Here is a 101,268-nt window from a genome sequence, read left to right as displayed (position 1 = left end):
GCCTGGGCTTCTGCAGCCTCGCGGGCTGCCTGGGCTTCTGCAGCCTCGCGGGCTGCCTGGGCTTCCGCAGCGTCGCGGGCTGCCTGGGCTTCCGCAGCGTCGCGGGCTGCCTGCGCTTCTGCAGCCTCGCGGGCTGCCTGGGCTTCTGCAGCCTCGCCGGCTGCCTGGGCTTCCGCGGCCTCGCGGGCCGCCTGGGCTTCCGCGGCCTCGCGGGCTGCCTGGGCTTCTGCTGCCTCGCGGGCTGCCTGGGCTTCTGCAGCCTCGCGGGCCGCCTGGGCTTCCGCGGCCTCGCGGGCCGCCTGGGCTTCCGCGGCCTCGCGGGCTTGGCCATCGTCCGCCTCGGGTCCTTCGATCGGCGGACCCAGCGTGGGTCCGCCCTGCGATGCCTGGCCCTCCTCCAGCGTCCGGTCCCGGGCACGTCGGCGCGAAGAGATCCACTGCCAAAGCGCCAAAACGGCCAGCGCCGCCCCCACGATCCACCACAACCCGCTGTCGTTCATCGGTAGAACCTTGTCTTGCGCCTGCTGGATAACGCCCGGTGGGCCACTGGCAGCAGCATAGTGCGTACGGCCAGGCCAAAGGTCGTGTTTTGAACCTTGGCGGCCAAAGTGTGAGAAAGGATGCCGACCTTTGTCGCGCTCACCCCTCAGAGGCCTGTCGAGACGCCTCCCAGCGCGGGTTCACACACCGGAACCTGAATGTGATCTTTGTCAAGCGGACAAGAACACACAACCGACGCGTCCAAAGCATGCGACCATTGCCGCCGAGCTTTTCCAAACTCCGTCTCATGATGCGCGCGCCACGCTCAAGTACCGGCCTCAAGCGCCGACAACAACGCATGATCCCCGCGCGCCGCCTCTTGCCTGTCATCGGCCTCCTGTGGGCCAGTCCCCTGTGGGCCTCTCCGGTGGGCCCCATCTGGAACTGCTGGTACAACCTGGATCAGCATGTGGCGTGTGTGCTGCAGTCTTCGTCGCTGGCGCGCGTTCTTCCCATCGACGAGCCGCGTCATCTCGACATGGCCGCGGCGGCAGTCAAGCCTGTGCGTGTGGTCGCTTCTGCGGCCATGACGATGGTGCAGTTGCTGCGCACTCGTCCGACGGCACTGCGCGGGCGCACGCTGATGATTCCCCTGCACACCGAACCATTCGATCATGATTCCGTGGCGGTGCTTGCCCAGATCGTCATGTGCGGTCCGCAAGTTGAATGCCGAGCCTTCTATGGCGAGCGCCCAGCGGTGACGCCGCAAGCCGCAGCCGACTTTGCCGACGCCAACGACCCGCTGACGCTCGCTGGCGAGTGAGGCATATCGCCGCACGCTGTTCCGGGTGATCACCCGGCTTTGGTCGAGCCGGTAAACTGCACAGCCCGGCCGAAGATTGTTGGGCTGCCTGCATCCGGAGTGCATGTCGACCGTCTTTCACCAGGAACACGCCCCTGTGCCACCGCCCTTGGTTGCCCCGAGCCGCCCCTGGGAGCGGCCCGGGATCGTGCCCGCAATGCTTGTCGCCATGGTCGGGCTGCTGGTCACCGCTGCGCTGTGGCGCGACGCTGCCATGCGCGCCGCCGCAGTGGCTGAAGCGCGCTTCGAGTACCGCACCGACCGCATCCACAAGGAACTCGCGCATCGGCTCGACAGCTACGAAACAGCACTGAAGAGCATCGCCGGGTTCATCGGCGTGCGCGAAGGCTTCGACCGCGGGCAGTGGCGGCGCTATTTCGAGCGAGCGCCCGTCATCGAGGAGTACCCCGGTCGACTGCTCATCGGCTATGCACCGCGGGTGCCGCTCAACGAGCGCAGCGCCCACGAGGACGAGGTTCGCCGGGACGGCCTGGCCGGCTACAAGGTGACCAGCATCGGTGGCGCTCACCGCGGGGCCTACTCGCCCTTGGCCTTCATCGACCGCGCGTTGCCGGCGGGCACGGTGACCCTGGGCGAAGACCTGGCGGACGATCCGGTGGCGGCCGAGGCGATGTCGTTGGCCGCTCGCACAGGGCGCACCATCATGTCCGGCCCCTTGCGCTGGTCGCGCAGCCAGTCGGAGGCAGACCAGGTGTGGGGCATCTTCGTGCCGGTGTATGGCGGCGACGACAAACTGGTTTCCGAAGCTGACCGCAAGCGGGCCTTGATGGGCTTCGTGGTGGAGGCCTTCCATCCGATGGAGACCGTTGGCTCCTCACTGGGTGCGGATGCCAAGCTCATCGGGCTGAGGGCTCGGGATGGGGCCGTGCCGCTGTTCACCTGTCCCGAGATGACCCAGGAGGTGTCTCGGGGCTTCAAACCCATGCTCGTCCGCGACATACCGCTGCGCTATGGCGAACGACAGTGGACGATGCACTTTGTCGCCCTGCCCGGCTACCTGGCCACGGTCGAGTCCGACCAGCCCAGCATCGTGTTGGTAGCGGGATCGCTGGTGAGCCTGTTGCTGGGCGGGCTGGTGGGCACGATGGCCTACCTGCGCGCCCGTGCCGTGAACCTGGTGGCCGAGCGCACCGTCGAGTTGCAGGCCGCGCTGGCACGCTCCGAAGCCAGCGAATCGCGCACGCGTGCAGTGGTCGACAACGCGCTCGACGCGATCATCACGATCGATGAACGAGGAGCCATCCAGAGCTTCAACCCGTCTGCCGAGCGCCTGTTCGGCTACACGCAGGCCGAGGTGATGGGCCGGAACGTCCACTTGCTCATGCCCTCGCCAGACCGCGAGCAGCACGACGGCTACATGCAGCACTACCTGGCCACCGGCGAGCGCCGCATCATCGGCATCGGGCGCGAGGTGACGGGGCAACGCAAGGACGGCAGTTGCTTCCCGCTCGATCTCGGCGTCAGTTCGATGCAGATCGGCGGCGTGCAGTTTTTCTCCGGCATCGTGCGCGACATCACCGGACGTCGGCTGGCCGAGCAGGCGCTGCAGCAGAGCGAACGCAAGCTGCGCTCGTACATCGAGCAATCGCTCGACGGCGTGATCGTCGTCGACGGCGACGGCCGCTACCTCGAGGTGAACCCCGCCGCGTCCGGTCTGCTGGGCCGGTCGCCATCCGATCTGCTGCGCATGACGATCGGCGAAACGCTGGCACCTGACCCCACCAACGTGCACGCGGGAACCGAGCATTTCCGGCGGGTCGTCGAGACCGGCCGCAGCCAGGGCGAGGTGGTTCTGTTGCGCCCCGACGGCACCTACTGCACGGCCGACATTGCCGCCGTGGCGCTGGGCAACGGCCGCTATCTCGGCATCCTGCGCGACGTGACCGAACGGCACCAGGCCTCGCTGGCCCTGCAACGCGAGCGGGAGTTGCTGGAGGTGCGCGTGGCCGAACGCACCGAGGTGCTGACTCGCACCAATGCCGCCCTGCAGCAGGAGGTGGCCGAGCGGCGCCGTGTCGAAGGCGAACTGGTCGCTGCGCGCGAACAAGCCTTGCAGGCGGCCGAGGCCAAGGCCGGGTTCCTGGCCAACATGAGCCATGAGATCCGCACGCCGATGAACGCGGTGGTGGGCATGACGGCGCTGCTGGAGGAGACCTCGCTCAACGCCGAACAGCGCGACTACGTGCAGACCATCCGCACCAGCGGCGACGCGCTGCTGGCGGTGATCAACGACATCCTCGACTTCTCCAAGGTCGACTCGGGCATGCTCGAACTCGAGCACCGACCCTTCGAACTGGGCGCGTGCATCGAGGAGGCCGTGGAGATGCTGGCCCCTCGCGCCGCCGAGAAGGGCATCGACCTGCTGTACGTGCTGGCCGACGACGTGCCGCCGTGGATCGTCGGCGATGCCACCCGCCTGCGCCAGGTGTTCGTCAACCTGCTGTCGAATGCCGTCAAGTTCACCGAGCGCGGCGAAGTCTGCCTGTCTGCCGGGCTGATCGACCGCAACGATCATCACCTGCGCCTGCAGTTCTCGATCCGCGACACCGGCATCGGCATCCCGGCCGACCAGCAGCACCAGTTGTTCAAGGCTTTCTCCCAGGCCGATTCGTCGACCACCCGCAAGTACGGCGGCACGGGCCTGGGGCTGGCGATCTGCCAGCGGCTGGTGCGGCTGATGGGCGGGGTCATCGGGCTGGAGAGCGCCGATGGACAGGGCTCGACTTTCTTCTTCACGATCGCGGCCGAGGCGGCCTCGGGCACCCATCGGCCCCGCTACGCCAGCCAGGCCAGCCCCGAACTCACCGGCAAACGGGTGCTGCTGGTCGACGACAACCCGACCAATCTGCACATCCTGGAGACGCAATGCCGGCGCTGGGGCATGGAGGTGTCATCGGCCTCCAGTGCCACCGAGGCGCTGACCATGCTCGACAAGGACCGGCTGTTCGACGCCGCGGTGCTCGACCTGCACATGCCCGGCATGGACGGCGTGCAATTGGCCCAGCAGATCCGCTGGCTGTGCCCGGGCTCGCTGCCGGCCCTGTTGTTGCTGTCGTCCAGCACGCACCGCCGAGGCAGCGCCCCGGCCGAAGGCCTGTTCGCGGCGCGCCTGGCCAAGCCGGTGAAGCACACGCAACTGTTCGAATCGCTGACCCGTGTGCTCCAGGCCGACGCCGGGCACGAAGGGCCGATCGACAGCTCGCGGCGCCTCGATCCGACCATGGGCCAGCGCCTGCCGCTGCGCATCCTGGTGGCCGAGGACAGCGCGATCAATCAGAAACTCGCCGTGGGCATCCTGGCCAAGCTGGGCTATGCCTGCGACGTCGCCGGCAACGGGGCCGAGGCGCTCGAGCTGGTGAAGCTGCGCCCCTACGACCTGGTGTTCATGGACCTGCAGATGCCGGAGATGGATGGCCTCGAATCCACCCGTCGCATCGTCGCCGAGATGCCACCCCTGGATCGGCCGCGCATCGTGGCCATGACGGCCAACGCATTGACGGGTGATCGCGAGCGCTGCCTCGAAGCCGGCATGGACGACTACATTGCCAAACCCATCCTCCCGGTGGATGTGCAGGCGCTGATCGAGCGGACAGTGGGCAGTGGCCGCAAGGCCGCCCTGGTGACCGAGCCCGATTCGGTGCCGCTGATCGACCAGCGCATCGTGGGTGAACTCCGTGCCATCGACGAGCCTGGCCAGCCTTCCCTGCTGCGCAGCCTGTTGCTGGACTATCTGGCCGAGACACCTGGCACGATCGGCGAGATCAAGCGCTTTGCCGATCGTCGCGAGGCGTCGCGGCTTGCACAGAAGGCCCACAAGCTCGCGGGCATCAGCGCCAGCCTGGGCGCCACAGGCATGTCGGAAGTGTGTGTGCGCATGGAGCGGCACATCGCCGCAGGAGACCTCACCGGACTGGCGTCGATGATCGATCAACTCGAACTGCGCTTCGCCCGCACGCGCGCCGAGTTTCAACGCCTGGTCTGACTCACCCTGGTCTGTCTCGCACTGGTCTGTCTCACCCTGGTCTGTCTCACCCAAACAGCACGCCACTGCCAATGGACCCGATGGACCTCGCCGCGGACGAGTGGCGCCGCGGGCAACCCGAAGGTGCCCTGCCCGGCGTCAGGGATTGCAGTCGGGGTACTGAGACAGCGTGAGGACAGCGCGGTACGGGCTGACCGACCGAATCTTCGTGCCCACCATCGCCGCGCTGGTGCGGTCGAGGCAGCGGGCCAGCTTCTTGGGCTCCATGGTCGGCGAAATCTGCCGCAACAGTGCCGCCGTGCCGGCCACGATCGGGGCAGACATGGACGTGCCGCTCCAGCTGCCATAGCCGCCCGGCACCGCGCTGGTGATGCCGTCCCCAGGGGCCACGAGACTGATCCAGTCGCCAGAATTGCTGAAGTCCGCCAGCTTCGACGCCGAGGTGCTTGCAGCCACCGAGATCAATCCGTAGGCGCCCTCGGCCGCGGGGTAGATGCGAAGGTCACGGCTGCCATCGTTGCCAGCAGCCGCCACGATGACGGCACCCGCGCTGCGCGTGCAGCGCTGGCGGTCGGCGTTGTAACCCGGATCGGTCATGTCGGTGACAGGATCGGCAGCGTCCGGCAGGCCACAGCTGACGAGATTGGCCACCGCATCGAGCAACCGGGTGCGCACCGGACTGCCGAGGCTGAGGTTGACAACGTGCGCGCCATCGTCGGTGTCCGGATTGCCGTCGGGGTCGATGGCATACAACAGGGCCTCGGACAGTGTCCACACATTGCCGAGGCCCTGCGGATCGAGGACACGGATGGGCATGATCGTGGCGCCAGGCGCCATGCGGGCGATGATGCCGGCGACGTGGGTGCCGTGCCCAAAGGAAACGTCGAGGGACGTGCCGCCTTCCGTAGGATCGGTGTCGCCATCGACGAAATCCTGACCGGGGGCCAAACGGGCGGCGATGGCAGGATGCGTTCGATCGACGCCAGTGTCGAGAACGGCCACGCGCACGCCCTTGCCGGTGGCGATGCGGTGGGCGAAGGACAGGCGCAAGGACGGCCAGGCCCACTGAGACACATAGTCGGTCTCGGTGCCGATGGCCCAGGGACGAATCTTGGTGGCTTCCGGCGACTGCGTCAGTCGGTTTTCCTCGGCCAGCAGCACGGTGGGCTCCAATCCAAGTGCGGCAAGCTTGTCAGCCACCACCGCACCGCCAATGACCTTCACACGGTAGATGGGCCTCGCCCCGAATGAGGACAAAAGGCTGAGCTCGTACTTTTGAAGCAATGGGCCCAACGCAGCCGTGCTGGTCAGCTTGAGCAGAACTTCACCCGGAACCACGTCGCCCGGTTGCGCCGCACCTGCGGGCATCGTCACGATGGTCAGGCACGCTGCAATCGCGGCAGCGATGCCAGAAAAACTGGCGATGAAGCTCTTCATGACGGTACCTCGTGGACCTGCGCGGCTCACCAGCCGCCATGCAGCGTGAATGCTGCCCAATGAAATGGATGCGGGTGTGTTGCCCGCACAGCCAGTTGAGCCCCCCTGAGGGCGGTCGCAGGCGAGTCGCCGTTCTTCAGCGCTGAATAGAAATGGGTCATGAAATCGGACGTGACCCGGTCGTCGACTGGCCACAGGCTGCCGACCACTCGCGCTGCACCGGCCACCATGAAGGCGCGGACCAGCCCAATGATCTCGTCACCCACATTGTCGCCGGCCAACCCGGTTTCACAGGCACTGAGGACAACGACACCGGGTTTGAGCGAAAGCGCCTCAGCCTGTTCGGCGGTCAACGCGCCATCGGCGAGCTGCAGCGCCGAAAACATCGGGCTGTCGATGCGAAACTGCGCATGGCACGCCAAGTGCAAGACATCGGCCGAACCCGCCATCTCCTGCAGCGCTGCCACGGTGGCCGCCGAGCCGACGAGCGAATGGCCGCGAGGAAAGAGGCTCGCCACGAGCTCGGCTTCGGCACCCGCATGGGGCAGGCGGCTGGATTCGCCGAGACTCAAGACACATTCCGGGATCACCGGCTTGCGGAGCAGACCGTAGAGCGCCACGCGCGCACTGGGCGCGACTGCCAGTTCAATGGTGTCGGCGAGGTATCGGTCGCCATCGGTCAGGGCACCGAACGGCACCCTCGCCAGCTCGCCATGGGGAACGACCAGCACGCGGCGAATGCCGGCCAGGGCCGAACGCAATGGCGCCCAAAGAAGCCCCCCCAATTGAGTGAGGCGAATGCGGGCACGGTGCTCGAGCTGCGCCATGTGGCTCGACATCTGCGCAGCGCCATGACGCAGCGACTCGATCTGGAAGCAGGTGGACCGCACGGCCTGCTGCACAACGGCCCACGAAGCCACGTTTCGAATCAACTGCACTCGCGACGCGGTCGCCACGCAGCAGAACAGTTCGTCGCCGACAACGCCATACTCGACCAGTGCGTCGCCCTCGCCCAGATGGGCTTGCAGGGCCGGCACGCTGAATCCGTCATCGAGACCGACCACTTCCACGCTGCTGGCAGCAGCCAGACGCTGGCGGCGTGCGCGCTCGAGCAGCGTCTGCTCGGCACGGCGAATCTCGTCCTGCCAGTGAGCCGAACCATCGGCCCCCTCTGCCGATGGATCGACACGACGGTAGAGCCAGTTCAGCCGGGTGCGAAGTTCGCCCAGTGCATCCGGTTCGTCGCTTTCGCGTTCGTTGCCGTGCGACATGCGCTCAGCCAGCGCCCGGGCGCGCATGCGATCGAGCTGCCACAGGACGCGTGCTGCACGGGCACTCGCACCTTCATCCGTGGCCGACTCCGGCGCTTCGAGCGCCAGGCCAAGCAGCGCTTGATATGGCTGAAGGTGGTCCGTCAGATAGGCACTGCGGATGTCGTCCCCCGGCAGGGCTCGACGCTGGTCTTCAAATCGCTCGACGGCCGACTCGAACCATTCGGCGGCCGCCGCGATCCGCCCCTCGGCTCGTGCAACACGGCCCAGGCCGGTCAGGCAGCGCACCTGGGCCGGCAGCAATTGGAGCGTCTCGGCGGACTCGAGACAGGCCTCGAATCGAGCCCCGGCGGCCGCGACGTGCCCGGAATCCAACAGGGCCGCAGCGACGACGGCTTCGGCCCCCGTGCGACCGGGCACTTGGCCGGCATCGGCAAATGCTTGTGACGCAGTCTCCGCCAATGCAAGCGCTTCCTGAGGGTCGCCATTCGCCAGTGCCAGTTCGGCTCGCACCAGCGCCACCGCAGCCCCGCCCACCGGACTGTCGTGCTCGGCAAACAGCTGGGCCGCCGCGACCAGCGAATCGGAGGCCAGCGCGCGTCGACCTTGAAGGACCAAAGCCCGGCCCCGCTGACTCAGTGCCCACGCCTGCTCGACCGCCATGCCCAGGCGCTCGAACTTCTCGACCGCATCGTCGAGCAGGGCCATGGCTTCTGGCAGCAGGCGAAGCTCGAGGTAGGCGTAACCGAGTTGCTTTTCCGAGATGGCCAGGTTCTGGGGCATCTCCATCTGCTCCCAGCGTTGGCGGGATCGCTCCAGACCCCGCAACGCATCGCGGTAATTGCCGCGAGATAGATCGAGCAGCGCAGAGGAGCCCTCGATCAGGGCCTCCAACACGGGCAGCCCGTGCGCGGCGGCGCGCATCCGCGCGCGAGCGAAGATGCGGCTCGCTTCAGCGAAGTCGCCAGTCGCCGTCAGCGCATCGGCCAGCCCGATGTCGGCCATGATCGAATGCTCTCGATCACCGGCGCGCGAGAACAGCACGGCGGCCTCCCGATAGTTCCGCGTTGCGTCGGAATAAGCGTCACGCTCCATCTGGAGGTTGCCCAGGTTGAGGCTGACCTTGGCCGCGGTGGGCAGGTCGCCCAGCCGGGTGAGCTCGACCTTGGTTTTCTCGGCACACTTGGCCGCCTGGGCGTGCCTTCCCAGGATGCCCAGGACCATGATCTTGGGCACCTGCGTCTGGGCCGCATGGCCTGGCTTTCCGATGGCCCTGAACCCGGCATCGGCACGGTCCAGACCCGCTTCGGCGTCGGTCATGCGGCCGCAGATGATGTCGGCAATCGCATCGGCCCAGCACGACAGTGCCACAAGTTCAGTTCGGATCCGATCGTCCATCGACGAATCGTCGATCGCTTCGAGCAGCCCACGCAAGGCTTCGGCGGCGCGTACGGCGCGCTGGGGCTCACTGCTCCAGGCCGAGTGGCAGACATCCTTGAGCCCCCAGGCGAGCGACAAGCGCTCCTCCGCAGACATGCTGGGCGGCGCACGGCCGCACGCAGCCAGCAGCCGCGCCACCTGGGCATCGACTTGATCCTGCTGAGTGGGGCCCCGGGTCAGCACGGCGGTCAGACCCGACGCTCTCCGACGTCGATCAGCGGAAGGTGAACCTCATCCTTGCCGAGGCGGAAGACGATCGAGACGGTGCCCTGGCGAAGGTCTCCGAAGCGGAACTCGCCGAGTTCGTCGAGCGACGCGATGTGCGCTTCGTGCCCGCTGTGCTCGTCGCCGGCGAGCGGCAGCGGCCGGTGCACCAGTTCGACCGTGCCGCCATCGTCCGGGCCCAGCACCTGGCCAGCCATCGCAAAGTGCTCGGCCGTCGGGATGATCCGCAAATCGATGTCGCGACCCTGGGCACTGAACAGCAGGTGCCGGGTCCGATCCGGCATCGACCGGAGGCCCAGCGCCAGCTGCGGCGTGCTCCAACTGTCGAAACCCAGAGCAGCGACGAGGTGCTTGACCACAGCCCGCGCCGTGGTGGCAACGCGCGACTCTGCAGGTGCCTGACCCACCGCCACAGCCCGCTGGATCCACGCACTCGGCGCGTCCGGCAGGGCCATAGCCTGTTGGGTCAGCACCAACAAGTCATCGTCGGACAGGTGTTGAAGAGACTCCATGGTGTCGTGCTCGCGCTAAGGATTGCCCCACAGAGCAGACACCGCGGCGGTAAATACATCGATGTGTGGTTGTGTTACGCGATCAGGCGGCGCAACCGCTCGAGGCACCGCTGTCGGGTCGGCCCGAGGCTGCCGATCGGCATACCCAGCTTGCGAGCGACCTCGTCATAGGGCAGGCGCTCGTCCTCGTCCCGGAACAGCGCCTCGATGAGGGCACGGCTCTTGGGGTCCAGCGTGTCGAGTGCACGGCGCAGACGATCCAGTTGCTGAAGGTGGGACAGCGCCTGCTCGGGCACCGGGCTTTCATCCGGAAAATCCCATTCGGCAGAACCTTCACCGTCATCGCCGTCGGCCACGGTCGTGGACACCAGGCGCTGGCCACGCTGGCGCTGCAGCAGGGCCTCGCGCTTGGCCGTCGTGACGATCCAGGCTTGCAGGCGCGACGGGTCCTGCAGCCTCGGCAGGTGCTGGTGCAGACGCTCGAACACCGTCTGGAAGACATCGGCCGCCACATGCTCGTCCAGACCCATGCGGCAGACGATGGCATACACGAGCCTCTGAAAGCGCTTGACGAGCGTGGCCCATGCCCGCTGGTCACCCGCCTTGCAGCGAGCCACCAGCCCTACGAGGTCGTCATCGAGATCCATGGCTGCACATAAGCGGTATCTGTGCCAGCCCTGCCGGACTCCGCTGCCCGGCACAGCGCGTGAAGAATTGCGCTAGATCAGGAAAACGGGTGTACAGCCCACCCTGAACGGGGCAAATCACCCACCTTGGGTCGGTGGGCGTCTCGCGTCACTTCACGGAAGTCAGGTGCGCCACGCCGCCAAAGCTGCCCACCCAGAGGTTGCCAGAGCCATTCGAGGCCATCGAGAACACGGTGTTCGAGAACAGTCCGTCAGCGGTGGTGAGCACGGTGAACTTGCCGTCGGCCTCCCTGCGTGCCAGCCCGTTGTTGGTGCCGATCCACATCGTGCCTTTGTCGTCGATGTGCAGCATGAAGACATGATTGCCCGGCAAGCCTTCGGCCACGGTGAAGTGCTTCCAGGCCTTGCCGTCGTAGCGGGACAACCCACCACCCCAGGTGCCGGCCCAAACCACACCGTCGCGATCGACCGCCAGGGATACGATGTAATTCGGGTTGTAGGCCGCGTCGATGCCCTGCAGACCCATTTCCTGCTTCTGTTTGGCATGGTGGCTCGACACCTTGGCCGGGTCGTTCTTGAAGGCCAGGTCGTTCTTGACCTTTTCGTACGGGGCGCCCAGACCCTTGGCGTGGTTCCAGTTCTCCCATTTGCCGGCCGTGAAATGGGCCAAGCCCCCCTCGGTGGCCAGCCAGACCTCGCCGTTCTTGCCTTCGGCCAGGCCGTATACCCAGTCGTTCGGCAACCCGCCCTTGGTGCTTTCAACCGTGTGCAACTCCCACTTGGAGCGGTCCTTGAGGTTGCCACCCTTGATGCGGTTGACGCCAGACCAGGTGGCGATCCAGAGGTCGCCGTTCTTGGTCTTGAGCAGGTCGTAGACGAAGGCGTCGCCCAGTCCATCCGGGATGTTGTAGGTTTCCCACTGCCCCGTCTTCTCGTCGAGCAAGCTGAGGCCACCGCCGTAGGTGCCGACCGCCAAACGACCATCGACCCGGCTGACGTGGAACACGCCGTTGGACAACAGGCCACTGCGGGTGTCGAACAGCTTGTACTGGTCGGTCTTGGTTTCGTAGCGGATCACGCCGCCCGAGGTGCCCACCCACAGCGTGTCGCCATCGCTGAAGATGTCCTTGACGTTGCGGTTTCCGACCCTGAAGTGGACGAACTTCGCGTTCGGATCGACCTGCACCTTGCCTTCCCGTTCAGGCGCGGCTGCGGCAGCCTGGGGCATGGGCGGATGCCCCGCGGGCGGCACGGCTCCGTCGGCGAGGGCTGCCTGCGACGGGGCGTTGGCGGGCGGCACCGCGGCTGCGGGTGCCGCCGTCGCGGCAGGCGCAGCAGCCACCGTCGCCGGCGCGGCCGCCGGGGCTGCGGCCTTTTGCTGACCGAGGCTGTAGGCCCCAGCGACGATGCCCGCTGCAGCGATGGCCAACAGGCCGAGCGATTTATGTCCAAGTTCCATGGCGATGGGCCTCCTCGTGCCCTTGTGCAATGCGAATGCGGTGAGGGCTCAGCGCCCGATGCGCGTCACGCCGCGGCGGGTGCCGGCCCAGACTTCGCCGCCCGGGGCGATCTCGAGCGCATAAACGTTGTCTTCCAGCAAGCCGTTTTGCTTGGTGATGCTTTGCCAAACCTTGCCGTCGTAACGCGAGACACCTTTGTTGGTGCCGAACCACATCGCTCCGTCCGGGCTCTGGGCAATCGAGTAGACGATGTTGCCGACCAGCCCATTCTTGCTGTTGAGGTTGGTCCAACGCTTGCCGTCGTAGCGGGAGACGCCACCACCCCAGGTGCCTGCCCAGACGTTGTCGTCGGGCGAGACGTGGATCGAGAAGACGTAGTTGGGGTTGTAGGTGGCCTTGCCCTCGAGCGAGGTGGTCAGGTCATGCCGGGTGCGTGTGCCGAGGCCGGTGTTGGCCGAGAACGGCAGTTGATCGTCGTTCGGGGCGCCGAGCCCATCCTTGTGGGTCCAACTCTTCCAGGTCTTGCCGTCGTACAAGGTGACGCCGCCCTCCGTACCGAACCACACCCGGTCCTTCGAGTCGACACCAAGGCCATAGACCCACTCGTTGATCAGTTGCTTGACATAGGTGGTGAACTTGCCGGTCTTGGCATCGACGCGGTTGGCACCCGCCCAGGTGCCGATCCAGAGTGTTCCGTCCTTCTGCGAGGCGAACGAGTAGATCCAGTAGTCGGCCAGGCCGTGCATCGGGAAGAAGGTCTTCCACTGGCCATCCTTGAACCGCGAAGCGCCTCCGGCATTGGTGCCGAACCACTTGTTGCCCCGATGGTCGATGCCAACCGAGAACACGTACTCGTTGGCCAGCCCGTCCTTGCGGGTGAAGGTGTTGCGTGGCTTCAGGGTGGTCAGGTCGACTTCATGGACCCCGGCCGAGGTGCCCACCCACATGGCGCCCTTGGAGGGCTCGGCCTTCAGCGAACGCACGTAAATCGTCGGTCCGACTTCGAAGCTGTCGACCACCCGCCAAGGCGCTGACGCCGGCTGGCCCCAGGCGGCAGCGGCGGCGAGGAGCGTGGCAGCGGTGGCCACGGCGCGCGCTACGTAGGAATTCATCAATTCAATGTCCTCAGGAAAGCCATCAGGTCGAGCATGTCGCGATCCCGCATCACGGCCATGTAGCCGGGCATCACGCCACGCCCTTGTCTCAGCAAAGTCAGGAACTGCGCGTCGGTCTTGAGCAATGCACCGGGCCGGCGAAAATCCGGTGCCCCCGGCCACACCGGCTCGCCGCGCTCACCGTGACAGACCATGCAATGTGAGGTGTAGAGCGATCGGCCCTTGCCGGGATCGGCGGCGTGCGCAGCGCCGGCCGCCGCTGCAATGCCGAACCAAAGCAGGATTCCCGTTCTCAGGAATGCGCGGGTGCCGACCACCGGATTCGGGACTCGCCGGGTCATTCGATCGACCGCCGTCACGGTTTCTTGGCTGCGTCGCGCAGGGTCTTGGCGCGCTGTTCCAGACGATCGGCCTCGGCGAGGTTGCGCTCTATGCCGAGATCGCCGCTGCGGTGGGCGCGCGCCAGAGCTTCGATCGCGAACACATGATTCTTCTCGGCGGCCAGTCGATACCAGCGCACGGCCTCCACTGGATCGCGGGCCACACCCTCGCCGTGCGCCAGCATGCGGCCGAGCCCATACTCGCCATGCGCGTCGTTCTGCGCCGCGGCCTTGCGATACCAGACCACGGCCTCTGCATCCTGCTCGGCGGCATCGAGCATGTCGGCCAGACGCGATTGGGCAGGACCGTGTCCGGCATCGGCAGCCTGCCGCAGCAGGCCCATGGCGACGATCAGGTCTCCGGTGCGAAATGCGGCCTCGGCACGTTCGGTCAGGGCCTTCGCGTCGATCTGAGCCATCGCACCATTGCAGGCCAGCGCAAGCAGCAGGCCGAGGCGGCAGGCGATACGGGTCATGGATCTCATGCCATCGAACAGGCAAGAAGCTTGCCAATCGCACACGGGCGGTGCACAGCCCACCTACGGCGCAATCGTCGGCGGGCTGTTGGCGAACTCTTCGAGCTTGCGGTAGAGGCTGGACAGCCCGATGCCCAGCCGCTGCGCCGCCAGGCGCCGGTCGCCACCGCTGTCCTCGATGGCCCGAAGGATCAGGCTGTTCTCGAAATGGCGAACCTGGTCGCGCAGCGGACCGTCGATCAGCGGTGGCGCCAGGCCCGGCACGCCGGCGGCAGGTGCGGCCGCCACCACCGGCGTGAGTTGGGGCGGCAGGTCTGCCACGGTGATGCGCCCGTCCTCGGCCAGGATCATCGCCCTGTGCAGCACGTTCTCGAGTTCGCGCACATTGCCGGGCCAGTCGTGGTTGACGAGGATGTCCTCGGCCTCGGCGTCGGGCTGGGGGGCCGGGGTCAGGCCGAAGCGCGAGGCGCCGCGTTGCAGCAGGAAGCGCACGAGCGCGGGAAGGTCGTCGGGTCGTTCGCGCAGGGACGGCACGTGGATGTGAAAACCCGACAGGCGGAAGTAAAGGTCCTCGCGGAAGCGACCCTCTGCGGCCATGGTGCGGAGGTCGCGGTTGGTGGCTGCAACGATCCGCACGTCCACCTTGCGGACCTGCTCGCTGCCGAGCGGCCTGATCTCCTTCGCTTCCAGCACATGCAGCAGCTTGACCTGCAGACCGAGCGGCAACTCACCGATCTCGTCGAGGAAGATCGTGCCGCGGTCGGCCTCGAGAAAGAGCCCCTTGCGTGCCTTGTCGGCCCCGGTGAAGGCCCCCTTGGTGTGGCCGAAGAACTCGCTTTCGATCAGGTTCTCGGGGATTGCGCCGCAATTGACCGGGATGAACGGCTGCGCTGCCCGCTGGCTCTGCTGGTGGATGCGACGGGCGACCACGCCCTTGCCGGTGCCGCTCTCGCCCGTGATGAGCACGGTGCTGTCGGTCGGCGCCACCTTGCCGACGAGCCGGTCGACGGCGCGCATGGCCGGCGAGGCCGACGGGCAAAGGTCGTCGCCTGAACCGACGACGAGCTTTCGCAATGCGTCGTTCTCGCCCTTCAGTCCCCGAAGTTCGCCGATCTGCAAGAGCCGCTGCAGCAGTTCCTCGCTGCGCACCGGCTTGATCATGTAGTCGAAGGCGCCCAGTTTCATGGCCTCGATGGCCGTGTCGACCGACGAGTAGGCCGTCATCAGGATGAAGGTCGTTTCCACCCCCATGCTGCGGGCCTGGCGGATGACATCGATGCCCGTCAGGTCGGGCATGTTCAGGTCGCACAGGGCGACGTCGACGTCGCCCTTCATCAAGCGCTTCAAGGCTTCGTGCCCACCCCCGGCCAGCGCCACGGAATGGCCGGCCCGCGTGAGGTTCGCCGCGATGATCTGCCGGATCGCCGGTTCATCGTCGACGACGAGGACTTGCAGCGAACTCATGATGGCTGTGATCGCCGGCACCAGACCGCGCGATCGATGTCGGGTGAGGTGGCGGGCGCCCGGCTCATCGGACGGCCCTGCGCACGGCGCGCTTCGAGAGGTGCGCTCGAGAACGTCGCGGCGTGCTCATGCCCCGGCCTCGGGGCCGGGAAGGTACAAGGTCACCTGGGTTCCGAAGCCGGGCGTCGATTCGATCGACAGCGCGCCGCCATGCTGCTGGGCGATCTCTCGGCAAAGGGGTAGACCCAAGCCCGTGCCTTGGCCGGCGGGCTTGGTGGTGAACAGCGGATCGAAGGCGCGTGCGAGGGTGTTGGGGTCCATGCCGCAGCCATTATCCGCAAGCAGCAATTCCGCGCCATGCCCATGCCGACGTGTCTTGATGGAGATCAGCGGCGAGCCGGCGACCGCTCCCCGCACGGCGTCGGCGGCATTCACCAGCAGGTTGAGCACGAGCTGCAGCAGACGGTCCCCGACGCCGTCGACCGCGGGAAGCTGGGGGTCGAACTCGGTGTCGATGCGCACACCGTTGACGCGCGGATCGAAGTGTGCCAACAACAGCGCGCTGCGCACGACGTCGTTCAGGCTGAGCAGTTCGGTGCGGCTGGACGGCGGCGCCGCCAGTTCGGCGATCTGGCGCGTGATGATCTGCAGCCGGGTCGTCTCGCGAAGGATGTTCTCGGGGTCGCACAGCGGGTTGTCGTACCTCAGGGATCCGGCTTCGCGCTCGTCCCGCATCGCACGAGCCAGGCCATCGATGGCCGCGATCGGATTGCCGATGTCGTTGAGCACCCCCGCGGCCAGGGCACCGATGGTGGCCATCTTCTCCTGGTGGAAAACATTCCGCCGCTCGATGCCCAGGTCATGCTCGCGGGCGGCCAGCGCTGCAACCATGACGTCGATTGCCGAGCCGAGCTCGCCCAGCTCGTCGTCTCGCTCGATGGTGCGGTCCGCCTGCCGATCACCTGCCACCACCGCCAGGGCGCGGGCCCTCAGGCGGGCGATGTCGCTGCTCAGCCTCGTGAAGAAGAACACCACCACGACGCCGACCAGCGCCGTGCCCAGGATGGCTGCCGCGGCCAGGGTCACGGCCACCGCCCGCCCGCGCTCGTGCACGCGCGCCACCTGAACGGCCGACAGCGCTTCGCGGGCCTGCGTGTGCCGTCCCGTCGACTCGAGGGCGGCCTCGAGTTGCGCGCGCAGGGCCAGCAGCGCCACGCGATCGCGCCGTTGCAGCAGGTCTTCCCGCGCGCGCACGAGGGCAGCATCCTCGATGCCACTGGTGAAGCCGGCCGCCTCGAGCGCGTGCGCCTGGGCCGCCAGACGCGACAGAGAGCGCTCGATCGCATCGACGTCGATGGTGTCGCCCTGGCTGCCGCCCAGTTGGGTGCCCAGTTCACTCAAGGCCAGCGCCTGGGTCTGTGCCAGGTCAGCCGCCATCACGCCAGCCCGCCGCGTGCGTTCGAGCCGGTCGAAATCCTGTTCCATGCTCGCGCGGTAGGCCAGGACCAGCGAGAACAGCAAGGCGATCAGGCTGATCACCGCCAACAACGCCAGCAGGCCCTTGTGGCGAAGGCGCAGTCCGATCGGCGATTCAGCCGGCGGCTGCGGCTGCGACGGCGGAGGTGCTGCGGGCGGGGGCGCCGCCGAGGGCCAGGTCCTGCGCGACGCCGTGTGCATGTTCAGGCGCCGGCGGCGTCCCGGCGGTCGAGGTCCATCAGTCGGGCCACCTCGTCGTCGCGATCCCATTCGCGAGCGCCCACCAGCCGCTCCAGGATCCGGGCGTTGCGGCCCAGCACCAGGGTTTGCGGCAGGCTCGTCAGCGACAGCGCGGCAGGTGCGTCCTCGGGTGCCAGTCGCCAGGCCGGCAAGCGAGGCAGGTCGAGGCCGCGAAGGTACTCGCGCAAGGCAAACGCGTCATCGTCGAGGGCGACGGTCCACAGGGCAATGCGGTGGCGCATCAAACGATCGGCCAGGCGCTGCAGGCTCGGCAGCTCGCGGCGGCAGGGACCGCACCAGCGCGCCCAGAAGTTCACCACGCGCAATCCCGGCGCCGAAGCGGTCAGCCGGTCGGGCGTGCCATCGAGACGGGCGACCGGCAGGTCGGCAAAGTACGACGGCACCCCAGCATGCTTTGCCTCGTCCACAGCACCCGGCCACATCCGGCGACCTTGCCAGATCGCGAGCGTTCCGAGCCCGAGCCCGGCGAACATCCACCGGCGTCGAGCGATTGCCGGTGACCGGCCCACCAAGTCGTCATCCGGGTGCGCCGGCGAGCTCATGACCAGGCCGGGCCGACGATCAAGTGATAGGCCACGGCTGCCGGGATCAACGTACCGGCGATCCAGGCGCTGAGCACCGGCGCGGCCACGCGCGCCCTCTGCCACACCAGGTACAGGGCCACGAAGCACACCCACACCATGCCACCTGCCAGGCCGCGCGACAGCGCTTGCGGGGTGGGTCCGGGCAGCACGGTCAACGCCATGGCACTGAGCAAGGCCAGGGTGAAGCCCGACAGGCCGATGCTCATGGCCACCCGCAGCGCGTGCTCGAGAGGCACCGACGCCACCTGGTTCGTCCGGGTGTGCAGGACAGTCCACAGCGCCAGCACCACCGACGCAAGCACGCCGACCTTGCCGCCCAGGTGCCACAGGCCCACCAGGTGGCCGTCCATGACCTGGCCGAGGGAAGAAGGCACGCCTTCGGCCACCGACATGAGCCAGGCATCGAGCGCCAGCGCAGCGAGCGACAGGCCCAGCACCAGCGCACCTGCCCGGCGAGTGCGCCAGGCCTGCTCGATGCGCAGGTAGGCCAGCACAGCGCCACCGGCGATCAGTGCCGGCGCCTCGAAGCCGGCGTGGTACTCGAAATCGACCAGCATCGGCATGCCGACCTCCACCGCCCGCAACACCGACCCGGCCGGCAGCCCCAGGGCCCCCAGCAGGGCCAACCGCGAGGCCCAGGGACCCAGGCGATCGATCCGCGCGTCGTCCAGGACCAGGTAAAGCACCGTGGCGAGCGCCAAGAGGCTGGCGGCCGCCACACTGAGGTGCATCGACAGCGTGGCATTGCCCAGCAACCCGGGATGCAGGGCACCCGAGCCCTGCAAGGCCACGCCCAGGATCGTCACGGCAGCGAGCGCGGCGACACCCGTGCCCCAGGGCAGCCCGAAGGCATCGGCCCCCGGGTGCCCGGGCTCGGCGGATGGCGTCATCGCCCATCGGCCGTCATGGCACCACGCCGTCGATCACCAGCACCACATCGCGCGCGCCCACCTTGACTGGCCCGAGCGTACCCATCAAGTCGCCACTGCTGGGGGTGGCGCTGCCATTGGCCGACAGCCGCGCGCCGAGCATCACCTGGGACTGGCTGGACAGGCGGGCCTGCGGCGACATCGCGCTGCGATCGTCGAGCACGAAACGGAACGGGAAGCTGCCTGCCGCGGTGCGCGACACCGCGAGCGGCATGCGTGGGCCCTCGACGGCGCGCGCAAAGACGTAAAGCGTGGCACCAGGCGACAGGCGGGCGCGCAAGGCTTCTGCCACACGCACTTCGCCGGTGATCTCGGCGCCGGCCACGGGGGCCGCACCGGGCGCCGCATTGGCAGTGGCATTCGTCGGTGCGACATTGGACGTGCTGGCCGCCACGGCCGTCCCGCCTCCGGCCAGGGCAGCCTGTGCCTGCGCGATGCTGGCGACCAGGCGCTTGGCACCATCAGATTCGGGTGGCATGGCCTTCTGCAGGCGCTGCCAATGGCTCAATGCGGCCGCATAGTCCTTGCGATTGAAGGCGGCCGTGCCGGCCAGGGCCAGGGCCTTCTGGTTGTTCGGGTCGATGGCCAAGGCGGCCTGCACCAACTCAGTGGGCCGACCTTCGAGGCTTCGACCATTGACCAAGGCCAGCGTGTCGGCATAGTCGACCAGCACCTGCGTGTCGCGAGGCGACAGCGCAGCCGCCTTGTCGTAAGCCACGGCGGCATCCGGATAGCGGCCAAAAGCGACGTATGAGCGCGCCAGCATGTGCCAGCCGTCGGCGTCGTTCGGGTTGCTTTTCAGGCGCTCGGCCAGGCGCTCGACCATCACGGCCATCTGCTCAGGCGTCAGGGTGTGCGGGGCCGATGCCGCTGCGGCCGCCGCCTGAGGCGCAGTGGCCTGCATCAGCCCGGGATGACCGAGCACGCCGTACACCGCCAGCGCCAGAGCCGGTACCGCCGCACCGAGCACCAGCGCCTCGCGGCGCGCGGTGGACGGGCGCTCAGCGGGTGCCGCCGGCGCGTCCGAGGACGACATGGGCAGGTCTTCGGCAACCCGACGCTCGATCTGTGCCCGCTCCTCGGCGTGCTCCTGCGCAGACAGACTGCCACGGGCCAATGCCGCATCGAGTTCGGCCAGTTGTTCGCGATGGACGGCAAGCGCCAGGCGATCGGCCACCTCGCCCAGTGGCGCAGACTCGGGTCTCCGCAGCAGCGGCGGCAACACAAACAGCAAGGCGGCTGCGATCAGCAGTCCGACAGTGCCCCAGAAAGCCAGCATGCGCGCAGCCCTTCCTCAACCTTTGTTATCCAGCAGCGCGGCAGCCCGCGCCCGCTGATCGACGTCGTCCGACACCGCGGCCACGGCCGCCCGCTGCCGGCGCATGGCCTGGCGCAGCGCCCAGCCGGCCACCAGCAGCAGCACGAACGGCCCCACCCACAGCAAGACCGTGCTCGCCTTGACCGGCGGGCTGTACAGGACGAAGTCACCGAAGCGTTCGACCATGAAGTCGCGAACCTGCTGTTCGGTCCGGCCCGCCTTCAACTGCTCGCGAATCTGGTTCTTCAAGTCAACCGCCAGGCCCGCATGAGAATCGGCAATGGTCTGGTTCTGGCAGACGAGACACCGGAGTTCCTCTGCCAGACCGTTGACACGGGCCTCGAGCACCGGGTCTTCGGCCAGTGGCTTGGCATCGGCGGCCCAGGCCATCGGCCCGGCCATCGCCAGCCAGACCAGCAAACACAGCGTGCGCAGCCAATCGTTCATGCGCCCAACTCCTTCAGCAGCGGCAGGATGCGCGTGCGCAGCACTTCGTCGGTCACGGGGCCGATCTGCTTGAATCGGATCACGCCCTGGCGGTCGATGACGAAGGTTTCCGGGACCCCGTAGACGCCGTAGTCGAGGCCCGTGCGGCCATCCCGGTCGACCAGCGACGCCACGTAGGGATTGCCGTGCTGCTCGAGCCACCCCAGGGCGTCTGGTCGCTGGTCCTTGTAGTTCAGGCCGATCAGGGGCACCGCAGCGTTGCGCGCGAAGCCCACCAGCACCGGATGCTCCTCACGGCACGCACCGCACCACGACGCCCAGACATTGAGCATCCAGACCTTGCCGCGCATCTGCTCCGGCGTGAGCAATTGCTCGGGCTCGTGCAACTGCGCCAGCTTGAAAGCCGGCGCAGGCTTGCCCACCAACGGCGACGGTACTTCGCGGGGTTTCAGTCGCAGCCCCACCCCCAGCAGCACGGCCAACAGCACGAACAGCACCAGCGGCCACAGCGCACGCTTCATGGCGTCACCATGGCCGACGACAGGGCGGCGGCCTTCTCGCGCGAGCGCAGGCGATAACGGCGATCGGACGCAGACAGGAATCCACCCAGCGCCATCAACATGCAGCCACCCCAGATCCAGTTGACGAACGGCTTGATCTGCAGCCGAATGCCCCAGTCGCTGTCGCTCACGGCATCGCCCAGCGAGACATACACGTCGCCGGTGATGCCCGCCTCGATGGCTGCTTCGGTCATCGGCATGCCGCTGCTGAAGTAAAGCCTCTTCTCAGGCTGCATCAAGGCCACCTCGCGGCCGTCGCGTTCTACGCGGATGTCGGCACGCAGGCCCCTGTAGTTCGGGCCCTTGAACTCGGCCGAACGCTCGAACCGGAAGGTGTAGCCGCCCAGTTGGGCGGTGTCTCCAGGCCCCATCCGCAACTGCTTCTCCTCCTCGAAGCCCTTGACCATCGTGACGCCGACGATGAACACGCCGATGCCGAAGTGCGCCAGAACCATGCCCCACCAGCCCAAGGGCTGAGCGGCCAACGCCTGCAGACGGCGACCTGCGGCATGGCGCAGCGGGTCCATCACCGCGGCAACGCTGGTGGCCATCACCCAGGTGGCCAGCGCGAGTCCCATGGCCACCCAGGGCGAATGCTGCGGCGCCAGCATCCAGGCGCCCACGGCGGCCACCACGGTGACGATGGCGGCCCAGCGCAAGCGCCGAACCAGATCGGGCACCGGCGCCGACTTCCATCGGGCCAGAGGCCCCACGCCCATCAGGAACACGGCCGGCGCCATCAGCGGCGCGAACACACGCTCGAAGTAAGGTGGGCCGACCGAGATCTTGCCCAGACCCAGGGCGTCGAGCGCCAGCGGGTAGAGCGTGCCCAGCATGACCGCCGCGGTGGCCACCGAGAACACCACGTTGTTCGCCAGCAGCAGGGATTCACGCGAACTGGTGTCGAAACTGCCGCCCAAGCCGATGCGCGGGGCGCGCCAGGCGAACAGCGCCAGCGAACTACCGATCACCACCACCAGGAAGGCCAGGATGAAGACGCCGCGCTTCGGGTCGGTGGCGAAGGCATGCACCGAGGTCAGCACGCCGGACCGGACCAGGAAGGTGCCCATCAGCGAGAACGAGAACGCGAAGATGGCCAGCAGCACGGTCCAGCTGCGAAAGCTGCCTCGCTTCTCGGTCACCGCCAACGAGTGGATCAACGCGGTACCCACCAGCCAGGGCATGAACGAGGCATTCTCGACCGGGTCCCAGAACCACCACCCGCCCCAGCCGAGCTCGTAGTAGGCCCACCAGCTGCCGATGGCGATGCCCATGGTCAGGAAGGACCAGGCCACGGTCGTCCACGGACGCGACCAGCGCGCCCATCCGGCATCGAGTCGCCCACCCAACAGCGCCGCGATGGCGAACGCGAAGGCCACCGAGAACCCGACATAACCCATGTAGAGCAAGGGCGGGTGAATGACCATGCCCGGGTCCTGCAGCAGAGGATTGAGGTCTCGGCCTTCGGCCACCGCGGGCAGGAGCCGCTCGAACGGGTTGCTGGTGAACAGCAGGAAGGCGTGCAGGCCGACAGAGATGCAACCCATCACGCCGATCACGCGCGCCACCACCTCGAGCGGCAGGCGACGGCTGAACAGGGTGACCGCCAAGGTCCAGCCAACCAGCATGAGCACCCACAGCAGCATCGACCCCTCGTGCCCACCCCACACCGCGGCAATGCGGTAGGCCAGAGGCAGTGCCGAATTGGAATGCGACGCCACCACCCTCACCGAGAAATCGTTCTGCACGAACATCCAGGTCAGACTCGCATAGGCCAGGATGACAAACACCGCCTGGCCCTGGGCGATGGACGCGGCCGCCGACATGCGCCGCGCATCGCCCTGCGCGGCGCCCCACAGCGGCACGATGGCCTGGACGATGGACAGGACGAAGGCCAGTGCGAGACACAGGTGGCCGAGTTCAGCAATCATGGACGGACTCCGGACTTGCCGAGTGCCAGAGCGGCCTCGGGACGCGTGTTGTGGTCATCGTGATCAGCATTCACCTCGTGTGCGACAAACAGCCCCGCCGCATCCAGTTGTCCCTGGGCCACCACGCCTCGGCCCTCCTGAAACAGGTCGGGCAACAAACCCGGATAAACCACCGCGATGCGCTGTGCGGTGTCCGTGACCATGAAGCGCACGCCGACTCCGTCGCCGAGACGGTGCACGGAACCCTCTTCGACCACGCCGGCCAACCTGAAATGCTGGCCGACAGGGGCCTCGTGCTGGGCCACCTGCGACGGGGTGAAAAATGGCACCTGATTGCTGCCGAAGGCTTCCAGCACCAGCACCACCGCAGCCGACAGCGCGGCCATCACGCCAAACATAACGGCCCTGCGCCGGTGGCGCGTCTGCCAGGCGGTCACCTCAGCGCCCTCCGACAGCCGGTCGCAGAGCATCGGCGTTCAGGTGGTTCCAGTGCGATGGGCCCATGATGGGGAGGAACTAAAGCATCGTCCGTGCCATCGCCAATGTGCCATATCGGACGATGCAAGCCCGGCATCCACCGAGCGGTCGATCGACGACGCCTCGACGCGTGCCATGCCCAGGGAAAGACACCTGAACTTGGGTGTCCACTGGTCCCGATCGATCTCGCCTCCGCCTTCCCGCCCACAGGAAGTGACCTCAAGACATTCCCGCATCCGGGAATGACGGGTCACTTCTGCTGCGCGGCTTCGCGGCGATTCAAATCAACGCGGCGACGGTGCCGGCGGCGGCGTTGTGGCGGGTCCGTGGCGTCCCAACCGCTGCTCCCATTCCCACAATGCGGCCCGGGCCTTCGCATGGAACCGCTCGTCCTTGGACGAAAGATGCAGGTAACTGCGCATGGCGCCCAGAGCCGCCGGCAGGTCACCCTGAAGTTCGAGCGCCATCGCCAGCCCGTAGTAGGCGTTGGCCTGGGTGGATTGCAGGTCGATGGCGCGTTCGAAGGCCACCACGGCCTCGCCTCCGCGCTGCAGGCCGAGCATTGCAAAGCCCATGTTGACGTGCGCTTCCGGCATCCGAGGCGCCAGTTGCAGCACGCGCTGCAGGGCCGCCGCAGCGTGGTCGTATTCCTTCGCATGCAGCATCACCACGGCCTGGTCGAAGCGCTGCCGCAGTTCGGCCGCCGATTTCTCCTTGCTGTGGTTCGTTGGCTCGAGCGCTGGCGGCGGAGGCGACTGCGCCACCAACAGCGCTCCGCCGGCCAGAACGGCCAGCGCCAGCATGCGGCGCCAAGTCCAGCCGCCCCACGCGCGCCGTGGCAGGCGATCGGTTTCGGGCCGCAGGTCGTTGCCCGCTCCGGTCTGGAAGGTCACACCGCCCCCTTGTGCGGCGCCACGCTGACGAAGGGCACCCCGAAGAACGTGAGGAACGCCAACGAGAACACGGCCACGATCATCAGCGCACCGGCGCGCGGCCCGATCGACCAGCGCCGCCTGGCGTGGAAGGCCCCCACCAGAGTCAGCCAGGTGAGGAACGCCCAGGTCTCCAGCGGGTCCCAGGCCCACCATCGACCCCAGGCATCCTGAGCCCACAGCGCGCCCGTGATGAGCATCATCGTCTCGAACAGCAGGGCCACCTGCATCAGGCGCCATGACAGCGCATCGACGGCCAGCGGCCCGGGCAGACGGTCGACGAAGGCCAGATGACCCCGCAGCAGCTGGGTGCCGGCCAGTCCGAGCGCCAGCAGGGCGCAGCCGAGAAAGAGCTTGCCCAACAACACATGGAACCACAGCACCGGCGTCTCGTAGGTCGGCGGAAAGAAGGTGTCGCCTGCGTCGGTCATCGGCAACCACAGCGCCAGCACAGCCAGCATGCTCAGGCTCACGGGGGCGGCCCGCCGCAGCACGGGCCACCGGTGCTGCGCGAACAGCAGCACGAGGCCCAGGCTCAAGAGGCTGCTGGCGAGGATCTCGAACATGTCGAGGAACGGCCCGTGGCCCAGCCGCGCCCAGCGCTGCCCGATGCCCACGGCCACCAGCACCACGGCCACGGCCAGGATGCGGAACGGCCAGCGATCGTCGGTGGCACGGGTCCGCAGCGCCGCCACCCACGCCTGCACCGCCGCGGCGATGCACAGTCCACTGCCCGACCAAAGCCAGGCGACCTCCATCGACAGCGCGTTCATCGCATCGACGCCACGGCGGAGCGCGGCGCACGGCTGCGCTCCTGGATCGGCCACAGGTGCAGGGCCAGGCCCGCCACGCCCAGGCACGCCAGCCACCACAGCGCCGTCAAGGTCGGGTCGTAGTGGATGGTGTAGCCCATCCAACCGATGAGGCGCTCGTACCGGATGCTGCCAAACGCGCCGGTCGCGACGTCGCCGGGTTTCAGTTCGTGGCGCTGCCCTGCCAGTTCGATCACCAGCACGGCCGAGACCTCGTCGGGCCTCAACTGCCAGGCCTTCTGCTCGTCGACGCCCTGATCCAGGCGCAGCCACAGGCGCGCCTCGGGCCCGCCTGGCGGGGTCCAACGTTGCCGCTGCTGCCAGTCGAACAGCGGATAGGACGGCAGGTGAACTGCGCCGGTCAACGGGGCCGCGCCGGGTGCCGTCCAGGTGAGCAGGGGTGCAAATCCCTTGTTGTGCGTGGTGTAGAAGCGAAAACCCGACAACAGCAGCGGCCGATCGTCCCCCACGGTGTGGGTGCGGGTGCCGTCTGCATCGCTCGAGGTGACCTGGCTGTGGGTGTGAGCCCGCTTGAGCCGGGGCGCGTACTTCACGCTGAAGGCCCCTTGTTCGAACTGCACCTTGCGCAGCCGATCACCATGCCACGGGCCCACCGACGATGGCTCCACGGCCGCGACGTCGAACGTGCCGCCCTGCGCCACCTCGACCTTGCCCTCGAAGTGCGTGAGGCGCCCCCAGGCCAGCAGCACCAGGCAGCCGAGCAAAGCCACGTGAAACATGGCCAGACCGCCGCGGCGAAGCGCAGGGTGGGTGGCCAGGGAGGCGGCCAGGTTGATTGCCAGCACCAGTTGGGGTACGGCCACCGCCCACGCGGGCACGCGGGTGTCGTTCTGCGCGGCCAGCACCACGATGGCCAAGGCAATGAACATGGCAACGGTCAGGCGCAGGGACGCCACCCGACGAACCACCGACAGGGCCACGCGCTTCATGGCAGGTTCGCGCAGTTCTCGCTCGAGTCACGCATCCAGTCGCGACCCGATGCACCGTTGCCAGGCGCACCGACCGAGCCGCAGTTCGTATCGACCCAATTGCCGCTGGTGGCGAAGGTGCGCACCTTGAGCACCGCGTTCAGGTAGTACGGCGGATTCGTATAGGGCGTACCGGTGTTGTTCTTCACCTGCGTTCCAGCAGGCAACCCCACCTCGGGGCCGACGTCGTTGAGGTTGACGAGGAGGGCCTTGTTCTTCCAGCCGTGCGGCACGGCCACGTGGCACCAGGTGCAGCGCAGCCGCTGGATCTTGTCCGTGTGGTAGGCGTGCAGGTTGCCTTTGCTGCTGTTGAAGAAGCCGGTCGTTCGGTCACTGATGCTGCCGACGCCATTGCGGTCGGCGTAGTTGTTCGGGTTGTGGCACTTGAAGCAGAGCGCATTAGCGGTGAACCCACCCTCACGCGAGTTGGTGCCGGTGGTCGCACTCCACTCACCCTTGAGGATGAAGTTGTTGGTCGAACCATGCGGCCCCCACGGGTTGCCATCCTCTCCACCGTTGGGCACCACGGTGTTCGCAGCGGTGCTGGACCCATGGCAGTCGGTGCAGTACATCGTCTGCGATCCGACATCGGCCGCGCCGCCCCACGGCACCTGGAACGCCCCAGGAACCGTGCCGCGGATCGCATTGGTGCGGCCGGTGTTGTCGATCACCGGGTGCCAGCCGCGGTGGTTGTTGGTCTGGAAGTTGACGGTGTAGGCGCGGCCCGGCGGCGTGCCGGCGAAGGCCCCGCTGTTGAGCGTGGTGCCTTCACCCTTGTGCGCCAGGGGCGCCTGGAACTCCATGGCCTGGTTGGTGTACTGGGTGAGCCCATTGGTGCCCGACGGCGTGCCGCCGCCGCTGTCACCCAGGTTGGGCGGTGTGTCGTACGCGTAGTTCGAGTGGCATTTCAGGCAGATCTGGTATTCGCGCGTCACCCATGGACTTCCAGCGGCGGTGCTGGCCCCCACGCCGCCGTCGCCGCGCTTGAAGTCGAAGGCGATCGGCTCGCTGCCGAAGGTGGCGCTGCCGTACACGGGCTCGACACCCGTGCCGCCACGCAGCACACCCGAGGCCAGGTTGGTGTGGCCGGTGCCGTGATCGTGTGTGCCCGCCGCATCCGGCGTGGACGCATCGGCATTGAACAGCCGCTTCTTGGTCGCACGGTGCGGGTTGTGGCAGTCGGTGCATTCGACGTGACGATTCTGCGGCGCTCCCTTGCCAAGCAACACGTTCGACTCGACCAGGTCCTTGCCACGCTGCGTGCCAGCGCCGGTGCCGATGTCGTGTACCTCGGGGCCGCCCTGATCGATGTCGGTGATGGGCATGCGGCGCGGCAGGGCGAAGTCGTCCTTGATGTTGGGCACGGAGGCCACGCTGTTCAAGGCGCTCTGTCCCAAGGCGGAGTGGCAGGCATAGCAGGTCTGCTCGAGCGCCGGGTTGCCACCGCTCTTGGGTGTCGCCGTACTGTCGGTGCCCTCGCGCAGCAGTCGGCGCGCGCCCTGCACCGTGTGCGTGTCGTGGCAGTTCAGGCAGCCGGCCTTCCACACCGGCTGGTTGAGCGGAAAGCCGCGCAATGCAGCCGCCGATGCGTTGTAGGTCTCGTTGGCCACGTCAGGATGGGCGTGCGCCGAGAAGGCCCAGGCCTGGCCGGCCTTGTCATGGCACGCCAGGCAGATGAGATCGGCATTCTCGGCAAAGGCCCCGCCCGTGGGCGGGAGTTCCTGGAAGCGGTTGAGCCGCAGAAACTTGCCCGACCCCTTGGACGCATCGGTTTCCCGCAAGTGCGGGTCGTGGCAGGTCGTGCATTGCACCTGTCCGTCCTGCAGCGGCAGCTTCGGCCGAGGCGCCCCGGCCACGCGGGTGCCGACGAGGGTGCCATCGGGAACCCGCAGTTCGCCATCGGCCGACGCCAGGGCCGCGTTGTAGGTGAAAGAGATCGGGTGGTCGTTGGTGAGGTTGACCCCCAGGTTGCGTGTGAAGCCCGTGCTGGTGCCCTCGCCTGGGGCCATGGTGCCGCCGGGGCCGGTGCCCTGCAGGGTGACGCTGACGTTGGGCCGCCCACCCAACACGTTGACATTGCCGATCGCCATCGTGCCGTCGTGGCAGCTGAGACAAAGCTTCGAGGCGCCGCCAGGGCCGGCCGCCAGTTCGGCGGCGCTCGCCTCGATGGAACTGGAGGTGTAGGTGGTGTAGGTGGCGGCCGAGAGCTTGCGATTCCAGAGTGGCGCTTGCGGTATGGCCTCGGCCGCGTGAGGCGTGTGGCAGAACACGCAGATCTGGGATTCACTGGTGGCCTTGAGGGTGCCCGGGCCGGTGACCGACAGGTTGTGCGGCGTGTTGCTGACGTCGGCCACCCGCGCGGCGCGCGCCTCACCCACGTGCAGGACCCCCAGCCCCAAACCCAGCAAGCACACCCCCAGAAGGGCTCGAAACGACAGCATCACGCGCCCCCGAGAAACTGAAAGACCACGATGCGGCCATTGAACATGTCGGCCACGAACACCCGGTTGCGGCCATCCACCCACACGCCCGCAGGCAGGTAGAAACGGCCGATCTCACTGCCCGTGCCGCCAAACGACATCAGCAGGCGGGCTTGTCCATCGAATACCAGCAAGGTGTCGTGCATCGATTCGACGATATAGACATTGCCCTCATCGTCGGCGGCCACACCCTTGGGCCGAACCAGATTGCCGACGTACAGCCCGCGTCTGCCGAAGCTGGCTTGCACCTGACCCTGCTCGTCGAAGGCTTGAACGCGCGCATTCAGGCCATCGGTGGCATACAGCCGCCCCTGGGCATAGGCCAGGTGGGTGGGCAGGTTGAATTCGCCCGGACCTTCGCCCTGGCGACCCCAACGGTCGATCAGGCGACCGGCATCGTCGAACACCTTGATGTCGTGCGCCGGGCCATCGGAGACGAACCAGCGCCGCAGCACCGGGTCGTGCGCCAACCCGGTGGGCCGACGCAACAGCCCGGCCCCGACCTCACCCAGCGGTTGCCCCGCAGCATCGAGACGGAACACGCGACCCAACTCGGCATCGGCCACCCAGACTTCGCCGTTGTGGCCGGTGGCGATGCCCACGGGCGAGATGAAGCGAACGCCCGGTGCTGCCTCGTCCCACACCTCGAGCTTGCCGCCAGCCTCGTCGAACACGAAGATCGCGCCACGGCTGACATCACCGACCAGGACCCGCCCGCGGCTGTCGACCGTACCGCACAGGGGCCGCTGCAATTCAGTGGGAGATTCCGCGCGCTCCAGGAGCCCGGTGATCAGTTGCCAGGCCTGCTGCCAACCGCTGCGCGAGGCGTTGGCCGGCTTGAAGTTGGCCTCTCCGGTGAGTTGGCCGATGTAGCGGTAGCGCGGCACCTCCTGGGTCTGCGGTGCCGGCCAGACCCGCCCGTCGCTGGCCTTGTCTTCCTTGGCAGCATCCCAGCGCATGACCACCGGCTCGCTGGCACAGCCGGCCAAGAGGCAGATCAGAAGGGTGGCAAGGACCAGGCGCATGGCGTTCAAGGGGAGGGACGACGGAGTGATTCCGGTGTGATCAGCAGGATCTGTACCCGCGCGCTCAGTCCGTCGGCCACATAGAGCAGATTCCCATCGGCGGCCAGCGCATCGATGCGCCCCAGCCGCAGCGCACCGGCACCGGCGAAACGTGCCACCGGCTCGCCATCGATGAACACATGGACCGCGCCGTCGGCTTCGTCGCCGACATACACCCTTCCACCCGAATCGACTGCGACGGCACGCGGCATCACCAGGCTGTCGTCGCCCATGGCCGACAACCATTGGCCGTCCCGACCGAACACATGCACCTGCTGAGCCAGCCGGTCGACCACGTACAGGCCGGCCGGTCCGATGGCCATCGCCGCCACCGACTGCAGGCGCCCCTGGCCGAAGCGGCGAATGACCCGACCGAACGTGTCGAAGACCGCGATGTGAGCCAGCTGCGCATCGGCCACGAACACGTCGCCTCCCGCCTCCGGCACCCAGGCCACGGCGACCGGTCGTGCCGCAAATCGGTCGTCTCGGAAGGTTCTGAGCACACGGCCATTGCGATCGAACTGGCGGGCCTGGCCGCTGGCCGGTTCTGCCAACCAGGCCGTGCCGTCGGGCAAGGCCTGCAGTGCCGAGCCCATGTCGGCAGACACGGCGGCCACGACCGCGACACTGTCACGCGAGCGTTCCAGCCGAAGCAACTGCCGCAGTCCAGCGTCGACCACCCAGACGACGTCGTCGCGAGCCGCCAGCGCCACAGGCAACTGGAAATTGAGCCGACCACCGATCGGCGCCCTGGGAAAGCCCGGCGGCAACGCCGGCATCGGCAAGCCGCCGGGCTCAGGCGTGATGGCCCACCCGCCGGCGAGGCTGAGCCAGGGAGTCAGCAGCGCGGTGGGCACGGGCCGTTTGCTGGGCGTGGCCATGTCCGCTTCCGCACACCCCCCAGCCAACAGGGCCACCAACGCGGCCAGCCCGGTACGTCGCGGCAGATTCACCATTTGCCTGGTCCTTTCGTCTCGCTGCCGCCGTAGATGCCCGACGCCTGGCCGCGCTTGCCGGAGTGGCAGAGATCGCACCGATCCGGGCCCCAGGCCACCTGCCCGTTGTGGCACATGCCGCAGAACTTGCCGTCGATGATGTCGGCCATCGACACCACGTTCGACCCCGCCCGCATCTGAAAGCCCAGCTCACTGTGACACACCTTGCAGCGAAAGCGGATGCGATGGAACCAGTGCGGGAACACGACCGGTCGCACCCCCTCGGCTTCGGCGCGGCGATTGAGGACCACGTCGCCATACTCGGCCGTTGCGGCCGCCGCCAGCAGCATGCCGCTCACGGCAAGGCAGGCGTGCAGCAGGAACCGCTTCATCGCTCGAGGACCAGGCCCTTGCCGAAGGCGAGTGCCGCTTCGCTGCCGCGGGGCACGCTGTGGCAGCGTTCGCACTCGGTCAGGGGAAACGCGACCGCGCCGTGGCACAGCCCGCACTTCTCGCCCTGCAGGATCAGGAACATGTTGATCTTGGTCGCGCCGGCCTTGCGCTCGAACAGCTTGTCGTGGCAGTTGGTGCAATCGAGCCAGGCCGTGTGCTGCCGGTGGGGGAAGCGAACCATCGGCATCTCGCCAGTGTTCTTCAACAGCACATCGGTGGCGCGAAGGTTGACCTGGGTACCAGCAAGGATCTGACTTCGGGGCGTGATGTACCCCTGGTCGAGGGCCTGCACCCAACGCACCTGATTGCCTGCACTGTCGGGGGGCAGCGCCGACAGGGCCTCGGCCGGTTCCTGCAGGACCCCGATGGCCGGACTGGTCGGGTCGTGCACACCATCGTTGGCCAGAGGCAGCCATCGTGCCGCCGCCACGCCGACCGCGACGAGTGCACAGGTCAGGAGCAGCCCGATGGCGCCACGCCTGGCCATCGCGGTCCACATGTCCATCAGCCCGGGATAAAGACACCGGCGCTTCGGATCGCGCGGACCAATTCGCGGGTGGATTCCTCGAGTGTGCGAACGCCGACGTCGAACTCGCGACGGGCGGCCTGTTCCTCGGCCTGGCGACGCAGGGCCAACGAAGCCTGAAGTGCCTTCTCGACCATCGCATCGTTCGATGCGTTGCGACGATCCTGCAACAACACTTGAACCAGCATGCGGTGGGTGTCGTTGCGATCGATCTCGTAGGCGTACTCTTCCTCCTTGTTGGCGAAGTTCAGCGAGCGAACGAGGGTGTCGCCGCTGCGCATGCCACCAATGGCGGCACGCGACGCACCATAGGCCTGGTCGAGCAGGCGGCGACCTTCGGGCAAGTGGCCGCTGGTGGCCAGTTTCTGCGCTTCGACCAGCATGGCCTCGATGCGCTGGGTGAGTTCGGCATTGCGTGCGCCGCTGCCCTTCTCGGTGGCGATGCGCTGCTGCGCCTCGAGAAGCGACCGCGTGGACTTCAGGCGCGTTTCGAAATCGCCGCGTTCCTTGCGCTCGTTGACCTGGTCGGGCGCCGCCAGACGCACGGCTTCCATCATCGTGCGGGCGGCGGCATCGGCAAAGCGGTTGGCCGCCGCCACGTCGCCTTCGGCAAGCGAGGCCTGTGCTCTGGCATGCAGGGCCTTGGCGCGGTCGCGCGTGGCGATCGCATCGACATTGCCGCTGGATTCCACTTGTTTGGCCGCCGAACTCTGGCCGATCAGCGAGCCCGTGCTGGTGACGCGCCGCTCGACCTGCTCGCGATTCGGCGGTGCCGAAGCCGCCTGTGACCAGGCCGACACGGCACCGCTGCCGAGCAACAGAGCCAGGGACAGCGCTCTCAGGCGCGTGGACATACTGCCCAGGGTGATATCCGATTCAGTGTTCACTGTGATCCCATGGTCTGTGGCACGGACAGGCCGGCCGCCTGCAGCGCCCGCTGCAGGTGGTCGATGCCTTCGGCGAGGCTGAGCAATGCAGTCTGCAGATCGGACGCGGCCGCCTGCGACTCCGCCTTTTCGCGCAACGTACGAGCCTGCCGCACATAGCGCTCGATCAGGACCAGCGCTTCCTTGGACGGCCGGTACTCGAGCACCGCCAACGGCACCAGCCCATCGAAACTGCGATGGCGTGCCAGCTCGTGAGCGAACTCCTCGCGCGAGCTGGCAAAACGTCGGTCGTAGACCAGCGTCTGCCCATCGACCCGCTGGAGCGCGTCCTTGAGCAGCAAGGACAAGGCCTGGTCGAGCGTGCGGTTGGCGTCGGTGACCTTGCCGGCATCCGCCAGCACGCGTGCCTGCTCCACCGCCGCCATGGCCTGCGTCACGCCGCGCTCGCCCGTCGCTTCGGGGCGCATCGTGATGGCCCCCGGACCCGACACGCCGAGCTGGTAAGTGCGCAACAGCGCAGACACGCTGCCCGACAGCTGGTCGTAGCGCGCACGTTCATCGACGAGTTTGGCCGTCTGGTCGGGTGCCAATTGCTGGGCCCGACCGATCTCCCAGATCGCCTCGTTGAGCAGGCCGTCTGCACCGCGGAGCTGTCCCGTGCCCGCCAACGCCCGACCGTGCGTGTACAGCTCTCGGGCGTTGGTCAGATGCCGACGCGCCTCCTCGTTCTGGCTGCCCGCCACCCGTGCAGCCACGGGTGAGTTGAACAGCATCTTTTCAACCATCTGGGCCTTTTGGTCGACCACGCGGGGCGACACCTCGGCGGCCCTTGGGCGGGGAGACGTCACGCGGGCGTCTTCGGCCGGAGACTGAGCCAGCGCCCCGCCCGCCAAGACGCCCTGCGCTGCCAGCACAGCCACGGCAATGATCGAACGACTGCACATCGACATGACGCGACTCCTCACTTGGCAGGGCTCGACGCCGAGGCAACGGCCGGCGTGGGCTTGGGCTTGGAATGGCACAGACGGCATTCCGACACCGGAAACGCCACCTTGCCATGGCACACGCCGCACTGCTGACCGAGCAGGATCGACGCCATGCTGATCTGGTTGGCGCCCTTCTGGGGAATGAAGATCGCGGGATGGCAGTTCGAGCAATCGAGCCACTCGGTGTGCTGCTTGTGGGGATAGACCACGTCGGGCATCGACCCCTTGACCTCTCGCACGATGTTGAGGTCCATCACCATCGGGGCGACCTTGGGATCGAGCCGGTCAGCCCGAGGCTGAATGTGCGATTCGCCGATGGCCTTGACCCAGTTGACGCGATTGCCGGCGTTGCTGCGTGGCAGCACCTCGAACGCCGCCAGCGGAGGCTGCAACTGCAGGGTACCGTCGTTGGTCGGGTCGTGGATCAGGTCCTCGGCAGGGGGTAGGTTGCGACGGCCCGGGGCACGCATCAGGCGGTTGAACGTGTTGGCCGTGGCAACGACTGCGGGCGCCGACGCAGCAGCCGCCGCGGGCGGCGCTGCCGCCGCCGGAGCAGCCGCGGCGGCCGCAGTCGACGACAACTGGGTCATGTGAACAACCGCTGCGCGCACCGCTGCATCCGGCAGTGCGGTCTGCCCACCCTTGGCGGGCATCGCGCCCTTGCCCTTGAGCGCACTGTTGACCAGCGCGTCGATGCCCGTCTTGATGCGCGGTGCCCAGGCCGCTGCATCGCCCACCTTTGGCGCGCCGGCAATGCCGCTGGCATGGCAGGCGGCGCAGGCACTGTCGTAGGTCTTCTTTCCGAGGGGATCCTCGGCAGCGCCGACAGCCATCGTGAGAAACAGCCCTGCGGCGCCAAGGCCGGTACGCAGGCCCGGGGTGGAGAGGATGCTGAGGAAACGGTTCATGGCATTGCCTTCACTTGCGCGCAGGCGCCGAGGCCGGGGGGGCGGTCGGAGCCGCGATAGTTGCGGCAGGCGCCGCCGGCGCGGCGCCCTTGATGACCAGTGCATGCGTGGTGCTCTCGTGCACCTGAGTTGGCGTGCCGGGTTTCGCGGAGTGGCACATGTTGCAGTTCTCGATCGACCAGGCGACATCGCCGTTGTGGCAGGCACCGCAGTACTGTCCATCGATCACCTTGACCATGTTGATCTCGTTGCCACCGGCCTTGAACTTGAAGCCCAGGTCTGCGTGGCAGACCTTGCAGCGGTAGCGTATGCGGTGGAACCAGTGAGGGAACACCACCGGTCGCATGCCGGCCGCGTCGGAGTAGTTGTTGATCACCACATCGCCGTACTCGGCATTGGCCGTACCGGCCAGACAGGCCAGCAACAGGCTGACCATGGCGGCCAGAAAACGCCAGCGGCGCAGAATGGAAGGGGTCGATTGAGTAGCTGTCATGGTCATCTCACCGTGGCTGCATCGCATGCGGCTCAGGCGGTCATCCTCCGAAGTTGCGTTGCAGTCGCCACATCAGGAACACGTTGCGACGCCCATCGACCTTCGAAACGCGCATCGAGAACGAGTTCTCGAGCCGTCCGACCTGATGGTCGAGCCTGTTTTCCCACGACGCGGTTTCGCGATCCGGCAGCGCCAGGATCTCGTCGCTCTGTCGCTGGGTATTGAGCGCGACGCGCAGCCTGGACGTGAAGTTCAGGCGAGGCACGTCGAACACCCGCAAGTGCCGCCAAGTGAGCTCGCCACTGGCATTGCGCTGGTTCTGGGTGAACCGCGACACGTCCGGCACCGTGACCGTGGGCAGCGGCGTCGAGCTTTGCACCGACCTTTGCCAGGTCAGATCGCCCGTCCAACTGCGCCGCCGATCGAGTTCGTGCGTCCCCGACACCTGGAAGTTGACGAAGCTGAAGTGCGACTTCTCGCTGTCGAACTGGCGGGCGTCGGTGAATGAGAGTCGACTGAACGCGCTGCCCTGCTCCCCCGGCTTGGTCCAGGTGAAGGCCAACGTCTGCGTCAAGGCACGCGACAAGCGATCCGGCGGCAGCAATTGCTCGGGCGATGCCGTCTGGTTGGCCACCGCCACACTGCCCGTCTGTGCCAGGCTGACGCCCCAACTGGAGCCCCCGATGAGCCAGACGTTGCTGAGGTTGTGGCCGAGTTGGGTGGACACACTGGCATCGGTTCGGGCGTCGGTGCGCGCGGCACCCACCGCGGCGCTGCTGAACCAGCTCCATTGGGCAGTGCCCCACTGGCGTTGATCGCCCTGATACGTGCCAGAAACCTGCCCCACCGACGTGATCGACGTGTTGCCGTCGATGCTCGTCGCCGTGAGCGACGCATTCACCCGCGCCTGTCGACTGAACTCGTAGGTTGCGCCCAGGCCCGCCGCGAGGGTGGTGCCATTGTTCTCGCCGCCACCATCGAAGGTGAAGGCGCGCAGGCTTCCGGTCACCGTCAGCGGCACCGTGTCGCCACGCCACACGGCCAGGCTCGACGCCTGGGCCAAGGTGGTGCTGCGCCGACCGGTCAGTCCACTGCCATCGAAGCGCAGTTGGTCGTCGGAGCGCGCCCAATTGACAGAGCTTTCCAGTGACAACGCAGGCGCCCAGGCGGCGCTGTGGCGCGCCACCAGCGAAGTGAAATCGCTTTCCTCTCCCGTGCTGCCGCGTCGATTGGCGCTGCGGGTGAGGCTGGCCGTGAGCTGATGCCGCTTCCAGTGGCTGGCGAAGTCCGCCAGAAAGGAGTCTTGAGTGTCCTGGCCGAAGTCGGCGCTGTCCTGAGATCGCCGTTCGTAGCTTGCCGACACAGAGAACTCGCCATTGACCGGGCGATAGCGCTGCAGCACCGAGACGTTGCGCGACCGATAGTCCACGCCGCCGCCGAGTGAACTGTCGATGCGGCTGTCGGACACCTCGTAGCGCAACTCCGACGGGAACCGGCTGCGCGGCAGCAGGGACAACTGGAGCTTGCCGGTGACAAATCGGCTGCCGCCCGATGAATCGTCGGGGGCATCGCCCTGGACAGTGCCACGGGTCAGGCCGACCGTGCCGTTGACGATCGCCAACCAAGGCGCATACAGGTAGGTTGCCGTTCCGAGCGTGGCCGTCACCAGCCGCTGTTGCCGAACGCCTTCTGTGTCGAGTTGGTCCCGACGGATGTCGAATGCCAGCGACCCGGTCCACAGCAAGGGCGGCAATTGCCACCGCACGCCGCCACCCACGGGCTCGACAGGCGCTGCGGTGGTCGAAATGGCGCCTGCGCCCGACGACGACACAGGCGCCGGTGGCGGCGCGACCGGCGCCGCGGGGGGCTGAGGGCTCTCGACCTGAGCGAACGCAGTGGAAGCGACCGAGCACAGCAGAACCCAAGCAGGCGATCGTCGCACCGCCCATGCCCTTTACTTACTGGCTGGCCGGGCATTGGCCACTGGGGTGGCCAGCGGCAGATAGCGGGTTTCATCGATGCGAGTGGGCGTTTCGCGGCGCAGGCGCGCCAGGAAATCGGTCCACGCCTGATCGGCCATGTCGCGCTGCAAGAGATCCTTCGCCCGCTGCCGGACGGCCGACAGCGGATTCAGCTTCGGCAACTTGCGATCTTCCAGCCGGAACACACCCACACCTTCGAGCAAAGCCACCGCGTCGGACACCTGACCCGGCTGAAGCTTGTCGATGGCCTGCTGCGCAGGCTCGGGCAGCATGCCGCGGTGGGTGTAGCCCATCGCACCACCCTTGCTGGCGGAATCGTCGCCGGAATGCAGATGGGCGAGGGCCGCAAAATCGGCACCACCGCGCAAGCGCTTGGAAATGGCGGTGCCTTCTTCCAAGGCACCATTCCACTTGGCCTGCGGAGAAGACGGATCAACCTTCAGCAGGATCACCGAGATCTTCACCTGCTCGGGCTCGGTGAACTTTTCTTTGTGGCTGTCGTAATAGGCCTCGATCTGGCGCTCGGTGGGCTCGGCCACCTTTCGAACCGAGGCCTGCAATTGGTCGAGGATGCTGGTGTCCTCGAGTTTCTTCTTCAGCGGCGGCAGCACCGTGGCCTTGTTCGATTGCCACATGGGGCTGCTCTTGTATCGCGCCTCGTACACATCGAGTTGTTTGGCGATGTCGGCGTGGTCGGGCTGCAGCTTGCGCCGACGCGCCTCTTTCATCAGCAAGGTTTCATTGACGAGCGAATCACCCACCTCGCGCTGCAGGCGCGCCACCTCTTGCTCGGGCGGCTTGCCATGGTAGAACTTGTTGCGCGCCGCGATCGCATAGGCCTGGTCATAGGCCTGCTGCGAAATCACGACGTCGCCGACGCGGGCAAAGACAGCAGAGGCACCGTCCTTGTCGGCCGCGCGCGCCTCGGCCACCACCAGCATCCACCAGCCCATCGTCAACGCCACGCCGATCAACGACCAACGCCAGGGGCGCGGCGACGATTCGCTGCGCGGGGACGCGGTGTGAACGGTAGGGCGATTCGAATGGGTCATGGCGAACAACTGATGAGTGCCGAGGCGTACGGGTTGGTTTACTTGACGTGGCAGGCCAGGCAGACCGCGCTACCCGCATTGGAGATGCGCAGGAACGTGGCGTTGGCGGTGTGCGGATCGTGGCAGCTGGCGCACTCGACGAACGGCTCGGCCTCGGTTTGACCCGTGTAGCCACTGCCAGCACCGGCGGCGCGGGTGTACAGCACCATGTCGGTCTTCTGACGCGTGCCATTCGGCGCCGCTTCGGTGTCGACCCACCACACGCGATTGGAGCCGATCACCTGGCTGGTGGCCGACTTGAAGTCGGGGTCAGTGGTGGCACCGGAGGGCGCGCTCACCTTGAGGCCACCGCCGCCGTACTGAATGCCGATCGGGTGATCGTTCTTCAGGTCGGTGCCGATGTTGGTGATCAGTCCGGGGGCGATCTTGCCCGCGACCTGATTGGCACCGGTCCAGGTGCCGGCCTGCCAGGCGGCATCGCCCGTCGTGCCGGAGCCCGGGGCGTTGATGACCGCGCTCATCGACGTGACGCCGTCGTGGCAGGACAGGCAGGCGATGGACACCGAACCAACCGGCGCCACCTTGCCGTCCAGCGTCGAGGTGCCGAGGCTGTCGTAGGTGGTGAACGATGCCGGGGCCGGCAGCGTGCGGTTCCACAGAGGCACGGCAGCGCTGGTGTCAGCACCGTGCGGCGTGTGGCAGAAGACACAGATTTCGGCCGTGCCGCTGAACTTGTTGACACCAGTGCCGCCCGGCGTGGTGCCGAGGTTGTGCTTGGTGTTTGTGATCTGCGCTTCAGCCGGCATGGACACCAAGGTGCCCCCCACCGTCATCAGCAGGCCGACGGCGACTGCCGCAGCCCGGGAGCGTCCGCTCCCGCCCAGACTCCACGATTTCCACTTTCCCATGTCGCTCTCTCCTTGGGTGAATTGCGAAGACGCGATGTCTGTTCTGCAGGTTGCGTGCCATGGAGCTGAACGGGCTGAATGGCATCCGGCAGGGCGTGAAGATTGATCTACCTCAAACTTTGCGCCCCACCCTTCCCGAAAGCGGGAAGTCCGACTTTTCAATGTTCCCATTCGAGAGATCACAAATCGGGAATCAGCGCGCGCCGTACGGGCTGCCTGCGGGCAGTGTCGCGGGCCGGAAGACGTCGACCTTGCGAAAGAATTGATCGACCATGTAGGCACGCCCGTCGACATCCACCGCAATGCCCGAAGGCAGCATGAAGCGCGCGGGACCGTCGCTCGCGCCACGCACGCCCACGTCGAGCAACAGTCGACCTTCGGCGTCGAAGATCTGGAAATTGCCGAAGGCCGTATCGACCACGTACAGGTTGCCCTGCTTGTCCGCAGCGATCTCCTTGGGACGCGAGAACTGGCCGCTCTGCCGACCGACCGCACCGAAGGTCTTGACGAACTTGCCATCGGCATCGAACACCTGGACGCGGAAGTTGCCGCCATCGACCACGTAGAGTTGCCCGCCATTGGCCACGACCGCGTCACGCGGCAGATTGAACTGGCCCGGCCCGTCGCCGCGCCGGCCGATGTCGAACAGCATCTTTCCGGTCTCGAGGTCGAGCGCGCGCACGAGGTGATCGTCGGTGCCGACCCCACCGGCATCGGTGATGTACAGGCGCTTGCGCACGGTGTCGACGGCGATGCCGGCGGGCCGACTCCACTTCAGATCCTGGGCCAGGGTCTTGATGTACACGCCCTCGGCGTCATAGACCTGGATGCGCTTGGCCGTGCCATCGACGACGTAGACGCGACCCTCGTCGTCGATGTCGATGCCGAAGGGCATCCGCAGGCCGCCGGGCTCGTCGACGCCGATGCGCTTGAATCGACTGCCGGCCAGATCGAACATGACGACGTGCCGATTGACGGTATCACCGACATACAGCTTGCCCTGCCGGACGGCCACGCCGTAGGGTTTGGCCAAGCCTTCCCCGGTGCGCACCTCGCCAGTGACAAGGCGCCGAAAGGCCCCGTCCTTGTCGTCGGGCATGACGTCGGCGCTGCTGTAGAGACTTCGCTCGAAAATGAAGCGCGGAGCCTCGGGAGGAGGCGGGAAGGCCGGTGGCTCGATGGGCTTGGCCTGCCGAGGCGCCTCGGCACATCCCTGGAACAGCAGGCCCAGGGCCAATGGCGCCAGCAGCAGATGCCGACGCGGGAGAGTGGGTTCGATCAGCATTGTCCTCCACGCCGCACTGTCAAGGAGGTACGCGGCGACAGCGCGGTAAAACGCAAGAGGCATGCCATCGCGCTCGCCACTGCGCTGCACTCCGATGGCACGGAACCTGCACTCGAACGACCCAGTACATCTTCGGGACAAACGATGCTGGGTTTTGATCGATGGGGACACACCCTGGCCTGCCTGTTCAGCGGGCTGTTGCTGGCTGTCGGCGCCTGGGCCGCACCGGCGACCCCTGGGTCGGGCAAGGATTCACCGCCGTCTGCGGTCTATCACAACTATTGCTCCGTTTGCCATGGTGACAAGGGCGACGGCCAGAGCCGCGCGCGCGGCAGCCTGAACCCGCCGCCGCGCGACTTCACCACCGCACAGGCGTTGTCCGAACTCACCCGCGACCGGATGATCGCCGCCGTCAAGGGCGGCGTTCCCGGCACCGCGATGGTGGGCTGGCGCTCGCAACTCGACGACAAGCAGATCGAAGCGGTCGTCGACTACGTCCGCGATCGCTTCATGAAGGCCAGCAGCCAGGCCGATGCCAGTCGGGGGCGCCAGATCTACGCCCGCACGTGCTCCGTCTGCCATGGCGATCGCGGCACCGGCTCGGTCTGGGCCAGTTCGAACCTGCGCCCCGCGCCCCGAGACTTCTCCACGCCGCAGGCTCAGGCCGAACTCACGCGCGACCGGATGATCGCCTCGGTGGCCGCGGGCCGCCCCGGCACGGCGATGACTGGCTTTGCCACGCAGCTCAAGGCCCCCGAAATCGAAGCCGTGGTCGACTACATCCGTCTGGCCTTCATGCGCGTGGACAGCGACGTCGGCATTTCGGGCACGCAGGCCCACGGCAGCACCGCCGGCGCAGCCCCGCCGGTCGCGGCGGCACCGATGACCGCACCGGCACGTCCGGTCAAGGTGGACATGAGCCTGCCCTTGCCATCCGGCCTGGTGGGCGATGCGGCCGCAGGCCGGCGCTTCTATGACGCCAACTGCGCCACCTGCCATGGCGTGAAGGGCGATGGCAAGGGACCACGCGCCTACTTCATCAACCCGAAGCCGCGGATCCTCATTTCGGCCGACAGTCGGGCGATGTTCAACCGGCCGGCGATCTATGCCGCGGTCTTCGCCGGCAAACTGGGTACCGAAATGCCCGCGTGGAGCAAGGTGCTCGAACCACAGGAAATGGCCAACGTCTCGGAGTACGTGTTCCAAACCTTCGTGCAGCCGGCCGGAACGGCGCGGGTGGCGACGCGCAAGAACCCATGAACCTCGCGCAGTGGGCAGGGCTGGCGGCGTACGCGCTGCTGGCCCTGGCGGGCTGCCAACCGGCTGGCCCGGTGGACGATGCCAGAGGGCCGCTGGCTGCGTCAAGCGCCAGTGCTCCAGCCAAAGCGACCGCCAGTGCCGTGGCCGCCAGTTCCGCCAGCGCCGCGGTCGCGGTGATGGCGCCTGCTGACCTTGCGCAGCATGAACTCGGCCGCAAGATCTGGAATTTCCGTTGCTACTTCTGCCACGGCTATTCGGGCGACGCGCGCACGCTGGCCGCCACCTACCTGCAGCCGCCGCCCCGCGATTTCACGCGGACGGCGCCCGACGCCCTGTCGATGGACGCCATGGTGCAGGTGATCAGCCACGGCAAACCCGGAACGGCCATGAAGGGCTTCGATGGCATCCTGCGATCCGACGAAGTGCGTGCCGTCGCGGCCTTTCTGCGTCGAGAGTTCATCGAATCGCGGGCCCCCAACACGCGCTACCACACCCCCGAGAACGGCTGGCCCGACCACGACCGTCATCGTGAGGCTTTCCCGTTCGCACGTGGAGAGGTTGCGCTCGACACGCCATGGGAGCAACTCGATGAGGCGCACCAGCGTGGCAAGCGCCTGTTCCTCACCGCCTGCGTGACGTGCCACGACCACGGGCGGGTCGAGCAGCCCGGCGCCGTCTGGGAAACGCGGGCGATGAGCTATCCACGCGATGCCTACTGCACCAGTTGCCACGACCATGCCGATGGCAGCGGCAAGCGCCCCACCACGCCGCCACCCGCCGGCCATCCGCCGGTGCGCAACACGCCCGCCGGGGCTTTCGAAGGCAGCCGGGCGGCGTCCGCCGTGCGCGCCGACAACACCTACCGGGTGCACGACACGCCGCCTCTTCTGGCCAAGGCGACTGCGCGCGAGCGCCTGGGGGAATCGCTCTATCAACAGAACTGCGCCTTCTGCCACGCCGCCGACGGCACGGCCAAGAGTTGGATCGGCCGGTTCCTCGAACCGCATCCACGCGATCTGACCGACCCCGCGGCCATGTCGACGATGACCCGCGAGCGACTCGTGCGCGTGATCCAGGAGGGCCTCGACGGCACCTCCATGCCTGGCTGGAAGCACGTGCTGAGTGCCCGCGACATCGACGCCCTGGTGGCCTACATCCACCGCGTCTTCCATCCGATCCAGGGGGCGTGACTGCGATGGCAAACCCCATGGGCCTCACTCGGCGCCACGCCGCGCTGGCAGTGACTCTGGCCGCTGCCGGCTGCGCGGCCCCCCCAGCGCCCGAGCCCCCCGTCGACGACACGGGTGACCGCCTCTGGCCGCGCCCGCCCGAGCGTCCGCGTTACGCCTGGGAGACCGACCTGCGCACGGTGGGCGACCTGTTCGAGAACGATGAGCGCTCGCGCACGGTGCGCATGCTGGCAGGCGAGCGTGTGCCACGCGAGGCGGCCTTCGAGAAGCCCATCGCCGTGGCCGCGCGGGCTGGCCGCATCTATGTGGCCGACAGCGTGCAACGGCGCATCATTGTGTTCGACGTGCCGCGTCGAAAGGTTTTCGCCATGGGGCTTCGCACGCCCGGCACGCTGCAGAAACCGATCTCGGTGGCTGTCGACGGCAATCGGCAGGTCTATGTGGCCGACGCCACCCTGCGCAAGGTGATGGTCTACGACAGCCTTGGCCTGTTCCAGCGGGCCATCGGCGCGCCCGAAGACCTGGAGCGCCCGACCGGCGTCGCCGTGGAGCCCTCGGGCGAGCGCGTGTACGTGATCGACCGCGGCGATGTCGAGGGCGACCGTCACCGGGTCATCGCCTACGACGCGACCGGCAAGCGCCTGCAGGAGATCGGCACCCGTGGCAAGCAGAACGGCCAGTTCAACATCCCGGTGCAGGGCGCCGTGGACGGCCAGAACCGCTTGTGGGTGCTGGATGCCGGCAACTTCAGGGTGCAGGCCTTCGACCGCGACGGCCGATTCATCCGCGCGTTCGGACAGGTGGGCACCGGCCTCGGCCAGTTCGCCAGACCGCGGGGCATCGCCTGCGACCCGCAGGGCCAGGTGTACGTGAGCGATGCATCGTTCGGCAATGTCCAGGTGTTCTCGCCGGACGGCGAACTGCTGATCGCGCTGGGCCGCAGCAGCCGCCGCGACCTGCCCGGCCACTACGGCCTGCCGCATGGCGTGGCTGTCGACGAGACCGGACGGGTCTACATCGTCGATCAGTTCTTCAACAAGGTGGAGGTGCTGCGGCCCGTCGGAGAATCCGAAGGCCAGCGCATGGTCGAACAGGCGGAATCAGACCGCAAGCGACCCAGGACCACTGCCCCGACACGATGAGCGGCGGGGCAGTGCGCCGCAGCCCGTCGCGCCAGGCGCGGACGGTCTGCGGCCAAAGCGTCACTTGACGCTGGCGAGCATGTAGTCGACGGCGGCCTTGATGTCGTCGTCCTTCAGGTTGGCGTTGCCGGCCTTCGGGGGCATGGCGCCCTTGCCGGTGAGCACCGACTTGACCAGCGCATCCTTGCCGGTGGCCACGCGGGGCGCCCAGGCCGCCTTGTCACCCAGCTTGGGCGCATTGGCCACTCCGCTGGCATGGCAAGCAACGCAGGTGGCCTCGTAAACAGCCTTGCCGTCGGCGGCCTGAGCCACCGGACTGAGCAGCACTGCCGCGACCGCGGCAACAACAGAAATCGACTTCATGGGAGCACTCCTTGGTTGGGGTTGGGGTCAAACTAGGGATTGACCCGACCCTTGAGCAAGGTGCATGCCTTGAAATTTCCCACACTCAGGGTGTCGCCGCGCCCAGAAATTCTCTGTAGGGGGAACCGCGATCCACCGTTCCCGGAATCGGGAACGGTGGCAATTACTTCGTGTGACAGGTCAGGCAGACCGCGCTGCCTGCATTGGACACACGCAGGAACGACGGGTTGAATGAACTGCCCACCCCTGCCGACGGCACGCCGTGCGGGTCATGGCAGGACGCGCATTCCACCTCGAAGCCTTCGCCGCTGTCATAGAGGCGAACCTCGCGCGGATCGGGGAAGTTGTTCCCGTTGTTGTCGAACCAGCGCAGGCCCGGCCGCGTGGCGCCTGGCGTGTTGAAGTCGACGCCCGGCCCGGGGGTGGGGAAGCGCACACCGACCGGGTGGTCGTTGCGCAGGTCGGTGCCGATGACGAAGGCGGCGAAGTCGGTGGCGCCCGTTCCGTTGATGCCAGCGCCCGCGGAATGGCAGGACAGGCAACCATTGGCCACCACAGGATCGAGACCCACGTGCACCGTGGCGTCGATGCCGCTGGGGTTGGTCCAAGCGTTCAGGAAGGTGTTGTTCTGCACCGTGGCCTGCGCCGCCAGATAGCCGCCGGCACCGGGCATGTTGATGACGGAATCCACCGCCACCTGACCATCGTGGCAGGACAGGCACGACAGCGAGTTGGGCCCGGGCTGGGACACTTGCTGCGTGATGGTCGACGTGCCGAGCTGGTCGTAGGTGTTGTAGGTGGTCGCCTTGATCGTGCGATTCCAAAGCGGCAGCACGACGTTGGCGTTCGAGCCGTGCGGCGTGTGGCAGTACACGCAGACTTCGCCGTAGTCGTTGCGGAAGCGGTCCATCGTCGTGCTGACCGGACCACCTGCGGCCTGCCGCTGGGTCAGGTTGTGACGGGTGTTCGAGATGCTCCGCGCGTTGTCGAACTTGGTGGGCAGATCAACGTCCGCGCTGACGGTCATGACCGAACCGAACATCAAGGCAACCAGTGCCCCTCGAACCGCCGCTTGACTCCAAGGCTTGATCTGGGTCAATTTCATTGTCGGTACTCCTCCTGCAGGTGCAGCAGGGAAAGCAATCGTCGCGCCAGTCCTTCCCGCCAAGCTGAACGGGATCGGCAGCTGCCGTCCGGCAACCCGTCGCAGGGCGGCTCAGCGGTCGCGGAAGACCGGTGCGCGCTTGTTCAGGAAGGCCGACACGCCCTCGGCGAAGTCGCCGCCGCGACCCAGTGCGCCCTGCACACGCGCTTCGATGCCCAGCGCCTCGGCGTAGCTGGCCGGCATCGCCTCGTCGAGGGCCTGGCGCGTGGCGGCCAGGGCCCTGGACGGCATGGCCGCCAAGCGCAGGGCCAGGGCTCGCGTCTCGTCGGCCAGCGCGGCATCGTCGACGCAACGCCAGATCAGGCCGATGCGCTGCGCTTCCTCGGCCGGCAGCTTGTCGCCGGTCATGGCCAGTCCGAGCGCCATGGCACGACCGACCAGCCGCGGCAGCAGCCAGGTGCCGCCGCAATCGGGGATCAGTCCAATTTTCGAGAATGCCTGGATGAAGCTCGCCGATCGGGCCGCCAGCACCACGTCGCACCCGAGCGCGAAATTGGCCCCGGCCCCGGCCGCCACGCCATTGACCATCGCGATCACCGGCACGGGCATCGTGCGGATGCGCAGCGCCAGCGGCCGGTACAGGCGGTCGATGACGCTGCCGACGTCGGGGGGGCCGCCATCGGCCGAGCCCATGTCGGGGTCGTTCAGGTCCTGGCCGGCGCAGAAGCCCCGTCCCGCCCCGGTGATCACCACGCAGCGCACGGCCGCATCGCCGGCCGCCGCCTCCAATGCCGGCAGCAACTCGCCATGCATCGCGCCGGTGAAGCTGTTGAGCGCGGCCGGGCGGTTGAGCGTGAGCGTGCGCACCGGGCCATCGGTGGTGATCAGGACCAGGGGTTCCGACATGGGTGTCTCCTTCGTTGGGATCGATGACGGGATTTAACCCCAGACCTCCTGCGCCACCTCCACCACCAGCCGCAGCTTGGCCCGTTGCGCCTCGACCGCGATGTTGTTGCCGTGCACGGTGCTGGAGAAGCCGCATTGCGGGCTCAGGCACAGCTGGTCGAGCGGCGCGTACTTCGACGCCTCGTCGATGCGGCGCTTCAGCGCATCCTTGCTCTCCATCTCGCCGAACTTGGTGGTCACCAGGCCCAGCACCACGATCTTGCCCTTGGGCAGGTAGCGCAAGGGCCGGAAGTCGCCCGAGCGGTCATCGTCGTACTCCAGGAAGAACGCGTCCAGGTTCATCTCCGCCAACAGCGCCTCGGCCACCGGCTCGTAATTGCCGGCGGCGGCGTGCGTGCTCTTGAAGTTGCCGCGGCACAGGTGCATGGCCAGCGTCATGCCGGCGGGCTTGTGCGCCGCCACCTTGTTGATGAAGCCGGCATAGCGGTGCGGCAGTTCGTTGGGGTCGTCGCCGCGCTGTCGCGCCGCCTCGCGCATCTTCTCGTCGCACAGGTAGGCCATGTTGGTGTCGTCCATCTGCACGTAGGTGCAGCCGGCGTCGGCCAGCGACTGCAGTTCTTCGCCGTAGGCCTTGGCCACGTCGTCGTAGAACGTGGGGTCCAGCTCGGGGTAGGCGGTGCGGCTGATGCCAGCGCGGCCGCCGCGGAAGTGCAGCATGGTCGGCGACGGGATCGTCACCTTCGGCGTCAGTCCGGCCCGGACCTGCGACTTCAGGTACTCGAAGTCGGCCAGCTGGATGTTCTTGGCGTGGCGCACCTTGTCGATCACGCGGATCACCGGCGGGGCCAGTTCCTCGGTGCCGTCGGGCTTCGTCACGGTCACCGGGATGTCGGTTTGCACGCCACTCAGTTGCTCGAGGAAGTCGATGTGGAAATAGGTGCGACGGAACTCCCCGTCGGTGATGCTCTGCAGGCCCACGTCCTGCTGGAAGGCGACGATCTCGGCGATCGCCCGGTCTTCGACCGCGCGCAGTTGCTCGGCGCTGATCTCCTTCTTGACGAAACACTGCTCGCGCGCGTCGAGCAGGTACTTCGGGCGCAGGAAGCTGCCGACATGGTCGGCGCGAAACGGGGGGGTGGCTCGTGCGGTCATGGCGTGTCTCCGGGGATCATGGTCATGCTGCGGGATGAACGATGGCCACCGGGCCTTCGATCGGGTCGTCGATCAGCAACAGCGTCGGCCCGAGCCACAGCGCCCGACCGATGGCCCGCTTCGCTGTCCGCCGTCGGTCCGGGCCGAGCTGTCGGCCGACAGGATCGACCTCGCCGCAGGGCGTGTTGCCCGGCCATTGTGGGCCGCCGGGCAGCGCACGCGATTCGGCGATTGCCCCAATCGCGCCCGATCAGCCGGGCAGTTCGACCAGCGCCTGCCGCACGCATTCGTCGAAGGCGTGGGCGTCACCCAGGCGCTGCGCCAGCAGCAAGGCCAGCTTGACCAGGAACAGTTCACCATGCGCCGGCCCGGCCGTGTCCAGGGCTTCGGCCAGGTGATCGTAGACCTGCTCGAGATCGGCAAGGCGCAGGCCCTCGGGGGCGGTGGTGTCAGAGGTGGTGCTCATCGTCGTGGGCTCCCGGTCAATGACCATGGCTGCGCCGCAGCGCGGCCGAGATGCGTGGGCTGTCGGCCTGCAACCAGCGCGCGGCCACATGCTGGTCGGGCCGGATCAGGTAGACCGCGCCGTCGCTCGGCACGCCGTGGCGGCGGGCCAGGCGGCCTTCCGGGTCGGCCACCCCGCGGTCGGCGCCGGCGGCCCGGCCATCGGCAGTGACGGCCCACACTTTCACCGGCAGCGCGGTGCGGGCTGCCGCGTCGCGAGCCGCCGCCACGGCGCCGGCACCGAACACCAACAGGTGGCTTGCGGGTGCAAAGCCGTCCATCAGGTGGCCACCGGGCGACAGCCGCGCGTCGAGCATCGGTGCGCCGACGGCCGGGCCGGCGGTGAATCGCCCGTCGTCGTCGTCCAGGCAGTTCAAGGGTGACCGGGCATACACATGGGCCCGCGAGGTGCGCCAGTGGAACAGCGGCCGCACGAAGTCTTGCGACAGCGACAAGGACAGCGTCGCGTCGCGCAGCAGGCGATAGCCACGGGTGGGCGGGGTCATGAACCGGGTGCTCTTGCCCGCCTCGTCGATGATTTCCCGGGCCGCGCCGACCCGCTCGTGGCTGTAGCTGGCCAGCAGCCCCGGCCCGGCCTGTCCCTTGACCACCGCGGCAAGCTTCCAGGCCAGGTTCTGCGCATCCTGGAAGCCGGTGTTGGCGCCGCGCACGCCGAAGATCGGCAGCAGGTGCGCGGCGTCGCCGGTGAAGATCACCCGGCCGCTCACGTAGTCGGGCAGCGTCATCGCGCGGGCCGAGTACACCGAGCACCAATCCATCTGCCACGGCAGGCCGGCGTGGCCGATCATCGCCAGCTGCGCGTCGATTCGCGCCTTCAGCGACTCGGGCGCCAGCGCCTGCTCGGGCGTCTCGCCGGTGGGCAACTGGTAGTCGATGCGCCAGATGCCTTCGGGCTCGCGGTGCATCAGCACGGTGTTGCCGGGGTTCCAGTCGGGCTCGAAGTAGGCCCGGCGCTCGGTGGGGTACGGCAGGTCGATGCGGATGTCGGCGATGACGAAGCGGCCTTCGTAGGCCGCGCCCTCCATGCGCAGGTCCAGCTGCTGGCGCAGCGTGGAGCGTGCGCCATCGGCGGCCACCACCCAGTCGCAGGGCTGCCGGTACGGACCGTCGGCGGTATCGACCTCGAGCACCGCGCCCCGCGCCGTCTGCGACACACCGATGACCTTGTGGCCCCAGCGGATCGACACCAGCGGCTGGCGCGCCGCGGCCTCGACAAGGGTCTGCTCGAGGAACTGCTGCTGCAGGTTGGTCATCGGCATGAAGCGCTCGTCGTCGTCGTGCGGCGCCTCCATGCGGAACACGCACTGCCCGCGCACGAACGAGTTGCCGTGGCGCCAGGACAGGCCGCGGCGCTCGATGGCCTCGGCCACGCCGACGGTGTGCAGGATCTCCATCGAGCGCCGGGTGTAGACGATGGCCCGGCTGCCCTCGCTGACCTGCCGCTCGGCCGCCAGCAGCAGCACCGGCACGCCGTGACGGGCCAGGTCGAGCGCCGCGTGCAGTCCGATCGGCCCGGCGCCGACCACCACCACCGGCACATGGGTCTCGACATCCGGCCGCGGTGCGGCGGGGAACACTTCGTATCGGTAGTAGATGGATGCGCGGGGCTGGGCGTGGGGCTGGTGCATCTGGAAGGGTCCTGGGCGAATCGGGGACAGGGCAACCGGACGGCTCACAGCCCGACCCTTCCCAGGGCCGGCGCCACGGGCTGCGGGGTCGAGAGGCAGTGGGGCTGCACGGCATCGGTCGATGGCCTGTGGCAAACTGGTTGCGCACGCATCCATTATGCCGAACTTGGTTGCGCGCGCAACCACCTCGACGAAGACCACCATGCCCCGCCGCGCTGCCGCCACCCCTGCGCTGCCGCTCGACCGCACGCTCACCTATCGCCTGCACCAGTTGCACAAGTGGTCCGATCGCGTCAGCGCCGACACCTACGCCACCGAGTGCGGCCTGGCCCTCGGCGAGGCGCGCTGCCTGGCGGCGATCGGCGCCTTCGCGCCGCTGTCGGTGGTGGACCTGGCGCAGTTGGCCAACCTGGACAAGGGCCAGGCCAGCCGCGCGGCCCAGGTGCTGGTCGATCGCGGCTGGGTGGCCAAGGCCTCGAGCGAGGCCGATGGGCGCGGCGTGCAGCTGTCGTTGACGCCATCCGGCCGGCCGCTGCACCGGCGCGTGATGGCCCTGATCGAGCGCCGCAACCAGGAGATCTTCGGCGTGCTCTCGGTCGACGAGCAGGCCCTGCTGGGCGACTTGTTCGATCGGCTGCTCGCCGCTCAGATGCCGCAGGGGCGCCGGCGCCGAGCCTAGGACACGGCGCTGGCCGACGGCCGGTCAGGCCGTCGGCGTCGAGTCAGGCGACCGGGGTCGCGGCCGGTGTGCCCTGGCCCGAGCGCGCCACCTGCCATTCGGCCAGGCGCGTCATGTTGGTCAGCGAAATCTGGTGCGCATGGATGATGCCCAACAGGCCGTTGCGGGCCAGTTCCAGCGCCTGGGCATCGCCCAACTTGGCCAGCTTCTCCTCGTCGATGGTCAGGAATCCGTCCACGCCGATCTTGCTGCCATCGGGCAAGGTGGCATCGAAGCGCATTTCGCGCAACAGGCCCAGTTCGCCGAGCCGCTCGCCCACCTGGCGTGTGCGCTCGATGTCGACCTCCAGTTCCTGCAGCTGCTTGTTGATGTTGACGGTCAGCTCGGTGGGCTCGCCGTCCGCACCGAACAGTGGATCGCCGACCTCGTGGCCCAGGCCCTGCCACGCTTCGTCGATGCACAGCACCATTTCGGTGGGCGAGGTGCGCGCCACAGCGAAGGGGTAGAAGCGCAGCAGCGCGGGCACGTAGCGCACGCGCCACTCGTCGCCCTCGATGCACAGGTTCTCCTGGTTGTGCAGGCCGAACAGGGCCAGCGGGGCAACCTGCGGCTTGCCGTTGGCGCCATTTCCGGCCGTGACCCACACCACGGGGAAGTCCTTGCAGGCTTCGGCAAACTCGCCCACCGTCACGAAGAAGGCATTGAACTTCTTCAGGGCGGACATGTCGCGCGCGTTGCGGTCGAGCTTGAGCGTGCGGTGCTTGACGCGGTCCAGCGCCGCGGGGCTTTTGTGCAGCTGTTCGTTGATCATGAAGTCGATTCCTCGGGTTGTTCGGGGCGGGAGACCAGGACCTTGTCCACGCGTTTGCCGTCGAGGTCGACCACCTCGAATCTCCAACCATCCCATTCCACCACATCGGCTGTACGGGGCAGCCGGCCCAGCAGCAGCATCACCATGCCGGCCAGCGTGTTGTAGCGCCCCCGGTCTTCTTCCGGCAGTTCGCGGATCTCGAGCCGGTCTTTCAGCTCGGGCACCGGGATCAGGCCGTCGAGCAGCCAGCTGCCGTCGGGTCGGCGCACGGCCCAGGCGTCGTCGGCGCTGGGCGTGGAAAACTCGCCGGTGATGGCTTCGAGCACGTCGCGCACGGTGATCACGCCCTGCACCGCGCCGTACTCGTCGACGACGAACACCAGCTCGGTGCTGCTGGCGCGGAAATGCTCCAGCAGTTCCATCCCGGACAGGGTCTCGGGCACGAACACCGGCTGCTTCATCAGATCGGCCAGCACCGGCGGCTCGTTGCGGGCCAAGGGCGCCAGCAGGGATTGCGCCTCGACCACGCCGACCACGTCGTCCAGCCCGTTGCGGCACACCGGGTAGCGCGAGTGGCCCTCTTCGGACATCTGCGACAGCAACTGCTCCAGCGGGGCATTGAGGTCGAGCCAGGTGATCTCGGCGCGCGGGATCATCATCGAGCCGATCTGCCGGTCGTCCAGTCGAAACACATTGCGCACCATCTGGTGCTCCTGGGCCTCGATCACGCCGGCGTCCAGGCCTTCTTCCAGGCTGGCGGCGATCTCCTCTTCGGTGACGCTGCGCGAGGGCGCGTGCCGCATGCCCAGCACGCGCAGCATGCCCTCGGTGCAGGCCGACAGCAGCCAGACGAAGGGCCGCGTCGCGGTCGACAGCCATTCCATCGGCGTGGCCACCAGCCGGGCCACCGTCTCGGGGTGCATCTGGCCGACGCGCTTGGGCACCAGCTCGCCGAAGATGATCGTCAGGAAGGTGATGATCAGCACCACCAGCGCGGTGGCCGTCACGTCGGCCACCTTCGGCGTCAGGGGCAGCACCCCCAGCAGCCAGGCCGCCAGCGGGCTGGAGAACGCGGCCTCGCCGACGATGCCGTTGAGCACGCCGATCGAGGTGATGCCGATCTGCACGGTCGACAGGAACTTGGTCGGGTGCTCATGCAGGTCCATGGCCACCTGGGCGCCGCGCTCACCGCTTTCCACCATCACGGCCAGCCTCGCCTTGCGAGAGGCCGTGAGGGCCATCTCCGACATCGCGAACAAGCCGTTGATCAGGATCAGAAAGACCAGCAGGGCTACGTCCATGCGCCGGCGCCGCTGCCGGCGCCCCAGAGAGAAAAACAAGCAGACGAGCGTAGCAGAATCGGCCCATGCACTACCTCATCGGTGATCTGCAGGGCTGCTGCGACGCATTCGACCGCCTGCTCGCGGAAATCGGCTTCTCGCCGTCGCGCGATTCGCTGCACGTGCTGGGCGACCTGGTCAACCGCGGGCCGCAATCGCTGCGCACGCTGCAGCGCCTGCGCGGCCTGGGCCAGTCGGCCACCTGCCTGATCGGCAACCACGACCTGCACCTGCTGGCCGCGGCCGAGGGCGTGCGGCCACTGCACCGCACCGACACCATCGGCGACATCCTCGATTCGCCCGACCGGGAAGCCTGGCTCGACTGGGTGCGCCACCGCCGCATGGCGGACAGCGCCCACGGCTGGCTGCTGGTGCACGCCGGTGTGGTGCCGCAATGGTCTGCCGCCGAGACGCTGGCCCTGGCCACCGAAGTGGACACATTGCTGCGCGGGCCCGACCTGGCAGCATTCCTGCGCCGCATGTATGGCAATGAGCCGCTGCGCTGGGACGCGGCGCTGCAGGGCCCCGACCGCTGGCGCTTCGTCATCAACGTGCTCACGCGCATCCGCTTCTGCGCCGCCGATGGCACGATGGATCTGAAGGCCAAGGAAGGCGCCGACACCGCGCCGCCCGGCCTGATGCCCTGGTTCGAGGTGCCCGGCCGCGGCACCGAAGGCACGCCCATCGCCTTCGGTCACTGGTCGACGCTGGGCCTGCGCAACCAGCCCGACCTGCTGGCGCTGGACACCGGCTGCGTGTGGGGCGGCGCGCTCACCGCCGTGCGCGTGGACGGTGGGCGCCGCGAGGTGACGCAGGTGCGTTGCGATCGGGCCCAGACGCCGGGCGCCTCGAACTGAGCGCCCTGCGGTGCGGCCTGCAGGCACGCCGCCGCAAATCACTGCAGCAGCAGCGCCTCGCCGTAGTGCAGGCGACCGAGCAGATCGTCTTGCGCCGCCGCATCGGTGTCGCCGACGCCATAGCCGGTGAACAGGCGCACGCCCGACACGAACCGGAGGTCGGCCCCGGTGAACAGCGGCATCGGCTGGTGACGGGGCAAGGGCCCGGCCGAATAAGGCGGCAGCAACCCGCCGGCAAACAGCACCCAGGCGCCGCTTTGGTAGCCATAGATCTGCCCGTCTGGCAGGAATGCCGCCAGATAGGTGCGACCGACCCGACCCACGTCGGCCGGGACCGGCGCCACGCCCACGTTGACAGTGGCAGCCGACAGCGGCCCGGTCTGCGTGCCCGCGTACAGCGGCGGCGCACTCGCCACGGCGCCAGCGTCGAAGAGTGGCCGCGTGCCCTCGCCCACCACGGCCTGCGGCGCGGTGATCACCCGCTGGGCAGACGCACCGGCAATGGCGCCGCCGTTACCGGCTGCGCCATTGGCCACCGAGCCCCAGACCCAGGCGCTGCCGTCGCGGCCGATGGCCGCGCTGATCTGGCGCCCGGCACCCACGGTCTGTGCCGCCACCGCCAGCGCCGCGCGCACGGGGCCCGGCTTGACCAGGTCAACACCGGTGGTGCTGTTGTCGCCCAGTTGACCGCCGGCATTGGCACCGCACCCCGACACCTCGCCGCCGGCACTCAGGAACAGCGCGTGTGCGGAACCCGCCGCCAGGCCGACCACCCCCGTCAACCCGGTGACGGTGCGTGGGGCCGTCAATGTGGGCGTGCCTTGCGACACCTGCCCGCAGCCGGCGTGCAGGCCCGAGTTGGTGCCCCAGCCCGCCACGCTGCCGTCGCGGCGCAATGCAAAGTGGGCGTTGTCGTTGATGTCGGCCACCGCGAGGGCCACCACGTCGCCGGTGGCCGCCACGGCCTGCACGGCCAGCGGCGCACCACCCGGGGTCGTCCGCGACACCGTGCCCAGGCCCCCCTGCGGGTTCAATCCCCAAGCGGACACCGCTCCGTTGCTGCTGGCCGCCAGAAAGCTGGTGTCAGCCGCCGCCAGCGCGGCCGTGCCGGTCAGCGATGCGATGGGCAGAGGCAGCTTGCGCACCTCGCCATTGCTGCCCGACGTGCCGTCACCGGCCTGTCCGCTGAAGTTGTTGCCCCACTGGAACACGCGGCCCGCCGTGTCGACGGCCAGCGCACTGGGGCCGTTGCGGCCCAGCGCCAGCGCACGGATGCCGGTCAACTCGGGAATCTGCACCGGGCTCGTCGCGCGGATCGCGTTGTCGGCCTGCGTGCTGCCGAAGATGCCGTTGGCGCCCGAGCCCCAGACCCACACGGTGCCATCGGCCTTGAGGGCCGCGGCCACGCCGTCGGCGGCCACCACGTCGACGACGCCGGTCAGGCCGATCACCCGCACTGGGCGGCTGCTGGAGGTGCGCGTGGTGTCGCCCAACTGCCCATCGTTGCCCAGTCCCCAGGCCCAGGCGGTGCCATCGGTGCGCGACACCACGAGGAAGTCGGCCCCCACGCCCACCCTGGGGTCAGCCGCCCGCACCGGCGGACCCGCCAGCAGGCCCACGATCAGCGCCAGCCCGCCAACCGCGGCGGCCGGCGGACGACAGGGCCGGCGCGACCAGGATGCCGCGCGAACGGCAGGGGACGGTGGCATGGCGTGGGGAACGTGTGAGAGCATGTCGGTGGTCCTCCGGTCGATCACCTGGCACTTTAGCGCCGGCGCCAAGCCAGCGAAAGGCCCGTGCGGCCAGGCCGCGGCCCATCGGCCGCCACCGCAATGATCCGCCCCCGGACAGGCCGAACGCGTCGACGCCGCTCAAACCATCCGCGACGCCACGTGCGCGGTGCCGGGCACCGCCGAAGACGCGCCACCGCGCAGTGCAATCAGCACCGTGCCCACCACGACGAGGCCGCCAAACAGCACACCCAACCGCAGCCTGAAGAACGTGGCATCGATGTCCACGGCAATTTGCTGCGCCGCCTGCTCCTTGGCGCGCCGCATGCGATCGGTGCCGACCAGCAACTCGCGGAAGCGGTCCTTGCCGGCCTTGATGGCATCGTTGTAGACCACCGTCAGTCCACCGCGCTGTTCGGCCGAGAGGCCCTGGGGCGGCGTCGAGTCGGCCTTCAACGCCAGCTGGTTGAACTCGGCGGCGTAGAAGGCCGCCGCTTTCTTCCACGACATGACGGCGTCGCGCTCATCGTCGGTGAACACCTTGCTGCTCGGCAGCAGCATCTCGTCGAGCAAGGCCAGCAGTTGGGAGTACGCCCCGTCGAACTCCTTCACGTAGGCGGCGCGGCGGTCACCCTGGGCCACGTAGATGAACATCTCCTTCTCGAACCGACGCATCTTCTCGCCTTCGACCTGCAACCGCGACAACAGTCCTGCGGCCGTGAAGTTCTGGCGCACGGCGCGCTCCACGCCCGACTGGGTGACCGCGCTGCCCCAGAGCACGCCGGCGACCATCAGGGCGATCAGGATGGCGACGCCCACCGTGGCGGTGCTGAGATAGGACTTCATGCGACAACTCCAGAGACAGCCATTCGACGCGGCCGATTCTGAATGGAGACTGAACCCCAAAGCCGCGGGCCATCCGTGCAGAAGTCGCACTCCAACTTGACGGATGTCAACATTGCGGGTCAACCCACCCCTCATTCGAGGGGCCGCAGCCAACCGGCCGTCGGCAAATCCGGCGAGTGCGAGCCAGCGGCGACGGCGCCGCCGGCTTGGGCCACAATCCGCTTCTCCCGTTGGAAGCGTGGCCGAGCGGTTTAAGGCACCGGTCTTGCTCAGCGCCACCGGCGCTGCGCCGGAACTCATATCGCATTGCGATGTGAGTGCAGGCAAAACCGGCGCTACGATCAGGCCGTCAACAGTGGAAGCGTGGCCGAGCGGTTTAAGGCACCGGTCTTGAAAACCGGCGACGGTTCATCCCGTCCGTGAGTTCGAATCTCACCGCTTCCGCCATTTCACCTATGAAGATGGCGCGCAATTTGGCTCTACCCCACATAGAACCCGCCAAAAAATCTGCGCTTGGATGAGACGCCAGGGTTCGAACATCACCATTTCCGCCAACCCTTCAACGTTGGCGATGGCGGCCGCGACGGACTTGGTCCGGTTTCGGGATGGTGGGTTGGTTGATGGGTTGGACCGTTTCCGATCGCTGTTCCCATAGGTAAACATGGCGGAGGATCGCTCCGCCGCTAGTCACCATCTCCGCTTTCCATCTCGGGCCAAACCAGCGCAGTGCCGATGCGGCCGGGGAGTGCCGCAAGCCTCGCCACAGCTTCCACTCGCGCCAGGAACGCCTCGACGGTTTCGTGGTCTTCGCGCTCCAACGATTCGCCGCGCACATCGGCTCTGGCGGGCTCGGCGTTCTTGTCCTCCGCCAGCGTGATGATGCGGATGATGGTGATGGGCTCCTTTCCGCAAAGGTGGGCCTCTAGCGCCTCGATGCGCTTCTCGACGGTGTTGGTCATGGTTTCACCCTTCCAATGCTGTTGAGTTCCCTCAGTTCTTCGGCGGCATCTCTGCGCGGCCAATGTGTGCAGATCACCGGCCGCTCCGTTTGCTTTGCAGCCGCTCGGTTCAGGCGTTCAAGCTCGCACGACGCGCACGGCCCGCTGTATGGCCGCTCCAGCGCACGCAGGCGCAAATTGATCGACGCAGTCATGGTCTCCCCCTTGCCACGGCGCTGCGCGCCTCCAATGCCTCGATACGGGCCACAAGCTCCGTTGCCTCGATGATCTTCGCCACGCCGCCCAGCGCGGTGATGATCTGTGCAGCCTGCGCCGGTGCCAGTTCGCCGTCTGCTGCGGCTTGCACGACAGCGCGGGCTTGCTCGGCCAGCGTGCCGTCCGTCGGCAGCGCGAGCGTCGCCGGCATGTCCACCGGACGCAGCGCTGGCAACACGCGGTCGAGAATGATGCGGATGGCCTGTGCGTCGCCGGCCAGTGCCTGCGACCTCAGCGTGTCGATGATCTTGTCCAGATCCGTCGCCAGCGTGGCGCGCATCTCTGCCACCGGCCCACGTCCAGGCGGTCGGCCAGGGGATGCCTTGTTGCCCGGCGCAAAGCGACCACCGGGGCCACGGTCGCCGGATTTCTGACGGTCGTCTATCGGCTTGGTCATAGAGGATTCTCCTTGAACATCGGGCAGCGCTGCAATTGGTCGAGCAGGAACGCCCCGCGCTGCGCGCAACGCCACCCAGGCCCGGCGTGCTGGCACTCAACGCAGAGACGGCGGTCGTCTGCGCCACGGTCACGGTGCAGCAGCCTCTCAGCGCGCCCCTTGGCCTCGGGGTAGCCCAGCCAAGTGCTGCGCGCCACGCGCTTCTCGAACGAAACAATCTCGGCATCAGTCCAGGCCGGCAGGCCCGCTAGGTCGTCGGCCACCCAGTAGGGCGCGCCGTCGGCGCTGACGATGGCACTGCGCTCGACCTTGGCTTCGTGGTCAGCGTGTTGCGCGTGTTGCGTGGCCGTTGCGTGGTTTGTTGCGTGCAACCGGGTGACGGTCGCGGGCATTGCCGGCCCGTAGTCGTTCGTGGCGTGTTGCACTTCCTTAGGTGCTGCAACGCGCAACAACTTGGCGGGCTGTTGCGTGTTGCATGGCCTAGGTACTGCAACGACGCAACGCGAAGCGAGCGCCGATAGGTAGCGATCACGCAGGCCCATCAGTGCGCCTCCGGGGTCTTGCGCACGCTGCTGGTCTTGGCCGGCAACCTCCCTGCCTTCTTCAAAGCCCGCCACACGGTGCTGCGGTTGATGCCCAGTTCCTCGGCAATCAGCGGCCCCGTCAAGCCTTCGTCGGCCAGCGCGATGATGCGTTCGGCGCTCGACGCCTCTGCCTCCTTGAACGTCCAGCGCGCCACGCCGTCGTCGATGGTCAGCACAAGGTCTAGTTCGGCGGCATCGTCGCCGTGCAGGTGCCGGCCCTTGGTCACGGCCCAGGTGAACGCCGCTCCCGTGCGTGGGTCATAGTCGCCCGCGCGCTTCAACTGGATGACGATATCGAGCAGGTCTTCCTTCTTGCTGTTGCCGCGCTGCTCGCCGTTCTTGCCAGCGTGATGCACCAGCACCACTGCAATGCCTCGCCTTCTCAAAGTTAGCAGCCAATTGCTGACCGGGGTCCAGCTTTCGGACTCGTTCTCTTTGCCAGTGCGGCACCACGCCGACAGGTTGTCGATCACGATGACGCGGGTCTTGTCGTCGATAAGCGGCTCGACCATCTGCTGGCCTGCTACGGTGGACAGGTCCGGCAGCGCCTGCCCTTCGGGCAGCAGGTCCGGTGTGAACAGACGGAAGTTTTCGGCCAGGTCGTCGCCCGCGTCAGCCGGGATGAACGACGCCACGCGCTGCTGCATGACGGCGCCGGCCATCTCGGCGTCGAGATACAGCACGCCGACCGGTTGCGCCGCCTTCCAGCGCAGGAACACGGCACCGAAGGCCAGCGCCGCGCCGATGGAAAGACACACTTGAGTCTTTCCCACCCCGCGCCCGGCAAACACCATTGCCAGATCACCGGCATGGATCAACGGCCCCAGCAATTGCACGCGCTCTGGGAACTGATGCGCGCCCAACTGCATGACGTTCAACGCGCGAAGCGGCTGCGTCATCGGCAACTGCTGGCGAACGTCAGTGCGGATGATCGATTCCAACTTGTCGGCGGTGGCAGCCAGCGCGACGGGATCAACGCGGTCCATTGCAGACCTCCGCAGCGTTGCCCAGGCGCCTCGCGGCCACCAGCAGGCGATTGAAGTCCTGCTCGGTCACGCCCTTGCCGTTCACAACGTCCGAGATGACGACGACGGCCACCGTGGACTCGAACGCCACCAGCGACAGCACGTCGGACGCGCTAAACGGCCTCCTGGCGGGCTTCGTGGCGGCGCCGGGCTGGGTAGGGTACAGGTCAGTGAACGACAGGCCCACAGCGGCCAGGATGGCCTCGACGCTATCGCCGCCGAAGTCGTGGAGCAGCACCCTGCCGTCGTCCATCTCGCGGATGGCCAGAGACGGGCACTTGTCCTCACGGGTCGGGCAACTGGCGATCCACTTTCCGGGGCCGGTGCGCCTCACGCGCTGCAAGCGAGACAACAATGTGTCGGCCACCATCAGCGGCCTCCAATCTGGCGCAGCAGGTCGCCCACGGCCCGAAGACACGGCACGGCCTTGCTGTAGTTCCAGCGGCAAACCAGGAACGCGCCATCGGACAGTTCGTGCAGCGTGCAGCCGCAGAGTGCGGCACGCGCCTTCATCGTGGCCAGCGCTTTACCGGAGTCGCCGTCGTTGGCAAAATTCGGCTGTGATTCTTGGTATGTCTTCGGGGGGTTGGCGCCGCAATCGCCGCCCCCCACTTCTTTGGGTACGTTCATCTTGCGGCCCTCCGAAACCAAGTGCTCGGGGTGGCGCACCAGATGCGCAGCGCCAGCGCCATGACGGCGGCCCTCAAGATTGCACCTCGGCCTGCTGCGCCAGGAATGCCTCGACTTGGTCGAGATCGAACACGGTGGTGTTTGGCCCCAGCTTGAACGGTGCCGGGAACTTGCCTTCCTTCACCCAGCGCCAGACCGTGGCCGGGCTTATCGGTAGGCGCCCCCTTCTGCCCTTCGTGGTCGCCAGGTCGGCGATACGGATAACTCGCTGTGCCATCGAAACCCCTTCCGCAGTCCTTTCGACGCGCCGGGGTTGCGGTATGCGACCCCTAATTGCGCGCCGATCCGACTGCAATTGAGGTTTCTAATTCTGAGCATGAAAACGGCAATGGGAGGCGATTTCACGCCTTTGTCTAATCGCGTGCTAGTGCGTCGTGCAGAAGCTCGTCCCACTCAGCGACGGTCTTCAAGAGCAAGTGATACCTGAACCAATCGCGCCCTGCCTGTGCCCTCGGGTCCTTGTGAAACCTGCTGTACTGGATCCGCAGCGCTTCGGCAGGGTCCTTTCCACCATGCAGGTAGTTCTTCCACTCTGGGCGCTTCGCTAGGATTCCCGCTGCCCATGTTGCCGTGTGGCCCGGATTCGCAGGGCACTTCTCATTCCCAGCCAGGCGCTTGTCGGCAATCAGGCGCTCAACTTCAACGACTAGCAGCCCACGTGTCAGCCAAGTCCACTTAGTTTGCGGAATGCGCTGCTCCCTGAATGCCGGCTCGTATTTGCGCGCCAGAGCCAGCGCAAGGAGATACCAGCGGCTCGGGTTATCGGCGATGCCAAGTTCTTCGGCCAGCAGGACCAATTGGTCGTCGTCCTCCTGAACCCATCGCATCATGATGGCCGATCGCTCTGCCTCGCTGGCCAAAAGCGGTATTCGGCGCGGTTTGCGATGCGACTTTGCTTGGGGGGGTCTGGTGGCCATCACGCCGCCTTATGCATCGACACGACGTTGTCGCCGACGGCAGGCGCGGTGTAGAGGAACTTGGCCCAATCGGCCATCAGGTTGCGCCGCTTCTCGAACAGGTCACTTCTCTGATATGCCGCCACAGTGCCGTCTCCAATGGCGTGCGCCAGAGCCATCTCCCGCACCTCTGAGGGGTAGGCAGTCGATGACGCGCACCAGCTTGAGAAACTGGCACGGAACCCATGCGGAACGGCATCGACGCCCATCCGGCGCATGACAGCGGTCAAGCTCATGTCGGACAGCGGCTTGCCCTCCTTGGCGCCGGGAAAAACAAGATCGGAACCCTCAAGCCTCGGCAGCACTTTCAGCAGCGCCACAACGTCGTCAGACAGCGGCACGCTGTGTGGCCGGCCTGACTTCATGCGCGAGCCCGGTATCGACCATGTCTTGGTCTTGATGTCGATCTCGGCCCAGGTGGCCAGTCGTGCCTCGCCAGATCTGCAGGCGGTCAGCACGACGAATTCCAGGCAACGTGCAGACGTACCTGATACGGCCTTCAGTGCCTGCATGAACCCGTACAGGTCGCATGATGCGATTGCCTTGTGCCCGGTGACAGCGCCCACGGTCTTCCGGTCGGCCAGCAACTTGTCGAGATTGCCCTTCCAGCGTGCCGGGTTGTCGCCGCTGCGCAGCTTGCGCACCGTGGCCCAGTCCAGCACCAACTCGATGCGATTGCGCACGCGGTTGATGGTCTCGTTCTTCGTCGCCCAGTGCGGCTCGACGATGTTCGTGATGTGCGTGATGTTGACGTTGCGCACCAGCACGTCGCCGATGACGGGATAGGCATAGGTGGCCAGCGTGTTCTCCCACTGGGTGCCGTGCTTGGCGTTGCGCCAACCGGGCTTCTTGGCCTTGATGTACGCCTCGGCGCAGCGCTTGAACGTCCAGGCCAGCGCCTTCGCTTCCTGCTGTTGCTCAACGATGCTCTGCCGCGCCGCTGCCCGTTGCGCCACCGGGTCGATGCCGTTGGCTATGTCGTCGCGCTTTTCCTGCGCCTTCGCGCGGGCCATCGCAAGCGTGACGCCAGGGAACGCTCCCAGGCCAATCTCGCGCCGCTTGTGGCCTACCTTCACGCGCAGCAGCCAGGAGCGGCTACCGGTAGGCGAAACCTGCAACATCAGGCCCGCCACGCCGCCGACGGGATGCAGTCCGGCAGTGGTGAGCGCCTTGACGGCAAGCGGCCCGAGTTCCTTGGCGATTCGCGGCATATCCATCCCCCCAAACAACCCCACATAGAGGTTGTGACAGGATGCTATGGCCTGCGACGGGTTAAATCAAGCGCTGGGACTTCTTAGCAGCAAGATTGCCGCGATTTCATGCAGTCTTGCGGTGCGCTGAGACGCCATCGGATATGGCGGATGCGGACACCGCTTCCGCCACCCGACCGGCGCGAATCATTGGGTCAACTCAATTCCCGACCGGCCGTGATCGGCGAAGCTCCTCCGCAGAGGTGATCCGAGGTCGCGCACGCATGGTGAGGTGGCCCGGGTCGGGGCTGCGGACAGTGCCGCAAGGGATGCCGCCCGCAGTGAGTGACGCCGGTGCGCCTGGAGTGCACGGTTCGAATCGCCTGACATGGCCCCTGCCATCGTCGATGTCCGGGACGGGCGGGGCGATCGATCCGACTGGAGCCCACCATGGGTCACCCCATCCTGCACAACGGTCGCGCCGACCTGGCGGTGATGCTGTCGACAGGTCAGATTCAAGGCGACCTCTTCGAGAGCCACTTTGCGCTGGCCGTGCCATCGCATGCGTTCAGCACCGAGCGCAAGATCGTGCGCACGGGCGAGGGACGCCTGCTCGAGCGCTTCCTGAGCGAGCCCGTCCACACCGGTCCCGACCGTGCCTTCCCGCCCACCCACGGCCTGCCGCGCTGGGTGCACGACGCGGTCGAAGCCCAGGTCGTCCAAGCCGGCCGACACCACAAGGCTTACACGATCGAACTGGTGGGCATCGGCGAACCCGCGGTGTCGTGGGTGCTGCAGCGCCTGCTGTCGCGGCGCACGATGCGGTATCACCAGCCGGGGCCGCTGCACGGCCTGGACGCATCGCAGCTGCGGGAACTCGCTGACCATTTCCAGGTGGCCTACTGGCGCCACGACATCCACTACGTCCTGCGACTGAACGGGTTCGACAGCGCAGACACGCTGGCGGCCTGGGTGCGGCAGCACCCGCCCAGGGAAGGACGCCCGATCGATCGGCTGCCGCCGCCCCTTGTCAGCCAGCCCGCCGACGGCACCGAGGCCACGCCATGGTTCGACGCGATGGGCGCCTATGCACCCCCTCGCGCCCTGAACCTGGACGACGACGCGGCCGCGTTCGCATTCAGGTCGCTGTCGAACTGGCAGCGGCTCAAGGCCTACTGGAACCGCGGTCCGGACAACGCCATCGTCAACATCCTGAACTGGCCGCGGGAGGCCTATCAGCTGACCTGGGACAAATGCCCGCAGGGCACCGTGCTCACGCAGTTCACCTGCGACCTGCGATTCGAGGCCTACGGCTGAGACCGTCGCACACGGCCCCGCGCCGCCGCCGACCGTTCGGCTCAGCCTACTTGCCGTCCCAGGCGTTGCGCGTGGCCGCGCGCTTGAACGTGGCACGGTTGTCGTTGCTCGGCGGCGGCTCGGAATCGCCGAAAATCGCGCGCATCCAGTGGCCATCGGTGGGGTTCGGGAAGACCACGTACTTGCGCCCATACATCGCCCGGTCCTCCTCCATCAGCTTCAGGCGATCGTCGACGCTCTTGGTGTAGTACTTGCGCCGGAAGTCGTTGAGGTTGTCGCCGAGGTACACCACGATCTCGAAGGCCTTGGCGATCTCGTCCTGCCGCGGCTGCTTGTTGCTGCTGTCGCGCAGCACCGTCAGGTGGGCGGTGTCGGCATAGGGCGCGCCCAGCAGCTTCAGGTGCTCCATCGCGTACTCGTAGGTGCGCTCGCCCTGGTCGCGGCTGGTCACATAGAACACTTCGACGCCGTTGTCCTTGCAGAAGCGCAGAAAGTCCTGCGAGCCCGGCGAGGGCACGATCTGGTTGCGCGGCACCCACTGGTCCCAGACGGCGTCGTCGAAGAAGTCCTTGTTGCGCTCGATCAGGTGGCCCCAGTAGGCCAGCGGCAGCAGGATCGTGTCGTCCATGTCGGTGACCACCGCCAGCGGCCTGTCGCCGGGCTTGCGGGCCTTCAGCGCGGCCTCGACATGCATGCGCGCCACGTTGAAGCCCTGGTGGTACAGCGCGCGGTACTCGGCGGCCGTCTGCTTCCAGGCCACCGCCCCGACCAGCAGGTTGTTGACGCCGTCGCCCGCCGGGCCATTGGTGTTGGCAGGCGCGGCGGTCGGCACCGCGGCGGCACCCGGCGGCGGCAGCTGGGCACAGCCCACGGCGGCCAGCACGGCCAGGGCCAGGCCGGACCAGCGCACGGCGCGCTGGGCGGTGGAGGTTGGGGATGACGACATGGGGTCCCTCTCGGTGTTGAGGTGGTGATCGATGCCCGCCCGCACACCGCGGTCGGCTCGTCACAGGGGGGGATCGCACTGTACGACGCGGCCTCGCGCCGCCCCCACCGCAGCGGGCTGGCCCGGCGGCAGAGGGTGCTCGCCCGCGCCTAGGTGCGCGGCACGGTGGCGGCGGCCGAGGTCGGGCTGGCTGGGCGCGGCGGCATCGTGAACCCCGCGCAGGGGTCCACCCGCTTCACCGCGGGCGTCACCCAGACGTAGGTGAACGGGATCGGGCTCGGCAGCGGCTTGCCGGCCTCGGCAAAACCGACGCTGGCCACCCGAGCGCTGGGCTTGAGCGTGGCCAGCAACTGGCCGACGCCGTAGTCCAGCCGCACATGGCCGTTGCCGGCGATCAGCACGGCCGGCCGGCCGGCCGGTGCCTCCAGCAGCGCCTGCACCATGGCCGCGTCGCGTGCGCGCTGGGCCGCGCGCATGCCTGGCAATCGATCGGGGCCGAGGTGGCCGCAATGGCCGGCGATCAGGTCCTTGTCCAGCGCCTCGCGCGAGCGGTCGTCCAGCGGGGCGCGTTCCAGCGTGGACCGCAGCGCCTCCGGCCACGCGGCCTCGCCGCCGCGGGCGATGGCGCGGGCCTGGTCGCGCGTGACGTTGGCGCCCTGCACCGGCACGTCGCCCCGGGCGGCGGCGGCGAACACCGGCTGGTGCAGCGGCCAGCCCCAGGCCTTGGCATCGAAGCCGGCGTCGACCAACGCCGCGCGCAGGTCGCCGGTGAGCCGGCGCGGGGCGCCACTGGGCATCTGCTCGGCGACGACGGCCGTGGGCCGCAGCGCGTCGATGATCTCGCCGCGGCGGGCGTGGTGCATTGGGTTGTCGTGCTGCTCGCCCAGCAGCACCACGTCGGCGGCGGCCAGGCGGCGCAGCAGTTCGTCGCGGTCGAGGTGGCGGCCGGTGGACACGTCGATCAAGGTGTCGGGCGGCGTGCCCACCAGGCTGGCGCAGCCGGTGGCCAGGGCCAGCGGCACGGCCGCCACCACGGCGGTGGCCCACCAGCGGGCTCGTCGCGCGCCGCGCGACGGTGAATCAGGCAATGCAGGTGCGGTTCTTGCCGGTGCGTTTGGCTTCATAGAGGGCTTCGTCCGCGCGTTCGAGCGCGAGATCGAGTGTCTCACCTGGCCGATAGCCCGTGACGCCAGCGGAGAAGGTGACGAAGACCTCGCGCCCGTCGTGCATGAACAGGCTGGCGGTCAGCCGCCGCTGCAAACGCGTCAGCACCTGCTGGGCCTCGTCGGGCGGGGTGGCCGGCAGCAGCACCACGAACTCCTCGCCCCCGAAACGGGCGATGTGGTCCACCGGGCGCAGCCACTCCTTCACCCGGGCGGCCAGCGACTTCAAGGCCACGTCGCCGGCGGCATGGCCCAGCGTGTCGTTGAGCTTCTTGAAGTTGTCGATGTCGATCAGCCCGACGGCCAGGGTGGCGCCATCGCGCTCGACCCGCGCGCGCTCGGCCTCGAAGGCCGTGGCCATGCCGCGCCGGTTGGCCACCTGGGTGAGCACGTCGGTGGACACCTCGTCGGACAGGCGGCGCAGTTCGCCCTCGAGCTCGCGCACGCGCGACTCGAGCTCGCCGGCACGGGCGTGCTCGGCGGCCAGGCGCTCGCGGGTGCCGGCCACCACCTCGTGCACGGTGCGGGTGTCGCCGACCATCTCGCGCACCACGCCGGCCAGGCTGTCCAGCGTGTCGGCGGCCTCGATGACGCCGGCATAGCGTGCGATGCGGTCGTTGAAGCGTCCGGTGACGTCGCCCAGCTCGCCCAGTTCGACCAGCATGTGCTGGATCATCGTCTTCAGCGCGTCGCGGGCGCGGTCGCGCTCGACGCGCAGTTCGCGCTGGCGCTGCCGCGTGTGGTCCAGCAGTTCGCGGGCAGCCTTCACCGCGCGCACGCTGGCGGTGTCGTCCAGCCGCGCCCGCAGGCTGGCCCCCTGCCCCTGGGCCCAGCTGCCGTCCTCGGCCAGCTCGATGAGCCCGTCGCCGAGCGATCGGCACAGCTGCATCAGCTCGTCGACCAGCTGATGCCGGTGGGCGAACAGGCGTTCGGCGCGGCCGCACACCGCGGCCACCTGCTGGGCCAGGTCGACCGTAGCCCCTTCGTCGTGGATGCGGTCGGCCAGCACGGCCAGTTCGTCGGCCAGCTCGACCGCGCGGGGTTCATCGGGCGGCAGCCCGGCGCGCAGCGCCTGCTGCAGCGAGCCGGCGATGCGGGGATGCTCGTCGACGGGCGCGCCGGGGTCCTCGCTGCCCTCTTCCCAGGCCGAGATCAACTGGCGCAGGCGCTGCTGCAGCCGCTGTGCATCGCTGCGGCTGCCGTCGAGCACACGCTGCAGGCTTTCCTTCTTGCGGCCGGGCGTCCACTGGCGGTTGCCGCGATCCAGCGCGCGCGACAGCCGCTCGATCAGCGAGGCCCAGGCCTGGGCCTGGGCGGCAGCGCCATCGGCACCGCGGTCCAGCGCCCGCTGAAGGTCGTCGTAGCGGCCCTCCAGCAGCGCGGTGGCCAGGTCGGTGCGCAGCGCGGGGTCGTCGGTGGCGCGGGCAGCCAGGCGTTCGACCAGCGGCCGTGCGCGCGCCGGCAGCGGTTCGTTGCGCGAGGGCGGCTCGCCGGCCTCCTCGGCGTAGGCGCGGGCGAAGTTGGCCGGCGTGGGCTCCAGCTTGGCCGCAGCCAGGCGGCGCAACGCGCCCTTGGCCAATGCAGCCGGCGCACCGCCAGCGGTTTGCGGGGTCTCGGCCAAACCGACCCCTCAGCCCCGACGGCCGCCGGGGCGATGGGCTTCCATGGCCGGCTCGGCACCGGCCTGCGCGATCCAGGGCGCCTTGCGCGGCAGCACGGTCTGCTGCAGCCAGCGTTCCAGTTCGTCGGGCGGGATCGGCCGGCTGAACAGGAAGCCCTGCATGACGCCACAGCCCAGCCGGTGCAGGACCTCCATCTGGCGCAGGTTCTCGACGCCTTCGGCGATGACACGCAAACCGAGCGACCGGGCCAACGCGATGATGGCCGTGACCACCGCCGAGCTCTGCGGCGTGATGCCCAGGTCGCGCACGAAGCTGCGGTCGATCTTCAGCTCGGAGATGGGCAGCGTGGTCAGGTAGGCCAGCGACGAGTAGCCGGTGCCGAAGTCGTCGATCGAGATCTCGACGCCGATCTCGTTCAGCCGGTGCAGCGACGGGATGACGTTCTGCAGGTCCTTCATCAGGCCCGTCTCGGTGATCTCGAGCTGGATGGCGCGGTGCGGCACGCCGTAGGCCGAGACCGACTGGTGGATGTGCTCGACCAGGTCGCTGCGCTCGAACAGCCGGTTGGGCAGGTTCACCGCGATCGAGTCGTTGAAGCCGAAGCTCACGCTCCAGACCTTGGCCTGGCGGGCGGCTTCGCGCAGGGCCCATTCGGACAGCGGCACGATCAGGCCGGTTTCCTCGGCCAGCGGGATGAAGTCGCCGGGCGGCACCAGCGTGTGGCCGCGTTGCCAGCGCATCAGCGCCTCGGCGCCCACCATGCGCGAGCCGCGCACGTCGACCTTGGGCTGGTAGTGCAGCACCAGCTCGTTGCGTTCGATGGCCTTGTGCAGCGCGCTCTCGAGCTCGAGCTTCTCTCGGCCGCGGCCGGCGAGCTCGGGCGCATAGATGGCCGATGAGTTGCGACCGGCCGACTTGACCGAATACATGGCCACGTCGGAATTGCGCATCAGGTCGGCCACCGACCCGCCGTCGCGCGGGAACAGCGCGATGCCCACGCTGGCCGTGACGAAACATTCCTGGCCACCGACGAAGATGGGCTCGCGCATCGCGTCGAGGATGCGCTGCGACACCCGCTCGGCATCGCTGACGTCGACGATCTCGGGCAGCAGCGCGATGAACTCGTCGCCGCCCAGCCGGCCGACGGCCTCGAGCGAGCGGTGCGAGCGCGTGGCGATGGTGTCCAGCGCCGTGTCGCTGACCTGGTCGGAGTGGCGCACGCAGGAGCGCAGGCGACGCGCCACTTCCACCAGCAACTCGTCGCCCGAGGCGTGGCCGAGCGTGTCGTTGATGACCTTGAAGCGGTCCAGGTCGATCAGCAGCAGCGCCGCCTGGTGTCCCATGCGCCGCGCGTGGTCGAGCGCCCGCTCGGTGCGCCAGATGAGCTGGCGGCGATTGGGCAGGCCGGTGAGCGCGTCGAAATTGGCGAGGTGGCGGATGCGGTCTTCGGCGACGCGGCGGTCGGTCACGTCCTGCACGATGCCGGTGTAGCCGATGCCGTGGCCCTGTTCGTTGAACTCGGGCTCGGCCTCGACGTGGACGATCTTCTGGCGCGACTGCTCCATCTGCACCGGCACGTCGATGGCCAGCACCGAGCCGTGGGCCAGCACGTCGTGCAGCATGCGCACCATGCCGCGGCGCTCGGGCATGGGCACCAGCCGCAGCAGGCGGCGCAGCGACACCTGATCCTGCGGGCCGAAGCCGAACACGCGCAGGCCCTCGGGCGCCAGCGTCAGGCCGCCGCGGTGGGCCGGCGTGGGCAGGCGCCAGTCGAAGCTGCCCATGCGGGCCAGATCTTGCGCGCGGGCCAGCTTGGCCTTGCTGCGTTCGAGTTCCTGCCGGGTGTTGGACGAGCGCAGCAGGTAGCGCAGCCGGCCGGCCAGCAGGCTCCACTGCGGGCTCTTGACGAAAAAGTCGGTGGCGCCCACCTGGTAAGCCCGCGTGATCGAGGCGTCGTCGTCCAGGCCGGTGAGCATCAGCACCGGCATGTTCTCGAAGGCGGCCTGGTTGCGCAGGGCCCGGCAGGTGTCGAAGCCGTCGAGCCCGGGCATCATCGCGTCGAGCACGATGATGTCGGGCGACCAGTTGGCCAGCAGGGCCAGCGCGCGCTCGCCGCTGGACGCCTCGGTGATGTCGAAGCCGCGGTCGCGCAAGGCCACCGCCGTGAGCATCAGGTTGACTTCGTCGTCGTCGACCAGCAGCACCCGCGGCCGCTCGGGCATGTCATCGGTGTCGAAGGCGTGGGGCAGGATCATGGGCGCGGTCGATCAGACGGCCATCAGGCGGCGAACGGCCGCATCGACACGGTCGGCCTCCCGCTGAAGCTGAGCGACCAGCCCTGGCAGCTGCTCGGTGCGGCCCTCGCGCAGCGTCTGTTCGACCTCGGCGCACAGTTGCGACAATTGCAGCGCACCGATGCTGGCCGACGACGACTTCAAGGTGTGCACACCCATCCGCAGCGCCGACGGATCGGCTCCGACGCCGCCGACGACGATCTGCTGCCGCAGCCGCGCCAGCGAGCCCTGGTAGGTGGTGAGCACGCGCTCGACCAGCCGGCTCTGGCCGGAGGGATCGAGCTGGGCGAGCTTGGCCAGCGACGTGCGATCGAGCACCTCGGACTCGTCCTCGAAGCTGGCCACTGAAACGATCGTCATGGTTCGGGACGGGAGCGGATGTCGCGCAAGGCCCAACCTGTGGGATGGGATGGAATCGAGCCGAGCATGGTGCGCCGCAGCGTCCCAGTCAAGCGGGTGAAGTCGACGAATGGCGGCCACCGTGCAGGACACCGCACCCTTCGACCACCTGCCTCGCACCGCTTGCGGCGGTGATGCGACAACACCACACCTGCAGGGGGACCCGGCGAGCCCGCCGCGGGCCCACGTCGCCCGCCCCGAATCGGCCCGCCAAGGCCCTGTCGGCGTGCCGCTCGCGTGGCCGACCGAGCCGGCCCCCGGGCAGGCCTCCCCTCGGGCCAGCCCGGGGGGCCGGCGCCGGCCGGATCCGGCGCGTCCGTGGCCACCCCGCCCCTGGCCAACGACGGTACACCCCGTCCTTACAATGCCGCGCATGTCGCGTGACCGTGAACCCGGCGCGAAGCTGGCAAGCCCCGCCTTGCCCGTGGTGCCCCTGACCCTGGCGGCGGCAGCCATCGTGGCGGCCATGCTGGCGACGCATGCAGCGCTGCCTGGGGTGCTGGCCGGTCTGGCGCTGGTGCTCACCGCCGCGGCCTGCACCGCCGCGGGGGCCCTGTGGCACCGCCAGAAGGTGGCCGACAGGCTGGCCGATGCCCGCCAGCAGCAGCACCTGCTGATGCAGTTGTCGGATGCCTGGGTCTGGCAGACCGATTCGCAGCACCGGCTGGTGCGCTGGCAGCCTCCGCTGGGTGCGCCGGCGTCGTCGTGGGCGGGCGGCGCCTTCAGTGGCGAACTGCTCTGGGATCGCTTCGTCGATGCCGAGGGCGCGCTGGCCGGGCGCCTGCAGGCACAGGCCCAGGTGCCGGACACCACCGTGGCGGCCACCCAGGGCACCGGCGCCACCTGGCGCATGCGCGGCCTGCCCAGGCTGGACAGCCAGGGACGCTTCGCCGGCCACCTGGGCGTGGCCCGGCCCGAGCCGACCGCCGTCGCGATGGCGGCGGTGGTCGAAGCACCCGCCCCGGCCCCGGCCGCGCCCTCCGGCCAGCCCGACGCCGCCACCCTGGCCGACGAGCACGCCGCCTTCACCTACACCGTCTCGCACGACCTGCGGGCGCCGCTGAGGGTGGTGGAGGGCTTCGGCCGCATCCTGAAAGAAGACTACGGCCACGTGCTCGACCGCATCGGCAACGACCACCTCGACCGCATGGTGGCTGCCGCGGCGCGCATGAACCACATGATCGACTCGCTGCTGGCGCTGTCGAAACTGTCGATGCAGCCGCTGCTGCGGCAGCCGGTCGACCTGTCGCAACTGGCAAAGTACGTGGTCGACGACCTGCGCAGCGGCGCGCCCGAGCGCAGCGTGGCGGTGCGCATCCAGCCCGGTCTGGGCGTGCAGGGCGACCCTACTTTGCTGCGCATGGTGCTGGACAACCTGCTCGGCAACGCCTGGAAGTATTCGTCGCGCCGCGCCGATGCCGAGATCGGTTTCGAGCAGACGGTGCAGGACGGGCGGCCGGTGTTCGTGGTGCACGACAACGGCGCCGGTTTCGACATGCGTTTCGCCGACCGGCTGTTCGGCGTGTTCCAGCGCCTGCACAGCAGCAGCGAGTTCCAGGGCTCGGGCGTGGGCCTGGCATCGGTGCGGCGCATCGTGCGCCGGCATGGCGGCGAGATCTGGGCCGAAGCCGAAGTGGGGCGCGGCGCGCGCTTCTACTTCACGCTCGGCGGCTGATTCGGCGACCGACCCGGCGACCGACCCGGCGGCCGATCAGTCGCGCCCGGGCCGCGCCAGCAACTCCACCGCGTCGACCAGTCGCCCGGCCTGGTCGGCCAGCCCGCGCTGCTCGTCGGCCGCCAGCCGGGTGAGGCGGGCCAGGGCCTCGGCCCGCGGCAGTGAATAGCGGTGCATCAGCACGCCCACCGCCACCGAGACGATGTCGATCCCGGCGCCCGGCGTTGGCATGGCCATCCCCGGCACCGCGCCTGGCGCTCCCGGCGCCGAGGCAGGCCGGATCAGGGTGCCTTCGGCCCGCTTCGGCAGGTTGGCAAAGGCCGCCTCGACGGTGGGCACGATCTGGCCGATGTCCAGCGGCTTGACGAGGTAGGCCACCGCGCCCAGCGCGCGCACCTGCCGCACGGTGTCCTCGTCGGCAAAGGCCGACAGGAACATGAAGGGGATGTGCAGCACCTCGCGCAGGTAGGCGGCGACGTCGAAGCCGCTCTTGCCTTCCATGCGGATGTCGAGCAGGGCCAGGTCGGGCAGGTGCTCGCGGGCCAGCAGGATGGCGTCGTCGCCGTTGTCGGCGTCGATGATGTCGTAGCCGGCCTGCGCCAGGCCGTGGGTCAGCGTGGCCAGCACGAGCCGGTCGTCGTCCACCACCAGGATGCTGCCCTTGCCGGCCATCGCCATTTGCCCCGTCGATCAGACGCCATTGTCGCCCAGGCCGCGGGCTACAAGGGCTCCAGCACCGTGAAGCCCGGCGGCCGCAACCGCACTTCGGCGGCCACCACGGCACCGTCCTGCGCCAGCGTCATCGTCGCCGTGCGCCGCGGCAACAGCGCCCGCACCAGGCCCAGGCCCGACACCCCGGGCGGCACCTGGGCCAGCGAGAAGCCCTCGCGCAGCGTGCCCGGGCTGTCGATGCGGAAGCTCACCTCGGTGTCGGTGCAGTGCAGCCGGCAGGTGATGTCGCCCGGCGTGCTGTGCTTCATCGCGTTGGTGAGCAGCTCGTTGATGGTCAGCGCGATCGGGATCGATTCGGCCTCGGGCAACGCGTAGCGGTGCGCCGGGCTGCCGCCCACCTGCACCGCCACGGCCCGGCCGAAGGTGCGCTGCACCGAGGCGGCCACCGCCTCGACCAGCGGCCTGATGCGCAGCGGCCCGGTCACGCCCACCTGCAGCCCGTGCACCTGCGCGATGGCCTGCACCTGGCCGACCACCTCGCTGATGAGTGCGGCCACCTCGGGCCGGCGCGCCGCCGTCTGCTGCAGCAGGCCGGCCACGCCCTGCAGGTTGTTCTTGATGCGGTGGTGCACTTCCTTGACCAGCATCTCGCGCTGCGACACCGCGGCATCGAAGCGGGCCTGCTCGGCCGCGCGCTGCTCGGTCACGTCGCTGGCCACCAGCAGCAACTGCGGCTCGCCGGCCGAGCCGATGGCCACGATGCGCGTGTCCCACACCCGCGGCGAGCCGGCGCCGTCGGCCGACGGCCGCTGCCGCTCGCGGTGCAGCACCTCGCCGCTGGCCAGCGCCGCGCGCAGGTCGGCGTGCAGCGCAGCGGCCTGCCCCGCATCGAAGCACTGCTCGGGCGTGCGCTCCAGCAGGTCGTCGACCGGCTGGTCGAAATAAAGCCCGGCCATCGCATTGAGCCGCAGCACGCGGCCGCTGGGCCCGTCGAACAGCGCGATGGCCAGCGGCGCGGTGTCGATGATGCGTTGCAGCGAGGCCTGCGCCTGCGCGATGCTGATCTCGGCCTGGCGCCGCCGCTCGATGTCGAGCAGCGCGAAGGTGATCTGGCTGCCGGTGGATTCGCGGCCGGTGACCACCGCATTGCCCACCACCCAGAACTCGCGGCCGTCGCGGGCCCGCAGCCGGCACTCGAAGGTCTCGGCCTGGCCCTCGGCCAGCGAGCGCCGGTAGTGCGTGGCGCGCAACGGGTGGTCGGGCTCGTCGGTGGCCACGGTGGCGATCGGCGCGCCGACGAAATCGGTCAGTTCGCCGCCGAACATGCGCCGCGCCGAGCGGTTCATCCACTCGATGCCGCCGTCGCCCACGGTGACGATGCCCACCAGCACCGAATCGAGGATGGCGCGCGTGCGCTCGGCCTGCAGTTGCAGCGCCTCGCGGGCACTGCGGCGCTCGTCGATGTCGACATAAGAGCAGATCAGACCGGCCTGGTCGTCGCCGCCGTCGACCCGCCGCTTGGTCACCTGCACCCACAGCATCGAGCCGTCGCGCCGGCGCAGCCGCCGTTCGCCCAGCCATTGGCCGGTGCGGGCCAGTTCGGTCTCCTGCTCGGCCCACTGCACGGAATGCGCCTGCGGGTCTTCGAACAGTTCGGCCAGCGGCAGGCCGGCCAGCTCGTCGGCGCGGCGGCCGGTGAGCCGGGCCAGCGCGTCGTTGGCGCGGCCGATGCAGCCGTCGCGAACATGGGCGATGCCCACGTCGGACAGGTTGAACATCAGCTCGCGCTCGCGGGCCATGGTCTCGAGCTCGGCCTGCTGGGCCTTCAGCCGCGACACGTCGGTGAGCACGGCCACCGCCTCGGGCTCGCCCAGCGACGCGGCGCGGCTGATCGACAGCGAGTACCAGCGCTCGCCCAGGTGCAGTTCGGTCTCGAAGCGCCCTTCGATGCCGAGCGCACGCCGCGCCACCGCCAGGGCCGCGGCGTGGTCGGCGAAGAGCGTTTCCAGCGTGGCGCCGGCTGCCCCCCCGGCCGGCAGCCCGAGCATGGCCTCGAAGCGCTGGTTGCAGCGCACCAGCCGCTCGCCGCGCAGGTAGGCCATGCCAGCGCTGGTGCCGTCGAGGATGGCCGACAGCTCGCGCAGCAGCTGCTCGCTGCGGCGGTGCGACTCTTCCTGCTCGGTGATGTCGAGCGTGACCACCGACACCGCGGTGCGGCCGCCGGTGAGCTCGCCGGGTTCCACCCGAGTGAGCAGCCAGCGCCGGCCGAGCTCGGGCGCGCGCACCTCGTAGCGCACCTGCACCCGCTCGCCATGGCGCAGGGCCTGCTGCAGCCGCTCGAACTCGGGCAGCGACGAGGGCTCGACCTGCTCGCGGCGGATCGACTGCAGCCCCGGCTGCAGCCCCGAGCTGCCCTTGCCGGGGCCGGCCCGGCTGGGCAGCCAGCCGCGCGAGGCCTCGAAGGTGGCCACGCCGACGCCGGCGGTGTCCATCAGCGCGCCGATCTCGAGCTGGGCCAGGTCGCGCTCGTCCTCGAGGCTGCGGTCCTCGACGACGGCCATCACGCGCATCGGGCCGTCGTCGCTGTGGAAGGCGCGCAGCCGGGCCCGCAGGCGCGGCATGCGGCCGTCGGGCGCCTGCACCGTGGCGCGCACCTCCAGCGTCGGGCCGTCGACGCGCAGTTCGGCGTGCGGGCGGTCGCCCTCCCAGGCCAGCAGCTGGCGCAGGTCGGCGGCGGCCTCGTGCAGCATCACCGGCGTCCGGCCGACCAGCGCACCGAAGGCGGCGTTGCTGCGCAGCACCAGGCCGGTCTGGTCGTACACCAGCATGCCCACCGGACTCAGGTCGAACCAGTGCTCGAGCTCGTGCACCGAGCGGTCGATGCGCACCCGCGCCTCGCGCTCGTGCGTGATGTCCACCAGCACCGACAGCAGCAGCGGGCTGCCGTCGTCGGCGCTCACCTCGCGGGGCAGCACGCGGAACCAGCGCAGTTGGCCCTGCGCGTCGCTGAGGCGGCGCTCCACCAGGGGCAGCGTCTGCCCGGGCCGGCCGAGGCTGGGCCGCTCGAGCCGCGCGGCGCGCACCTCAGGGCGGTCTTCGGGCGGCACGAACTCCACCGGGTCGTGCCCGAGCACCTCGGGCAGCGGTCGGCCCAGCGCCGTCAGGAAGGCGCGATTGGCCGCGACGATGACGTGCCGGGCGTCCTGCACGATCAGCGGCTGCGGCGCGTCCCAGAGCAGCCGCACCACCTCGCCGGTGGCCCGGGCGTCGAGCCGGGGCGCCTGGGACAGCGAGGCACCGCTGCGGGCCCGCAGCAGGCGCATGCCGCCCGGCCCGGGGGCGAGCGCCAGGTGCACCGGGTGGCCGTCGACCAGCGTGGCGTCGCGCTGCCAGGCCGCCGACCCGGCGGCGGCGTCGCGCAGTTCGCTGCGCTGCGGCTCGGCCAGCCGGGCGAAGGCGACGTCGAGACCCTGCCCTGCCTCGCAGCCCAACAGCCGCGTCGCGGCGCGGTTGGCGTAGGTGACGCGGTGGCGCGGGTCGACCAGCACCAGCGCCTCGTCGGCACTGTCGAGCAGCGCCCCCAGCTGCGCATGGGTGGGGGCGGCCGAAGCGCGCGAGAGCACGGACATGCCGCCGAGTTTAGCGGCGCGCACGCCCTGCGACGGCGTGCAGATCGGGCTTCAGCTCAATCGAGCTGCCGTGCCGCGGCGAGCGCGCGCATCACCGCGCGGTTGACCTCGGCCACGCCCAGCATCAGCACCTCGGCGGCGCCGCGGATGTCGTAGACCGAGGCCGACTCCACCGCCCGCACCAGTTCGAGATAGGGGTGATGCGGCCCGGCGCCATCGGCCAGCGCCGAGCGCACCGCCTCGGGCACCGGGATCGAGGCCAGCAACTGGGCGAAGGGCTGGCCCATCATGCGGTCGAGCAGCGAGAACACGCCGCAGATGAAGAGTTCGCTGCGGTGCTCGTCGTCGGCGCCGCTGGCGCGGCCCAGTTCTTCCATCAGCAGGCCGCGGCGCACCGCGGCGAAGATGACCGGGCGCAGGTCGGGGTCGCGGCTGGAGGAGGCCAGCAGCAGCGCCAGCCAGCGCTTGAGCCGCTGGTAGCCCAGGATCATCAGCGCATGCCGGAAGGACGAGATCTCCACCGACAGGCCGAAGGCCGGCGAGTTGATGTAGCGCATCAGCTTGAAGGCCAGCGTGGGGTCGTTGCGCAGCACGGCCTCCATGCGGTCGCCCGATTCCTCGCGGTCGACGCGGTTGATCAGTTCGACGATGGTCTGCATCTGCGGCTGGCCGGCCGCCTTGCTGCGGGAGGCCACGGCGTCGTCGATGGGCCAGCCCAGTACGGCGATGGCGCCGCGGCCGAAGGCCTCGGTCATCTCCACCAGCGTGCGCACGCCGGCCTGCACGTGCGGGATGGTGCGCGACACGCCCCCAGGCGGCGGCAGACCGTCGCGGCGCTCGTCGGCCAGGTCGATGATCGAGTAGGCGAAGCAGGGCAGCACCTCGCGCGGCAGGGGCGCCGTCGGCCGGCCCTTCACGAGCAGCGTATTGCCGCGCTTGTACAGCGTCTGCAGCGCCTCGGAGTGCACCGGGTCGGCGGCCATGAAGGCCGGCACCTCGACCATCAGGTTGGTGGGCAGTTCGGCCTGCATCAGGCCCTGCAGCAGCGACTCTCCGACGATGTTCAGCGACACCCGCCCGGCGTCGGCCGGCCAGGTCTCGCCCAGGGCCTCGAGCAGGTGCACCGCGTCTGGCGTCACGTCCGGGCGCATGGGGAACACGGTCAGGCGCAGCGCCGTGATGGCGCGGTGCTTGTCGATCATCGGCGAGTAGCCGAGGGCCACCTGCCCCAGCACCGGATGGTCGTTCATGCCCACGTGCGTTCTCCCCGAGCCGCTGCGCGGTGCGCGGCGTTCATTTGATGTAGTCGAACAGCGACAGGCGCTGCACCATGGCGTAGGTCTGCAGCGCGGCCTGGTAACTGGTCTGCTGGTTCTGGAAATCGGACACCGCCTGGACCATGTCGAGATCCTCTGCATCGGACTGTACCGACTTCGCCCACAGCGCACGATCCTGGTTGCGCGAATCGATCGAATCCAGGCGCGACAGCGCCGAGCCGGCCACCGATCGCGCGGCCTGCAGGTGGCCCATCACGCCGTCGAGGTCGCGCAGGCCGTTGCTCACCGCCTGCGACACCTCGCCACCGTTGGAGGTGCCGTCCTGCAGCACCGCGATGGCGCGGTCGAGCGCATCGAAGACGTCGAGCCCGGGGGCCGCCGGGTCCAGGGTGAACACGTCGCCGGCCGCCGGCGTGCCGCTGATGTCGAAGCTCATGCCGTCGACGGTGATCGACGCGCCGGAGGTGTAGGGGGCGCCGACGATGGCCGTCGGCGCGCCGTTCTGCAGCACGTCGTAGACCATGACGCCGCCGCCGCTGTCGGAGAAGACGATCTCGTACGGGTCGCCGGTGAGCGCGCCCGGGCTGGTGACGCCACCGGCATCGACCCAGGCCTTGCCGGTGTTGGCCGCGGCCGCGCCGGTGACGAAGACGCCATTGCCGCTGCGCGCACCGAGCCAGATGTTCTCGCCGTCGACGGTGACCGGCATCTGCTCGCTGGCCGAGACCTGCGCCTGGCCCGCGGTGCCGGCGAAGACCACGCCGCCGATGGCGTCGAGGAAGGGCTGCGAGGTGCTGCCCTGGCCGCCGAAGGTGTAGCCGCCGGCGGCGTCGTGCTGGTTGGCCAGCGACAGCAGTTGCCCGCGCATCTGCTGCAGGTGCTTGGCCACGGCGGCGCGCTCGCCCGGCCCGTAGCTGGCGTTGCCGGCGGCCACCATCGACTCGCGGGCCTGCTGCATCACCTCGCCGGCCTGGCCCAGCGCGGCCTCGGCCAGCGCCATCGCGTTGCGGCTCACGTCGACCGAGCGCTGCTCGGCCACCAGGCGCTGCTGCGCGATGTGCGCGCGCTCCGCCCGCGCGGCCGCGGTGGGGTCGTCGCTGGGCCGGTTGACGCGCTTGCCGCTGGCCATCTGCATCTGGGCCTCGCTCAGGTCGGCCTGGCGGCGCTGCAGGCTGTCGACGGTGGTTTCGTAGCGGCTGGCGGTGGAGACTCTCATGGGGGATCAGCGCCTGTTGGAGAACATGGGGGGGCTCAGCGCCCGCCGAGACTGAGCAGCGTGTCGAGCACGCTCTGCGCGGTCTGCAGCATCTTGGCGGCGGCCTGGTAGGCCTGCTGGTACTGGATCAGCTTGGCGGCCTCTTCGTCGAGGTTCACGCCGGTCTCGCTGGACAGGGCCTCGCTGGCACGGGACGCGACGGCGCCGCTGGTGTCGGCCGCGGCGGTGGCGCCCTGCACGCGCACCCCCACCTCGGACAGGGTCTGCGCGTAGGCGTCGGTGAAGCTCTGGCCGTCAACCAGCAGGCGCGCGGCCAGGCCGTCGAAGGCCAGCGCGTTGCCATTGCTCGCCGAAGGGAATGCGGTGGGCGCCAGCGTGAAGACGTCCCCCTGGGCCGGCCGGCCGTCGAGCTTCAGCTCGAAGCCGTTGTAGCTGATGGGCGTGCCCGCGGTCCAGGTGTTCGCGTCCACCACGGCGTTGCCGGCATCGCGCAGTTCGTAGCCGCCCAGGTTGTCGATGAAGTTCAGGGTCAGCGCCTGGTACGCCGCCGCCGGTGCGGCCACGACGGTGAGCGAGGCCACCGACGCCGACCCGGTGTTGGCGATGGCGGCCACGGCCGTCACCGGTGCCGCGGCGGCGATGGCGCGCGGGTTGCCGATCGTCAGCTCCATGCCGGACGCAGCGGCGCTGCTGGGCTTGAGCAGGTAGCGGTCGGACGGCCCCGGCGGCGGCGCGCCGACGGTGATCGAGAACCCGTCGATCACGTCGCCGCTGGCCACCGGCTGGAAGACCTTGTCGTCGGCCAGCCGGGTGACGATGAACATGCCGGCGTTGGCCGGGTCGTTGACCATCGTGTACTCGCTGGCCTTCAGCGCGGTGGCGTCGACGATGGCCAGATCGACGCTGGCGACGAAGGCGCCGGCCACCTTGTCGTTGCTGGCGGCCGGCAGGGCCACCGGGTCGCCGATGCCGAACATGTCGGCGCCGGTGGCGCCGGTCAGGTCGATGCCGAAGGACTGCTGCAGGTTCATCGCCTCGGCCAGCCCGGCGGCCATCTGGCCGAGCCGGTTGCGGGCCTCGACGAGGTCGTCGTCCTGGAAAGCCATCAGCCCGGCCAGCGAGCCGCCGGACAGCGACCCGGCGTCGAGCGGTGATTCCTGCCCGCCCACCAGCATGCCCAGCGACGAGCGGGTGGGGTCGTACTCGTTCCGTGCGGCCACCAAGTGGTTGGCGCTGCCGCCCAGCACCAGGCTCTGGCCGCCGCCGACGAACAGGCTCATGCTGCCGTCGCTGGAGGTGAAGGTGTGCACCTCGATCTTCTCGGCGATCTGGCTGACCAGGTGATCGCGCGCATCGAGCAGGTCGTTCGGGGTGCTGCCCGAGCCCATCGCGTCGATGATGCGCAGGTTCAGGCCGGCCACCTCGTCGGCCAGCGTGTTGACCTCGCGCACCGAGTTCTCGACGTCGCTGCGCACGTTGGCCTGCACCACGTCGATCTGGTCGCTGTACGAGCGCATCATCGACGCCAGGTCTTCGCCGCGGGCCAGCACGGCCTGCCGGGCCGACAGGTCGGCGGGCGAGGCGGCCAGGTCGTTGAAGGCATTGAACAGCTGCGTGGCGGCATGGCCCACGCCCGCCTCGCCGGTGCCGAAGACCTTCTCCAGCTGCTGCAGCATGTCCAGCCGCACGCCGTCGGCGGCCGCGCCCGCGCGCGCCGATTCGGCCCGCTGGGTGAGGAACATGTTGGTCGCCCGCGTCACCGTCTGCACGGTGACGCCGCGGCCGAAGTAGCCCGACCCCGTGAACTGGCCTTCGGTCGCGGCCTGCAGCGTCTGCTGGCGCGAGTAGCCCGGCGTGTTCACGTTGGCGATGTTGTGGCCGATCGTGTTCAGCTGCGCGTACGCGGCGAACATGGCCCGTGTGCCCAGCGACATCAGCATCGACATGGTTCAGCCTCCCTGTGGCCCGAGCGTCAGCTCTGGCTGCGCTGCAGCCGCAGCGTGGTGTTGATGACCCGCGACAGCTTGTCGGCATAGGCCGGGTCGGTTGCGTAACCCGCGCGCTGCAGGCCCTGCGCGAAGCCCTTGGCGTCGGCGCCGGCGGCCACCACGCCCTGGTAGCGGGGGCTGTCCTTCATCAGCTTCGCATAGTCGGCAAACGACTCGGCGTGGCTGCCGTAGGCGCGGAAGCGCTGCACCACCTTCTGTGCCTTGCCGCCGACGTACTCGGTGGTCATGACCTCGGCCACCGCGCCCTTCCAGCTGGCACCGGCCTTGATGCCGAAGAGGTTGTTCGACGGCGTGCCGTCGGATGCGGTGATTTCCTTGCGGCCCCAGCCGGTTTCCAGCGCCGCCTGCGACAGCATGAAGGTGGCCGGGATGCCGGTGGCCTGCTCGGCCGCCTTGGCCGCGGCGCCGTGCTGGTCGATGAAGCCGGCCGCGCTCTTCTCGGGGATCTTCGGCGTGCTGCCGGGCGTGGACACCAGCGGCAGGCTGCGGTTGGCCGGCGTGGTCGACGGGATCGGCCCGGGCGACAAGCCCATCTGCCGCTCGAGCTGCCGCGCGATGACGTCCGACAGGCCGCCGGGCAGCCCGGCCATCTTGGTGGCCAGCTGCGAATCGAGCATCTCGGTGCCGAGCTTGGTGGCCTCGTTGTCGGTGAGGCCCGAGTTCATGGTCGTGGCCCGCATGCTCTTCATGATCTCCTGCATGAAGAGCGATTCGAACTGCCTGGCCGCCTCGCGCACAGCGGCCTTCGGGTCCTTGGCGGCACTGTGCCGCAGGCTGTCCAGGCCGCGCACGTCGCCGGCCAGGCCGCTGTTCTGTCGCTGCAGTGAAATGTTGGCCATGGTCAGATCACCTCGATCTCGGCCTTCAGCGCCCCGGCGGCCTTCATGGCCTGCAGGATGGCGAGCAGGTCCTGCGGCGTCGCACCCAGCGAATTGAGCGCCTTGACCACGTCGGACAGCTTGGCCGCGGCCGGCAGCTGGATCAGCGCCCCGCCCTGCTGCTGGATGGTGATGTCGGCCTTCTCGCTGACCACCGTCTGCCCGCCCTGCGACAGCGGCGAGGGCTGGCTGATCACCGGCATGGCGTTGATCGTCACCGACAGCGCCCCGTGGGCCACCGCACAGTCGGCCAGGGTCACCGCCTCGTTGACCACCACCGAACCGGTGCGGGCGTTGAGCACGATGCGGGCCGCCGGCTTGGCCAGCGTCACCGGCAGGTTCTCGAGGTCGGCGATGAAGCCCACGCGCTCGGACTCGTCTGCCGGCAGCCTGACCTTGACGACGCGGCCATCCATGGCCTGCGCCGTGCCGGCGCCCTTCGATTCGTTGATCGCGCCGGCCACCGCGCGGGCGGTGGCGAAATCGTTGGCGTTGACGTCGAGTTGCAGCACGCCGTCTTCGCCCAGCGAGGTGGCCACCACCTCCTCGACCATCGCGCCTTCGGGCACGCGGCCCGCGGCGAGGTGGTTGATCTGCACCTTGGAGCCACCGGCCGAGGCGCCCGCGCCGCCGACGATCAGGTTGCCCTGCGCGATGGCGTAGACGCGGCCGTCGGCGCCGCGCAGCGGCGTGGACAGCAGCATCCCGCCGCGCAGGCTCTTGGCGTTGCCGGCCGACGAGACATTGACGTCGATGCGCTGGCCGCGCTGCGCGAAGGCCGGCAGCTCGGCCGTCACCACCACCGCGGCCAGGTTCTTCGGCTGCATCGTCACGCCGGGCGGCAGCGCGATGCCGTTCTTCTCGAGGAAGGCGGCCAAGGCCTGCGGCGTGAAGGGCGACTGGGTCGACTGGTCGCCCGTGCCGTCCAGGCCGAACACCAGCCCGAAGCCGGTGAGCTGGTTGGCACGCACACCCTGCACGCTGGCCACCTCCTTGATGCGGGCGGCCTGCACCGGCCACCACACGGCGGCGCTGGCCAGCACCGCCGTGCCCAGCACCAGCCATCGCACCAGGCGTTCGCTGCGGGGCACGATCGGGGACGGGCGGCCCGGGGGGGTTGTGGTCATGGTCAGATGGGCATCATGTTGAGGAAGAAGCGGGCCAGCCAGCCCATCGACTGCGCCTCGGCCTGCTGGCCGCGGCCGCGCTGTTCGATGCGCACGTTGGCCACCTGCGTGCTTTGCACGTTGTTGCCCGGCGCGATGGCGCGCGGATCGACCTGGCCCGAGAAGCGCAGCACATCGACGTTGGCGTTGACGCCGATCTGCTTCTCGCCGGAGATCACCAGGTGCCCGTTGGGCAGCACCTGCACCACGGTGGCGGTGATCGTGCCGGAGAAGTCGTTGCTGTTCTCGGTGGTGCCCTTGCCCTCGAAGTTGTTGCTCTGGTTGCCGCCGGCGGCGGCCTTGCCGAACGAGTTGCTCTTGAACAGCGGCAGCGCGGTCAGCGCCGCATCCACCGTGGCTGCCTTCTCCACCTTGCTGGTCGAGCGCTGCACCGCGCTCACCTTCTCGGCGATCTGCACGGTGAGCGTGTCGCCCACCAGGCGGGCGCGGTAGTCCTCGAACAGCGGGCGGTAGCGCTCGGGCTGGTAGATGGCGCCGTTGGCCGACTTGGCCCGCGGCATCACCGTGGGCACGCCGATGGCGCTGGTGGGCTGCACCAGTTCCACCTCGGGCAGGCGGCTCATCGACTGGCAGCCGCCCAGCAGGGCGAGGGCGGCCAGCGCGGCGAAACACATCGATCCGGTCATGACGGGTCTCGTGGCATCACAGCTGCGCCAGGCGCGAGAGCATCTGGTCGGCCGTGCTGATGGCCTTGGAGTTGATCTCGTAGGCGCGCTGCGTCTGGATCATCGCCACCAGTTCCTCGACCACGTTGACGTTGCTGGTCTCGACGAAGCCCTGCGACAGCAGGCCCAGCCCGTTGGTGCCGGGGGCACCGCCGGCGGGCGTGCCGGACGACGCGGTCTCGCTGAACAGGTTCTCGCCGCGCGGCTCGAGGCCGGCGGGGTTGATGAAGCCGGCCAGCTGGATCTGGCCCAGCACCTGCGGCGCGGTCTGGCCGGGCAGCATCACCTGCACCGTGCCGTCGGACGAGACGGTGAGCGACTCGGGGTCGGCATTGGCCGGGATGGTGATGCCGGGCTGCACCAGGTAGCCGCCGTTGGTCACCAACTGGCCCTGCGAGTTGCGCTGGAAGGCGCCGTCGCGGGTGTAGGCCACGGTACCGTCGGGCATCTGCACCTGGAAGAAGCCGGTGCCCTTGACGGCCATGTCGAGCTTGCTGCCGGTCTGCTGCAGCGCGCCCTGCGTGAAGTTGCGCGACATCGCCACCGAGCGCACGCCCAGGCCCATCTGCAGGCCGGTGGGCAACGCCGTCTGCTCGGAGGTGTTGGCCCCCGACTGGCGCAGGTTCTGGTACATCAGGTCCTCGAACACGGCGTGGCCGCGCTTGAAGCCGTTGGTGGCGGTGTTGGCGAGGTTGTGCGAGATGGCGTCCAGCTGCGTCTGCTGGGCCTCCATCCCGGTCTTCGATATCCACAGCGAGCGGATCATGGCCGCACTCCTGGCAGTTGATGCGTCGATGATCGAACCAACTGAAGCCCGCCCATGAAGCGAAAAGCGCCGCAGGAGCGGCGCTTCTCTGGCGTGCGGGGCGCGCGATCAGGACTGGTTGGACAGCAGCCGGGTGGCCGACTGCTCCTTCTCCTGCTCGGTCTGCAGCAGCTTCATCTGCTGCTCGAACTGGCGCGCCGCGCTGATCATGGCCACCATCGACTCGACCGGGCTGACATTGCTGCCCTCGAGCGCTCCGTCCTGCACGCGCGCGGTGGCGTCGGCGGGCAGGTCTTCGGCCGCGCGGAACAGGCCGTCGGTGCCGCGGTTCAGCGGCGCCTCGGGCGTCACCAGCTTGAGCCGGCCGATGCCCTGTGGCCGGCCGTTGCCCACCTTGGCGCTGATGCCGCCGTCGGCGGCGATCAGCACCTCGGCATTGGCCGGCACGGTGATGGGGCCGCCGTCGCCGACGACGGTCAGGCCGTTCTTCGTCACCAGCAGGCCCTCGGCGTTGACGTCCAGCGCACCGGCCCGGGTGTAGGCCTCGGTGCCGTCGAGTGCCTGCACGGCGAGCCAGGCGTTGCCCTTCATCGCCACGTCGAGGTTGCGGCCGGTGGCCGCCACCGGGCCCGGATCGGGGTTGTAGCCGGGCGTGGATTCCAGCGCATAGACCCGCGTGCTGGCGCCGTCGCCGAGCACCGGCACGGCGCGGAAGGCCGTGAGCTCGGCGCGGAAGCCCGTGGTCGAGGCATTGGCCAGGTTGTGCGCGAGCACCTCCTGGCGCTGCATCGTGGCCTTGGCACCGGCCATCGACAGGTAGATGAGGCGGTCCATGCGGGGCGGTCCGGTGGCGTGTCAGCGATCGTCGGCCGGGCCGGCGTCAGCGCAGGTTGACCAGCGTCTGCAGCACCTGGTCCTCGGTCTTGATGGTCTGCGCGTTGGCCTGGTACGAGCGCTGCGCGACGATCATGTTGACCAGCTCGGCGGTGAGGTCAACGTTCGATTCCTCCAGCGCACCCGACTGCACGCTGCCGATGTTGCCCTGGCCCGGCGCGCCGACGATCGGATCGCCTGAGGCAAAGCTGGACGCCCAGCCGTTGCCGCCCAGCGGCTGCAGGCCCTGCGGGTTGCGGAAGGTGGCCAGCACCACCTGGCCGGCATTGGTGCTCTCGCCGTTGGAGTACTGGGCCTTGATGACGCCGGTCTTGTCGATGTTGATGCCGGTGAGCTGACCGGGCGCGTAGCCGTTCTGCGCCAGGTCGGTCACCGAGAAGCCGCTGCCGAAGTGCGTGGACTTGGAGAAGTCGATCGTGATCGGATCGATCGGGATGGAATTGCCGCCGTCCGGCAGCGGCACCGACTGGATGCCGCCCGGAATGGTGAACGGCGCGTTCGGCGGCGGGTTCACCAGCGTGGTGCCGGCCACGTCGTATTCCAGGCCGGTGACCAGGGCGGTGGCCGGGTTTGCCGGGTCCGGCCAGTTCTTGCCGTTGGCCGTGGCGTAGACGTCGTAGGTGTTGTCGCCGGTGCGCTGGAAGTACATCGTCAGCGCCACCTCCTGGCCCTTGACGTCGTAGACGCGGATCGAGGTGGCCCTGTTGTAGGTGTCCGGGTCCTGGAAGTCGATGGCCACCGCGCCAGCCGGGCTCTTGATCTTCTCGCGCGAATCGAGGTTGTACTCCAGCCGCACCTCCGAGGTGGCCAGCGGCGCCACGCCGGCGGTGGGCAGCTTGAGCGCCTGCACCGTCGACGGGATGATCAGGCCATCGGAGTTGGCCGCGTAGCCCAGCAGCTTGTGGCCGGCAGCGTTGACGACATTGCCGTCCTTGTCGACCTGGAACTGGCCGTTGCGCGAGTACACGCTGGTGCCGTTGTTGTCGAGCTGGAAGAAGCCGTTGCCGTTGATGGCCATGTCCAGCGTGCTCTGCGTCGTCGTGATGTTGCCCTGCGAGAACTGCTGCACCACGCCGGTCAGGTTGACCCCGATGCCGATGCCGTTGCTGCCGCTGCCGTTCATCGACGTGGCGTAGAGGTCCGCAAACTCCGCCCGCGAGGACTTGTTGCCGTAGGTGTTGGCATTGGCGATGTTGTTGCCGATGACGCCGAGGTTCTTGGACGTGGTGTTGAGTCCGGAGAGTCCTTGCTGGAAGGCCATGGTGGGCTCCTTGTGTGGGTCGAAACGGGGTCGTGTGGGATGGGCAGGCGCGTCAGGACACGGCCTTGACGTCGCTGTACTTGACGTTGCCGCTGCGCAGCAGCTCGACGGTAAGCTGGCCGGCCTCGGTATGCACGGCCTGCACGCGGTCGGCCATCAGCCGCGTGCTGGTCACCGGCTGGGCGCCGTTCAGTGCGCTCACTTCGAAAGTCAGCCCGACGGCCTTCGGGTCGGGCGCGGTCCAGTCGAAGGTGTGTCGGCCGGCGGGCAGCTGGCCCAGGTCGATGGTGTCGATGACCTTGCCGCCGGCGTCCTTGACGCTGACCACCACGTTGCGCGCCGAGCCGTTGAGGTCGAAGCCGCCGGTGGTGGCACCCTCGGCACCCGGCACCAGTTGCTTGCCGGCCACCAGCACGTCCTTGCCGACCAGCGCGGCGCCCTCGAGCGACTGCATCTGCAGCAGCAGGCCGTTCATGTCGCCGACCGACGCGGCCAGCTTGTCGATGCCGCTGACGGTGCTGATCTGCGCCATCTGCGTGGTGATCTGCGCGTTGTCCATCGGGTTCAGCGGATCCTGGTTCTTCATCTGCGTGACCAGCAGCGTGAGGAAGCGGTCGCTCTGCTCCTGCGCCGACTTGCTGGCCGAAGCGGCGGTGGACTTGTCGCCGTTGGTGGCGGTACTGAAGGCCGCGAACGGCGAGGCAGGCGTGGTGGGAGTGGGGGTGGTGGCGGTGACGGCCATGGCGGTGTCCGATCAGCAGGGCTCAGGACTGGCCCAGTTGCAGGGTCTTGAGCAGCAGGCTCTTGGCCGTGTTCATGACTTCGATGTTGTTCTGGTACGAGCGCGAGGCCGAGATCATGTTGACCATCTCCTCCACCGGGTTGACGTTGCTGTAGGTGACATAGCCCTGCGCGTCGGCGGCCGGGTGCTTGGGGTCGTGCACGCGCCGGCCGGGGGTCTGGTCCTCGATGACGTTGGACACGCGCACCCCGGCCGCGCCCACCTCGCCCATCAGGGTGGTCTGGAACACCACCTGCCGCGCCTTGTAGGCCTGGCCGTCGGGCCCGGCCACGGTGTCGGCATTGGCCAGGTTGGAGGCCACGGTGCTGAGCCGCTGGCTCTGCGCACTGGCGGCGCTGCCGGAGACGTCGAAGATCTTGAGCATCGTCATGGCGATCAACCCTGGTTGTGGCTCTTCATGGCGTCGAGCATCGAGCGCACGCTGCCGTTGATGAAGCGCAGCGTGGCCTCGTACTTAACGGCGTTGTCGGCAAAGCTGTTGCGCTCGCGGTCGAGGTCGACGGTGTTGCGGTCGACGCTGTCCTGCGCGTGGCTGGCGTACAGCAGGTCGGGTTCGTCGCGGGCGCCGGCCGCCAGGGCCATGTGCCCGGCCTGCGTGGTGGCCATCGCGCCGTCCACGCGCTGCGCGCCGGTGGCCTCGCGCAGCGCACGGGCGAAATCCATGTCGCGGGCCACGTAGCCCGGGGTGTCGGCGTTGGCGATGTTGCTGGCGATCAGGCGCTGCCGCTCGGCCCGCAGCACGAGGGCATTGGCCTGGAAATCGAGCGCTTGGGTCAGTCGTTGCATCGCGGCACCTCTGCCAGGGGGCCATGGCGGCATGGTCCCGGTGTTCGGGATTGTGGGCAGGGCCTGCCGCGAACATGAGCGCGAACAAGGGGACCATTGCCGGTCATTTCGAACCACCGGGCCGGGCCCCGCCCGGACACCATGTCGACCATGACCCCCGTCCGTCCCCCTGCCCCGTCCGAACTGCGCGATGCCGCGCTCGGCGCCGTGCTGTGCCTGCTGGCCAAGGCCGCGGTGCTGGGCCTGCTGACGCTGTCGGCGCCCGCCGTGCTGACCGCGCCGGTGGAACCTGCCAACGCCAGCGCCGCCCTCGATCCCACCCTGGCCGGCCAGTTGCAGCGCCTGGCGCGCGAATCGGCCGGCGCCAGCTGGGGCCCCACCCAGGCACCGGCGCGCATCGAGGTCGAGGTCGGCCAGCTCGATCCGCGCCTCACGCTGGCCCCCTGCCAGCGCATCGAACCCTACCTGCCGGCCGGCACGCGCCTGCTGGGCCGCAGCCGCATGGGCCTGCGCTGCCTGCAGGGGCCGACGCGCTGGAACGTCTCGATCCCGGTGACGGTGAAGGTGATCGCCCGCTCGCTGGTGACCAGCACCTCGCTGCCCGCCGGCACCGTGCTGCGCGTGCACCACCTGGCCGAGGCCGAGGTGGACCTCGCGGCCAGCCCCGATCCGGCCCTTGGCGACGCCGATGCCATCGTCGGCCGCACCTTGGCCCGGCCACTGGCCGCGGGCGAGGCGGTGCGCCGCGGCGACCTCAAGCCACGCCAGTGGTTCGCCGCCGGCGATGCCGTGCGCATCGTCGCGCAGGGCGCGGGCTTTGCCGTCAGCGCCGACGGCCAGGCCATGGGCCCGGGCTTCGAGGGCCAGCCGGCGCGGGTGCGCACCGAATCGGGCCGCATCCTCACCGGCATGCCGGCCGGCGACCGCCGCGTGGAGGTGCCGCTGTGACGCAGGGACGCCACGCCGGGCGCCTCGAGACCGACGGCCCGATCCCCGGAACCGGGGGTTCGGTGCATTTACATCTGGAAAGCACTAAAGTCGCGCTCCGGAGCGGCCGATACACCGAGCATGTCGCAAGGGTTTGGTCAGGCGACCCGCCCCGCTGGAGTCCATCATGAAGATCGGTCAATTCGAAAACAAGGCTGCGGTCGGTCCGGCAGTCACTGAGCGCAAGTCCACCTCGGCGCCCGCCGGGACAGGAGCAGAGCCCAGTGCCAAGGTCGAACTGTCGAGCACGGCGCTCATGGGCGCGGGGGGCGGCGATGCCGTCTTCGACGCCGAGAAGGTCAAGCGCATCGCCGACGCGATACGCGACGGCAAGTACGAAATCGACGCGGACGCGATCGCCGACAAGCTGATCGCCAACGCCCAGGAACTGCTCAGCCCCGGCCGCAAGGCCTGACGCCACCATGGCCCCTCCTGCCAAGTCCATTGCCTCGTCCACCGCCGGTTCGCCGTCGTCACGCACCGTGGAACTGGAGCAGGTCGTCCAGCACGTCGAGCAGGGGCTGGTGTCCCTGGCCGACGCCCTGCGCGAGCGCGATGGCGCGGCCATCGAACACGAAGCCGGTGAACTGCACCGGGCCCTGGCCAATGCCGTCCAGTGCTTCATGCACGTGGCCGAGCACGGCGGCGTGCCCGAACCGCTGCGGCGCCGCCTGGCCCGCGCCAGTGCCACGGTGGCCCGCCAGCGCGAAAGCCTGGCCCGTGCCACGGCCGCCCTGGACCGCGCCATCGACGTGCTGATGCCCGCGCCGCACGTGTCGGCCGGCCTGTACGCGTCGAACGGCCTGCAGTCGTCGTCCACGCGCGGCGGCATGCTGCGCGCCTGACGGTCCGTCGCCGCGGCACCTGGCCAGCGGTCGCGGCCCGCGTGCCTCGGTCTGCACGCTCAGCCTCACAGTCCTCGCCCCACAGGGCTGGCAGGGCATCTCGACCCGATACCTTCGGACCGGATGCCCACATGGCCGTTGCCCGTGCGAAATGCCACACAAGGCCCCGGAGCGGCGCCTGCAAGGGCGGTACCGCCCCCTGATCGCGGGGGCACACTGCCGCCACCTGAACACATTCAGGCACAGGCGTTTCATTCGCTGACCCCGCCCAGGGGCCGGCACCGGACAAGGTTTCGCGTTGGGATCGCAGCACCTCTCGAGCGCCGCCAGGGCCGGTCGGGCCGACACCGGTCCCGACGACCCCGCAGGCGCGCGCCGGGCGCCCCGCCGCTTGCGCCCGGGCCTGCGGCCCGGACCGACCGCTGAAACCCAGCCGTTCGCCCTCGACACCAGCCCGGACTCGGGTCTGCCCGCCACGCCGACCGAGCGGCCTTCGGCCTGGTGGCCGGGCCTGCTGGGCCTGTCGGCCCTGCTGGCGCTGATCGCCGCCTGGCGATTGCTGCCGGTGCTCGTCGACGGCGCGGTCGGCGGGGCCCAGCGCGCCGCGCTGTGGCAGGGCTTGGCCGCCGGCGCCGGCTGTCTGGCCGCCCTGGCGCTGGCCGTGGCCTGGCAATGGCGTCGCCAGCGGCAAGCCGGACAGGCGCTGCGCGACACCGCCCACCACCTGCGGCGCGGCGCCTGGGAATCGGCAGTGGACATCCTGCGCCGGCCGGCCCGGCGGCAGATGCCCTCGGCCTTCGCCGACCTGGCCGAGCAGGTCGAGGGCGTCATGGGCGAATCCGACCGCCGCTGGCGTGCCCGGGCCGAGCTGTCGTCCGACTGGTTCTGGGAGACCGACGAGTACGGCCGGTTGTCGTCGATGTCGGCCGATGCGCCGATCATCAAGCCCGCCGGGCGGGCCCTGGGCGACGTGCTGGGCCGGCGCCACGACCAACTCGACTTTCTGCAGGCGCCAGAGGGCGGCTGGGACGCCTTCCACGCCCGCATGGGCCGGCGCGAGACCTTCCGCCATGTCGAGGTGCAGGTCGCCGGCATGGCCGGGCGCGCCCACGGCTGGGTGGCCCTGTCGGGGCGGCCGCGCTGGCGGCGCGATGGCCACTTCGGCGGCTACGAGGGCGTGGGCAGCGACGTCACCGAGCCCAAGCAGGCCTACCAGCGACTGAAGGACAGCGAGCAGCGGCATGCGGTGATGGCCGGGCTGTCGTCCGACTGGTACTGGTCGACCGATGCGCAGCACCGCTGCCCGGCGCCCGATGCCGAACAGTTGCGCCGCTTCGGCTCGCTGGCCCACCGCTGCACCGGGCAGACGCTCTGGGAGGCCTACCCCGACGCGATTTCGGCGCCGCAATGGCAATCGCACCGCGAGGACCTCGACGCGCGGCGTCCCTTCCGCGCGCTCGAGTTCCCCATGCGGCGCGACGACGGCCGCATCGTCTGGATTTCACTGGCGGGGGCGCCGCGGCACGACGAGGACGGCCACTTCGTCGGCTATCACGGCGTGGGACGCGACATCTCGCTGCGCAAGGCGGCCGAGTCGATGCTCGTCAAGCACAACCAGGAACTGCAGCATGCGGTGGCCTCCCGCACGCGCGAGCTGCAACTGGCCAACCACGACCTGGACGATTTCGCGCGCCACCTCGCGCACGAGCTGCGCACGCCGATCGGCGAAGTCCAGGGGCTGGCCAACCTGCTCACCCTGAAGCTGGGCGAGCGGCTGGGCACCGACGACCGCCAGCTGCTCGATCTGCAGCGCCGCGCGGCCACCACCATGCTCGGCACGCTGGAAGCCCTGCTCGACCTGGCGCGCTCATCGACCGAGGGCATCGAACGGCACGAGGTGGACGTGAGCGCCCTGACGCAGCGGGTGATCGGCGAGCTGCCACCGATCGAGCGCGTGGCGCCGGTTCAGTGGCAGGTGCAGCCGGGCCTGGTGGCCTGGGCCAGTGCGTCGCAGTTGCGCATCGTGCTGCACAACCTGCTGGGCAATGCCGCCAAGTTCACCCGCCACACCGAACGGCCCTGGGTGCGCGTGGACGGTGGGCGCGACGCCGCGGGCCTGCTGACGCTGGCGGTGGAGGACAACGGGGCCGGTTTCGACGAAGACCTGGCCGAGCGGCTCTTCAAGCCCTTCCAGCGCCTGCACCGGCAGGACGAATACCACGGCACCGGCCTCGGACTGACCATCGTCCAGCGCATCGTGCAGCGGCACGGCGGCCGCATCTCGGCGACGGGCCGGCCCGGGCGGGGCGCCCGGTTCGAGTTCACGCTGAGCCAGCGCCACCGCTGACGCGCCCGGTCGCCCGGTGCGGTTCAGCGCACGGGGATCACCACTCTCGCAGCTTGCTGCGCAGCCGGGCGATGGACTGGCTGTGCAGCTGGCACACCCGGCTCTCGGTGACCTTCAGCACGGCGGCGATTTCCTTCAGGTTCAGGTCGTGCTCGTAGTACATGCTCATCACGTACTGCTCGCGCTCGGGCAGGTTCTTGATGGCCTCGACCAGCGCCTCGCGCATGCGCAGGTCCTTCAGCATGGCCAGCGGGTTGGCGGTCTCGTCGACCACGTGGCGGTCGAGGTAGTCGTCGTCGCCGTCGTCGCCGGTCATGTCTTCCAGGTAGACCAGCTGCGTGCCGCGCACCTTGCCCAGCAGTTCCTGGTAGGCGACGAGCGTGAGGCCCATCTCCTTGGCGATCTCGCTCTCGTGCGGGGCCCGGCCCAGGCGCTGCTCGAGGCGGTGCACCGCGGCCTCGATCGAGCGCTGGTGTCGGCGGTCGCCGCGGCTCATCCAGTCGGTGCCGCGCAGCTCGTCGAGCATGGCGCCGCGGATGCGCTGGGTGGCGAAGGTCTCGAACTGCACGCCCTGCTCCTTGTCGAAGCGGCTCAGCGCGTCGGACAGGCCGATCATGCCGACCTGGATCAGGTCGTCGAGTTCGACATTGGCCGGCAGCTTCGCGATCATCTGGTGCGCCAGGCGGCGCACCAGCGGGCTGTACTGCTTGAGCATCGCGTTGGCGTCGAGTCTGCCTTTGGCGGTGTACATGGGGTGGCTCCGGAGAGAGGTCAATTCGCTTCACCGGCGTGCAGGCCGGGCCGGATTCGGCCGGGCGGTCGCTGCAAGGGGGTGCAGGGCTCGTCGCCGGTCAGCTGCGCGGCAGCCAGGCGACAGATGCCGGGATCGGGCGGCTCGCCGTCGCCGCGCGACGGATCGGCCACGGCCCATTCGCCGAGCGCGGCCCCGAGGAAGCGGTCGGCGCAGCCGGTCAGGCGCTCGGCGATGCGCGCCATGCGCTGCCGGGTGCCGTCCGAGGTGAGCAGCAGGTCGAAGGCCATCACGCCCAGGCGCTGCGTCAGCAGCTTCATCGAGGCGTAGGCATGGGTCAGGCTTTCGGGCTGGTCGCTGGCCAGCAGCACCGGCCTGGGCGTGCGGCCGGCGAACATCCGCGCCAGATCGGAGGCGCTGGCGTGCACCAGCACCACGTCGGCGCGCGGCACGGCTTCGCCCAGCGCGGCCAGGAAGCCGGCGGTCGAACCGCGGGCGTCGAGCCAGCGCATCGGCAGGCCGCGCGCGGCGATGAAGGACACGCTGGCCGACAGTGGCTCGATGCAGGCCGACAGGTCGATGCTGGCCAGTTCGTGCGCGGGCGAGGCGGTGTCGGCGGCGTCGACCACCAGGGTGTGCAGCTGGCGCTCGGCGAAGGCGGCGCACAGCCGCTCCATCCCCACGCCGCCATAGGCCGCGTAGGGGTTGTGCGCCAGCTGCACGAAGCGCCGCCGGGTCGCCGCGAACATGCGGCGCAGGCCATGGGCCTGGTCGCGCGGGGCGGCGGCGTGGGACGGGGAGGATCGCATGGGGTCTCGCGGTGCGGGGTGGTGGGCGTTCAGGCGCGAGCGACCGACGCGGCAGCCGACGGTTGCACGGCGTGGCGGCCGGCGAACAACAGGTTCACCTCGCCGGCGTCGAGCCGCCACGAGGAGCTGCCGCCGCCGCGCATGGCGCGCTGCACCAGGGCCTGGGCCGACAGGCGGTGCCAGTCCTCGGGCACGCGCTGGCCATTGGCCACGCCGATGACCTTGCACTTGTGGCGGATGAGCGCATCGAGCGCGGGGCCGAGCTTCACGGCCTCGTCGAGCTTGGAGACGATCACGCCGCGGCAGGCGGCGGCGCCGTAAGCCACCATCACGTCTTCCACCGTCTCGCCTTGGGCCGCGGCATTGATGACCAGCAGCTTCTGGATCGAGGGGTGCGAGAGCATCTCGAGCAGCTCGCGGGTGCGGGTGTCGCGCTGGGCCATGCCGGCGGTGTCGATGAGCACCATCTTCTTGCCGGCCAGCAGCTCCAGCAGGTCTTCCAGCGAGGCGCGATCGTGCGCGGTGTGCACCGGCACGCCGAGGATGCGGCCGTAGGTGCGCAGCTGCTCGTGGGCGGCCACGCGGTAGGCGTCCAGCGTGATCAGGCCCAGCTGCGCGGCGCCGTGGCGGGCCGCGAAGGCCGCGGCGATCTTGGCCGTGCTGGTGGTCTTGCCCACGCCGGTGGAGCCGATCAGGGCGAACACGCCGCCGCAGTCCTCGAGCGCGATCTCGTGCTCGTCGGTGAGCACGTTGCGCTCCAGCACCGAGGCGGCCCAGGCCATCTCGTCGCTCACTTCGGCCGGCAGGCCCTGCACGATCTTGCGGATCAGCGCCGGCGACAGGCCGGTGTCCAGCAGCTTCTGCGCCAGTTCGGCCTGGCGCGGGTTGCGCTGCAGCTTCTCCATGAAGGCCAGCATGCCGAAGCGCTCTTCGATCAGGCTCTTCATCGCCCGCAGTTCGCCGATCATCTCGCTGTGGTCGCGCTGTGCGGCGACACCGGCGCTGCGCTTGGTGTCAGCCTCGGCCAGGCGGATCTCCTCGCGCAGCACCGGCAGTTCGCGGCGCGGCGTGGCGCCCATGCGCGCCGGCGCGGGCTCGGCCTGGCGGGCCGGCAGCGACGCCGCCCCCGCGGGCCGATCGCCGCGCGTGGTGGCGGCCAGGTCGAGCTCGACCTGGCGGCGCTTGAGCATGCGCTCGCGCACGTAGTCCTGGAAGGTGAGCGTGCTCATGCCCAGGGTCTGCACGTCGTCGTCGACGGCCTGCTCGGTCGGCCGCTGCGGCGCGCGCTGGGCGGCCTGGGCCTGGGCGTGGGCCTGGCGCAGGCCCGGCACTTCCTCGCGCAGCGTGGGCACGGCCTTGGTCGAGGCCCGCACCAGCGTGGTCTGCGCCGCCGCCGCTTCGAGCTGCTGCATGCCGTCGGGCGCCATGGCCAGCACCTCGACCCCATCGGCACCGGGCCGAGTGGACAGCACCACGGCGTCGTCGCCGAGCGCGCTGCGCACCAGGGCCAGGGCCTCACGCGAGGTTTTCGCGGTGAATCGCTTGACGTTCATGTCGTACTTCCGATGATCGATCCGATGCGGATCGAGTGGGTCTCAGGGATCTCGCTGTGGCCCAGCACCTTCAGGCGCGGGGCGGCGCGGCGCAGCAGGCGGGCCATCGGCGCGCGGATCAGGTCCGGCACCAGCAGGCAGGCCGGCTGGCCCAGGTCTTCCTGGCGGCGGGCGGTGTTGGCCGCCTCGCGGGTGAGCGTGTCGGCCACACCGGGGTCCAGCGCCGCGCCGTGTGGCGAGGTCAGGGCCTGGGTGACGAGGCGCTCGAGTTCGGGTTCGAGCGCAATGACGTCCAGTTCGCGCTGCGGGCCGTAGATCTGCTGCACGATCACCGGGGCCAGGTGGATGCGGATGCGCTTGGCCAGTTCGCCGGGGTCGGTCACCGTGGCGGCGAACTCGGCGACGCACTCGACGATCGAGCGCATGTCGCGGATGTGCACCCCTTCTTCCAGCAGCAGCTGGAGGACCTTCTGGATGGTGGAGATGCCGACCATTTTGGGGATCACGTCTTCGATGAGCTTGGGGGCGAGTTTGGTGACGTGCTCGACGAGTTGCTGGGTCTCCACCCGGCCCAGCAACCTGGCCGCATTCACCTGCATCAAGTGTGAAAGGTGGGTGGCCACGACGGTCGAGCAATCAACCACCGTAAATCCATTCATTTGGGCCAGCTCCCGCTGGCGCTCTTCGATCCACGTGGCGGGCAGTCCGAAGGCCGGGTCGACGGTCTCGGCGCCGGGCAGCTTCACCGTCGCGCCGCCGGGGTTGATGGCCAGGAACATGCCCGGGAAGGCCTCGCCCTCGCCCACCACCGCGCCGCGCAGCATCACGCGGTAGACGCTGGGCTTCAGCTCGAGGTTGTCGCGGATGTGCACCGGCGGCGGCAGGAAGCCCACCTCCTGCGCGAACTTCTTGCGCACGCCCTTGATGCGGCCGAGCAGGTCGCCCGAGCGCGAGGCATCGACCAGCGCGATGAGCCGGTAGCCCACCTCCAGGCCCAGCGTGTCGACCGGCTGCAGGTCGTCCCAGCTGGCCTCGGCATTGGCCGCCGGTTGCTGCGCCTCGGCAGAGGGCATGGGCTTTTCCGCCGCGCGCTGGGCGCGCCGCCCCAGCCACCAGGCCAGCCAGGCCACCGCGCCGGCGATGAGCAGGAAGATGACATGCGGCATGCCCGGGATGGTGCCCAGCGCGCCGATGATGCCGGCGGTGATGGCCAGCGCCTTGGGGCTGCCGAAGACCTGCGTGCGGATCTGGCTGCCGATGTCGGATTCCTTGCCGACGCGCGACACCACCATCGCCGCGGCCACCGACACCAGCAGCGCCGGGATCTGCGCCACCAGCGCGTCGCCGACGGCCAGCAGGATGTACGACTTGGCCGCCGCCGCCACCGACAGGTTGTGGTCGACCATGCCGATGATCAGGCCGCCGATGATGTTGATGAACAGGATCAGGATGCCGGCCACCGCGTCGCCGCGGACGAACTTGCTGGCACCGTCCATGGCGCCGAAGAACTCGGCCTCCTCGCCCACTTCGAGGCGGCGGCGCTTGGCCTCCTTCTCGTCGATCAGGCCGGCGTTGAGGTCGGCGTCGATGGCCATCTGCTTGCCGGGCATCGCATCCAGGGTGAAGCGCGCGCCGACCTCGGCGATGCGCTCGGCGCCCTTGGTGACGACGATGAAGTTGATGACCACCAGGATGGCGAAGACGATCAGGCCGACGGCGAAGTTGCCGCCGATCAGGAAGTGGCCGAAGCTCTCGATCACCTTGCCCGCGGCGCCGGTGCCGTTGTGGCCTTCTAGCAGCACCACGCGGGTGGAGGCCACGTTGAGCGACAGGCGCAGCAGCGTGGTGACCAGGATCACGGTCGGGAAGGCGGCGAAGTCCAGCGGCCGCAGCATGTGCGCGGCCACCAGCATGACCATCAGCGCCAGCGTGATGTTGAAGGTGAACAGCACGTCCAGCGCCAGCGCCGGCAGTGGCAGCACCATCATGCCCAGCACCATGACGATGAACAGCGGCGCCATCAGCGCGCGCAGCACGCCGGCCCGCGGGCCCACCATGGCCTGCAGTTGCGCCAGGATCAGGCGTGGGTTCATGCGCCGGCCCCTTCATGCTTCAGGTGCGGGTCCATGTCCGGCGGCACGTCGAGCTCGGGCAGCGCGTTCGGCCAGGCGCCGCGGCCGTCCAGCGCCGCGCGCAGCTGGTACACGTAGGCCAGCACCTGCGCCACGGCGGCAAACAGCCGGGCCGGCACCTCCTGGTCGAGTTCGGTGTGGGCGTACAGCGCACGGGCCAGCGCGGGTGCCTGCAGCACTGGCACCTTGGCCTCGCGGGCGATGTCGCGGATGCGCAGCGCGATCAGGTCGGCACCCTTGGCCACCACCTTCGGCGCGGCCATCTTGCCGTCCTCGTACTTCAGCGCCACGGCGTAGTGGGTGGGGTTCATCACCACCAGGTCGGCGCCGGGCACCGCGGCCATCATGCGGCGCTGCGCCATCTCGCGCATGCGGGCGCGCAGCTTGGCCTTGACCTCGACGTTGCCCTCGGAATCCTTCTGTTCCTGCTTGACTTCCTGCACGCTCATCTTCAGGCGGCGGGCGTGCATGGCGCGCTGCAGCGGCACGTCGATCATCGCGGACACGCCCAGGGCCAGCGCCATCAGGCCCAGGCCGCCGATCAGCGCCTGCCCGGTGTGGGCCAGGGCCACCGGCAGCGACATGGTCAGCGCGTCGTGGAAGTCCTGCAGGTGCGAGGCCAGGTAGGTGGCGCCGATGGCACCGACCACCAGCGCCAGCACGCAGGACTTGACGAGGTTGCCCAGGTGGTCGCGCGAGACCATGCGGCCCAGCCCGGCCAGCGGGTCGAGGTGGCTGAACTTCGGTGCCAGCGGCTTGAAGGTGAAGTTCCAGCCGCCCGACAGCACGCCCGCGCCCACGGCCAGAAGCGTGACCACCGCACCCATCGGCACGACGATGCCCAGGAAGGCCATCACCAGGTCGCCCAGGCGCTGCAACATGCCCTCGGCGCCCTGCAGGTCGTGCGCGTCGAAGCGCAGGCCGGCGCGAAGGATGTCCTGCGTCGCGTCCAGCAGCCAGGGCATGGCCGCCAGCAGCACCGCACCGCCACCGCCGACGACCCCCAGGTGCGCCAGGTCGCGCGAGCGCGCCACCTGCCCGTCTTCACGGGCCTTGCGGAGCTTGCGTTCCGAGGCGGGTAGGTTGCGGTCTTGTGCGTCGGCCATGGTGTGGTGGAACCCTCCCCAGGATGGTGCCCGTCGGCCGCGCAACGGTTGTCCGGATAAGGCGGCGAAAACGACGGGTCATCGGTGCCAGGTGACCTTGCCGACCCGGGCATCCTGGCGACATGGCGACGGATCGACCCGCGCCCGCCCGCACTTGTGACGAAACGCACGCGCCATCTCCAACCCGCCGCGCCGATTCAAGTTCCCGGGTGCGGACCCGATATCCCGTCGAAGGTTGATCGAAAGGCCTGTCCCGTGGCGTCGCGCAGTCGGCGCCGGCCGGGCCCGACGACCGCCACCGGATATCCCGACCCGACAGACGCACGCACTTAAGGACCACGTCCATGGCTTCCATCGTTCTTGGCTTGACGACCACGCAGATCGAAGGCCTCACCTCGGCCTCGATCGCCGGCATGACCACGCAGGACTGGGCGGCGTTCTCGACGGCTCAGATCGTGGCCCTGACCACGGCGCAGATGCCCTACATCTCCACTGCGGGTCTGCGCGTGCTCGGCACCAGTTCGGTGGCCGCGCTCGAGACCAGCGACCTGGCGATGCTGGGCTCGTCGCAGGTGCGCGCGCTCAGCACCACCGGCATCACCGCCCTGACCACCACGCAGGTGGCCGCGCTGGGCAGCAGCCAGGTGGCGGCGCTGACGAGTGCGCAGTTGCGGGCGATGGAGACCACGGACCTGGCCGCCGTCGAGACCACCGACCTGGCGGCCCTGTCCACGGCCCAGGTGCTGGCACTGACGAGCACGCAGGTCGGCGCGCTCGGCACCACGCAGCTGTCCAACCTGACCACCGCGCAGGTGCGGGCACTGGCCACCGCGCAGCTGTCCGCGCTGGGCACGACGAGCCTCGACTCGCTGACCACCTCGCAGTTCGCCGCGCTGGGCACCGGCCAGCTGGCCAGCCTGGGCACCACGCAGGTCGCCGCGCTGGAGACCAGTGACCTGGCCGCGCTGGACACGCGCCAGGTGCGCGCACTCACCAGCAGCCAGATCGGCGCGCTGGGCACCACCCAGGTCGCCAACCTCGGCACCACCCAGGTGGCCGCACTGACCACCGCGCAGATCGCCGCGCTCGGCACGACCAACCTCAATGCACTGGGCACGACGCAGTTCGCGTCGCTGACCACCGGCCAGATCGCTGCGCTGGGCACGTCCCAGGCCGCCGCGATGGAGACCGCCGACCTCTATGCGCTGGGCACCAGCCAGATCCGCGGCCTGCAGAGTTCCGAGATCGCCGCGCTGGGCACCACGCAGGTGGCCAGCCTCGAATCGAGCCAGGTGGCCGCGCTGACCACCGGCCAGGTGCGCGCGCTGGGCACCACCGCCGTCGCCGCCCTCGAAACCACCGACCTCGCCGCCATGGGCACTGCGCAGGTGCGCGCCTTCACCACCTCGCAGGTGGCGGCGCTGGGCACCACGCAACTGTCCAACCTGGGCACCACGCAGATCACGGCGCTGGACACGGCGCAGATCGGCAGCCTGGGCACCACCGCGCTGAACTCGCTGACGACGACACAGTTCTCGTCGCTCACCACCAGCCAGATCGCCGCGCTGTCGACCACGCAGACCGTCAACCTCGAGACCGCCGACCTGTATGCGCTGACCAGCAGCCAGGTGCGCAGCCTGCAGACCAATGACGTGGCCGCGCTCGGCACGACGCAGATCGCCGCCTTCGAGTCGAGCCAGATCGCCGCGCTCGGCACCGGCCAGGTGCGCGCGCTGGGCACCACCGCCATCGCCGCCATCGAGACCACCGACCTCGCCGCGATGGGCACCGCCCAGGTACGAGCGCTGGGCACCTCTCAGCTCGGCGCGCTGGGCACCACGCAGGTCTCCAACCTCACGACCACGCAAGTTGCCGCGCTGGGCACCGGCCAGATCGGCGGTCTCGGCACCAGCAGCCTCAACGCCCTGACAACCACGCAGGTCGCGGCGCTGACCACCGGCCAGATCGGCGCACTGACCACCACGCAGGTGGCCAATCTCGAAACCGCCGACCTCTACGCGCTGACCACCAGCCAGGTGCGCGGCCTGCAGACGGCCGACCTGGCCGTGCTGGGCACGACGCAGATCGCCGCCTTCGAATCCAGCCAGATCGCCGCGCTGTCCACCGGCCAGCTGCGCTCACTGTCCACCACCGCGGTGGCCGCCATCGAGACCACCGACCTGGCCGCGCTGACCACCGTGCAGGTGGCCGCGCTGATGACCTCGCAGATCGCCGCGCTGGGCACCACGCAGCTGTCCAACCTGACGACCACGCAGCTCACCGCGCTGACCTCGGCGCAGATCGGCAGCCTGGGCACCAGCAGCCTGAATGCGCTGGGCACCACCCAGTTCTCGGCCCTGACCANACGCGCTGACCACCAGCCAGGTGCGCGGCCTGCAGACGGCCGACCTGGCCGTGCTGGGCACCACGCAGATCGCGGCCTTCGAATCGAGCCAGATCGCCGCGCTGACCACCACCCAGGTGCGCTCGCTGTCCACCACCGCCATCGCTGCGCTGGAGACCACCGACCTGGCCGCCATGGGCACCGCGCAGATCGCCGCGATGACCACCGCGCAGGTCTTCGCGCTCAGCACCACCCAGTTGTCGAACCTGACCAGCAGCCAGATGGCCGGCCTGACCACGGCCGAGGTGGCCGCGCTCGGCACCACCAGCCTGAACTCGCTGGGCACCACCCAGTTCTCGGGGCTGACCACGGCGCAGGTCGCCGCGCTGACCACCACCCAGGTCGCCAACCTCGAGACCACCGACCTCGCCGCGCTGACCAGCTCGCAGATGCGCGCGCTGCAGACGGCCGACCTCGCGGTGCTGGGCACCACGCAGATCGCCAACCTGGGCACGACGCAGATCGGCGCGCTGACGACCAGCCAGCTGCGCTCGCTGTCGACCACGGCCATCGCCGCCATCGAGACCGCCGACCTCGCCGCCCTGGCCACCGGCCAGGTGGCCGCGCTGACGACCTCGCAGATCGCCGCGCTGAGCACCACGCAGCTGTCCAACCTGGGCACCACGCAGATGGTGGCGCTGACTTCGGGCCAGATCGCCAGCCTGGGCACCAGCAGCCTCAACTCGCTGGGCACCACGCAGTTCACTGCGCTGACCACCAGCCAGATCGCCGCGCTGACCACCACGCAGGTGCAGAACCTCGAGACCGCCGACCTCTACGCGCTGACCACCAGCCAGATCCGCGGCCTGCAGACGGCCGACCTGGCGGTGCTGGGCACC

General features: G+C 68.9%; 89 protein-coding genes, 1 tRNA gene and 3 pseudogenes. 16 read left to right on the top strand and 77 right to left on the bottom strand.

All coding sequences use genetic code 11. The annotated features are described in order from the left end of the window. Positions 1 to 500, bottom strand: a pseudogene (locus EOINJALH_RS32060) (hypothetical protein); the annotation flags it as partial. Positions 501 to 838: 338 nt separating this feature from the next. On the opposite strand from EOINJALH_RS32060, the gene EOINJALH_RS27465 reads away from it, so the two are divergent. Both EOINJALH_RS27465 and EOINJALH_RS27460 read left to right on the top strand, forming a co-directional pair. Continuing rightward, positions 839 to 1,303: a hypothetical protein gene (locus EOINJALH_RS27465; RefSeq protein ID WP_088286232.1), complete on the top strand. Its 465-nt coding sequence runs from the start codon at positions 839 to 841 to the stop codon at positions 1,301 to 1,303. 196 nt (positions 1,304 to 1,499) lie between these two features. Then, on the top strand, positions 1,500 to 5,345 hold the full coding sequence (locus EOINJALH_RS27460) for a PAS domain S-box protein (RefSeq protein WP_158219918.1): 3,846 nt from the start codon (positions 1,500 to 1,502) through the stop codon (positions 5,343 to 5,345). Positions 5,346 to 5,483: 138 nt separating this feature from the next. On the opposite strand, the gene EOINJALH_RS27455 is transcribed toward EOINJALH_RS27460, so the two are convergent. The 33 genes from EOINJALH_RS27455 to EOINJALH_RS27300 all read right to left on the bottom strand — a co-directional run bounded on the left by EOINJALH_RS27455 (position 5,484) and on the right by EOINJALH_RS27300 (position 40,537). After that, complete coding sequence (locus tag EOINJALH_RS27455; RefSeq protein WP_088286228.1) at positions 5,484 to 6,782, bottom strand: S8 family serine peptidase; 1,299 nt, start codon at positions 6,780 to 6,782, stop codon at positions 5,484 to 5,486. 26 nt (positions 6,783 to 6,808) lie between these two features. Then, positions 6,809 to 9,571: a CHAT domain-containing protein gene (locus EOINJALH_RS27450; protein WP_158219917.1), complete on the bottom strand. Its 2,763-nt coding sequence runs from the start codon at positions 9,569 to 9,571 to the stop codon at positions 6,809 to 6,811. A gap of 110 nt (positions 9,572 to 9,681) precedes the next feature. After that, positions 9,682 to 10,230 (bottom strand): hypothetical protein, encoded by a 549-nt coding sequence (locus EOINJALH_RS27445; protein WP_088286224.1) that lies wholly within the window; start codon positions 10,228 to 10,230, stop codon positions 9,682 to 9,684. Positions 10,231 to 10,304: 74 nt separating this feature from the next. After that, complete coding sequence (locus EOINJALH_RS27440; protein WP_088286222.1) at positions 10,305 to 10,877, bottom strand: RNA polymerase sigma factor; 573 nt, start codon at positions 10,875 to 10,877, stop codon at positions 10,305 to 10,307. Positions 10,878 to 11,025: 148 nt separating this feature from the next. Continuing rightward, positions 11,026 to 12,366, bottom strand: coding sequence for a two-component regulator propeller domain-containing protein (locus EOINJALH_RS27435; RefSeq protein ID WP_234414071.1), 1,341 nt, complete (start codon positions 12,364 to 12,366; stop codon positions 11,026 to 11,028). An 18-nt stretch (positions 12,367 to 12,384) separates the two neighbouring features. Further along, complete coding sequence (locus EOINJALH_RS27430) at positions 12,385 to 13,449, bottom strand: two-component regulator propeller domain-containing protein (protein WP_088286218.1); 1,065 nt, start codon at positions 13,447 to 13,449, stop codon at positions 12,385 to 12,387. Further along, positions 13,449 to 13,811: a cytochrome c gene (locus EOINJALH_RS27425; protein WP_234414070.1), complete on the bottom strand. Its 363-nt coding sequence runs from the start codon at positions 13,809 to 13,811 to the stop codon at positions 13,449 to 13,451. The genes EOINJALH_RS27430 and EOINJALH_RS27425 overlap by 1 nt, the downstream gene beginning before the upstream one ends. Then, the gene (locus tag EOINJALH_RS33400; protein WP_310732352.1) at positions 13,808 to 14,308 is read right to left on the bottom strand and encodes a tetratricopeptide repeat protein; all 501 of its coding nucleotides are present in this window, start codon (positions 14,306 to 14,308) and stop codon (positions 13,808 to 13,810) included. Before EOINJALH_RS33400 ends, EOINJALH_RS27425 begins: the two co-directional genes overlap by 4 nt. 63 nt (positions 14,309 to 14,371) lie before the next feature. Then, on the bottom strand, positions 14,372 to 15,772 hold the full coding sequence (locus EOINJALH_RS27415; protein WP_088286432.1) for a sigma-54 dependent transcriptional regulator: 1,401 nt from the start codon (positions 15,770 to 15,772) through the stop codon (positions 14,372 to 14,374). 126 nt (positions 15,773 to 15,898) lie between these two features. After that, positions 15,899 to 17,311: a sensor histidine kinase gene (locus EOINJALH_RS27410; protein WP_234414069.1), complete on the bottom strand. Its 1,413-nt coding sequence runs from the start codon at positions 17,309 to 17,311 to the stop codon at positions 15,899 to 15,901. A gap of 140 nt (positions 17,312 to 17,451) precedes the next feature. Continuing rightward, the gene (locus tag EOINJALH_RS32055; RefSeq protein WP_158219915.1) at positions 17,452 to 17,982 is read right to left on the bottom strand and encodes a TlpA disulfide reductase family protein; all 531 of its coding nucleotides are present in this window, start codon (positions 17,980 to 17,982) and stop codon (positions 17,452 to 17,454) included. Positions 17,983 to 18,047: 65 nt separating this feature from the next. Then, positions 18,048 to 18,983, bottom strand: coding sequence for a hypothetical protein (locus EOINJALH_RS32050; protein ID WP_158219914.1), 936 nt, complete (start codon positions 18,981 to 18,983; stop codon positions 18,048 to 18,050). 13 nt (positions 18,984 to 18,996) lie between these two features. Beyond that, entirely contained in the window at positions 18,997 to 20,301 is a 1,305-nt protein-coding gene (ccmI, locus tag EOINJALH_RS27400) for a c-type cytochrome biogenesis protein CcmI (RefSeq protein WP_088286210.1), read from the bottom strand. A gap of 15 nt (positions 20,302 to 20,316) precedes the next feature. Continuing rightward, positions 20,317 to 20,787: a cytochrome c-type biogenesis protein gene (locus tag EOINJALH_RS27395; protein WP_088286208.1), complete on the bottom strand. Its 471-nt coding sequence runs from the start codon at positions 20,785 to 20,787 to the stop codon at positions 20,317 to 20,319. Next, complete coding sequence (locus EOINJALH_RS27390; protein WP_088286206.1) at positions 20,784 to 21,308, bottom strand: DsbE family thiol:disulfide interchange protein; 525 nt, start codon at positions 21,306 to 21,308, stop codon at positions 20,784 to 20,786. The genes EOINJALH_RS27395 and EOINJALH_RS27390 overlap by 4 nt, the downstream gene beginning before the upstream one ends. Next, on the bottom strand, positions 21,305 to 23,278 hold the full coding sequence (locus tag EOINJALH_RS27385; RefSeq protein WP_088286204.1) for a heme lyase CcmF/NrfE family subunit: 1,974 nt from the start codon (positions 23,276 to 23,278) through the stop codon (positions 21,305 to 21,307). The genes EOINJALH_RS27390 and EOINJALH_RS27385 overlap by 4 nt, the downstream gene beginning before the upstream one ends. Next, a complete protein-coding gene (locus tag EOINJALH_RS27380) occupies positions 23,275 to 23,715 on the bottom strand; it encodes a cytochrome c maturation protein CcmE (protein WP_255407146.1) in 441 nt (146 codons plus the stop codon). The genes EOINJALH_RS27385 and EOINJALH_RS27380 overlap by 4 nt, the downstream gene beginning before the upstream one ends. A gap of 324 nt (positions 23,716 to 24,039) precedes the next feature. After that, positions 24,040 to 24,648: a tetratricopeptide repeat protein gene (locus tag EOINJALH_RS27375; protein WP_088286199.1), complete on the bottom strand. Its 609-nt coding sequence runs from the start codon at positions 24,646 to 24,648 to the stop codon at positions 24,040 to 24,042. Continuing rightward, complete coding sequence (ccsA, locus tag EOINJALH_RS27370) at positions 24,645 to 25,460, bottom strand: cytochrome c biogenesis protein CcsA (protein ID WP_088286197.1); 816 nt, start codon at positions 25,458 to 25,460, stop codon at positions 24,645 to 24,647. The genes EOINJALH_RS27375 and ccsA overlap by 4 nt, the downstream gene beginning before the upstream one ends. After that, the gene (locus tag EOINJALH_RS27365) at positions 25,457 to 26,449 is read right to left on the bottom strand and encodes a cytochrome c biogenesis protein ResB (protein ID WP_088286195.1); all 993 of its coding nucleotides are present in this window, start codon (positions 26,447 to 26,449) and stop codon (positions 25,457 to 25,459) included. Before EOINJALH_RS27365 ends, ccsA begins: the two co-directional genes overlap by 4 nt. Next, positions 26,446 to 28,929, bottom strand: coding sequence for a cytochrome c3 family protein (locus tag EOINJALH_RS27360; protein ID WP_088286193.1), 2,484 nt, complete (start codon positions 28,927 to 28,929; stop codon positions 26,446 to 26,448). Before EOINJALH_RS27360 ends, EOINJALH_RS27365 begins: the two co-directional genes overlap by 4 nt. Further along, positions 28,929 to 29,993 carry a 6-bladed beta-propeller gene (locus tag EOINJALH_RS27355; RefSeq protein ID WP_088286191.1) on the bottom strand — a complete coding sequence of 355 codons (1,065 nt, stop codon included), beginning with the start codon at positions 29,991 to 29,993 and terminating at the stop codon, positions 28,929 to 28,931. Before EOINJALH_RS27355 ends, EOINJALH_RS27360 begins: the two co-directional genes overlap by 1 nt. Before the next feature lie 5 nt (positions 29,994 to 29,998). Then, positions 29,999 to 31,066 carry a hypothetical protein gene (locus tag EOINJALH_RS27350; protein WP_144290199.1) on the bottom strand — a complete coding sequence of 356 codons (1,068 nt, stop codon included), beginning with the start codon at positions 31,064 to 31,066 and terminating at the stop codon, positions 29,999 to 30,001. Beyond that, positions 30,982 to 31,359 carry a c(7)-type cytochrome triheme domain-containing protein gene (locus EOINJALH_RS27345; RefSeq protein WP_088286187.1) on the bottom strand — a complete coding sequence of 126 codons (378 nt, stop codon included), beginning with the start codon at positions 31,357 to 31,359 and terminating at the stop codon, positions 30,982 to 30,984. The genes EOINJALH_RS27350 and EOINJALH_RS27345 overlap by 85 nt, the downstream gene beginning before the upstream one ends. Further along, the gene (locus tag EOINJALH_RS27340) at positions 31,356 to 31,925 is read right to left on the bottom strand and encodes a c(7)-type cytochrome triheme domain-containing protein (RefSeq protein ID WP_088286185.1); all 570 of its coding nucleotides are present in this window, start codon (positions 31,923 to 31,925) and stop codon (positions 31,356 to 31,358) included. The genes EOINJALH_RS27345 and EOINJALH_RS27340 overlap by 4 nt, the downstream gene beginning before the upstream one ends. Then, on the bottom strand, positions 31,925 to 32,800 hold the full coding sequence (locus EOINJALH_RS27335; RefSeq protein WP_088286183.1) for a hypothetical protein: 876 nt from the start codon (positions 32,798 to 32,800) through the stop codon (positions 31,925 to 31,927). The genes EOINJALH_RS27340 and EOINJALH_RS27335 overlap by 1 nt, the downstream gene beginning before the upstream one ends. Before the next feature lie 29 nt (positions 32,801 to 32,829). Next, on the bottom strand, positions 32,830 to 33,783 hold the full coding sequence (locus EOINJALH_RS27330; RefSeq protein ID WP_144290198.1) for a hypothetical protein: 954 nt from the start codon (positions 33,781 to 33,783) through the stop codon (positions 32,830 to 32,832). A gap of 11 nt (positions 33,784 to 33,794) precedes the next feature. Then, complete coding sequence (locus EOINJALH_RS27325; RefSeq protein ID WP_234414068.1) at positions 33,795 to 34,727, bottom strand: c(7)-type cytochrome triheme domain-containing protein; 933 nt, start codon at positions 34,725 to 34,727, stop codon at positions 33,795 to 33,797. Positions 34,728 to 34,737: 10 nt separating this feature from the next. Beyond that, on the bottom strand, positions 34,738 to 35,220 hold the full coding sequence (locus tag EOINJALH_RS27320; RefSeq protein WP_088286426.1) for a c(7)-type cytochrome triheme domain-containing protein: 483 nt from the start codon (positions 35,218 to 35,220) through the stop codon (positions 34,738 to 34,740). A 40-nt stretch (positions 35,221 to 35,260) separates the two neighbouring features. Beyond that, a complete protein-coding gene (locus EOINJALH_RS27315) occupies positions 35,261 to 36,997 on the bottom strand; it encodes a hypothetical protein (protein ID WP_144290197.1) in 1,737 nt (578 codons plus the stop codon). Positions 36,998 to 37,174: 177 nt separating this feature from the next. After that, entirely contained in the window at positions 37,175 to 38,254 is a 1,080-nt protein-coding gene (locus tag EOINJALH_RS27310; protein WP_088286177.1) for a peptidylprolyl isomerase, read from the bottom strand. A 38-nt stretch (positions 38,255 to 38,292) separates the two neighbouring features. Next, entirely contained in the window at positions 38,293 to 39,333 is a 1,041-nt protein-coding gene (locus tag EOINJALH_RS27305) for a cytochrome c3 family protein (RefSeq protein WP_199873487.1), read from the bottom strand. A 22-nt stretch (positions 39,334 to 39,355) separates the two neighbouring features. After that, complete coding sequence (locus EOINJALH_RS27300; RefSeq protein ID WP_234414067.1) at positions 39,356 to 40,537, bottom strand: 6-bladed beta-propeller; 1,182 nt, start codon at positions 40,535 to 40,537, stop codon at positions 39,356 to 39,358. A gap of 54 nt (positions 40,538 to 40,591) precedes the next feature. Between EOINJALH_RS27300 and EOINJALH_RS31460 the strand changes: the two genes are divergently transcribed. Genes EOINJALH_RS31460 through EOINJALH_RS27280 form a run of 3 tightly spaced genes read left to right on the top strand, consistent with a single transcriptional unit; the run spans position 40,592 to position 44,039 of the window. Next, on the top strand, positions 40,592 to 41,707 hold the full coding sequence (locus tag EOINJALH_RS31460) for a cytochrome c (protein WP_158219913.1): 1,116 nt from the start codon (positions 40,592 to 40,594) through the stop codon (positions 41,705 to 41,707). Next, on the top strand, positions 41,704 to 42,897 hold the full coding sequence (locus EOINJALH_RS27285) for a c-type cytochrome (protein WP_088286171.1): 1,194 nt from the start codon (positions 41,704 to 41,706) through the stop codon (positions 42,895 to 42,897). Before EOINJALH_RS31460 ends, EOINJALH_RS27285 begins: the two co-directional genes overlap by 4 nt. A gap of 17 nt (positions 42,898 to 42,914) precedes the next feature. Further along, the gene (locus EOINJALH_RS27280) at positions 42,915 to 44,039 is read left to right on the top strand and encodes a hypothetical protein (protein WP_088286169.1); all 1,125 of its coding nucleotides are present in this window, start codon (positions 42,915 to 42,917) and stop codon (positions 44,037 to 44,039) included. 60 nt (positions 44,040 to 44,099) lie between these two features. Here the strand turns inward: EOINJALH_RS27280 and EOINJALH_RS27275 are convergent, their stop codons facing one another. The 6 genes from EOINJALH_RS27275 to EOINJALH_RS27250 form a co-directional block, all read right to left on the bottom strand. Then, entirely contained in the window at positions 44,100 to 44,402 is a 303-nt protein-coding gene (locus tag EOINJALH_RS27275; RefSeq protein WP_088286167.1) for a cytochrome c5 family protein, read from the bottom strand. A 163-nt stretch (positions 44,403 to 44,565) separates the two neighbouring features. Beyond that, positions 44,566 to 45,501, bottom strand: coding sequence for a cytochrome c3 family protein (locus tag EOINJALH_RS27270; protein WP_234414066.1), 936 nt, complete (start codon positions 45,499 to 45,501; stop codon positions 44,566 to 44,568). A 117-nt stretch (positions 45,502 to 45,618) separates the two neighbouring features. Continuing rightward, positions 45,619 to 46,413 (bottom strand): enoyl-CoA hydratase-related protein, encoded by a 795-nt coding sequence (locus tag EOINJALH_RS27265; RefSeq protein ID WP_088286163.1) that lies wholly within the window; start codon positions 46,411 to 46,413, stop codon positions 45,619 to 45,621. Between the two features lie 33 nt (positions 46,414 to 46,446). After that, a complete protein-coding gene (locus EOINJALH_RS27260; RefSeq protein WP_088286161.1) occupies positions 46,447 to 47,565 on the bottom strand; it encodes a 5-methyltetrahydropteroyltriglutamate--homocysteine S-methyltransferase in 1,119 nt (372 codons plus the stop codon). 250 nt (positions 47,566 to 47,815) lie between these two features. Then, entirely contained in the window at positions 47,816 to 48,031 is a 216-nt protein-coding gene (locus tag EOINJALH_RS27255) for a DUF2783 domain-containing protein (protein ID WP_088286159.1), read from the bottom strand. Positions 48,032 to 48,047: 16 nt separating this feature from the next. After that, positions 48,048 to 49,718, bottom strand: coding sequence for an FAD-dependent monooxygenase (locus EOINJALH_RS27250; protein WP_088286157.1), 1,671 nt, complete (start codon positions 49,716 to 49,718; stop codon positions 48,048 to 48,050). A gap of 202 nt (positions 49,719 to 49,920) precedes the next feature. On the opposite strand from EOINJALH_RS27250, the gene EOINJALH_RS27245 reads away from it, so the two are divergent. Further along, positions 49,921 to 50,397 carry a MarR family winged helix-turn-helix transcriptional regulator gene (locus EOINJALH_RS27245; RefSeq protein ID WP_088286422.1) on the top strand — a complete coding sequence of 159 codons (477 nt, stop codon included), beginning with the start codon at positions 49,921 to 49,923 and terminating at the stop codon, positions 50,395 to 50,397. A gap of 43 nt (positions 50,398 to 50,440) precedes the next feature. On the opposite strand, the gene EOINJALH_RS27240 is transcribed toward EOINJALH_RS27245, so the two are convergent. Together EOINJALH_RS27240 and EOINJALH_RS27235 are read right to left on the bottom strand one after the other, a co-directional pair. After that, positions 50,441 to 51,208 carry a SapC family protein gene (locus EOINJALH_RS27240; protein WP_158219912.1) on the bottom strand — a complete coding sequence of 256 codons (768 nt, stop codon included), beginning with the start codon at positions 51,206 to 51,208 and terminating at the stop codon, positions 50,441 to 50,443. Beyond that, positions 51,205 to 52,509: a hemolysin family protein gene (locus tag EOINJALH_RS27235; RefSeq protein WP_088286153.1), complete on the bottom strand. Its 1,305-nt coding sequence runs from the start codon at positions 52,507 to 52,509 to the stop codon at positions 51,205 to 51,207. Before EOINJALH_RS27235 ends, EOINJALH_RS27240 begins: the two co-directional genes overlap by 4 nt. 65 nt (positions 52,510 to 52,574) lie before the next feature. Here EOINJALH_RS27235 and EOINJALH_RS27230 point away from each other — a divergent pair, with 65 nt between their 5' ends. Next, complete coding sequence (locus tag EOINJALH_RS27230; RefSeq protein WP_088286151.1) at positions 52,575 to 53,405, top strand: symmetrical bis(5'-nucleosyl)-tetraphosphatase; 831 nt, start codon at positions 52,575 to 52,577, stop codon at positions 53,403 to 53,405. A gap of 38 nt (positions 53,406 to 53,443) precedes the next feature. Here the strand turns inward: EOINJALH_RS27230 and EOINJALH_RS27225 are convergent, their stop codons facing one another. Continuing rightward, the gene (locus EOINJALH_RS27225) at positions 53,444 to 55,114 is read right to left on the bottom strand and encodes a hypothetical protein (protein ID WP_158219911.1); all 1,671 of its coding nucleotides are present in this window, start codon (positions 55,112 to 55,114) and stop codon (positions 53,444 to 53,446) included. A 162-nt stretch (positions 55,115 to 55,276) separates the two neighbouring features. Next, positions 55,277 to 55,981 (bottom strand): hypothetical protein, encoded by a 705-nt coding sequence (locus EOINJALH_RS27220; protein WP_088286147.1) that lies wholly within the window; start codon positions 55,979 to 55,981, stop codon positions 55,277 to 55,279. Positions 55,982 to 56,338: 357 nt separating this feature from the next. On the opposite strand from EOINJALH_RS27220, the gene EOINJALH_RS27215 reads away from it, so the two are divergent. Next, positions 56,339 to 56,428 (top strand) — tRNA-Ser (locus EOINJALH_RS27215). A gap of 236 nt (positions 56,429 to 56,664) precedes the next feature. Here EOINJALH_RS27215 and EOINJALH_RS27210 read toward each other — a convergent pair. The 9 genes from EOINJALH_RS27210 to EOINJALH_RS27175 form a co-directional block, all read right to left on the bottom strand. Further along, complete coding sequence (locus EOINJALH_RS27210; protein WP_088286145.1) at positions 56,665 to 56,940, bottom strand: hypothetical protein; 276 nt, start codon at positions 56,938 to 56,940, stop codon at positions 56,665 to 56,667. A 190-nt stretch (positions 56,941 to 57,130) separates the two neighbouring features. Continuing rightward, positions 57,131 to 57,592 (bottom strand): hypothetical protein, encoded by a 462-nt coding sequence (locus EOINJALH_RS27205; protein ID WP_144290195.1) that lies wholly within the window; start codon positions 57,590 to 57,592, stop codon positions 57,131 to 57,133. Further along, positions 57,589 to 58,134 (bottom strand): hypothetical protein, encoded by a 546-nt coding sequence (locus EOINJALH_RS27200; protein WP_144290194.1) that lies wholly within the window; start codon positions 58,132 to 58,134, stop codon positions 57,589 to 57,591. The genes EOINJALH_RS27205 and EOINJALH_RS27200 overlap by 4 nt, the downstream gene beginning before the upstream one ends. Beyond that, entirely contained in the window at positions 58,134 to 59,162 is a 1,029-nt protein-coding gene (locus tag EOINJALH_RS27195) for an AAA family ATPase (protein WP_088286139.1), read from the bottom strand. Before EOINJALH_RS27195 ends, EOINJALH_RS27200 begins: the two co-directional genes overlap by 1 nt. Then, positions 59,149 to 59,571 carry a DNA primase gene (locus EOINJALH_RS27190; protein ID WP_088286137.1) on the bottom strand — a complete coding sequence of 141 codons (423 nt, stop codon included), beginning with the start codon at positions 59,569 to 59,571 and terminating at the stop codon, positions 59,149 to 59,151. The genes EOINJALH_RS27195 and EOINJALH_RS27190 overlap by 14 nt, the downstream gene beginning before the upstream one ends. Next, positions 59,571 to 59,831 (bottom strand): hypothetical protein, encoded by a 261-nt coding sequence (locus tag EOINJALH_RS31455; protein ID WP_144290193.1) that lies wholly within the window; start codon positions 59,829 to 59,831, stop codon positions 59,571 to 59,573. Before EOINJALH_RS31455 ends, EOINJALH_RS27190 begins: the two co-directional genes overlap by 1 nt. A gap of 73 nt (positions 59,832 to 59,904) precedes the next feature. Beyond that, on the bottom strand, positions 59,905 to 60,108 hold the full coding sequence (locus EOINJALH_RS27185) for an AlpA family transcriptional regulator (protein ID WP_088286135.1): 204 nt from the start codon (positions 60,106 to 60,108) through the stop codon (positions 59,905 to 59,907). A 136-nt stretch (positions 60,109 to 60,244) separates the two neighbouring features. After that, the gene (locus EOINJALH_RS27180; RefSeq protein WP_144290192.1) at positions 60,245 to 60,808 is read right to left on the bottom strand and encodes a hypothetical protein; all 564 of its coding nucleotides are present in this window, start codon (positions 60,806 to 60,808) and stop codon (positions 60,245 to 60,247) included. After that, the gene (locus tag EOINJALH_RS27175) at positions 60,808 to 62,064 is read right to left on the bottom strand and encodes a phage integrase central domain-containing protein (RefSeq protein WP_310732351.1); all 1,257 of its coding nucleotides are present in this window, start codon (positions 62,062 to 62,064) and stop codon (positions 60,808 to 60,810) included. The genes EOINJALH_RS27180 and EOINJALH_RS27175 overlap by 1 nt, the downstream gene beginning before the upstream one ends. 423 nt (positions 62,065 to 62,487) lie before the next feature. Between EOINJALH_RS27175 and EOINJALH_RS27170 the strand changes: the two genes are divergently transcribed. After that, the gene (locus tag EOINJALH_RS27170) at positions 62,488 to 63,354 is read left to right on the top strand and encodes a hypothetical protein (RefSeq protein ID WP_088286129.1); all 867 of its coding nucleotides are present in this window, start codon (positions 62,488 to 62,490) and stop codon (positions 63,352 to 63,354) included. A 46-nt stretch (positions 63,355 to 63,400) separates the two neighbouring features. On the opposite strand, the gene EOINJALH_RS27165 is transcribed toward EOINJALH_RS27170, so the two are convergent. The 5 genes from EOINJALH_RS27165 to EOINJALH_RS33065 form a co-directional block, all read right to left on the bottom strand. Then, entirely contained in the window at positions 63,401 to 64,300 is a 900-nt protein-coding gene (locus EOINJALH_RS27165; protein ID WP_088286127.1) for a 5'-nucleotidase, lipoprotein e(P4) family, read from the bottom strand. A 149-nt stretch (positions 64,301 to 64,449) separates the two neighbouring features. Then, complete coding sequence (locus tag EOINJALH_RS27160; RefSeq protein ID WP_158219910.1) at positions 64,450 to 65,388, bottom strand: ChaN family lipoprotein; 939 nt, start codon at positions 65,386 to 65,388, stop codon at positions 64,450 to 64,452. Further along, positions 65,381 to 67,084 (bottom strand): diguanylate cyclase, encoded by a 1,704-nt coding sequence (locus EOINJALH_RS27155; protein WP_088286123.1) that lies wholly within the window; start codon positions 67,082 to 67,084, stop codon positions 65,381 to 65,383. Before EOINJALH_RS27155 ends, EOINJALH_RS27160 begins: the two co-directional genes overlap by 8 nt. Before the next feature lie 9 nt (positions 67,085 to 67,093). Then, positions 67,094 to 69,340 (bottom strand): bifunctional diguanylate cyclase/phosphodiesterase, encoded by a 2,247-nt coding sequence (locus EOINJALH_RS27150; protein WP_088286121.1) that lies wholly within the window; start codon positions 69,338 to 69,340, stop codon positions 67,094 to 67,096. 12 nt (positions 69,341 to 69,352) lie between these two features. Further along, complete coding sequence (locus EOINJALH_RS33065) at positions 69,353 to 69,739, bottom strand: Hpt domain-containing protein (RefSeq protein ID WP_234414065.1); 387 nt, start codon at positions 69,737 to 69,739, stop codon at positions 69,353 to 69,355. A gap of 466 nt (positions 69,740 to 70,205) precedes the next feature. On the opposite strand from EOINJALH_RS33065, the gene EOINJALH_RS32045 reads away from it, so the two are divergent. Continuing rightward, complete coding sequence (locus EOINJALH_RS32045; RefSeq protein WP_234414064.1) at positions 70,206 to 71,453, top strand: ATP-binding protein; 1,248 nt, start codon at positions 70,206 to 70,208, stop codon at positions 71,451 to 71,453. 36 nt (positions 71,454 to 71,489) lie between these two features. On the opposite strand, the gene EOINJALH_RS27135 is transcribed toward EOINJALH_RS32045, so the two are convergent. The 14 genes from EOINJALH_RS27135 to flgB all read right to left on the bottom strand — a co-directional run bounded on the left by EOINJALH_RS27135 (position 71,490) and on the right by flgB (position 87,495). After that, the gene (locus tag EOINJALH_RS27135; protein WP_234414063.1) at positions 71,490 to 72,131 is read right to left on the bottom strand and encodes a response regulator; all 642 of its coding nucleotides are present in this window, start codon (positions 72,129 to 72,131) and stop codon (positions 71,490 to 71,492) included. Between the two features lie 41 nt (positions 72,132 to 72,172). Continuing rightward, complete coding sequence (locus tag EOINJALH_RS27130; RefSeq protein WP_088286117.1) at positions 72,173 to 75,754, bottom strand: PAS domain S-box protein; 3,582 nt, start codon at positions 75,752 to 75,754, stop codon at positions 72,173 to 72,175. Positions 75,755 to 75,810: 56 nt separating this feature from the next. Further along, positions 75,811 to 77,004 carry an EAL and HDOD domain-containing protein gene (locus tag EOINJALH_RS27125; RefSeq protein WP_088286115.1) on the bottom strand — a complete coding sequence of 398 codons (1,194 nt, stop codon included), beginning with the start codon at positions 77,002 to 77,004 and terminating at the stop codon, positions 75,811 to 75,813. Positions 77,005 to 77,047: 43 nt separating this feature from the next. Continuing rightward, positions 77,048 to 78,247 carry a flagellar hook-associated protein FlgL gene (flgL, locus tag EOINJALH_RS27120; protein WP_088286113.1) on the bottom strand — a complete coding sequence of 400 codons (1,200 nt, stop codon included), beginning with the start codon at positions 78,245 to 78,247 and terminating at the stop codon, positions 77,048 to 77,050. A gap of 35 nt (positions 78,248 to 78,282) precedes the next feature. Next, entirely contained in the window at positions 78,283 to 80,193 is a 1,911-nt protein-coding gene (flgK, locus tag EOINJALH_RS27115; protein ID WP_088286111.1) for a flagellar hook-associated protein FlgK, read from the bottom strand. Between the two features lie 26 nt (positions 80,194 to 80,219). Next, complete coding sequence (gene flgJ / locus EOINJALH_RS27110; RefSeq protein WP_199873486.1) at positions 80,220 to 81,095, bottom strand: flagellar assembly peptidoglycan hydrolase FlgJ; 876 nt, start codon at positions 81,093 to 81,095, stop codon at positions 80,220 to 80,222. A 2-nt stretch (positions 81,096 to 81,097) separates the two neighbouring features. Beyond that, positions 81,098 to 82,261, bottom strand: a complete 1,164-nt coding sequence (locus tag EOINJALH_RS27105; RefSeq protein ID WP_088286109.1) for a flagellar basal body P-ring protein FlgI — start codon at positions 82,259 to 82,261, stop codon at positions 81,098 to 81,100. A gap of 2 nt (positions 82,262 to 82,263) precedes the next feature. Beyond that, positions 82,264 to 82,947: a flagellar basal body L-ring protein FlgH gene (locus tag EOINJALH_RS27100; RefSeq protein WP_088286106.1), complete on the bottom strand. Its 684-nt coding sequence runs from the start codon at positions 82,945 to 82,947 to the stop codon at positions 82,264 to 82,266. 16 nt (positions 82,948 to 82,963) lie between these two features. Further along, entirely contained in the window at positions 82,964 to 83,752 is a 789-nt protein-coding gene (flgG, locus tag EOINJALH_RS27095) for a flagellar basal-body rod protein FlgG (RefSeq protein WP_088286103.1), read from the bottom strand. Positions 83,753 to 83,860: 108 nt separating this feature from the next. Then, positions 83,861 to 84,586, bottom strand: coding sequence for a flagellar basal-body rod protein FlgF (flgF, locus tag EOINJALH_RS27090; protein WP_088286100.1), 726 nt, complete (start codon positions 84,584 to 84,586; stop codon positions 83,861 to 83,863). Positions 84,587 to 84,632: 46 nt separating this feature from the next. Further along, positions 84,633 to 85,907: a flagellar hook protein FlgE gene (gene flgE, locus EOINJALH_RS27085; RefSeq protein WP_088286098.1), complete on the bottom strand. Its 1,275-nt coding sequence runs from the start codon at positions 85,905 to 85,907 to the stop codon at positions 84,633 to 84,635. Between the two features lie 52 nt (positions 85,908 to 85,959). Beyond that, positions 85,960 to 86,649, bottom strand: a complete 690-nt coding sequence (locus EOINJALH_RS27080) for a flagellar hook assembly protein FlgD (RefSeq protein ID WP_088286096.1) — start codon at positions 86,647 to 86,649, stop codon at positions 85,960 to 85,962. Positions 86,650 to 86,671: 22 nt separating this feature from the next. Then, on the bottom strand, positions 86,672 to 87,079 hold the full coding sequence (gene flgC / locus EOINJALH_RS27075) for a flagellar basal body rod protein FlgC (protein ID WP_088286094.1): 408 nt from the start codon (positions 87,077 to 87,079) through the stop codon (positions 86,672 to 86,674). A 5-nt stretch (positions 87,080 to 87,084) separates the two neighbouring features. Beyond that, the gene (flgB, locus tag EOINJALH_RS27070; RefSeq protein WP_088286092.1) at positions 87,085 to 87,495 is read right to left on the bottom strand and encodes a flagellar basal body rod protein FlgB; all 411 of its coding nucleotides are present in this window, start codon (positions 87,493 to 87,495) and stop codon (positions 87,085 to 87,087) included. A 150-nt stretch (positions 87,496 to 87,645) separates the two neighbouring features. On the opposite strand from flgB, the gene flgA reads away from it, so the two are divergent. The 4 genes from flgA (at position 87,646) to EOINJALH_RS27050 (ending at position 91,674) form a co-directional block, all read left to right on the top strand. Then, a complete protein-coding gene (gene flgA, locus EOINJALH_RS27065; RefSeq protein ID WP_088286414.1) occupies positions 87,646 to 88,443 on the top strand; it encodes a flagellar basal body P-ring formation chaperone FlgA in 798 nt (265 codons plus the stop codon). Positions 88,444 to 88,609: 166 nt separating this feature from the next. Further along, positions 88,610 to 88,897, top strand: a complete 288-nt coding sequence (gene flgM, locus EOINJALH_RS27060) for a flagellar biosynthesis anti-sigma factor FlgM (RefSeq protein WP_088286090.1) — start codon at positions 88,610 to 88,612, stop codon at positions 88,895 to 88,897. Between the two features lie 7 nt (positions 88,898 to 88,904). Next, complete coding sequence (locus tag EOINJALH_RS27055; protein WP_234414062.1) at positions 88,905 to 89,327, top strand: hypothetical protein; 423 nt, start codon at positions 88,905 to 88,907, stop codon at positions 89,325 to 89,327. Positions 89,328 to 89,718: 391 nt separating this feature from the next. After that, entirely contained in the window at positions 89,719 to 91,674 is a 1,956-nt protein-coding gene (locus tag EOINJALH_RS27050; protein WP_088286088.1) for an ATP-binding protein, read from the top strand. Between the two features lie 37 nt (positions 91,675 to 91,711). On the opposite strand, the gene EOINJALH_RS27045 is transcribed toward EOINJALH_RS27050, so the two are convergent. From EOINJALH_RS27045 to flhB, 5 genes are read right to left on the bottom strand one after another with little or no spacing between them, the layout of a single operon-like run. Beyond that, a complete protein-coding gene (locus EOINJALH_RS27045) occupies positions 91,712 to 92,425 on the bottom strand; it encodes an RNA polymerase sigma factor FliA (RefSeq protein WP_088286086.1) in 714 nt (237 codons plus the stop codon). A gap of 20 nt (positions 92,426 to 92,445) precedes the next feature. Further along, the gene (locus EOINJALH_RS27040) at positions 92,446 to 93,234 is read right to left on the bottom strand and encodes a flagellar biosynthesis protein (protein WP_088286084.1); all 789 of its coding nucleotides are present in this window, start codon (positions 93,232 to 93,234) and stop codon (positions 92,446 to 92,448) included. Positions 93,235 to 93,263: 29 nt separating this feature from the next. After that, positions 93,264 to 94,787 carry a flagellar biosynthesis protein FlhF gene (flhF, locus tag EOINJALH_RS27035; RefSeq protein ID WP_088286082.1) on the bottom strand — a complete coding sequence of 508 codons (1,524 nt, stop codon included), beginning with the start codon at positions 94,785 to 94,787 and terminating at the stop codon, positions 93,264 to 93,266. Beyond that, positions 94,784 to 96,880 carry a flagellar biosynthesis protein FlhA gene (flhA, locus tag EOINJALH_RS27030; protein WP_088286080.1) on the bottom strand — a complete coding sequence of 699 codons (2,097 nt, stop codon included), beginning with the start codon at positions 96,878 to 96,880 and terminating at the stop codon, positions 94,784 to 94,786. Before flhA ends, flhF begins: the two co-directional genes overlap by 4 nt. Beyond that, positions 96,877 to 98,025, bottom strand: a complete 1,149-nt coding sequence (flhB, locus tag EOINJALH_RS27025; RefSeq protein ID WP_088286078.1) for a flagellar biosynthesis protein FlhB — start codon at positions 98,023 to 98,025, stop codon at positions 96,877 to 96,879. The genes flhA and flhB overlap by 4 nt, the downstream gene beginning before the upstream one ends. A 344-nt stretch (positions 98,026 to 98,369) precedes the next feature. On the opposite strand from flhB, the pseudogene EOINJALH_RS33560 reads away from it, so the two are divergent. Both EOINJALH_RS33560 and EOINJALH_RS33555 read left to right on the top strand, forming a co-directional pair. Then, positions 98,370 to 100,389 (top strand): annotated as a pseudogene (locus EOINJALH_RS33560) (beta strand repeat-containing protein); the annotation flags it as partial. A gap of 21 nt (positions 100,390 to 100,410) precedes the next feature. After that, positions 100,411 to 101,268, top strand: a pseudogene (locus tag EOINJALH_RS33555) (heme utilization protein); the annotation flags it as partial.

It is taken from the genome of Ideonella sp. A 288, assembly GCF_002198735.1.
GTDB lineage: Bacteria > Pseudomonadota > Gammaproteobacteria > Burkholderiales > Burkholderiaceae_C > Pseudaquabacterium.
The sequence above is the reverse complement of the archived record's forward strand: the minus strand, read 5'-3'. Positions and strand labels throughout refer to the sequence as shown.

Coding starts and splice junctions, on each gene's coding strand:
- EOINJALH_RS31460 (WP_158219913.1), top strand. CDS start 40,592: ATGCTGGGTTTTGATCGATGGGGACACACCCTGGCCTGCCTGTTCAGC.
- EOINJALH_RS27165 (WP_088286127.1), bottom strand. CDS start 64,300: ATGTCGTCATCCCCAACCTCCACCGCCCAGCGCGCCGTGCGCTGGTCC.
- EOINJALH_RS27080 (WP_088286096.1), bottom strand. CDS start 86,649: ATGGCCGTCACCGCCACCACCCCCACTCCCACCACGCCTGCCTCGCCG.
- EOINJALH_RS27125 (WP_088286115.1), bottom strand. CDS start 77,004: ATGAACGACCATCCGGTGCTGGGGCAGGTGGCCCTCGGCTACTCGCCG.
- EOINJALH_RS27345 (WP_088286187.1), bottom strand. CDS start 31,359: ATGAAGCGGTTCCTGCTGCACGCCTGCCTTGCCGTGAGCGGCATGCTG.
- EOINJALH_RS27355 (WP_088286191.1), bottom strand. CDS start 29,993: ATGCGCCTGGTCCTTGCCACCCTTCTGATCTGCCTCTTGGCCGGCTGT.
- EOINJALH_RS27180 (WP_144290192.1), bottom strand. CDS start 60,808: ATGGCCACCAGACCCCCCCAAGCAAAGTCGCATCGCAAACCGCGCCGA.
- flhF (WP_088286082.1), bottom strand. CDS start 94,787: ATGAACGTCAAGCGATTCACCGCGAAAACCTCGCGTGAGGCCCTGGCC.
- EOINJALH_RS27460 (WP_158219918.1), top strand. CDS start 1,500: ATGCTTGTCGCCATGGTCGGGCTGCTGGTCACCGCTGCGCTGTGGCGC.
- EOINJALH_RS27175 (WP_310732351.1), bottom strand. CDS start 62,064: ATGGATATGCCGCGAATCGCCAAGGAACTCGGGCCGCTTGCCGTCAAG.
- EOINJALH_RS27250 (WP_088286157.1), bottom strand. CDS start 49,718: ATGCACCAGCCCCACGCCCAGCCCCGCGCATCCATCTACTACCGATAC.
- EOINJALH_RS27240 (WP_158219912.1), bottom strand. CDS start 51,208: ATGATCAACGAACAGCTGCACAAAAGCCCCGCGGCGCTGGACCGCGTC.
- EOINJALH_RS27205 (WP_144290195.1), bottom strand. CDS start 57,592: ATGACCAAGCCGATAGACGACCGTCAGAAATCCGGCGACCGTGGCCCC.
- EOINJALH_RS27150 (WP_088286121.1), bottom strand. CDS start 69,340: ATGATCCTGCCCCACGCCTTCGACACCGATGACATGCCCGAGCGGCCG.
- EOINJALH_RS27325 (WP_234414068.1), bottom strand. CDS start 34,727: ATGAACCGTTTCCTCAGCATCCTCTCCACCCCGGGCCTGCGTACCGGC.
- EOINJALH_RS27385 (WP_088286204.1), bottom strand. CDS start 23,278: ATGATTGCTGAACTCGGCCACCTGTGTCTCGCACTGGCCTTCGTCCTG.
- EOINJALH_RS27395 (WP_088286208.1), bottom strand. CDS start 20,787: ATGAACGATTGGCTGCGCACGCTGTGTTTGCTGGTCTGGCTGGCGATG.
- EOINJALH_RS27455 (WP_088286228.1), bottom strand. CDS start 6,782: ATGAAGAGCTTCATCGCCAGTTTTTCTGGCATCGCTGCCGCGATTGCA.
- EOINJALH_RS27280 (WP_088286169.1), top strand. CDS start 42,915: ATGGGCCTCACTCGGCGCCACGCCGCGCTGGCAGTGACTCTGGCCGCT.
- EOINJALH_RS32055 (WP_158219915.1), bottom strand. CDS start 17,982: ATGTTCGCCGGGCTCGGGCTCGGAACGCTCGCGATCTGGCAAGGTCGC.
- flgJ (WP_199873486.1), bottom strand. CDS start 81,095: ATGGCCAACATTTCACTGCAGCGACAGAACAGCGGCCTGGCCGGCGAC.
- EOINJALH_RS27105 (WP_088286109.1), bottom strand. CDS start 82,261: ATGACCACAACCCCCCCGGGCCGCCCGTCCCCGATCGTGCCCCGCAGC.
- flgC (WP_088286094.1), bottom strand. CDS start 87,079: ATGACGATGCTCAAGATCTTCGACGTCTCCGGCAGCGCCGCCAGTGCG.
- ccsA (WP_088286197.1), bottom strand. CDS start 25,460: ATGAACGCGCTGTCGATGGAGGTCGCCTGGCTTTGGTCGGGCAGTGGA.
- EOINJALH_RS27185 (WP_088286135.1), bottom strand. CDS start 60,108: ATGGCACAGCGAGTTATCCGTATCGCCGACCTGGCGACCACGAAGGGC.
- flgA (WP_088286414.1), top strand. CDS start 87,646: ATGACCCCCGTCCGTCCCCCTGCCCCGTCCGAACTGCGCGATGCCGCG.
- EOINJALH_RS27130 (WP_088286117.1), bottom strand. CDS start 75,754: ATGTCCGTGCTCTCGCGCGCTTCGGCCGCCCCCACCCATGCGCAGCTG.
- EOINJALH_RS27230 (WP_088286151.1), top strand. CDS start 52,575: ATGCACTACCTCATCGGTGATCTGCAGGGCTGCTGCGACGCATTCGAC.
- flgB (WP_088286092.1), bottom strand. CDS start 87,495: ATGCAACGACTGACCCAAGCGCTCGATTTCCAGGCCAATGCCCTCGTG.
- EOINJALH_RS27265 (WP_088286163.1), bottom strand. CDS start 46,413: ATGTCGGAACCCCTGGTCCTGATCACCACCGATGGCCCGGTGCGCACG.
- EOINJALH_RS27335 (WP_088286183.1), bottom strand. CDS start 32,800: ATGTCCACGCGCCTGAGAGCGCTGTCCCTGGCTCTGTTGCTCGGCAGC.
- ccmI (WP_088286210.1), bottom strand. CDS start 20,301: ATGCTGGCTTTCTGGGGCACTGTCGGACTGCTGATCGCAGCCGCCTTG.
- EOINJALH_RS33065 (WP_234414065.1), bottom strand. CDS start 69,739: ATGACGATCGTTTCAGTGGCCAGCTTCGAGGACGAGTCCGAGGTGCTC.
- EOINJALH_RS27135 (WP_234414063.1), bottom strand. CDS start 72,131: ATGGCGATGGCCGGCAAGGGCAGCATCCTGGTGGTGGACGACGACCGG.
- EOINJALH_RS27305 (WP_199873487.1), bottom strand. CDS start 39,333: ATGGGAACATTGAAAAGTCGGACTTCCCGCTTTCGGGAAGGGTGGGGC.
- flgF (WP_088286100.1), bottom strand. CDS start 84,586: ATGGACCGCCTCATCTACCTGTCGATGGCCGGTGCCAAGGCCACGATG.
- EOINJALH_RS27465 (WP_088286232.1), top strand. CDS start 839: ATGATCCCCGCGCGCCGCCTCTTGCCTGTCATCGGCCTCCTGTGGGCC.
- EOINJALH_RS27440 (WP_088286222.1), bottom strand. CDS start 10,877: ATGGATCTCGATGACGACCTCGTAGGGCTGGTGGCTCGCTGCAAGGCG.
- EOINJALH_RS31455 (WP_144290193.1), bottom strand. CDS start 59,831: ATGAACGTACCCAAAGAAGTGGGGGGCGGCGATTGCGGCGCCAACCCC.
- EOINJALH_RS27200 (WP_144290194.1), bottom strand. CDS start 58,134: ATGGGCCTGCGTGATCGCTACCTATCGGCGCTCGCTTCGCGTTGCGTC.
- flgL (WP_088286113.1), bottom strand. CDS start 78,247: ATGAGAGTCTCCACCGCCAGCCGCTACGAAACCACCGTCGACAGCCTG.
- flhA (WP_088286080.1), bottom strand. CDS start 96,880: ATGAACCCACGCCTGATCCTGGCGCAACTGCAGGCCATGGTGGGCCCG.
- EOINJALH_RS27055 (WP_234414062.1), top strand. CDS start 88,905: ATGGCCCCTCCTGCCAAGTCCATTGCCTCGTCCACCGCCGGTTCGCCG.
- EOINJALH_RS27040 (WP_088286084.1), bottom strand. CDS start 93,234: ATGCGATCCTCCCCGTCCCACGCCGCCGCCCCGCGCGACCAGGCCCAT.
- flgM (WP_088286090.1), top strand. CDS start 88,610: ATGAAGATCGGTCAATTCGAAAACAAGGCTGCGGTCGGTCCGGCAGTC.
- EOINJALH_RS27190 (WP_088286137.1), bottom strand. CDS start 59,571: ATGGTGGCCGACACATTGTTGTCTCGCTTGCAGCGCGTGAGGCGCACC.
- EOINJALH_RS27260 (WP_088286161.1), bottom strand. CDS start 47,565: ATGACCGCACGAGCCACCCCCCCGTTTCGCGCCGACCATGTCGGCAGC.
- EOINJALH_RS27225 (WP_158219911.1), bottom strand. CDS start 55,114: ATGCCACCGTCCCCTGCCGTTCGCGCGGCATCCTGGTCGCGCCGGCCC.
- EOINJALH_RS27415 (WP_088286432.1), bottom strand. CDS start 15,772: ATGAGTTCGCTGCAAGTCCTCGTCGTCGACGATGAACCGGCGATCCGG.
- EOINJALH_RS27275 (WP_088286167.1), bottom strand. CDS start 44,402: ATGAAGTCGATTTCTGTTGTTGCCGCGGTCGCGGCAGTGCTGCTCAGT.
- EOINJALH_RS27210 (WP_088286145.1), bottom strand. CDS start 56,940: ATGACCAACACCGTCGAGAAGCGCATCGAGGCGCTAGAGGCCCACCTT.
- EOINJALH_RS27220 (WP_088286147.1), bottom strand. CDS start 55,981: ATGAAGTCCTATCTCAGCACCGCCACGGTGGGCGTCGCCATCCTGATC.
- EOINJALH_RS27170 (WP_088286129.1), top strand. CDS start 62,488: ATGGGTCACCCCATCCTGCACAACGGTCGCGCCGACCTGGCGGTGATG.
- flgE (WP_088286098.1), bottom strand. CDS start 85,907: ATGGCCTTCCAGCAAGGACTCTCCGGACTCAACACCACGTCCAAGAAC.
- EOINJALH_RS27235 (WP_088286153.1), bottom strand. CDS start 52,509: ATGGACGTAGCCCTGCTGGTCTTTCTGATCCTGATCAACGGCTTGTTC.
- EOINJALH_RS27310 (WP_088286177.1), bottom strand. CDS start 38,254: ATGACCCATTCGAATCGCCCTACCGTTCACACCGCGTCCCCGCGCAGC.
- flgG (WP_088286103.1), bottom strand. CDS start 83,752: ATGATCCGCTCGCTGTGGATATCGAAGACCGGGATGGAGGCCCAGCAG.
- EOINJALH_RS27245 (WP_088286422.1), top strand. CDS start 49,921: ATGCCCCGCCGCGCTGCCGCCACCCCTGCGCTGCCGCTCGACCGCACG.
- EOINJALH_RS27430 (WP_088286218.1), bottom strand. CDS start 13,449: ATGAATTCCTACGTAGCGCGCGCCGTGGCCACCGCTGCCACGCTCCTC.
- EOINJALH_RS27100 (WP_088286106.1), bottom strand. CDS start 82,947: ATGACCGGATCGATGTGTTTCGCCGCGCTGGCCGCCCTCGCCCTGCTG.
- EOINJALH_RS27255 (WP_088286159.1), bottom strand. CDS start 48,031: ATGAGCACCACCTCTGACACCACCGCCCCCGAGGGCCTGCGCCTTGCC.
- EOINJALH_RS27445 (WP_088286224.1), bottom strand. CDS start 10,230: ATGGAGTCTCTTCAACACCTGTCCGACGATGACTTGTTGGTGCTGACC.
- EOINJALH_RS27195 (WP_088286139.1), bottom strand. CDS start 59,162: ATGGACCGCGTTGATCCCGTCGCGCTGGCTGCCACCGCCGACAAGTTG.
- EOINJALH_RS32050 (WP_158219914.1), bottom strand. CDS start 18,983: ATGACGCCATCCGCCGAGCCCGGGCACCCGGGGGCCGATGCCTTCGGG.
- EOINJALH_RS27360 (WP_088286193.1), bottom strand. CDS start 28,929: ATGCTGTCGTTTCGAGCCCTTCTGGGGGTGTGCTTGCTGGGTTTGGGG.
- EOINJALH_RS27390 (WP_088286206.1), bottom strand. CDS start 21,308: ATGAAGCGTGCGCTGTGGCCGCTGGTGCTGTTCGTGCTGTTGGCCGTG.
- EOINJALH_RS27320 (WP_088286426.1), bottom strand. CDS start 35,220: ATGACAGCTACTCAATCGACCCCTTCCATTCTGCGCCGCTGGCGTTTT.
- EOINJALH_RS27045 (WP_088286086.1), bottom strand. CDS start 92,425: ATGTACACCGCCAAAGGCAGACTCGACGCCAACGCGATGCTCAAGCAG.
- EOINJALH_RS27285 (WP_088286171.1), top strand. CDS start 41,704: ATGAACCTCGCGCAGTGGGCAGGGCTGGCGGCGTACGCGCTGCTGGCC.
- EOINJALH_RS33400 (WP_310732352.1), bottom strand. CDS start 14,308: ATGACCCGTATCGCCTGCCGCCTCGGCCTGCTGCTTGCGCTGGCCTGC.
- EOINJALH_RS27365 (WP_088286195.1), bottom strand. CDS start 26,449: ATGAAGCGCGTGGCCCTGTCGGTGGTTCGTCGGGTGGCGTCCCTGCGC.
- flhB (WP_088286078.1), bottom strand. CDS start 98,025: ATGGCCGACGCACAAGACCGCAACCTACCCGCCTCGGAACGCAAGCTC.
- EOINJALH_RS27330 (WP_144290198.1), bottom strand. CDS start 33,783: ATGTCGATGTGCAGTCGTTCGATCATTGCCGTGGCTGTGCTGGCAGCG.
- flgK (WP_088286111.1), bottom strand. CDS start 80,193: ATGTCGATGCTGATGTCGCTGGGCACACGGGCCATGTTCGCCGCGTAC.
- EOINJALH_RS27340 (WP_088286185.1), bottom strand. CDS start 31,925: ATGGACATGTGGACCGCGATGGCCAGGCGTGGCGCCATCGGGCTGCTC.